This is a genomic window from Novosphingobium sp. SG751A, assembly GCF_013149295.1.
In the GTDB taxonomy this organism is placed as follows: Bacteria; Pseudomonadota; Alphaproteobacteria; order Sphingomonadales; family Sphingomonadaceae; genus Novosphingobium.
The window spans coordinates 1-112,637 of record NZ_JABGCB010000014.1 but is presented as its reverse complement, the minus strand read 5'-3'; the positions used below and the strand labels follow the sequence as shown (position 1 = coordinate 112,637).

Annotated in this window: 113 protein-coding genes and 1 tRNA gene (1 of these 114 running past the window's edge); 60 read left to right on the top strand and 54 right to left on the bottom strand. The window is 63.7% G+C overall.

The window, feature by feature from the left end:
* Window positions 1-259, top strand: partial view of an alpha/beta hydrolase gene (locus FHW96_RS18865; RefSeq protein ID WP_371815755.1) — the final stretch only. It extends 581 nt beyond the left edge of the window; the window shows 259 of its 840 coding nt (coding positions 582-840); the start codon falls outside the window, past its left edge; it ends in the stop codon at window positions 257-259.
* A gap of 61 nt (window positions 260-320) precedes the next feature.
* On the opposite strand, the gene FHW96_RS18860 is transcribed toward FHW96_RS18865, so the two are convergent.
* Window positions 321-1,064 (bottom strand): SDR family oxidoreductase, encoded by a 744-nt coding sequence (locus tag FHW96_RS18860; protein ID WP_172342128.1) that lies wholly within the window; start codon window positions 1,062-1,064, stop codon window positions 321-323.
* Window positions 1,065-1,152: 88 nt separating this feature from the next.
* Between FHW96_RS18860 and FHW96_RS18855 the strand changes: the two genes are divergently transcribed.
* Complete coding sequence (locus FHW96_RS18855) at window positions 1,153-1,533, top strand: helix-turn-helix domain-containing protein (protein WP_253951069.1); 381 nt, start codon at window positions 1,153-1,155, stop codon at window positions 1,531-1,533.
* Here FHW96_RS18855 and FHW96_RS18850 read toward each other — a convergent pair.
* The 3 genes from FHW96_RS18850 to FHW96_RS18840 form a co-directional block, all read right to left on the bottom strand.
* Window positions 1,530-2,648 (bottom strand): ATP phosphoribosyltransferase regulatory subunit, encoded by a 1,119-nt coding sequence (locus FHW96_RS18850; RefSeq protein ID WP_172342126.1) that lies wholly within the window; start codon window positions 2,646-2,648, stop codon window positions 1,530-1,532. The genes FHW96_RS18855 and FHW96_RS18850 overlap by 4 nt on opposite strands.
* A gap of 283 nt (window positions 2,649-2,931) precedes the next feature.
* The gene (gene serA, locus FHW96_RS18845) at window positions 2,932-4,524 is read right to left on the bottom strand and encodes a phosphoglycerate dehydrogenase (protein WP_172342125.1); all 1,593 of its coding nucleotides are present in this window, start codon (window positions 4,522-4,524) and stop codon (window positions 2,932-2,934) included.
* Between the two features lie 92 nt (window positions 4,525-4,616).
* Window positions 4,617-5,744, bottom strand: a complete 1,128-nt coding sequence (locus tag FHW96_RS18840; protein ID WP_172342124.1) for a phosphoserine transaminase — start codon at window positions 5,742-5,744, stop codon at window positions 4,617-4,619.
* Between the two features lie 262 nt (window positions 5,745-6,006).
* Here FHW96_RS18840 and FHW96_RS18835 point away from each other — a divergent pair, with 262 nt between their 5' ends.
* Both FHW96_RS18835 and FHW96_RS18830 read left to right on the top strand, forming a co-directional pair.
* Entirely contained in the window at window positions 6,007-6,684 is a 678-nt protein-coding gene (locus FHW96_RS18835; protein WP_172342123.1) for an extensin family protein, read from the top strand.
* Window positions 6,685-6,767: 83 nt separating this feature from the next.
* Complete coding sequence (locus tag FHW96_RS18830) at window positions 6,768-7,592, top strand: creatininase family protein (protein ID WP_172342122.1); 825 nt, start codon at window positions 6,768-6,770, stop codon at window positions 7,590-7,592.
* 3 nt (window positions 7,593-7,595) lie between these two features.
* On the opposite strand, the gene FHW96_RS18825 is transcribed toward FHW96_RS18830, so the two are convergent.
* From FHW96_RS18825 to FHW96_RS18810, 4 genes are all read right to left on the bottom strand, one after another.
* Window positions 7,596-8,345, bottom strand: coding sequence for a peptidase (locus FHW96_RS18825; protein WP_172342121.1), 750 nt, complete (start codon window positions 8,343-8,345; stop codon window positions 7,596-7,598).
* A 176-nt stretch (window positions 8,346-8,521) separates the two neighbouring features.
* On the bottom strand, window positions 8,522-9,340 hold the full coding sequence (locus FHW96_RS18820) for a transglutaminase family protein (RefSeq protein WP_172342120.1): 819 nt from the start codon (window positions 9,338-9,340) through the stop codon (window positions 8,522-8,524).
* A 15-nt stretch (window positions 9,341-9,355) separates the two neighbouring features.
* Entirely contained in the window at window positions 9,356-10,291 is a 936-nt protein-coding gene (locus FHW96_RS18815) for an alpha-E domain-containing protein (protein WP_172342119.1), read from the bottom strand.
* Between the two features lie 10 nt (window positions 10,292-10,301).
* Complete coding sequence (locus tag FHW96_RS18810) at window positions 10,302-11,738, bottom strand: circularly permuted type 2 ATP-grasp protein (protein ID WP_172342118.1); 1,437 nt, start codon at window positions 11,736-11,738, stop codon at window positions 10,302-10,304.
* A 230-nt stretch (window positions 11,739-11,968) separates the two neighbouring features.
* On the opposite strand from FHW96_RS18810, the gene uvrB reads away from it, so the two are divergent.
* On the top strand, window positions 11,969-14,155 hold the full coding sequence (gene uvrB / locus FHW96_RS18805) for an excinuclease ABC subunit UvrB (RefSeq protein WP_172342117.1): 2,187 nt from the start codon (window positions 11,969-11,971) through the stop codon (window positions 14,153-14,155).
* Window positions 14,156-14,408: 253 nt separating this feature from the next.
* On the opposite strand, the gene FHW96_RS18800 is transcribed toward uvrB, so the two are convergent.
* From FHW96_RS18800 to tsaD, 4 genes are all read right to left on the bottom strand, one after another.
* Window positions 14,409-14,954 carry a hypothetical protein gene (locus tag FHW96_RS18800; protein ID WP_172342116.1) on the bottom strand — a complete coding sequence of 182 codons (546 nt, stop codon included), beginning with the start codon at window positions 14,952-14,954 and terminating at the stop codon, window positions 14,409-14,411.
* 24 nt (window positions 14,955-14,978) lie between these two features.
* The gene (locus tag FHW96_RS18795; protein ID WP_371815754.1) at window positions 14,979-16,490 is read right to left on the bottom strand and encodes a lipopolysaccharide biosynthesis protein; all 1,512 of its coding nucleotides are present in this window, start codon (window positions 16,488-16,490) and stop codon (window positions 14,979-14,981) included.
* Window positions 16,491-16,567: 77 nt separating this feature from the next.
* A complete protein-coding gene (locus FHW96_RS18790) occupies window positions 16,568-17,602 on the bottom strand; it encodes an NAD(P)H-dependent glycerol-3-phosphate dehydrogenase (RefSeq protein ID WP_172342114.1) in 1,035 nt (344 codons plus the stop codon).
* Window positions 17,599-18,633 carry a tRNA (adenosine(37)-N6)-threonylcarbamoyltransferase complex transferase subunit TsaD gene (tsaD, locus tag FHW96_RS18785; protein ID WP_172342113.1) on the bottom strand — a complete coding sequence of 345 codons (1,035 nt, stop codon included), beginning with the start codon at window positions 18,631-18,633 and terminating at the stop codon, window positions 17,599-17,601. The genes FHW96_RS18790 and tsaD overlap by 4 nt, the downstream gene beginning before the upstream one ends.
* A gap of 70 nt (window positions 18,634-18,703) precedes the next feature.
* Here tsaD and hemC point away from each other — a divergent pair, with 70 nt between their 5' ends.
* The 3 genes from hemC to FHW96_RS18770 are packed head-to-tail and all read left to right on the top strand — an operon-like array spanning window position 18,704 to window position 21,284.
* Entirely contained in the window at window positions 18,704-19,657 is a 954-nt protein-coding gene (gene hemC, locus FHW96_RS18780) for a hydroxymethylbilane synthase (protein WP_172342112.1), read from the top strand.
* Entirely contained in the window at window positions 19,654-20,412 is a 759-nt protein-coding gene (locus FHW96_RS18775) for a uroporphyrinogen-III synthase (protein ID WP_172342111.1), read from the top strand. The genes hemC and FHW96_RS18775 overlap by 4 nt, the downstream gene beginning before the upstream one ends.
* Window positions 20,409-21,284 (top strand): hypothetical protein, encoded by an 876-nt coding sequence (locus FHW96_RS18770; RefSeq protein WP_172342110.1) that lies wholly within the window; start codon window positions 20,409-20,411, stop codon window positions 21,282-21,284. Before FHW96_RS18775 ends, FHW96_RS18770 begins: the two co-directional genes overlap by 4 nt.
* Here the strand turns inward: FHW96_RS18770 and FHW96_RS18765 are convergent.
* Entirely contained in the window at window positions 21,281-22,546 is a 1,266-nt protein-coding gene (locus FHW96_RS18765) for an FAD-dependent monooxygenase (RefSeq protein WP_172342109.1), read from the bottom strand. The two genes, FHW96_RS18770 and FHW96_RS18765, sit on opposite strands and share 4 nt — an antisense overlap.
* Window positions 22,547-22,571: 25 nt before the next feature.
* Window positions 22,572-24,215 carry an alkaline phosphatase family protein gene (locus tag FHW96_RS18760; protein ID WP_172342108.1) on the bottom strand — a complete coding sequence of 548 codons (1,644 nt, stop codon included), beginning with the start codon at window positions 24,213-24,215 and terminating at the stop codon, window positions 22,572-22,574.
* Window positions 24,216-24,416: 201 nt separating this feature from the next.
* Here FHW96_RS18760 and FHW96_RS18755 point away from each other — a divergent pair, with 201 nt between their 5' ends.
* Window positions 24,417-26,531, top strand: coding sequence for a protein-disulfide reductase DsbD (locus FHW96_RS18755; RefSeq protein ID WP_172342107.1), 2,115 nt, complete (start codon window positions 24,417-24,419; stop codon window positions 26,529-26,531).
* Window positions 26,532-26,964: 433 nt separating this feature from the next.
* Here the strand turns inward: FHW96_RS18755 and FHW96_RS18750 are convergent, their stop codons facing one another.
* The 10 genes from FHW96_RS18750 to ccoN all read right to left on the bottom strand — a co-directional run bounded on the left by FHW96_RS18750 (window position 26,965) and on the right by ccoN (window position 36,396).
* On the bottom strand, window positions 26,965-28,278 hold the full coding sequence (locus tag FHW96_RS18750) for a radical SAM protein (protein WP_172342106.1): 1,314 nt from the start codon (window positions 28,276-28,278) through the stop codon (window positions 26,965-26,967).
* 62 nt (window positions 28,279-28,340) lie between these two features.
* Window positions 28,341-28,574, bottom strand: coding sequence for a hypothetical protein (locus tag FHW96_RS18745; RefSeq protein ID WP_172342105.1), 234 nt, complete (start codon window positions 28,572-28,574; stop codon window positions 28,341-28,343).
* Window positions 28,571-28,756 (bottom strand): cbb3-type cytochrome oxidase assembly protein CcoS, encoded by a 186-nt coding sequence (gene ccoS, locus FHW96_RS18740; protein WP_172342104.1) that lies wholly within the window; start codon window positions 28,754-28,756, stop codon window positions 28,571-28,573. Before ccoS ends, FHW96_RS18745 begins: the two co-directional genes overlap by 4 nt.
* The gene (locus FHW96_RS18735) at window positions 28,753-30,888 is read right to left on the bottom strand and encodes a heavy metal translocating P-type ATPase (protein ID WP_172342103.1); all 2,136 of its coding nucleotides are present in this window, start codon (window positions 30,886-30,888) and stop codon (window positions 28,753-28,755) included. The genes ccoS and FHW96_RS18735 overlap by 4 nt, the downstream gene beginning before the upstream one ends.
* Window positions 30,889-30,903: 15 nt before the next feature.
* A complete protein-coding gene (locus FHW96_RS18730) occupies window positions 30,904-31,386 on the bottom strand; it encodes a FixH family protein (RefSeq protein ID WP_172342102.1) in 483 nt (160 codons plus the stop codon).
* 19 nt (window positions 31,387-31,405) lie between these two features.
* Entirely contained in the window at window positions 31,406-32,857 is a 1,452-nt protein-coding gene (ccoG, locus tag FHW96_RS18725) for a cytochrome c oxidase accessory protein CcoG (RefSeq protein WP_253951066.1), read from the bottom strand.
* 3 nt (window positions 32,858-32,860) lie between these two features.
* Window positions 32,861-33,802 (bottom strand): cytochrome-c oxidase, cbb3-type subunit III, encoded by a 942-nt coding sequence (gene ccoP / locus FHW96_RS18720; RefSeq protein ID WP_172342101.1) that lies wholly within the window; start codon window positions 33,800-33,802, stop codon window positions 32,861-32,863.
* Window positions 33,789-33,965, bottom strand: a complete 177-nt coding sequence (locus FHW96_RS18715) for a cbb3-type cytochrome c oxidase subunit 3 (RefSeq protein ID WP_172342100.1) — start codon at window positions 33,963-33,965, stop codon at window positions 33,789-33,791. The genes ccoP and FHW96_RS18715 overlap by 14 nt, the downstream gene beginning before the upstream one ends.
* Window positions 33,962-34,723: a cytochrome-c oxidase, cbb3-type subunit II gene (gene ccoO, locus FHW96_RS18710; protein WP_172342099.1), complete on the bottom strand. Its 762-nt coding sequence runs from the start codon at window positions 34,721-34,723 to the stop codon at window positions 33,962-33,964. Before ccoO ends, FHW96_RS18715 begins: the two co-directional genes overlap by 4 nt.
* Window positions 34,724-34,737: 14 nt before the next feature.
* A complete protein-coding gene (ccoN, locus tag FHW96_RS18705; RefSeq protein ID WP_172342098.1) occupies window positions 34,738-36,396 on the bottom strand; it encodes a cytochrome-c oxidase, cbb3-type subunit I in 1,659 nt (552 codons plus the stop codon).
* 488 nt (window positions 36,397-36,884) lie between these two features.
* On the opposite strand from ccoN, the gene FHW96_RS18700 reads away from it, so the two are divergent.
* Window positions 36,885-37,586 (top strand): OmpW family protein, encoded by a 702-nt coding sequence (locus FHW96_RS18700; protein WP_172342097.1) that lies wholly within the window; start codon window positions 36,885-36,887, stop codon window positions 37,584-37,586.
* Between the two features lie 164 nt (window positions 37,587-37,750).
* On the opposite strand, the gene FHW96_RS18695 is transcribed toward FHW96_RS18700, so the two are convergent.
* From FHW96_RS18695 to FHW96_RS18655, 9 genes are all read right to left on the bottom strand, one after another.
* Window positions 37,751-38,449 (bottom strand): Crp/Fnr family transcriptional regulator, encoded by a 699-nt coding sequence (locus tag FHW96_RS18695; protein ID WP_172342096.1) that lies wholly within the window; start codon window positions 38,447-38,449, stop codon window positions 37,751-37,753.
* A 154-nt stretch (window positions 38,450-38,603) separates the two neighbouring features.
* Window positions 38,604-39,377, bottom strand: a complete 774-nt coding sequence (locus FHW96_RS18690; protein ID WP_172342095.1) for a sigma-70 family RNA polymerase sigma factor — start codon at window positions 39,375-39,377, stop codon at window positions 38,604-38,606.
* Window positions 39,374-41,509, bottom strand: coding sequence for a flagellar biosynthesis protein FlhA (locus FHW96_RS18685; protein WP_172342094.1), 2,136 nt, complete (start codon window positions 41,507-41,509; stop codon window positions 39,374-39,376). Before FHW96_RS18685 ends, FHW96_RS18690 begins: the two co-directional genes overlap by 4 nt.
* Before the next feature lie 3 nt (window positions 41,510-41,512).
* Window positions 41,513-42,460: a transglycosylase SLT domain-containing protein gene (locus tag FHW96_RS18680; RefSeq protein ID WP_253951065.1), complete on the bottom strand. Its 948-nt coding sequence runs from the start codon at window positions 42,458-42,460 to the stop codon at window positions 41,513-41,515.
* 151 nt (window positions 42,461-42,611) lie between these two features.
* Window positions 42,612-42,965: a flagellar protein FlgN gene (locus FHW96_RS18675; protein ID WP_172342093.1), complete on the bottom strand. Its 354-nt coding sequence runs from the start codon at window positions 42,963-42,965 to the stop codon at window positions 42,612-42,614.
* Between the two features lie 2 nt (window positions 42,966-42,967).
* On the bottom strand, window positions 42,968-43,291 hold the full coding sequence (gene flgM / locus FHW96_RS18670) for a flagellar biosynthesis anti-sigma factor FlgM (RefSeq protein ID WP_172342092.1): 324 nt from the start codon (window positions 43,289-43,291) through the stop codon (window positions 42,968-42,970).
* Window positions 43,292-43,497: 206 nt separating this feature from the next.
* Window positions 43,498-44,040, bottom strand: coding sequence for a flagella basal body P-ring formation protein FlgA (locus FHW96_RS18665; RefSeq protein ID WP_253951064.1), 543 nt, complete (start codon window positions 44,038-44,040; stop codon window positions 43,498-43,500).
* Window positions 44,041-44,120: 80 nt separating this feature from the next.
* Window positions 44,121-44,609 (bottom strand): hypothetical protein, encoded by a 489-nt coding sequence (locus tag FHW96_RS18660; RefSeq protein ID WP_253951063.1) that lies wholly within the window; start codon window positions 44,607-44,609, stop codon window positions 44,121-44,123.
* Window positions 44,606-45,283 (bottom strand): MotA/TolQ/ExbB proton channel family protein, encoded by a 678-nt coding sequence (locus FHW96_RS18655; protein WP_172342091.1) that lies wholly within the window; start codon window positions 45,281-45,283, stop codon window positions 44,606-44,608. The genes FHW96_RS18660 and FHW96_RS18655 overlap by 4 nt, the downstream gene beginning before the upstream one ends.
* 242 nt (window positions 45,284-45,525) lie before the next feature.
* Here FHW96_RS18655 and flgB point away from each other — a divergent pair, with 242 nt between their 5' ends.
* The 14 genes from flgB (at window position 45,526) to FHW96_RS18585 (ending at window position 57,932) form a co-directional block, all read left to right on the top strand.
* On the top strand, window positions 45,526-45,888 hold the full coding sequence (gene flgB / locus FHW96_RS18650) for a flagellar basal body rod protein FlgB (RefSeq protein ID WP_172342090.1): 363 nt from the start codon (window positions 45,526-45,528) through the stop codon (window positions 45,886-45,888).
* A 2-nt stretch (window positions 45,889-45,890) separates the two neighbouring features.
* Window positions 45,891-46,298, top strand: coding sequence for a flagellar basal body rod protein FlgC (flgC, locus tag FHW96_RS18645; protein WP_172342089.1), 408 nt, complete (start codon window positions 45,891-45,893; stop codon window positions 46,296-46,298).
* Window positions 46,298-46,657 carry a flagellar hook assembly protein FlgD gene (locus FHW96_RS18640; RefSeq protein ID WP_172342088.1) on the top strand — a complete coding sequence of 120 codons (360 nt, stop codon included), beginning with the start codon at window positions 46,298-46,300 and terminating at the stop codon, window positions 46,655-46,657. The genes flgC and FHW96_RS18640 overlap by 1 nt, the downstream gene beginning before the upstream one ends.
* Window positions 46,658-46,688: 31 nt before the next feature.
* A complete protein-coding gene (locus tag FHW96_RS18635; RefSeq protein WP_172342087.1) occupies window positions 46,689-47,504 on the top strand; it encodes a flagellar hook-basal body protein in 816 nt (271 codons plus the stop codon).
* A gap of 18 nt (window positions 47,505-47,522) precedes the next feature.
* On the top strand, window positions 47,523-48,269 hold the full coding sequence (locus FHW96_RS18630; RefSeq protein WP_172342086.1) for a flagellar basal body rod protein FlgF: 747 nt from the start codon (window positions 47,523-47,525) through the stop codon (window positions 48,267-48,269).
* A gap of 31 nt (window positions 48,270-48,300) precedes the next feature.
* Complete coding sequence (gene flgG / locus FHW96_RS18625) at window positions 48,301-49,089, top strand: flagellar basal-body rod protein FlgG (RefSeq protein ID WP_172342085.1); 789 nt, start codon at window positions 48,301-48,303, stop codon at window positions 49,087-49,089.
* An 8-nt stretch (window positions 49,090-49,097) separates the two neighbouring features.
* Window positions 49,098-49,757 carry a flagellar basal body L-ring protein FlgH gene (locus FHW96_RS18620; RefSeq protein WP_172342084.1) on the top strand — a complete coding sequence of 220 codons (660 nt, stop codon included), beginning with the start codon at window positions 49,098-49,100 and terminating at the stop codon, window positions 49,755-49,757.
* Between the two features lie 8 nt (window positions 49,758-49,765).
* A complete protein-coding gene (locus FHW96_RS18615; RefSeq protein ID WP_172342083.1) occupies window positions 49,766-50,857 on the top strand; it encodes a flagellar basal body P-ring protein FlgI in 1,092 nt (363 codons plus the stop codon).
* Complete coding sequence (locus tag FHW96_RS18610; protein WP_172342082.1) at window positions 50,854-51,159, top strand: rod-binding protein; 306 nt, start codon at window positions 50,854-50,856, stop codon at window positions 51,157-51,159. Before FHW96_RS18615 ends, FHW96_RS18610 begins: the two co-directional genes overlap by 4 nt.
* A 4-nt stretch (window positions 51,160-51,163) precedes the next feature.
* A complete protein-coding gene (gene flgK / locus FHW96_RS18605; protein ID WP_172342081.1) occupies window positions 51,164-52,513 on the top strand; it encodes a flagellar hook-associated protein FlgK in 1,350 nt (449 codons plus the stop codon).
* Window positions 52,514-52,530: 17 nt separating this feature from the next.
* Window positions 52,531-53,454 carry a flagellar hook-associated protein FlgL gene (flgL, locus tag FHW96_RS18600; protein WP_172342080.1) on the top strand — a complete coding sequence of 308 codons (924 nt, stop codon included), beginning with the start codon at window positions 52,531-52,533 and terminating at the stop codon, window positions 53,452-53,454.
* 74 nt (window positions 53,455-53,528) lie between these two features.
* On the top strand, window positions 53,529-54,392 hold the full coding sequence (gene motA, locus FHW96_RS18595) for a flagellar motor stator protein MotA (protein WP_172342079.1): 864 nt from the start codon (window positions 53,529-53,531) through the stop codon (window positions 54,390-54,392).
* A gap of 143 nt (window positions 54,393-54,535) precedes the next feature.
* Window positions 54,536-55,381: a flagellar motor protein MotB gene (locus FHW96_RS18590; protein WP_172342078.1), complete on the top strand. Its 846-nt coding sequence runs from the start codon at window positions 54,536-54,538 to the stop codon at window positions 55,379-55,381.
* 127 nt (window positions 55,382-55,508) lie between these two features.
* Window positions 55,509-57,932 carry an HAD family hydrolase gene (locus tag FHW96_RS18585; protein ID WP_172342077.1) on the top strand — a complete coding sequence of 808 codons (2,424 nt, stop codon included), beginning with the start codon at window positions 55,509-55,511 and terminating at the stop codon, window positions 57,930-57,932.
* Between the two features lie 160 nt (window positions 57,933-58,092).
* Here the strand turns inward: FHW96_RS18585 and FHW96_RS18580 are convergent, their stop codons facing one another.
* Window positions 58,093-58,923, bottom strand: a complete 831-nt coding sequence (locus FHW96_RS18580; protein ID WP_172342076.1) for a flagellin — start codon at window positions 58,921-58,923, stop codon at window positions 58,093-58,095.
* Between the two features lie 405 nt (window positions 58,924-59,328).
* Between FHW96_RS18580 and FHW96_RS18575 the strand changes: the two genes are divergently transcribed.
* From FHW96_RS18575 to FHW96_RS18485, 19 genes are all read left to right on the top strand, one after another.
* Window positions 59,329-60,678: a sigma-54-dependent Fis family transcriptional regulator gene (locus tag FHW96_RS18575; protein ID WP_172342075.1), complete on the top strand. Its 1,350-nt coding sequence runs from the start codon at window positions 59,329-59,331 to the stop codon at window positions 60,676-60,678.
* Window positions 60,675-61,061, top strand: coding sequence for a flagellar hook-basal body complex protein FliE (gene fliE / locus FHW96_RS18570; protein ID WP_172342074.1), 387 nt, complete (start codon window positions 60,675-60,677; stop codon window positions 61,059-61,061). The genes FHW96_RS18575 and fliE overlap by 4 nt, the downstream gene beginning before the upstream one ends.
* Window positions 61,062-61,064: 3 nt before the next feature.
* Window positions 61,065-62,792, top strand: a complete 1,728-nt coding sequence (fliF, locus tag FHW96_RS18565; RefSeq protein ID WP_172342073.1) for a flagellar basal-body MS-ring/collar protein FliF — start codon at window positions 61,065-61,067, stop codon at window positions 62,790-62,792.
* Window positions 62,789-63,835 carry a flagellar motor switch protein FliG gene (locus FHW96_RS18560; RefSeq protein WP_253951062.1) on the top strand — a complete coding sequence of 349 codons (1,047 nt, stop codon included), beginning with the start codon at window positions 62,789-62,791 and terminating at the stop codon, window positions 63,833-63,835. Before fliF ends, FHW96_RS18560 begins: the two co-directional genes overlap by 4 nt.
* Entirely contained in the window at window positions 63,828-64,517 is a 690-nt protein-coding gene (locus tag FHW96_RS18555; protein ID WP_172342072.1) for a FliH/SctL family protein, read from the top strand. Before FHW96_RS18560 ends, FHW96_RS18555 begins: the two co-directional genes overlap by 8 nt.
* Window positions 64,517-65,842, top strand: a complete 1,326-nt coding sequence (locus tag FHW96_RS18550) for a FliI/YscN family ATPase (RefSeq protein ID WP_172342071.1) — start codon at window positions 64,517-64,519, stop codon at window positions 65,840-65,842. The genes FHW96_RS18555 and FHW96_RS18550 overlap by 1 nt, the downstream gene beginning before the upstream one ends.
* Window positions 65,832-66,266: a hypothetical protein gene (locus tag FHW96_RS18545; RefSeq protein ID WP_216650960.1), complete on the top strand. Its 435-nt coding sequence runs from the start codon at window positions 65,832-65,834 to the stop codon at window positions 66,264-66,266. The genes FHW96_RS18550 and FHW96_RS18545 overlap by 11 nt, the downstream gene beginning before the upstream one ends.
* A 68-nt stretch (window positions 66,267-66,334) precedes the next feature.
* The gene (locus FHW96_RS18540) at window positions 66,335-68,149 is read left to right on the top strand and encodes a hypothetical protein (RefSeq protein ID WP_172342070.1); all 1,815 of its coding nucleotides are present in this window, start codon (window positions 66,335-66,337) and stop codon (window positions 68,147-68,149) included.
* A gap of 40 nt (window positions 68,150-68,189) precedes the next feature.
* On the top strand, window positions 68,190-68,795 hold the full coding sequence (gene fliL, locus FHW96_RS18535) for a flagellar basal body-associated protein FliL (protein WP_172342069.1): 606 nt from the start codon (window positions 68,190-68,192) through the stop codon (window positions 68,793-68,795).
* Window positions 68,796-68,823: 28 nt separating this feature from the next.
* On the top strand, window positions 68,824-69,762 hold the full coding sequence (locus FHW96_RS18530; RefSeq protein ID WP_172342068.1) for a FliM/FliN family flagellar motor switch protein: 939 nt from the start codon (window positions 68,824-68,826) through the stop codon (window positions 69,760-69,762).
* The gene (gene fliN / locus FHW96_RS18525; RefSeq protein ID WP_172342067.1) at window positions 69,759-70,088 is read left to right on the top strand and encodes a flagellar motor switch protein FliN; all 330 of its coding nucleotides are present in this window, start codon (window positions 69,759-69,761) and stop codon (window positions 70,086-70,088) included. Before FHW96_RS18530 ends, fliN begins: the two co-directional genes overlap by 4 nt.
* The gene (locus FHW96_RS18520) at window positions 70,088-70,414 is read left to right on the top strand and encodes a flagellar biosynthetic protein FliO (RefSeq protein WP_172342066.1); all 327 of its coding nucleotides are present in this window, start codon (window positions 70,088-70,090) and stop codon (window positions 70,412-70,414) included. The genes fliN and FHW96_RS18520 overlap by 1 nt, the downstream gene beginning before the upstream one ends.
* Window positions 70,415-70,419: 5 nt before the next feature.
* Window positions 70,420-71,181 (top strand): flagellar type III secretion system pore protein FliP, encoded by a 762-nt coding sequence (gene fliP / locus FHW96_RS18515; RefSeq protein ID WP_172342154.1) that lies wholly within the window; start codon window positions 70,420-70,422, stop codon window positions 71,179-71,181.
* Window positions 71,181-71,465 (top strand): flagellar biosynthesis protein FliQ, encoded by a 285-nt coding sequence (fliQ, locus tag FHW96_RS18510; RefSeq protein ID WP_172342065.1) that lies wholly within the window; start codon window positions 71,181-71,183, stop codon window positions 71,463-71,465. The genes fliP and fliQ overlap by 1 nt, the downstream gene beginning before the upstream one ends.
* A 16-nt stretch (window positions 71,466-71,481) precedes the next feature.
* Window positions 71,482-72,264, top strand: a complete 783-nt coding sequence (fliR, locus tag FHW96_RS18505; RefSeq protein WP_172342064.1) for a flagellar biosynthetic protein FliR — start codon at window positions 71,482-71,484, stop codon at window positions 72,262-72,264.
* A gap of 4 nt (window positions 72,265-72,268) precedes the next feature.
* Window positions 72,269-73,432, top strand: a complete 1,164-nt coding sequence (locus FHW96_RS18500) for a flagellar biosynthesis protein FlhB (RefSeq protein WP_172342063.1) — start codon at window positions 72,269-72,271, stop codon at window positions 73,430-73,432.
* A gap of 30 nt (window positions 73,433-73,462) precedes the next feature.
* The gene (fliD, locus tag FHW96_RS18495; RefSeq protein ID WP_172342062.1) at window positions 73,463-74,977 is read left to right on the top strand and encodes a flagellar filament capping protein FliD; all 1,515 of its coding nucleotides are present in this window, start codon (window positions 73,463-73,465) and stop codon (window positions 74,975-74,977) included.
* 15 nt (window positions 74,978-74,992) lie between these two features.
* Window positions 74,993-75,370 carry a flagellar export chaperone FliS gene (gene fliS / locus FHW96_RS18490; protein WP_172342061.1) on the top strand — a complete coding sequence of 126 codons (378 nt, stop codon included), beginning with the start codon at window positions 74,993-74,995 and terminating at the stop codon, window positions 75,368-75,370.
* A 318-nt stretch (window positions 75,371-75,688) separates the two neighbouring features.
* Entirely contained in the window at window positions 75,689-76,291 is a 603-nt protein-coding gene (locus tag FHW96_RS18485) for a response regulator transcription factor (protein WP_172342060.1), read from the top strand.
* Window positions 76,292-76,674: 383 nt separating this feature from the next.
* Here the strand turns inward: FHW96_RS18485 and FHW96_RS18480 are convergent, their stop codons facing one another.
* Complete coding sequence (locus tag FHW96_RS18480; protein WP_172342059.1) at window positions 76,675-77,706, bottom strand: chemotaxis protein CheB; 1,032 nt, start codon at window positions 77,704-77,706, stop codon at window positions 76,675-76,677.
* 237 nt (window positions 77,707-77,943) lie between these two features.
* Between FHW96_RS18480 and FHW96_RS26275 the strand changes: the two genes are divergently transcribed.
* The 10 genes from FHW96_RS26275 (at window position 77,944) to FHW96_RS18430 (ending at window position 87,477) form a co-directional block, all read left to right on the top strand.
* On the top strand, window positions 77,944-79,767 hold the full coding sequence (locus tag FHW96_RS26275; RefSeq protein ID WP_172342058.1) for a methyl-accepting chemotaxis protein: 1,824 nt from the start codon (window positions 77,944-77,946) through the stop codon (window positions 79,765-79,767).
* A gap of 197 nt (window positions 79,768-79,964) precedes the next feature.
* Window positions 79,965-81,380, top strand: a complete 1,416-nt coding sequence (locus FHW96_RS18470; RefSeq protein ID WP_253951061.1) for a methyl-accepting chemotaxis protein — start codon at window positions 79,965-79,967, stop codon at window positions 81,378-81,380.
* A 38-nt stretch (window positions 81,381-81,418) separates the two neighbouring features.
* The gene (locus FHW96_RS18465; RefSeq protein ID WP_253951060.1) at window positions 81,419-81,682 is read left to right on the top strand and encodes an STAS domain-containing protein; all 264 of its coding nucleotides are present in this window, start codon (window positions 81,419-81,421) and stop codon (window positions 81,680-81,682) included.
* On the top strand, window positions 81,679-83,871 hold the full coding sequence (locus FHW96_RS18460) for a chemotaxis protein CheA (RefSeq protein WP_172342056.1): 2,193 nt from the start codon (window positions 81,679-81,681) through the stop codon (window positions 83,869-83,871). Before FHW96_RS18465 ends, FHW96_RS18460 begins: the two co-directional genes overlap by 4 nt.
* Window positions 83,868-84,749: a protein-glutamate O-methyltransferase CheR gene (locus FHW96_RS18455; RefSeq protein ID WP_172342055.1), complete on the top strand. Its 882-nt coding sequence runs from the start codon at window positions 83,868-83,870 to the stop codon at window positions 84,747-84,749. The genes FHW96_RS18460 and FHW96_RS18455 overlap by 4 nt, the downstream gene beginning before the upstream one ends.
* Window positions 84,746-85,771, top strand: a complete 1,026-nt coding sequence (locus tag FHW96_RS18450; RefSeq protein WP_172342054.1) for a chemotaxis-specific protein-glutamate methyltransferase CheB — start codon at window positions 84,746-84,748, stop codon at window positions 85,769-85,771. The genes FHW96_RS18455 and FHW96_RS18450 overlap by 4 nt, the downstream gene beginning before the upstream one ends.
* Before the next feature lie 17 nt (window positions 85,772-85,788).
* Window positions 85,789-86,340: a chemotaxis protein CheD gene (locus FHW96_RS18445; protein ID WP_172342053.1), complete on the top strand. Its 552-nt coding sequence runs from the start codon at window positions 85,789-85,791 to the stop codon at window positions 86,338-86,340.
* A gap of 17 nt (window positions 86,341-86,357) precedes the next feature.
* Window positions 86,358-86,729 (top strand): response regulator, encoded by a 372-nt coding sequence (locus tag FHW96_RS18440; protein ID WP_168604272.1) that lies wholly within the window; start codon window positions 86,358-86,360, stop codon window positions 86,727-86,729.
* A gap of 20 nt (window positions 86,730-86,749) precedes the next feature.
* The gene (locus FHW96_RS18435; protein ID WP_172342052.1) at window positions 86,750-87,190 is read left to right on the top strand and encodes a chemotaxis protein CheW; all 441 of its coding nucleotides are present in this window, start codon (window positions 86,750-86,752) and stop codon (window positions 87,188-87,190) included.
* Window positions 87,187-87,477 carry a hypothetical protein gene (locus tag FHW96_RS18430; protein ID WP_172342051.1) on the top strand — a complete coding sequence of 97 codons (291 nt, stop codon included), beginning with the start codon at window positions 87,187-87,189 and terminating at the stop codon, window positions 87,475-87,477. Before FHW96_RS18435 ends, FHW96_RS18430 begins: the two co-directional genes overlap by 4 nt.
* 24 nt (window positions 87,478-87,501) lie before the next feature.
* Here the strand turns inward: FHW96_RS18430 and FHW96_RS18425 are convergent, their stop codons facing one another.
* The 3 genes from FHW96_RS18425 to FHW96_RS18415 form a co-directional block, all read right to left on the bottom strand.
* On the bottom strand, window positions 87,502-88,077 hold the full coding sequence (locus FHW96_RS18425) for a hypothetical protein (RefSeq protein ID WP_172342050.1): 576 nt from the start codon (window positions 88,075-88,077) through the stop codon (window positions 87,502-87,504).
* Between the two features lie 197 nt (window positions 88,078-88,274).
* Window positions 88,275-88,622, bottom strand: coding sequence for a hypothetical protein (locus FHW96_RS18420; protein WP_172342049.1), 348 nt, complete (start codon window positions 88,620-88,622; stop codon window positions 88,275-88,277).
* Between the two features lie 504 nt (window positions 88,623-89,126).
* Complete coding sequence (locus FHW96_RS18415; RefSeq protein ID WP_172342048.1) at window positions 89,127-91,772, bottom strand: TonB-dependent siderophore receptor; 2,646 nt, start codon at window positions 91,770-91,772, stop codon at window positions 89,127-89,129.
* 33 nt (window positions 91,773-91,805) lie between these two features.
* Between FHW96_RS18415 and FHW96_RS18410 the strand changes: the two genes are divergently transcribed.
* The gene (locus tag FHW96_RS18410) at window positions 91,806-92,066 is read left to right on the top strand and encodes a hypothetical protein (RefSeq protein ID WP_172342047.1); all 261 of its coding nucleotides are present in this window, start codon (window positions 91,806-91,808) and stop codon (window positions 92,064-92,066) included.
* 16 nt (window positions 92,067-92,082) lie between these two features.
* A complete protein-coding gene (locus FHW96_RS18405; protein WP_172342046.1) occupies window positions 92,083-92,607 on the top strand; it encodes a Rid family hydrolase in 525 nt (174 codons plus the stop codon).
* A gap of 281 nt (window positions 92,608-92,888) precedes the next feature.
* On the opposite strand, the gene FHW96_RS18400 is transcribed toward FHW96_RS18405, so the two are convergent.
* From FHW96_RS18400 to FHW96_RS18350, 11 genes are all read right to left on the bottom strand, one after another.
* Complete coding sequence (locus tag FHW96_RS18400; RefSeq protein ID WP_172342045.1) at window positions 92,889-93,803, bottom strand: DNA-binding response regulator; 915 nt, start codon at window positions 93,801-93,803, stop codon at window positions 92,889-92,891.
* A gap of 4 nt (window positions 93,804-93,807) precedes the next feature.
* Window positions 93,808-95,505, bottom strand: coding sequence for an ATP-binding protein (locus FHW96_RS18395; RefSeq protein WP_172342044.1), 1,698 nt, complete (start codon window positions 95,503-95,505; stop codon window positions 93,808-93,810).
* 207 nt (window positions 95,506-95,712) lie between these two features.
* Entirely contained in the window at window positions 95,713-96,969 is a 1,257-nt protein-coding gene (locus FHW96_RS18390) for an MFS transporter (protein ID WP_172342043.1), read from the bottom strand.
* Window positions 96,966-97,406, bottom strand: a complete 441-nt coding sequence (locus FHW96_RS18385; RefSeq protein WP_172342042.1) for a MarR family winged helix-turn-helix transcriptional regulator — start codon at window positions 97,404-97,406, stop codon at window positions 96,966-96,968. Before FHW96_RS18385 ends, FHW96_RS18390 begins: the two co-directional genes overlap by 4 nt.
* A gap of 42 nt (window positions 97,407-97,448) precedes the next feature.
* Window positions 97,449-97,874, bottom strand: a complete 426-nt coding sequence (locus tag FHW96_RS18380; RefSeq protein ID WP_172342041.1) for a c-type cytochrome — start codon at window positions 97,872-97,874, stop codon at window positions 97,449-97,451.
* The gene (locus FHW96_RS18375) at window positions 97,874-99,127 is read right to left on the bottom strand and encodes an FAD-dependent oxidoreductase (protein ID WP_172342040.1); all 1,254 of its coding nucleotides are present in this window, start codon (window positions 99,125-99,127) and stop codon (window positions 97,874-97,876) included. Before FHW96_RS18375 ends, FHW96_RS18380 begins: the two co-directional genes overlap by 1 nt.
* A gap of 98 nt (window positions 99,128-99,225) precedes the next feature.
* The gene (locus FHW96_RS18370; RefSeq protein WP_172342039.1) at window positions 99,226-99,975 is read right to left on the bottom strand and encodes an ABC transporter ATP-binding protein; all 750 of its coding nucleotides are present in this window, start codon (window positions 99,973-99,975) and stop codon (window positions 99,226-99,228) included.
* Window positions 99,972-100,760 carry an ABC transporter permease gene (locus tag FHW96_RS18365; protein ID WP_172342038.1) on the bottom strand — a complete coding sequence of 263 codons (789 nt, stop codon included), beginning with the start codon at window positions 100,758-100,760 and terminating at the stop codon, window positions 99,972-99,974. Before FHW96_RS18365 ends, FHW96_RS18370 begins: the two co-directional genes overlap by 4 nt.
* A gap of 3 nt (window positions 100,761-100,763) precedes the next feature.
* Window positions 100,764-101,309 (bottom strand): outer membrane lipid asymmetry maintenance protein MlaD, encoded by a 546-nt coding sequence (gene mlaD / locus FHW96_RS18360; RefSeq protein ID WP_172342037.1) that lies wholly within the window; start codon window positions 101,307-101,309, stop codon window positions 100,764-100,766.
* 26 nt (window positions 101,310-101,335) lie between these two features.
* Window positions 101,336-102,079 carry a phospholipid-binding protein MlaC gene (locus tag FHW96_RS18355; protein WP_216650959.1) on the bottom strand — a complete coding sequence of 248 codons (744 nt, stop codon included), beginning with the start codon at window positions 102,077-102,079 and terminating at the stop codon, window positions 101,336-101,338.
* A 146-nt stretch (window positions 102,080-102,225) separates the two neighbouring features.
* Entirely contained in the window at window positions 102,226-103,170 is a 945-nt protein-coding gene (locus tag FHW96_RS18350) for a VacJ family lipoprotein (RefSeq protein WP_172342036.1), read from the bottom strand.
* A gap of 224 nt (window positions 103,171-103,394) precedes the next feature.
* Between FHW96_RS18350 and FHW96_RS18345 the strand changes: the two genes are divergently transcribed.
* Window positions 103,395-105,536: a penicillin acylase family protein gene (locus tag FHW96_RS18345; protein WP_172342035.1), complete on the top strand. Its 2,142-nt coding sequence runs from the start codon at window positions 103,395-103,397 to the stop codon at window positions 105,534-105,536.
* Here the strand turns inward: FHW96_RS18345 and FHW96_RS18340 are convergent.
* Window positions 105,533-106,273 (bottom strand): SDR family NAD(P)-dependent oxidoreductase, encoded by a 741-nt coding sequence (locus FHW96_RS18340; RefSeq protein ID WP_172342034.1) that lies wholly within the window; start codon window positions 106,271-106,273, stop codon window positions 105,533-105,535. The two genes, FHW96_RS18345 and FHW96_RS18340, sit on opposite strands and share 4 nt — an antisense overlap.
* Window positions 106,274-106,415: 142 nt before the next feature.
* On the opposite strand from FHW96_RS18340, the gene FHW96_RS18335 reads away from it, so the two are divergent.
* The 3 genes from FHW96_RS18335 (at window position 106,416) to FHW96_RS18325 (ending at window position 109,229) form a co-directional block, all read left to right on the top strand.
* A complete protein-coding gene (locus tag FHW96_RS18335) occupies window positions 106,416-107,642 on the top strand; it encodes a cation:proton antiporter (protein ID WP_172342033.1) in 1,227 nt (408 codons plus the stop codon).
* A gap of 119 nt (window positions 107,643-107,761) precedes the next feature.
* Window positions 107,762-107,837: transfer RNA gene (locus tag FHW96_RS18330), tRNA-Thr, on the top strand.
* Between the two features lie 165 nt (window positions 107,838-108,002).
* Entirely contained in the window at window positions 108,003-109,229 is a 1,227-nt protein-coding gene (locus FHW96_RS18325; RefSeq protein WP_172342032.1) for an integrase arm-type DNA-binding domain-containing protein, read from the top strand.
* Here FHW96_RS18325 and FHW96_RS18320 read toward each other — a convergent pair.
* On the bottom strand, window positions 109,226-109,468 hold the full coding sequence (locus tag FHW96_RS18320; RefSeq protein WP_253951059.1) for a helix-turn-helix domain-containing protein: 243 nt from the start codon (window positions 109,466-109,468) through the stop codon (window positions 109,226-109,228). The genes FHW96_RS18325 and FHW96_RS18320 overlap by 4 nt on opposite strands.
* A gap of 802 nt (window positions 109,469-110,270) precedes the next feature.
* Between FHW96_RS18320 and FHW96_RS18315 the strand changes: the two genes are divergently transcribed.
* Window positions 110,271-111,188 (top strand): nucleotidyltransferase and HEPN domain-containing protein, encoded by a 918-nt coding sequence (locus FHW96_RS18315; RefSeq protein WP_172342031.1) that lies wholly within the window; start codon window positions 110,271-110,273, stop codon window positions 111,186-111,188.
* 127 nt (window positions 111,189-111,315) lie between these two features.
* Here the strand turns inward: FHW96_RS18315 and FHW96_RS18310 are convergent, their stop codons facing one another.
* The 3 genes from FHW96_RS18310 to FHW96_RS18300 all read right to left on the bottom strand — a co-directional run.
* The gene (locus tag FHW96_RS18310; RefSeq protein WP_172342030.1) at window positions 111,316-111,555 is read right to left on the bottom strand and encodes an RNA polymerase sigma factor; all 240 of its coding nucleotides are present in this window, start codon (window positions 111,553-111,555) and stop codon (window positions 111,316-111,318) included.
* 3 nt (window positions 111,556-111,558) lie between these two features.
* Window positions 111,559-111,969, bottom strand: coding sequence for a DUF2958 domain-containing protein (locus FHW96_RS18305; protein WP_172342029.1), 411 nt, complete (start codon window positions 111,967-111,969; stop codon window positions 111,559-111,561).
* A partial coding sequence (locus FHW96_RS18300; protein ID WP_253951058.1) for an ArdC family protein occupies window positions 111,966-112,637 on the bottom strand: 672 nt, incomplete at its 5' end. The genes FHW96_RS18305 and FHW96_RS18300, both read right to left, overlap by 4 nt.

The window sequence follows — 112,637 nt, the reverse complement described above, 5'->3', positions numbered from 1 at the left end:
CGCGCTATCCCCGCTGACCTATGCCGCAGCGCCCAATGCCTCGCGCTTTCTGTTCATCAATGTCCAGCGCGAGGATGGGCTGGCGCAGGCCAAAGCTCTGGCCGGGGCGCTGCGCGGCGCGGGCGCGCAGGTGGAGACCCAGAGCTTTGACGGGCGCGGATTGCAGGGGCATGTCGAGATCAACCGGCGCCTGGGCGATCCCGACTATGCCGCTACGCCGGTGGTGGACCGCTGGTTGAAGGCGGTTTTCGGCGGTTGACCAAACCCGCCCGGCGATTGAGCGTTGCTTTGCGTTCGCGTCAGACTGAACGCAGAACGTATCAATGCGCGTTGATCATGACGATGGTCTGGTCCAGCCGCCCCTCGATCTCGGCGCGGCGCAGGAATTGCACGCGCTCGACGTTAATTTCGGCCGGGGTGGGATCTTGCGCAAACAGGCCCATCACCTCGTCGATAAAGTCGGTGAGCGGCAGATAGCCCTCGCGGGTCGCCTGCCCCGGCGTCAGGTCGGTCTGCACGGCGGGCGGGGCCAGTTCGATCACCTCGACCCGCCCGGCCAGCAGCGCGCGCAGGGCCAGCGTATAGGAATGGAGCGCGGCCTTGGTGGCATTATAGGTGGGCGTGGAGAGCAGCGGCACAAAGGCCAGCCCCGAAGTAACATTGACGATGGCCGGTTTGGCCTGTGTTTTCAAATGGTCGATCAAGGCGTCGGTCATGCGGATCGGGCCGAGCAGGTTGGAGGTGATCATCCCTTCCGCATCGGACAGGTCGCGCGCGCTGGTCGCGTCCTCGAAACGCATGATGCCCGCATTGTTGATAAGGACGTTGAGCGAAGGATAGGCGGCGATGATCTCTTGCGCGGCGCGGGCAATATCGGCCGGATCGTCAATATTGAGCGTAAAGCCCGCCATGCCGGGATTGGCCGCAATGATCTCGTCGATCAGGGCCTGACGCCGCCCGGCGATGATGACCTGATTGCCGCCTGCCTGAAACCTCTCGGCCAGAGCGCGCCCGATGCCCGAGGTGCCGCCGGTGATGAGGATGGTGTTGCCGCTGGTCTGCATGGAATGTCTCCTGTTAAGGGTGCGACACTCCATGTACGCCTTCGCTCTCCGGATTGAAGAAGGCACCCAAAAGATTTATACTTACCCGATGGAGAGTAACTATCCCCCAACCGACCCGCGCGTCGATGCACTCGTCAACGATCTGATCGGCCGGGTGGCCGACAAATGGACGCTGCTGATTCTGGAGGTGCTGGAGGAAGGCGGGGTTCTGCGATTTACGCAAGTGGGCCGCGCCGTGCCGGGGATCAGCCAGAAGATGCTGACGCAGACCCTGCGCGCGATGGAACGCGATGGACTGGTGACGCGCACCATCCACCCGGTCATCCCGCCGCGCGTCGATTATGAGCTAACGCCGCTGGGCCATAGCCTCAGCGCCGCGTTCTGCGGGGTCTGGCAATGGGCCGAAGCCCATCTGGAGGAGGTGGAAGGAGCGCGAAGCCGGTTCGACGCCCTCCTCAGCGCAGGTTAAAGCGCAACTACCTCGTCGCCCTCAAGCCGGTGGGTGCAACCCAGCATCGCCGCATCGCAGGCATCGCCCAGCGCCGCCACCGTGCGCCAGCCCACCGCGCGCAGCCGCGCAGCCGCCCCCACATCATGACCCAGCGGCAGGAACAGCAGATCACGCGGCGCCTCATGCGCGGCAAGAGCCGTAATCAGCGGATCGGGATAGAGCGAGAAGCCCACCGCCGGTTCGGCCGGTTCGCCCAGAATCGAATAGGACCCGCCACGCGCCACCGCGCCGCGCACCCCATCGGCAAAAATCTGGAAGCCGAACCAGCTTTGATATTCAAACCCATGGCGCTCGGTCGGGTCCAGCGTCAGGCGAACACCGGCAGGCAGGCGCGCGGCAATCTGGCGCAGCGCGGCGATGCGTTCATCCAGCACATTGCCCAAGGCCAGCGCCTCAAGACGGGCAATCGCGGCGTCCAGCGGCCCGGTGGCGTGGATCAGCGGCAGATAGGCCGCCCCGCCCTCGGTCACCAGCGCACCCGCATCCTTGGCGTCCAGCTCGCGGCGGACGGCATCCAACTGCGCAGGCGTCAGCGGCCAAGGGCCGGCGGCCAGAGCATCGACCAGACCCGGCATCGTGAAATCGACCGAAATCCCCGTGGCGCCCGCAGCCTGAAGCGCCTCGATGGCCACGGCCACCACCTCGCCCGCCGCCGCCGTGCCCGCGTGGCCGATCAGTTCCGCGCCGATCTGCAAACGCTCGCGCGTGGGGTCGAGGCCGTCACCCTTGATCGCCGTCACCTGCCCGGCATAGGCCAGACGCAGCGGGCGCGGGGCATCCTTAAGGCGCGTCACGGCAATGCGTCCCACCTGGGGCGTAATATCGCTGCGCAGCGCCATCATACGCAAGGACGAGGGATCAATGAAGCGCACCATGCGCCGCGTCTCGATCCCCGCCATGCGGCTGGCAAGGCTGCGCTCGAACTCAACCCCCGGCGGCTGCACCCGGTCATAGCCATGGCTGTCGAGCACATCCATGATCGCGCGCGTGATACGCGTCGCGGCTGCCGTATCCTGCGGCAGTCGGTCTTCCAGCCCCTCGGGCAGCAAATCGCGGGTTTCGGTGTCCATCATGGGGCGGGCTTTAGCGGGGGTTTGGGAATTAAGGAAGGTAGAATAGATGCGAGGGTCTAGACCCTCGCGCTCCCTTTGCTGTCTATGTCGCGCCACGGTTTCGCCGTTGCGCAACATTGCCGCGCCGCAGGCTTTAAATATATGGCCTGCGGCGCGGCCATCTTAGCGCTACCCCAAAAATGGGATTGCAAAGGGACCGAGTCCCTTTGCCCGCCGGAGGCAAAGAAAAAGGCGGAGCTCCAACCGGAACCCCGCCCAATTCTTTCAAACCCCAAGGTTCAGATCAGAACGCCAGCGCCTTGGCGCGCTTCACGCCGGGCAGCTTGCCTGCGGCTTCGAGCACATCGCCGGCAACCGGGCTGTCGACCGAGAGCAGCAGAACCGCCTCGCCGCCGGCTTCGCGGCGACCGAGGTTGAACGTGCCGATGTTGATGCCGTTTTCGCCAAGGAGCGTGCCGATGCGGCCGATGAAGCCGGGGGCATCTTCGTTGACGATATACATCATGTCGCCGGTCAATTCGGCCTCAACCTTGATGCCGAACAGTTCAACGAGGCGCGGTTCGGCGTTCGAGAACAGCGTACCGGCCACCGAGCGCTCGCCCGCTTCGGTCTTGACCGAGACGCGGATAAGGGTGTGGTAGTCGCCGGTCTTTTCGGTCTTCACTTCGCGTACTTCAAGGCCGCGTTCCTTGGCGAGGAACGGAGCGTTGACCATGTTCACGGTGGCCGACTGCACGCGCAGGAAGCCGCAGAGAACCGCAGCCACGATGGGCTTGGCGTTGAGTTCGGTGGCGGCGCCTTCGGTGTGGATCGAGATGCGGGCCACGGCCGAGGGGGTGAGCTGGCCCACGAGGCTGCCCAGCTTTTCGGCCAGCGCCATGTAGGGGCGCAGCTTGGGGGCTTCTTCAGCCGAGAGCGAAGGCACGTTCAGCGCGTTGGTCACGCCGCCAGTGGTCAGATATTCGCCAAGCTGTTCAGCAACCTGAAGCGCCACGTTGACCTGAGCTTCGGTGGTCGAAGCGCCAAGATGCGGGGTGCAGATGAAGTTCTTGGTGCCGAACAGCGGCGATTCCTTGGCCGGTTCGGTCTGGAACACGTCGAGAGCAGCGCCCGCAACATGGCCCGAATCCAGAGCTTCCTTGAGAGCCGCTTCGTCGATCAGGCCGCCACGGGCACAGTTGACGATCCGCACGCCCTTCTTGGTCTTGGCCAGATTTTCCTTCGACAGGATGTTCTTGGTCTCAGCCGTCAGCGGGGTGTGCAGCGTGATGAAGTCAGCCTTAGCCAGCAGCGTGTCGAGGTCGGCCTTCTCCACACCCATTTCCACGGCGCGTTCCGGCGTCAGGAACGGATCGTAAGCCACAACCTTCATGCGCAGACCCAGCGCGCGCGAGGCAACGATCGAGCCGATGTTGCCCGCGCCGATCAGGCCGAGCGTCTTGCCGGTGACTTCAACGCCCATGAAGCCGTTCTTGGGCCACAGGCCCTTCTGGGTCTGTTCGTTGGCTTCGGGAATCTGGCGGGCCAGAGCGAAGATCATCGCAATCGCGTGCTCGGCAGTGGTGATCGAGTTGCCGAAAGGCGTGTTCATCACGACAACGCCCTTGGCGCTGGCGTAAGGAATATCAACGTTGTCGACGCCGATACCGGCGCGGCCGATGACCTTCAGGTTGGTGGCGGCGTCCAGCACTTCCTTGGTCACGCGGGTCGACGAACGGATGGCAAGGCCATCATAATCGCCGATGCGGGCGATCAGCTGTTCGGGGGTTTCGCCGGTGATGACGTCCACATCGCAGCCCATTTCGGCAAAGATGCGGGCGGCGTTGGGGTCCATCTTGTCCGAAATAAGGACGCGGGGCTTACGGGTCTCGGTCATGGGAATCGTATCCTCATGTGAATAGGGGAGAATGTGCAGGGACGGCTTTAGCGCGTCCCTGCAAAATCAGTTTGGCTTAGCCGGCCTTGACGTTAGCCAGCTTTTACAGTGGCGTAGGCGTAATCCAGCCAGGGGCCAAGGTCTTCGATATCCTCGACATTGACCGTGGCGCCGCACCAGATGCGCAGACCAGCAGGCGCATCGCGATAGCCCGCGATGTCATAGGCGGCGTCCGCCTTTTCCAGCACAGCGGCAAACTTCTTGATGAAGTCCGCGTCCGCGCCTTCGACCGACAGACAAACCGAGGTCTTCGAACGGGTCGCTTCGTCGGCGGCCAGGTGCGAGAGCCACGAACGCTCTTCAACGATCTTGTTCAGCGCCGCGGCATTGGCATCGCTGCGCGCCTTGAGGCCTTCAAGACCGCCCAGATCCTTGGCCCATTCCAGCGCGAAAATCGCGTCTTCAACGGCCAGCATCGAGGGGGTGTTGATGGTTTCGCCCTTGAACACGCCTTCGGCCAGCTTGCCCTTCGACACAAGGCGGAACACCTTGGGCAGCGGCCATGCGGGCGTGTAGGTTTCGAGGCGCTCAACGGCGCGGGGGCCGAGGATCAGCACGCCATGGCCACCTTCGCCGCCCAGAACCTTCTGCCACGAGAAGGTGGCTACGTCGATCTTCGACCAGTCGATGTCATAGGCAAAGACCGCGCTGGTGGCGTCGGCAAAGCTGAGACCTTCGCGGTCGGCGGGGATGAAATCGGCGTTAGGAACGCGCGCACCGCTGGTGGTGCCGTTCCAGGTGAACAGCACGTCATTGGTCCAGTCGATCGTGTTCAGATCGGGGATCTGGCCATAGTCGGCGCGAATGATCGTGGGGTCCAGCTTGAGCTGCTTGGCAACGTCGGTGACCCAACCCTCACCGAACGATTCCCATGCAAGCGTGGTGACGGGCTTGGCGCCCAGCATGGTCCACATCGCCATTTCGAAAGCGCCCGTGTCCGAACCGGGCACGATGCCGATGCGGTGCGTTTCAGGGAGCTGGAGAATTTCGCGCATCAGATCGATGCAATAGGCCAAACGCGTCTTGCCGATCTTCGCGCGGTGCGAACGGCCCAGCGACTCGGTCGCGAGCTTGGAAAGATCGTAGACTGGCGGCTTGGCGCAGGGCCCCGACGAGAAAAAGGGGCGAGCCGGCTTCTTAGCCGGAACTTGGATAGTCATGTAGTCTCTCCTTACAGAGAGCACGCGCGGCGTTGGGACCGCGTGGCCCGCCGGTCGCTCTAGAGATCGGCGCGCAACAGTCAAGCAGACTTTTTTGCAACAGATGTGAAAATTCGCGGCGCCTTGTGAAGATTCCCGCGCCAATTCGGCCAAAATGCGGCATTTTCCTGCGCAGATATCAGCACTTTCAAACCGATGATATACCTCACTTTAACCACGCAACATTACATAGGTCAGGCCGCCGCAGGGTTCATCACGCCATATGGAACAGCCTCGCTCACGATCATTGCTGATCAGTCTTGCCCTCAGCCTCGCACTGAGCGGTTGCGGCGGGGCGATTCCCGACGCTCCCCATCGCGCCCGCCCCCAGCCCACCATCGCTTATCAGCCCATCCGCCCGGACGAGGGGCAATGCCTGTCCGACCTTGGCGCCAAGGCCGCCGGTTTCACGCCGCTGCCCGATCAATATTACGGCGCGGGATGCGCGACCTTCAACGCGGTGCGTCTGGCCAGCCTGTCGGGCGACAGCCAGTCGTTCAACATTTCCAATCTCGGCCCCGTCACCTGCCCGCTGGCCAACACCTTTGCCGGATGGGCGCGATTCGGGGTGGACCGCGCCGCCCGCGCGATTTTGGGCAGTCCGCTGGTGCGGATCGAAACCATGGGCAGCTATAGCTGTCGCAACGTGGCGGGCACCGACAAGCGCAGCGCCCACGCCACCGGTAATGCCATCGATGTGGCCGCCTTCGTGCTGGCCGACGGACGGCGCATCACCGTGCTGAACGGATGGAATTCGGACGATCCGGCCGAACGCGAATTTCTTCACACCGTTCACCAATCGGCCTGCCGCCGCTTTGGCACCACATTAGGACCTGATTTCAACGCCGCCCACCGCAATCATTTGCATGTGGATCTGATGAACAATGGCGTCTGTCACTAAACGGGACTGTCGTTAACCATCGTCCAGCTTGACAAAGGGAGGCCTCGCCCCAATCTGGCCCGCTGTTCGGGAGGGTTTGGGCCATGTTTCGTCTGTCATTTGCTCTGGGCCTGATGGCCTGCACCGGGCCCGCGCTTGCCGCCCCCCGCGTCATCCCGCGGCCGCCCAGCGTCTGGCTCGATGATTACACTACCCAAGAGCTGAAAGCCCGAATAGACAAGGGTTGTCCGGTGGTTATCGTATTCAGCGGCGGCACCGAAGAAACCGGCCCCTATGTCGCGCTGGGCAAACATGCCGCGCGCATCCGCGCCTATGGTGAGGCGATTGCGCGCAATGTGGGCGATGCGTTGATCGCGCCGGTACTGCATTATGCGCCCAATCCGACCTATGTGACGCCCTTTGCCGGCACAATCAGCCTGAGGCCCGAAGTCTTTGCCGCCGTTAACGAAGATGTTGCGCGAAGCCTTATCAATGGCGGTTTCCGCCGCATCGCGCTGATGAGCGAACATGGCCCCAGCCAGAAGCCGCTGGCCGATGTGGCGGCCCGATTGAACACCGAATTTGCCGACAAGGGCGCGCAGGTCTTTTACATTGCCGATGGCTATACCCGCGCCCGCCGCGAGATCGAAGCCGCCATCCGCGCCGAGGGCAAGGTGGGCGGCGGACATGGCGGATTGTGGGACACGGCCGAAACGCTGGCGGTCGATCCCTCGCTGGTGCGCCCCGGCCCCTATCTGCCCGGCACGATCGACAATGACGGCAACGGGCCGGTCAACGGCCTTGGCTATTCGGGCGACCCCACCGGGGCCAACGCACGCATCGGCCGCGAATTTGGTGCGATGCGGGTGCGTCTGGCCAGCGCGGAATTGAGCGCAGCGCTCAAATCGGCCGGAGCTTGTCGCAAGTAGCGATCAGTTCCGGGCGATGTGAAAAGGAAAGTCGGGCAGCCCGTCGAGCGCGGCCTTGAGACTGTCGCTCCAACTGGCCGAGATCACGCGATACCACGGATCATTGGCCTCGATCCGGCGCTCATACTTGATGCTCAAATCGTCGCGCCCGATCACCACCAGATCGAGCGGCATACCCACCGACAGATTGGCCTTGAGCGTCGAATCAAAGCTGACCATCAGCAATTTGACCGCATCCTCAAACGCCATCTTGCGGTCATAGCCGCGCAGGATGATCGGACGGCCATATTTCGTCTCGCCAATCTGGAAAAACGGTGTGTCGAGCGTGCCCTCGATAAAATTGCCTTCGGGATAGATCATGAACAGGCGCGGCTCCTGCCCCTCGATCTGTCCGGCCAGAATCAGCGTTGCGCCAAATTGCCCCGCCGCCTGCGGCCCCACATCGGCGTCACGCTCGGCAATCGTCTCGCGCAGCGTCTTGCCCACGATGCCCGCCATCTGAAACATGGTCGAGGCCTCCAGCACGCAATTGTGCCGTTCGCTGGGCAGCTTGAAACGTTCCTCGATCTTGGAGACAACCGCCTGAGTTGTCGCCAGATTCCCACTGGTCATCAGCGCTACGACCCGCTCGCCCGGCACTTCCCAATGGAACAGCTTGCGGAAGGTCGAGATGTTGTCGACGCCCGAATTGGTGCGGGTGTCACTCATCAACACCAGCCCGGCATCCAGCATCATGCCAACACAGTAGGTCACTTGTTTCCCCTTATAGCGCTATACCCCGCGCGAATCCTTAAGGCTGCGGTTGCACAATAATGCCTGCAACAGTCAAGGAAAGATGGCCTTGAGAGCGTGACCCTATGGCAAAATACCAAGGATCGCGTCACCGCTCCCCTGCGTAGCCTCCGATAAGCCGAATACTAGGGAAACCTTTACTGTTCCACCACCTGCTGCTGGGCCACCTGAACCGCCACCGACAGCACCGCCGCGCCCCCGCCCTGCGCCATGCTGGTGACAGGTGCGGCGTCGCGGTAATCGGCGCCCACGGCAAGGCGCACATAGGTGTCATCCGGGCAGGTGTCATTGGCCGCGTCAAATCCGACCCAGCCCAGGCCCGGCACATGCACCTCGGCCCAGCCATGGCCGGCATCCTGATCCACCCGCCCCTCGATCACCAGATAGCCCGAGACATAGCGCGCGGGCAGGCCCATCAGGCGCGCGACCGCGATGAACACCTGCGCATGATCCTGACACACGCCTTTGCCGACCGCCAATGCGGCCTCGGCGGTGGTGGCCGCGCCGGTATGCCCCGACTCATAGACCACCGCCTTGTTCACCGCCGCCATCAGATCGTGCAACGTGGCAATCGTGTTGCTGCCATCATGGCTGAATTTCGCGGCCAGAGCGCAGATCTTGGGTCCCGGCTTGGTCAATTCGGTCGGATTGGCCAAGATCCAGAGCGGCATGAAGCCGGTATGCGTCCCCACCACGCCCGCCTTGTCATAGGTTTCGATCATCCCCTGCCCGGTGATCGTGATCTCGCCATTGCCCGTGCCCAGCGAGATCAGCGAAACCAGATTGCGGTTGTGATCCTCATAGGAACATTCGATCGCCCCGCCCTGAACCGACAATTGCCAGCCCAGCACTTTTTGCATCGCGCAATCGCGCGGCGTCAGGCGCAGGCGTTGCACCCCATGCCAGACCGGCTGGTCAAAGCGGTAATGCGTCTGGTGCTGGATCGAGATACGCATGGGCGGGCTCCGGGCCTATTCGGTGAAACGGTAATCGGCGGCAATGGCATCGGCCACCAGACGGTTGGTGGCGAGGAATTCGGTGATGAATTCATGCAGGCCATGTTCGAAAATATCGGTGATCGTGGTCTTGCCCAGCTTGTCGCTGGCCTCTTTCTGCATCCGATAGGCCGCGGTTTCCTGATGATAATCGCGGCAAAGCCATTCCATATTGCTGGTCAGTTTACGCAGGCAATAGGTCAGGCTGCGCGGGAAACGCCCGTCAAGGATCAGGAACTGCGCAATCCCCTTGGGATCAAGCGCGCCTGCATGAAGCCAGCGAAACGCCCGCTCGCCCGCGACCGAGCGCAGCACCATTTCCCATTGCGCATTGTCCAGCCGCGACCCCACCCACGCGGCCGAGGGCAGCAGGACATGATATTTCACATCCAGAATGCGCGCGGTATTGTCCGCCCGCTCCAGATGGGTGCCGATACGGGCAAAGTTGAAAATGTCATTGCGCAGCATCGTGCCTTCCATCGCGCCGCGCACGCTGGTGGCCTGTCGGCGGATCACATCCAGCACATGGCCAAGGTCGGCCTCCTTGACAGGCTTGGCCAGCAGCGACTGAAGCTGCATCCAGCTTTCATTGGTCACTTCCCAAACCTCGCGGGTGATGGCGGTACGCACCATGCGCGCATTGGTGCGCGCGGCCTCCATCATGGACAGCACAGATCCGTCATTGCCCGCCCCGCGCAGCAGCCAGTTGGTGATCGCCGGGCCCGACATATCGCCGGTATAGCCATCATCCATCCCCAGCGTGACCAGCACGCTGCGCCATTCATCGCTGGCCACGGTATTGCCGCGCGTCAGCGCCATGCGAAAACCGGCATCGAGCAAGCGCGCAGTATTCTCGGCACGCTCCAAATAGCGCGCCATCCAGAAAATGCCCCAGGCGGAACGTCCCAACATATCCTATCCCTTATTCCGCCAGAACCCAGCTGTCCTTGGTGCCCCCGCCCTGCGACGAATTGACCACCAGCGAGCCCTTTTTAAGCGCCACGCGGGTCAGCCCGCCCGGCGTGATGTTGATGCCATGGGGCGAAACCAGCACGAATGGCCGCAGATCGACATGGCGCGGGGCCAGACCCGCCTTGGTAAAGATCGGCACGGTCGAGAGCGAAAGCGTGGGCTGGGCGATGTAATTATCCGGGTTGGCGCGCAGCTTCTTCTCAAAGGCGGCGATTTCTCCCTTGCTGCTGGTCGGCCCGATCAACATGCCATAACCGCCGCTGCCATGCACCTCTTTCACCACCAGTTCGGACAGGTGATCGAGCACATAGGCCAGCGCGTCGGCCTCGCTGCACCGCCATGTCGGCACATTCTTCAGGATCGGCTTTTCGCCGGTATAAAACTCGACGATTTCGGGCATGAAGCTGTAGATGGCCTTGTCATCGGCAATGCCGGTGCCGGGCGCATTGGCGATGGTGATGCCCCCGCTGCGATAGACATCCATGATGCCCGCCACGCCCAGCATCGAATCGGGATTATAGGTCAGCGGATCGAGGAAATTGTCGTCCACCCGGCGATAGAGCACATCGATCGCCCGCCACCCACGCGTGGTGCGCATGCAGACGCGCCCGTCGACCACGCGCAGATCGGCCGCCTCGACCAGTTCGGCTCCCATCTGATCGGCAAGGAAAGCGTGTTCGTAATAGGCCGAATTGAAGATGCCCGGCGTCAGCACCGCCAGCACCGGCCGGTCGGACCCTTGCGCGGCAGGCGGCGCGCAGGCGGCCAGCGAACGGGCCAGCGCGCGCGGATAATCCGACACCGGCTGCACCTGAACCTTGGTGAACAGGTCGGGGAACATCGCCATCATCGTCTCGCGGTTCTCCAGCATATAGGAGACGCCCGATGGCGTGCGCGCATTATCCTCCAGCACCATGAAATCATCGGGGCCGGTGCGCACAAGGTCGATGCCCACGATATGGGTGTAAACCCCGCCCGGCGGCGTAAAGCCCACCATTTCGGGCAGAAAGGCCTCATTCTGGGCCAGCAGGCGTTCGGGCAGCTTGCCGGCTTTGACGATCTCGCGCTTGTGATAAAGGTCGTGCAGGAAGGCGTTGAGCGCGCGCACCCGCTGGTCAATCCCGCGCGAGAGTTTCTTCCATTCATCTGCCGTGATGATGCGCGGGATCATGTCGAAGGGGATCAGCCGTTCCTGCCCCGCATCTTCGCCATAGACGTTGAAGGTGATGCCGGTGCGGCGAAACACATCCTCGGCATTCTTGCCCTGTTTCTCAAGCCACTTGGGGCTTTGGGCCTGATACCACTCACGATAGCCGGCATAGGCGGGACGCACATTCCCCTCGGCATCGAGCATCTCGTCATAGGACGAGATCGTGGTGGATGGCATAGAACACCCCTTGAATACTGTCCGGCTCGAACACCCACGGCCGGTTATCTAGGCTCAAGCTGCAACAAACTTGTGCCATTGCCAAGCGCCTTGCTGCGTATGCGAAAGAAAAAATAGCGATGTATAGACAAGTCGCGATTTGGCTCTAAAGTTCGCGGCGCAGCGTCCTTGTTCGCCTCTTGCGCGGCCCCGCCCTTGCAGAACGCATCGCGAACGCCCATAGATGGGCCATGGCTGAACTCATCATCCGCCGGGGCCTTTCCGAACCCGACACCGACGGCACCTTTGTCCCCCACCGCCCTGCCCGCCCGCCCAAGGTCGAGGGCAGCCCGCCCTTGCGCATCATCAGCGATTACACGCCCAGCGGCGACCAGCCCACGGCGATTGCCGAACTGGTTCAGGGCATTGAGAGCGGCGATAAAACGCAGGTTTTGCTGGGCGTTACCGGCTCGGGCAAGACCTTCACCATGGCGCAGGTCATTCAGGCGACCCAGCGCCCCGCGCTGATCCTGGCGCCCAACAAAATTCTGGCCGCGCAATTGTATGGCGAGATGAAGAGCTTCTTCCCCGACAATGCGGTGGAATATTTCGTCTCCTATTACGATTACTATCAGCCCGAAGCCTATGTCGCGCGTTCGGACACCTATATCGAAAAGGAATCCAGCGTTAACGAGGCCATCGACCGGATGCGCCACTCGGCCACGCGCGCGCTGCTCGAACGCGAGGATGTCATCATCGTCGCCTCGGTGTCCTGCCTTTACGGCATCGGCTCGGTGGAAACCTATGCCGCGATGATCTTTGACCTCAAGGTCGGAGAATCGCAGGATCAGGGTGAGATCATCCGCAAACTGGTTGCGATGCAGTACAAGCGCAATGAGGTGGCCTTTGCGCGCGGCACGTTCCGCGTGCGCGGCGACAATCTGGAAATCTTCCCCAGCCACTATGAAGACATCGCGTGGCGCATCAGCTTTTTTGGCGATGAGGTTGAGGCGATCAGCGAATTCGACCCCCTGACCGGCAAGGCGGGGGCGAAACTGGACAAGATCCGCGTTTACGCCAACAGCCACCACGTCACCCCCGGCCCGACGATGAAGCAAGCGATGGAGGCGATCCGTTTCGAGCTTCAGGTGCGGCTGGAGGAGCTGAACGCGGAAGGCAAATTGCTGGAGGCCCAGCGCCTTGAACAGCGCACCAATTTCGACCTTGAGATGATCGCGGCGACCGGCAGTTGCGCAGGCGTTGAGAACTACTCCCGCTTCCTCTCGGGCCGCCTGCCGGGCGAACCGCCGCCGACCCTGTTCGAATATCTGCCCGACAATGCGCTGTTGTTCGTGGACGAAAGCCACCAGACCGTGCCCCAGATCAGCGCGATGGCGCGCGGGGACCATCGGCGCAAGATCACCCTGGCCGAATATGGCTTCCGCCTGCCCTCCTGCATCGACAACCGCCCGCTGCGCTTCAATGAATGGGACGCGATGCGCCCGCAAACCGTGGCCGTGTCCGCCACGCCGGGCGGATGGGAGATGGAACAGTCAGGCGGCGCCTTTGCCGAACAGGTGATCCGCCCCACGGGCCTCATCGATCCGCCGGTCGAAATCCGCCCGGTCGAGGATCAGGTGCAGGATTGCATCGTGGAATGCGGCAAGGCCGCTGCCTTGGGCTATCGCACTTTGGTCACCACTCTGACCAAACGTATGGCCGAGGATCTGACCGAGTTCATGCATGAGGCGGGCGTTCGGGTCCGCTATATGCACAGCGATGTCGAAACGCTCGAACGTATCGAGCTGATCCGCGACCTGCGCCTTGGGGTCTATGATGTCCTCATCGGCATCAACCTGCTGCGCGAAGGACTGGACATTCCCGAATGCGGGCTGGTCTGCATCCTCGACGCGGATAAAGAAGGCTTTCTGCGCTCGGAAACCTCGCTGGTGCAGACCATCGGGCGTGCGGCGCGCAATATCGATGGCCGCGTGATCCTCTATGCCGACCGCATGACCGGCAGCATGGAACGCGCCATCGCCGAAACCGACCGCCGCCGCGCCAAGCAACAGGCCTATAACGAGGCCCACGGCATCACGCCCCAAAGCATCAAGCGCAACATCCACGACATCGTCGCCGATACAGCCTCGCGTGATGGGGTGCTGGTCGATATCGAGGATGATGGCGTCAACAACCTCGTCGGCCACAACCTGCGCGCCTATATCGAGGACCTCGAAAAGCGCATGCGCACCGCCGCCGCCGACCTCGAATTCGAGGAAGCAGGCCGGTTGCGCGACGAAATCAGGCGGCTGGAGGCTACCGAACTTGGCCTGCCCGAGGGTGAGCGCAAGGCGCCCATCGTCGGGCGGTCGAATGAGGGCAAGCCGGGGACGCGCAAGACGCGGTATGGGAAGCAGCAGAAGAAGTGGGGGAAGTGAGAGGTTAGGGGGCCTCCGGCGGGCAAAGGGCGGGGGCCCTTTGCAGTCCCGTTAATATCTGAGTTGCGCTACGGGTTCGGCCTTGCGTGCCGGACGCGAGGCTTGGAATTGAAAGCCTACGGCGCCGATCGGCGCAACGTCCCGCGCCGCAGGCTTTAAAACCATGCCAAAAGACGCCACCCAACAAGCCACACACCACCAATACCGGGATTGTTAAGGGCCCCCGCCCTTAACCCGCCGGAGGCATCAAACCTCACAACTTCCCAAACTTCGCCTCATACCCTGCCACATCCCCGGCAGCCAGAAACCCCGCCTGCGCCACCCACTGATCCCGTGTGGCGCGGCCGGCAAAGGTGCCCAACTGCGCATCGATCGCCACGATATCAGCCTCGCTCCACGCGGCGATCTGGGCAAAACTGACCACGCCCAGTTCGGCAAGACGCGCTTTCAGCTTGGGCCCCAGTCCCTTGATGCGGGTCAGGTCGTCGGTCTGGGTTGCGGCTTCCTGCGCGGCCACGGCCTCGGCCAGATCGCCGAAAGCATCCGGCTCAACCTCGGTTTTGACCGCCACTTCGGCCACCGGTTCGGCCGCGCCCAGCGACACGGTCGAGGCGGCGCTCGGCGCATTGATCAGCGCGGAGTTGCGCTGCGCCGGCCCCACGCCCTCGTCCAGAGCATCGGGCGCGCGATGGCGCTCGCGCGTCTTGCCGCGCCCGCGCAGCAGCAGACCCGCCAGCAGCACCAGCAGAACCACCGCACCGACGATCACCAGAGGATAGGACTGGAACAACTCAACCATCAAAACGCCTCACACATCAATCAATTACGCGGCCTGCTCGCCCTTCTGGCGGCGAAACAGCAAGCGGTCCGCCGGGCCAAAGCCGAGCCGCCAGATCACCAGACAGTAAAGCCCCAGAATCGCCGGAATGCCCAGAGCAATCTGTGCCCATTCCGGCAAAAACCGCACCACCGCCCAGCCCAGCGCGCCTGCTGCCACAGCGGCGGCAAACAGCGACCAGCGCAGCGTCTCGACCTTATAGCCCAGATGCCATTGCAGCAGCCGCGACTTGACCAGACTGGCGATGGAGAGCGTGACCATCAGCGCGCCTGCGGCAGAGGCAGCCTGATCCATCTCGTCGAAATAGAAGCCGCCCGAAATCAACATGCCCGCCAGCGTGAAAATCGCCTGAAGCCCGATCGTGGCCAGCGAGAGCCAGAGATTGCGCAAGGGGGCGATATAGATCAGCGCCGCCTCACTGACGACCGCTGGCGCGGCGCAGACCTCAGCGCCCAGCAGAAAAGCCAGCGCCAGCATCCCGCCGGTAAATTGCGGGCCCACCAGCCCCAGCACCCCGTCCCCCGGAATGCCCAGCGCCAGCGCGATCCCCGCCTGAGCAGCCGTGATCCAGAAGCCCACCTGGCACACCTGCCGGGCAATCGCCTCCAGATTGCCTTCCTTCAGATTGCGCGTGATGACCGGGCCAAGGATCGGCTCGAAACTGGTTTTCAGCTTTTGCGGCAGGCTGGCGACCTGCTGCGCCACGTAATAGACGCCGACCGAAGTGGGTGTGGCGAACATGCCAAGGATGGCGATGTCGATACGCCGCGTGCCCCATTCCACCGCATCGGCCACGGCCAGCGGCATGGTGTTGAGCGCAAGCCGCCCGATCCGCAACGGATGCGGCGTCCAGTCCAGCGGCAGGCCATAGGAACGCAGCAGCGGCAGCGCCGCCGAGAGCATCGCAGCCGACACCGAAACCACATAGGACAATGTCAGCCCGCTCGCGCCCAGATGGGTCCACCAGCCTTGCGTGCCGCCCCATTTGCCCGCCGCCCAGAACACGCCCGCCGCGATGGAGAGCGTCCATGGCTCGATCACCGAACGCGCGCGCACCGTCGCGCCCACGTCAAAACGATAGGCCAGCGCGGCCAGCGCAATGTCGGTCAACGCCGTTGGCGCGATGGCCAGCACCAGCCAGCGATCCAGCGCGGAAAATTCGCCCGAGGGGAACATCGGCCATGGGAAAAGGAACAGCCCCAGCGTGACGGGCAGCGCGATCAGCACGGTCAGCACCACGCCATCGGCGATCACATGGGCCGCATCGCGATCATCATCGGACAATCTTTGCGCAATCCCGCGCTTTTGCCCCAGCGTGCAAAGCTGCGAGGCCAGTTCGATTACCACCAGCGCCGAGGCAAACCGCCCCAGCGCATCGGCGCCATACAAACGCCCGGCGATAAACAAAAACGGCAGACGCGCGGCCAGACGCAGCAGGAACCCAAAGAAATTGGTCCGCCCGCCTTTCGCCAGCGTGTTGAGATCGCGGTTGACCACTTCGTCCAGCGCAGCGCCGGACGAGGATGCGGCACCCGGGGCGGCCGCATCGGTCAGGGGGAGGGCAGCAGGTTGACTCAAGCAAAACTCCCGTGCGCCGGGGTATCATCCCCCGGCTCGGAACGATCCGCCAGCTCGGCCTTCAAAGGCCTTGCCAACAGATCCGACACCACCGCCCCTGCCGGCACTTCCCCCGAAAGCAAACGACAGACGGCATCGACAATCGGCATGGCGATTCCGGCCCGATGGGCCAGATCCGCCAAAACCGGGGCAGTATGCGCGCCCTCCGCAACGCTGGATTTCCCCGAAAGCGCCTGAGCAGCGCTCTGCCCTTGGCCCAACGCCTTGCCAAGCGAATAATTGCGACTGGCGGTGCTGGCGCAGGTCAGGATGAGATCGCCAAGTCCGCACAGGCCCGAAAGCGTCTCGGCCCTCGCCCCGCGCGCCACGCCAAAACGCAGCATCTCGGCATAGCCGCGCGCGATCAGCGCCGCGCGCGCATTCTCGCCCAGCCCCAAACCTTCGACCACACCGCAAGCAATCGCCAACACGTTTTTTACCGCCCCGCCAATTTCCGCACCCACAACGTCGGGCGAATAATACGGGCGGAAAGCTGCACGGGCGATGACTGGCGAAAGGCGTTGCCATTGTTCCTCGCCGCCCGAACAGGCCAGCGTGATCGCGGTGGGCAATCCCACCGCCACCTCGCGGGCAAAAGTGGGGCCGGACAGGACCGCGATCTGCGCCGAAGGCTGAACCGCAGCGGCAACATCGGCCATCAGCCGCCCCGTGCCCGCCTCGATCCCCTTGGAACACAGCACCAGATCGCGCGGGGCATCGGCCAGACCGGCCAGCACGCCCCCCATGAACTGCGCCGGGCACACCACCAGAATCGTCGACAGATCCGCCAGTTCGCCCATATCGCAGGTCGCGCGCACAGACGCAGCAATGGTCACGCCGGGCAGATAGGTCGCATTGGTCCGCCGCCCATTGATCTCCTCGACCAGCGCGGCCTCACGCGCCCACAGGATCGCGGGCGTGCCGTCGCCGGCCACCATTTGCGCCAAAGCCGTGCCCCATGCGCCGGCGCCAATGATGCCAACGGCGCTCACGCCTTCACCCCCGCCCCGCGTGCAGGCGCGGCATCAGGGTCAAGCGGCCAGCGCGGCCTTGCGGCAAAATCGAGCGGATCGCTGATCCCCATGGCGAAACGTTCAACGCCCGCCCATGCGATCATCGCGGCATTATCGGTGCAAAGTTTCAACGGCGGCGCGACAAAGCGCAGACCAGCCCCCGCCGCCAGGCCTTCGAGCGCGGCGCGCACCGCCTTGTTGGCCGCCACGCCCCCGGCTACGACCAGCGCCGTCACATCGCCAGCGGCCGCCATCGCGCGCTTCGTGCGATCCACCACGCAGTCCAGAGCGGCCTGCTGGAAACTCGCGGCCAGATCGGCCTGCGAATACTGCCCCGTTTCATAGGCGCGCAAAACCGCGCTTTTCAGGCCCGCAAAGGAGAAATGCGGCTCGGCCCCGCCCAACAGCGGACGCGGCAGAGGCACAGCGCGCGGATTGCCCTCCAGCGCCAGCCTTTCCACCGCAGGCCCGCCCGGATAGCCCAGACCCAGCACCTTGGCGGTCTTGTCAAACGCCTCGCCCAGCGCATCGTCGATGGTGGTGGCAAGGCGGGTGTAATCGCCCACGCCATTGACGCGCAGCAATTGACAATGCCCCCCGCTGACCAGCAGCAGCAGATAGGGATAGGCAAGCTCGCTATCGGCCAGACGCGGCGAGAGCGCGTGGCCTTCCAAATGGTTGATCGCCAGCAGCGGCTTGTCCGCCGCCATCGCCAGCGCCTTGGCCGTGACCAGCCCGACCATCACCCCGCCTATCAGCCCCGGCCCCGCCGTGGCCGCAATCGCATCAACATCGCCAAGGCTCAACCCGGCATCCGCCAGCGTGCCCTCGACCATCGGCGCCAGCCTTTCGGCATGGGCGCGCGCGGCGATTTCGGGCACCACGCCGCCATAGGGGCGATGCTCTTCGTCCTGACTGGCGATGCGCTGGGCCAGAATCACCCGGCCATCGGTGACCAGCGCCACCGCGGTTTCATCGCAGGATGATTCGATACCCAGAATAATCTTCAAGGGTTTGGCCACCCGTCCTCATGCGTTCTGCGCTTCCCCTTAGCGAGATTGCAGTTTAGCACAACCCACCATGCCTGAATCACCAGAAACCCAAAACCGCATTTTGCGCCTTGGCACCCGTGCCTCCCCCCTCGCCATGGCCCAGGCCTATGAGACACGCGCCCGGCTTTGCGCCGCCCATGGCTGGGATGAAAGCGCAGTGGAAATCGTGCCCGTCACCGCCAGCGGGGACAAGGTGCTCGACCGCCCGTTGGCCGATATTGGCGGAAAAGCCCTGTGGACCAAGGAACTGGACCTGTGGCTGCACGAAGGCGTGATCGACTTTGCGGTCCACAGCCTCAAAGATGTGGAAACCATCCGCCCCGACTGGCTGACCATCGCCGCGATCCTCCCGCGTGAGGATGTGCGCGACTGTCTGGTGGGCGCGGCCAGCATCGCGGCCCTGCCCCATGGGGCGCGGCTGGGCACCAGCGCGCCGCGCCGCGCGGCGCAGGCGCTCAACCTGCGGCCCGATCTCAAAATCGTGCCCTTTCGCGGCAATGTCGCTACGCGCCTTGGCAAGCTGGCCGCCGGAGAGGCAGATGCCACGCTGCTGGCCATGGCGGGCCTCAACCGGCTGGATCAGGCCGATGCGGGCACCCCGCTGGAGGCTGACGAATGGCTGCCTGCGCCAGGCCAGGGGGCCATCGCCATCGAATGCCGCACCGATGATGCCGCCACGCGCGCCTTGCTGGCCGCCATTGACCATGCCGACAGCCGCATCGCCGTGCTGGCCGAGCGCGCCTTACTGGCAGGGCTTGGCGGCACATGCCATTCGGCCATCGCCGTGCGCACCGTTCAGCAATCCGGCAGTTGGCATCTGCTAGCCAGCCTGTTCAGCCCCGATGGCGCGGATCGAATCGACGGACAGACCGCCTTTGCCGCGCTCGACCACAGCCCGATTACCGCTCTGGCCGCCGATCTCCTGTCACGGGCGCCTGATACGATTGCTATGCATTTTTCCGGAGCCGCCACAACTTTATGAATCCCCCCATCGTGATCCTGCGCCCCGAACCGGGCGCCAGCGCATCGTTGCAGGCCGCGATGACGTTGGGGCTGGATGCCTATGCCTTTGCGCTGTTCACCACCGTGGAGCGCGCATGGGATGCCCCTGCGCCCGATACCTTCGATGCGCTGCTGCTGGGCAGCGCCAATGCGCTGCGCCATGGCGGAGCGGGGCTGGCGGCCTATGCGGGCAAACCGGCCTATTGCGTGGGCGATGTTACCACGCAGGCGGCGGTGTCGCACGGGCTGACCATCGCGGGCCCCATTGCAGGCAGGGGACATGGCGGGCTTCAGGATGTGCTGGACAAGGTTTCAGGCCACCCCCGCCTTTTGCGCCTGTCGGGCGAGGAGCGGGTGGCGCTGTCCCCTCCCCCCGGCGTGACGGTGGAGGAGCGGGTGGTCTATGCCAGCCTGCCCGCGCCCATGCCGGCGGAGCTGGCACGGCTGCTGTCAGTGGCGGCGTTGCCCGCCATCGTCGTGCTGCTGCATTCGGGCGCGGCCGCGCGCCATTTTATCGCGGAATGCGCCCGGCTGGACCTGTCGCGGGCGCGGATCTTCGCGGTCACCATCGGACCGCGCGTCACCCAAATCTGCGATGAAGCGGGGGGCTGGCGCGATGTGTTGACTGCATCTGAGCCCAGCGATGCGGCCATGCTGGCATTGGCGCGGCAAACGTGCCACACTGAAACGGGTTTGGGTGGCACTGGTTTGGATGGGGGTCTGGCCGGACAATGAACGAGGAATATCCCAATCAGCCGCGCGCCGAAAAGCGGGCAGGCTGCGCCGGGCGGGCGGTCGCTTTCGCGCTGGTCTTTGCGCTGGGCGCGGGAGTGACGGGCTTTGCCGGGTGGCAGATGGGTTGGATGCATCATGGCATCATGCCGATGATGGTCACCAATGCGCCAACCATCAGCCCCGTTGGCGAGGCGCAGATGAATGCGCGCATCGCCACGCTCGATCAAAAGCTGCGCGCCATCGAAACGCAGGCCGCGCTGGCCAGCGGTCAGGCCGGGCGCGCCGAAGCGCTGCTGGTTTCCATCGCCACGCGCCGCGCCATCGAACGAGGCACGCCGCTGGGCTATCTGGAGGGGCAATTGCGCATCCGCTTTGGCGAGGCGCTGCCTCAGGTGGTCAATGGTGTGATCGCCTTTGGCCGCGCGCCGATCACGCAGGACCGGCTCTCGGCCCAGCTTGACGTGCTGGCCCAGCAATTGACGGGCCCCGAGGAGCAGCAAAGCACATGGTCCAAGGTACAGCGCGATCTGTCGGGCCTGTTTGTGCTGCATAGCGAGACGCGCCCCGCCGCGCCCGATCCCAGGATGCGGCTCGACCATGCCCGCCTGTGCCTGCGCGAGGGGCGGATCGAGGACGCGATTGCCGACGTGCGCCTGTTGCCGGGCGCCAAGGCCGCACAGGGCTGGATTGCGGACGCACAGCGCTATGCCGCCGCGATGCATGCGCTTGATGCTTTGGATACATCCGCGCTGCTCGAACCCAAGGGGCTGCGCGATGGTCAGGGGCGGTTGATCGAACAGGCCAGCCCGCTGGCGGGGCCTGCTCAGGTAGCGCCCTCTCCGGCGCCTACGCCCTCCCCTGCCAAGCCTTAACGCAGCAGGCTGGGCAACTGGCCCGAAAGGCCGCGCGCCTCGTTCATGAAGAAGGTTTTCAGGCTTGGCATCCGCTGCACCGCGCCCATGCCAAGCCGGCGAACCGCGCTGGCCGTGCGCCCCGGCACGCCGAACAGGCGCACGATGCCGTCCATCACGCTCATTGTCGTGAAATTGTCCAGCGCGCGCCAGTTTTCATAGCGCTTCAACACCTGCGCATCGCCCGGCTCCAGCCCAAGGCGCATGCTCTGCGCCAAGACCTCGACCAAAGCGCCCACATCGCGCAGGCCAAGGTTGAGCCCCTGTCCGGCAATCGGGTGCATCCCATGCGCCGCATCGCCCACCAGCGCCAGACGGTCGCCCACGATGCGCGTGGCGTTCTGATAGGTCAGCGGATAGGCCATGCGCCGCGCGATCAGTTCGATCCCGCCGAACATGCCCTGCATCCGCTTTTCGATCTCGGCCACAAAGGTCGCGTCAGACAGCGCCTTGACCCCGGCGGCATCCTTGGTCGGCACGGTCCAGACCAAAGCGCTGCGATGCACGCGGCCCGAGGCGGTCGGTTTCTTCAGATCGAGCAGCGGCAGCAGCGCAAAAGGCCCCGCCGCATAGAAGATTTCCCACGCCACATTGTCATGCGGCCGATCATGGGCCAGCGCGGTGACGATGGCGGTGTGGTGATAATCCCATGCGACCAGGCCGATGCCATCCTCCTCGCGGGTCGGGCTGCGGCGTCCCTCGGCGCCAACCAGCAGATTGCCCGGCAGGACGCGCCCGTCCGACAAGGTGGCCGATACGCCATGCGGCCCGCGCTCGCGCTTCACCACATCGGCCTTGGTATGCCATGCGATATTGGGCTCATGCCGTGCGGCCTCGAACAGGGCGAGGCGGATGTCGCGATTGGAATACATCCGGCCCAGTGTGCCTTCATTAGCCTTGGGGCGGAAATCGATGCGGCCCGGCTTGTGTTGATCGGTCACGGCAATCGATTCAATCGGGCAGCCCAGCGGGGCCAGCACATCGCCAAGACCAATATTGGCAAACAGGTTCCAGCTTGCCGCGCTGATCGCCGAGGCGCGGCCATCGACGCCCTCCGCGGTCAGATCAGCGGGGTCCTCGCGCTCAACCACATGGGATGTGATACCCTGTTTGGCAGCGGCCAGCGCCAGCGTCATGCCGACAAGGCCGCCCCCCAGAATAACCAGATCTTTGGACGGCAAAACGGTGCCGGATTCGAGAGCGGAGTCGGGATGGCTGTTCATGCCATCCCGCTACGCCTGTTGTGCCTCAGCGGCAAGTGTCCGCTGGGCCACCGTCAACATCAAGACAGCGCCCGTCGAACGAGCCTTCGGGCACTTTCAGCCCGATCATTGCCGCCAGCGTGGGGGCAATATCAACCGTTTCGACCGGCTGAGGCTGTTCCATACCCTTCACGCCCTTGCGCCAGAAGATCATCGGCACGCGGCGGTCATAGTCCCAGATACTGCCATGGGTGGTGACATAGCCGGGGCCGGCCTTGGGCATGGCGATGATCGCGCGGCGCAGCGCGGCATAGACCTGACCCGAGCGGGTCGGGTCAAACGAAGCGCGGGCGCGCTGGATCAGGCTCCAGTCCTGGGGATGGCCATGGGGATAGGGGGTCGCGGCAATCTCATCGGCGGTAAAGACGGCCTCGACCTGTGGATGGGCCTTCAAGCGGGCCACCAGCTTCTCACTGACCTTGGCGCGTTCCTCGGGCGTCAATTGCGGGCTGATCCAGTAATCGCCGCCCACGCCGTCCGAACAGACGATATTGCCCGCTACATCGGGGCCGAGATTGCATGCAGGCAAAGGCTTGGTGATGCCCAGTTCGGCGGCAATCGCGCGGCCCAGAGTTTCCCCGCTCAGCGCAGCATCGCCGCGCCCGGCCTCGGGCACGCCCTGTTCGCGCAGGCGTTCGGGCAGGTCGATCCCGCCATGGTCGGCCGAGAGCATCACGGCATAATCCACGCCCGAAGCGTCCAGCTTGGCAAAGAATGCGCCAAGCTTCTGGTCCAGCTCATGCTGCTGGATGCACATTTCCAGACCCTCGGTGCCATAGGCATGGCCGACATAGTCATTGGCCGAAAGGCTGACCGAGAGAATATCGGGAGCAGCACCCTTGCCCAACTTCATCGAGGTGAGCAGCGAGGCGGCCAGATCGAGCGTGGCGGCATCGGCGCGCGGCGAGATGCGGAGCTGGTCGGCGGGCTTCACCTTGCCCTTGGGGTCGAGCACGAAGCGGCCGGTGCCCACCGTCACGGCCCCTGCGTTAACCGCCCGATCGCGCGAGCCGCACCACGCCGGAACCGCCATCGCGGGCGCGCCCTTGGCCAGCAGCGCCTTGAGCCCATCGTTCAATTTCAACACTTCGGGCGGCAAAGGCGCGCCGACAAAGCTGGTATAGGCCCCGCGATCATACCAGAAGGCGGCATCGATCTGATGCCCGCCCATCATCACCACGGCGCGATCCTTGGTCGAAACGGCAACATTGCGGCTGGCGGGCCATTGCTTCTTGGCCCATTCGCCCAAGGTCGGCACCTTGAGATGCACCGAGGAAACAAAGGGCTTCGAGGTCGAGCTTTCGGGCTTGCTCTCATCCTCGACGCAGTAAACCTTCTTTTCGGCGCGCGCCGCCGACAGATCGACCCATGTATTGGCAATAATGCCCGTGCGCGCCGGATGGGCGCCCGTCATCAGCGTCGAATGGCCGGGGCAGGTTTCGGTGGCCGCGTGGCTCTGGAAACCGGCGGGGAACACCGCACCCTTCAGCAGGCGGGCGAGGCCGCCGGTGTAGTGTTCGCGATATTCGGCAAACAGATCGGCGCTGAACTGGTCCACCGAGATGGCGACAATCAGCTTGGGCGCGGGCAATTGCGCATCGGCGGCGGGGGCCGGTGCCTCCTTGGCCATGGCCGGGGCGGCGACAAGAGAAAGCGCCAATGCGGCAAGACACGACTTATGAGAAATGGCAATGGATCGGGCCACGGGGCTTTCCTTGCAAAATGTTTCGTTCGGCGGCAGGGGTAGGTGATGGCGCGTGGGCAGGATTTTCGCAAGTGCGAGAACCACCTTTGCCACAAGCCTGCCTGCCCCCGACGGAGAAGACGATTGATGACCGCCCCCGCCTTGCATCGCCATGTTGCGCCTTTATGGCAAGGCATCCTGTTCTTGCTGGCGATTTTGGGATTGAGCGCGCCCTTGCGGGCGGCGGATGCGCCCCCCAATGCGCAGACGGCCAATCATATTGCCGCGCAATTGATCGCCGAACATGGCGTCGCGCCGGGCGGCACGGTGACGCTGGCCATCCATTTCACGCCGGAAAAAACCTATCACGGCTATTGGCAGAACCCCGGCGATGCGGGACTGGGCACGGTTCTGACATGGACCGGGCCGGGCAAGGCGGGGACGCCGTCCTATCCGGTGCCTGAAACGCTGCTGATTTCCGGGCTGATGAATCATGTCTATCAATCCGATTTCGCATTGCTGGTGCCGTATACAGCGCCTGCCGATGCAAAACCGGGCAGCGAGATGCCGCTGAAGCTCAAGGCCGACTGGCTGGCCTGCACCGATACGATGTGCGTGCCCGAATCAGGCGAGATGAGCGCGGTGGTAAAAATCACGGCGGCGGGGGCCGAAGGCGCCTCCGATCCGCGCTTTGATGCATGGCGCGCGAAATTGCCCGCCCCGCTGGGTGCGGCGGCGCATTGGGCGATTGCGGGCGACACTTTACGCCTCGCCATCCCCTTTCCCGCCAGCGGCAAGGTGGACAATCCGCATTTCTTCCCCGCTTCTGAAAACGCCATCGCCTATGCCGCGCCGCAGAGCTTTTCGCGCAAGGGCGACATGCTGATCGTCACGCTGAAACGCGCAGGGCAAGGGGCTCTCAAAGACCTGTCGGGCGTGCTGCGGCTGAACGGCGCGGGCGATGGGGTTGAGGTATCGGCCTCGCAAGGCGCGGTGCCCGCCGATGGCGAACCCATCGCCACGGGCGAGAGCAAGGGGCCGGAACTGCCCGCGCTGCCATGGCTGATCCTTGCCGCGCTGGCGGGCGGGCTGTTGCTCAACATCATGCCCTGCGTGTTTCCGATCCTCTCCTTGAAGGCGCTCTCGCTGGCCCGCGCGGGCGAATCGCAGGCCGAGGCGCGCGCCGAGGGGATCTTCTATTCCGCAGGCGTGATCGTTGCCTGCTCGTTGCTGGGCGCGCTGCTGCTCTCGCTGCGCGCGGGCGGCGAGCAAGTCGGCTGGGCGTTCCAGCTTCAGGAGCCGGGCGTGGTGGCCGCGCTGCTGATGCTGGCCGTGGCGATCACAGCCAATCTGCTGGGCCTGTTTGAATTTTCGGTGCCGGGCTTTGCCTCGCATGGCGCGGGTGTGTCAAAAGGCAATTCGGCGCGCTCAGCCTTTGCCACCGGCCTGCTGGCGGCCTTTGTCGCCACGCCCTGCACCGGGCCGTTCATGGCCAGCGCGATGGGCGCGGCGCTCCTTCTGCCGATCCCGGCGGCAATGCTGCTCTTCGCTTCGCTGGGTCTGGGCATTGCGCTGCCGTTTCTGGCGATTGCCTTTGTGCCCGCGCTGCGCCGCGCGCTGCCGCGTCCGGGAGCGTGGATGAACTGGTTCCGCCGCGCGATGGCGGTGCCGATGGGGCTGACGGCGCTGGGCCTGTTGTGGCTGGCCTCGCGGCTGGGCGGCAATGGCTTTGCGGGCTTCTGCCTCGTGCTGGCGATTGTTTTGCTGGCGGTGCTGGCCATGCTCGGCGATGGGCAGCGCAAGGGGCTGGGCCGGGGCGTCAAGGCGCTGGGCCTGATCGCGGCGGGCGCGGTCGCGGCGGCGATCATCATGCCGCGCACGATCCAGCACCCCGGCGATGAAGGCGCCGACCTGCTGGGCGCGCAGGCCTTCAGCGAGGCCGCCCTTGGCGCCGCGCTGGGCAGCGGCCAGCCCGCCTTCGTCTATTTCACCGCCGACTGGTGCCTGACATGCAAGGTCAACGAACGTGTCGCCATCGAGCGCGAAGAAACCCGCGAGGCCTTCGCCAAAGCGGGCGTCAAAGTGTTCAAGGGCGACTGGACCCGCCGCGACCCGGCCATCACGCGATACCTGACCGCCCATGGCGCAGCCGGCGTGCCGCTCTACGTCTGGTATCCCAAGGGCGCGAAACAACCCAGCCAGTTGCCGCAGGTCCTGGGCCCCGAAACACTGGCCGAACTGGCGCGCGGCGCAAAATCGTAGAGCAGGGCAGATTGCCCATCATGTTTTGACAACGATCAAGGTGGGGAGCAGCGGTTTTCGCTAATCAAGCATCAAGACCGGCGGGGTTTCGAACTGAAACTCCACCAGACTTTAAGACTTTCTCCCCACCTTGGGCGGTTTCCTTTACGGATGCCGCCCATCTTTTTATGTGGCTTAGAGGATTTATGCCTCCGGCGGGCAAAGGGACTTGTCCCTTTGCAATCCCGTTACTGGGTTGCGGGAGGTTGGCGATGCTGCGTGTTGTGCGATGGTTGCAAAAGCCTGCGGCGCGGCAAGGTTACGCTGTTCAGCGCCGCAGGCTTTGAATTTCATACGCCGCGTCCGACACCCAAGGCCGACCGCTTAGCGCAACAAAGACAGTATCGGGATTGTTAAGGGCCCCCGCCCTTAACCCGCCGGAGGCACAAAACCCTCAAACCGCCGAAGAAAACTTCTTCCCCGAATCCACTCGATAGGGATCGAACAAAGCCGCAATCGTGCGCGCATAGGGCAGCCCGCCCGGCAGGATCGCCAGACGCCCCGCATCCAGCCGCGCCAGCCCACGCTCGATAAAGGGTGCCAATGCCCCCCGCAGCGCCGCCGCCAGTTCGCCGCCGATCTCAGCCTCGCCCTGACACAGCAGCGCCTCGATGATCGCGCCGCGCTTTTGGTCGTCGGCGCTGCGGCGGATACCGCCAACGCCCGTCAGCCGGTCCTGTGAGAGAAGCATGCGATAGCGCCCGGCGTTCTTCTCGTTCTGGATGATCCGGTCGGGGAAGCAGGAGATGGCCGAAGCCCCCAGCCCGATCAGAACCGGCGCCGTATCCTCGGTAAAGCCCTGAAAATTGCGATGAAGCCGCCCCGCCACGGTCGCCTGCGCGATGGCATCGCCGGGCAATGCGAAATGGTCGAAGCCCACCGGCTGATAACCGGCATCGACAAGGTAATCATGCCCGCGCGCGGCCATCATGAAACGCTCGTCCTGACCCGGCAGGTTCTGCGCGTCGATCCGGCGCTGGCGCGGCAGCATATGCGGCACATGGGCATAACCGAACAGCGCGATCCGGTCCGCGCCCAGATCGCAGGCCCGCTCAAGGCTTTCCTCCACCATGTCCCAATCCTGCCCCGGCAGGCCATACATCAGGTCATAATTGAGCGAATTGACCCCTGCACGACGCAGCATGGTGGTGGCTCGCTCGATCATCTCGCCCGGCTGGATCCGGCCGATGGCCGCCTGCAACGTGGGCGAAAAGGTCTGCACGCCAAGGCTCGCCCGCGTGATGCCCACGAAACTCAGCACATCGCCCCAATCCTGCGTCAGCGTACGCGGATCGAGTTCGATCGACCAGACCGGATTGTCCAGACTGAAATGCACAGTGATCGCATCGACCAGCCGGACGAAATCGGTCGGGCTGATCGCATTGGGGCTGCCCCCGCCAAAGGCGATGCGGCGCACCTTGATCCGCCCGTCCAGTCGAGGCCCGACAATCGCGATCTCGCGCGTCAGCGCGTCCAGATAGGAGGCCAGCCTCTGCCTTTTGCCCGATGCCCCGGTGTTGCACCCGCAATACCAGCAGATCTGCTCACAATAGGGGATGTGGATATAGAGCGAAACCTCGCCCACCGTGGCGCGCAACGCCTCATCAAGCGCATCCGCGCCAATGGCGGGGGTGAACTCCGCTGCGGTGGGATAGCTGGTGTAACGCGGCACAGGCCGTTCCAGCAGTTCAGGATGATAAGGCCACATGGGGATCGTAATGCCCGCGCGCCGGGCCGCTTTCTTTGCGCGCGATCAAGCGTGCGAAACTTTCAGCAGCACTTCTTTCCCGTGCGCTTGCGCTCGCCGCCATGGCACCCTTTGACACAGCAGCCGGGGGTCTGTTTGCCGGGAATATCCTGCGGCCCAACCGGCACCGAGACGGTGCGCGTCACCCCATCGCCCGAGCAAATCGCGGCGACAATCGCCCCCTTCGCCGCTGCCGGGGCCACATTGAACACCGCCGGCGCCATCGCCACCAGCGCAAAGAGCGAAATCCGTCTCATCCGCGCTCGACCTTCTGCACGCCCTTGGTTTCGACCGGCAGTTCCTCGTCATCGATCAGGATGCGCGCGGCCGCCCCATCCAGATCCTCGAACTGGCCATTGCGCAGCGACCAGAAAAAAGCCACTAGCCCGCTCAACCCCATCAACAGGGCCACAGGGATCAGAAGAGCAAGACCGGTCATGCTTTAGGCTCCCGTGCCGCCATCGCCAGACGCAGCGAATTGCCGATCACAATCAGCGAGGAGGTGGACATGGCCACCGCCGCGATCAAAGGCGTGACCAGACCCGCCATGGCCATTGGCACAGCCAGCACATTATAGCCGATCGCCAGCACGAAATTCTGCCGCACCACACGCATCGTCGCCCGCGATGTGGCCATGGCGCGCGGAATGGCCAACAGCGAATCGGAGAGGAACACGAAATCCGCGGCCTGCCGCCCGACATCGCTGGCCGTGCCCGGCGCGATGGAAGCATGGGCGGCGGCCAGCGCCGGGCCATCATTGAGCCCATCGCCCGCCATCAGCACATTATACCCCGCGCCCTGCAAACGCTGGATCGCCTCCAGCTTGTCGGCGGGGCTGGCGTGGCCTTGCGCGGTCATATGCGTCGCGCGGGCCACCTCGGCCACGGCGCCCATCGCATCGCCCGACAGGATCGAAGGCTCAACCCCCATGGCGCGCATCCAGCCCAGCGCCTGATTGGCCTCGGGGCGCAGACGGTCGGCAAACAGGATCAGGCGTACCGGCATGCCTTCGATGTCCAGCGCGCTGGCCATGCCGCCGGTCGGCCCATCGGGGCGACGCAGCGCCACCGGACTGCCATGCCAGAGCGCATGAACGCCCTGCCCCGGCACTTCCTCAACCTGCGTCAATTCCGCCGCCGTCACGCCCCGCGCGCCCAGCGCCTCAACCAGCGCGCGGCTGAGCGGATGACGCGAATGGCTGGCCAGCGCGAGGGCAACCTGCGCGGCCTGCGCGGGCAGCGCATCCAAAGCCTGCGGATCGGGCGTCGGGCGACCCAGCGTCAGCGTGCCGGTCTTGTCCAGCAGCGCGCGGTCGATACGGGCCATGCGCTCCATCGCGCTGCCGTCCTTGACCATGATCCCGCGCCGCATCAGCGCGCCCGCGGCCACCACCTGCGCCACCGGCACGGCCAGACCCAGCGCGCAGGGGCAGGTGATGATCAGCACCGCAATCGCGATCTTCAGGCTTTCATAGGCCCCCGCGCCCGCCGCCATCCACCCGGCAAAGGTAAGCGCGGCCAGCGTATGCACGGCGGGCGCGTAAAGGCGGCTGGCGCGGTCGGCGATGCGGACATAGGCGCTGCGATGCTGGCCTGCCACCTCCATCGTGCGCGCGATTTCGGCCAGCGTGGTGTCCGATCCCGCCGCCGTCACGCGCACATCGACCGGCGCATCCATGTTCAACATGCCCGCATGCACGGCATCGCCCTGCGCCACCGGCACCGCCGCGCTCTCGCCGGTCAGCAGGCTGCGGTCGAAACGGCTGGCGCCGGAAACGATCTGACCATCGGCGGCCAGCCGCTCGCCCGAGGCGACACGCATCACCATGCCGGGCAACAGATCGCGCGCGGCAACCCAATCAACGGCTCCCTTGGCCACGATCATCGCACCGGGAGCGGCCTGACGCAGCAGCGCGTCCACCCCGGCCCGCGCGCGGTCGCGCATCATCGCGTCCAGCACGCGCCCCGCCAGCAGGAACAAGAGCAGCATCAGCGTACCGTCAAACCACGCCTCGGCACCATGCGTCAGCGTTTCATACAGGCTGAGCCCCGTGGCAAGGATCACACCGATGGAGATCGGCACATCCATATTGGTGCGCCCATGCCGCAGCGCGCCCCATGCCGAAACAAAGAACACCCGCCCCGCATAGAGGATCGCGGGAATGCCGATCGCGGCTGAGAGCAGATGGAACAGATCGCGCGTCGATCCTTCGGCCCCCGACCAGATGCTGACCGAAAGCAGCATGACATTCATGCAGGCAAAACCGGCCACCGCCAGCGGCGCCAGCAAGGGCTTGACCGCCGAGGGCGGCGGGGCCAGCTCCTCAACACGGGGCTGGCTGGGAAAACCGATGGCCGAGAGAGCCCCCACCATATCCGGCACGCCCAACGCCGCATCATGCGCCACATTGACCTGCCGCGCCGTCAGATTGACCCGCGCCGATTGCACGCCGGGCAAAGCGCCCAGCGCCCGCTCGACCTTGCCCATGCAACTGGCGCAATGCATCCCCGGTACCACCAGCGTGGTGGTCTCAATGCTCTCGCTCTGGGTCAGGGGCGGGGCGCTGGCCATCTCATGCTTCCTTGATCAGAGCATCTGCTGCAGGCGGACGGTGTGATGGCCCGCGGCATCATCGCCATCCAGCTTCAGACGCAGGCGCCAGCGGCCTTCGGGCAGCGGATCAATCGAGATCCAGCGCCCATCGCCCGCCTTGCGGAAGGAAACAGTGCGGTCGGCTTCCTGACCCAGCGGATGCCATGCCTCGCCGCCCAGCACCGCATGGTCGGGCCGCGCCTCGCCGATCAGCGATGCCGCAACCCGGCCATCGGCCTGACGCAGTGCGCTGACCTGCCAGCCCAGCGCCTTTTCCTTCGCCGCCTCGTTCAGCCACGTGTTGTAATGCTGGCTGGCGACATAGGAATTATCGACCACCACGCCACTGAAGCTGCTGCTGGCAAGGGTGGCCATATAGACGTTGACGACGATCACGATGCCGAAAAAGGCCACGAGGATCATGGTCATATGCCATCCGGTAAACCGGAAGGCAGGGCGGGAAACAGGAGCAGTCATAGCGGGGGCACTCCTATAATTATTCGGCGCCGGGGGCGTCAAAGCGGGTGTCATAGCTGACCTGACCGCCATCCTGATCCAGCGCGCGCAGGGTAAAGCTGAGCTTGCCCTCAGCGGTCCCGGCAGGCGCCGTCACATAGATCCTTAGCGGCGATGTGGTGTCGGCTGGAATGATCCGTGTCAAATCGCGCGCGGCCATGTCTTTTGCCATGTCCTCGCTCCACATCTTTGCGCCCGCCGGCCCGTCCAGCACCAGCTGCATCTTGCGCGGGCGGCCTTCCATGTTCTTCCAGCGCACAGCATAGGCATTGCGGATTTCGCCCGAGGACAGGATCATATAAGGCGGGTTGCGATCCTTGCTGACGGCGATGGAGATATGCTGGCGCGTACCCAGCGCAAAGAGCAGCGCCGCACCAATCGCCGACCAGATGCCAAGATAGATCAGCGTGCGCGCATGCCAGATCAGCTTCCAATGCGGCGTGGCGCTCTGCCCCTGCTTTTCGCGGGCCGAATCCTCCAGCGTCACATAGTCGATCAAACCGCGCGGGCGGCCCGTCTTTGCCATCACCCCGTCGCAGGCATCGATGCACAGCGCGCAGGTGATGCAGCCGATCTGCGGCCCTTCGCGAATGTCGATGCCGGTGGGGCAAACCGCCGCGCAAAGCCCGCAATCGATGCAATCGCCCAACGGCGCGCCGGTCGGGCTTTTCTTGCCTCGCGGCTCTCCGCGCCAGTCCTTATAGGTCACCAGCAGCGATTTTTCGTCCAGCATCGCCGATTGGATGCGCGGCCATGGGCACATATAGATGCAGACCTGTTCGCGCATGAAACCGCCGAACCACATGGTCGTCACGGTCAGCACAAAGACGGTCGAATAGGCGATGGAGGGCGCCTGAAGCGTGACGAATTCGCGCGCCAACGTCGGCGCATCGGCAAAATAGAAAATCCATGCGCCGCCCGTCGAAATGGAAATGAGCAGATAGATGCTCCATTTCCCCAGCCGCCGCACGATCTTGCCCGGCCCCCACGGGGCCTTGGCCAGCTTCATCTGCGCATTGCGGTCGCCGTCGATAAGGCGGTCGACATGCTGAAACAAATCGGTCCACACCGTTTGCGGACAGGCATAGCCGCACCATGCGCGCCCCACCGCCGATGTGACCAGAAACAGGCCGATCCCGGCCATGATGAGCAGGCCCGCGACGAAGTAGAACTCCTGCGGCCAGATCTCGATCGCGAACATATAGAAACGGCGGTGTTCAAGGTCGATCAGCACCGCCTGATCGGGGGAATAGGGCCCGCGATGCCAGCGCAGCCACGGGGTAATGTAATAGACGGCGAGGCAGAAGGTCATCACCGCCCATTTCAGGCGCCGGAAACGGCCGTCCACCGCGCGCGGATAGACGGCCTGGGTTTCCGCATGGAGCCGCTTCGGAGGCTGTCTGGTCAGCCCTTTGGGGTCCATGTTGGTCATTGTTTACTGTCCTGTACTTGCAGCATCAGCCGCGGGGGCCGCCGGAGCGGCAAAGGCTTCACCGCCACCAAGGCTGTGGACATAGGCCGCCAGCATCTTGATCGTGGCCGGGCTGAGACGGTTGCCCCAGGCGGGCATCACGCCAGCATGGGCATTGGTCACCGTTTCGGCAATCGCGGTGCGGCTGCCGCCATAGAGCCAGACCTTGTCGGTCAGGTTCGGCGCGCCGAACATGCGGTTACCCTTGCCGTCGGGATTGTGGCAGGCCACGCAATTGGCCGCAAACAGGGCCGCGCCGCGCTGAGCCGAGGCATTGCCCGGTTCCTGACCCGAGATCTGACGGACATAGCTGACCACGTCCTGCACATCGGCGGGTTTCAGGATGCCGTCACGGCCAAAGCTGGGCATCATGCTGGTGCGGGTGGCCGCGTCGCCGGGCTGGCGGATGCCGTGTTCCAGCGTGGTCTGGATGTCGGTCAGCGTGCCGCCCCACAGCCAGTCATCGTCGTTCAGGTTGGGATAGCCGATGGACCCGGCCGCGCCCGAACCGTGACAGGGCACGCAATTGACCTTGAAGGCCGCCTTGCCGCCCGCCACCGCCTTGGCCAGCAGTTCCGGGTTCTTGGGCAGGTCTTCAATCGGCGTTGCGTCCAATGCCGCCAGAACCGGCGCGCGGGCCGCCTTGGCCGCGTCCATTTCCGAGGCAAGCTGGCCGCGACTGGTCCAGCCGAAAGTGCCGTGGCTGCCTTCCTTGATGCCGGGAATGGCCGGATAGACCACGCAATAGCCAATCGCGAACACGATACAGGCATAGAACGTGTAGAGCCACCAAGTGGGCAGCGGAGTGTTCAACTCCTCGATGCCATCCCATTCATGGCCCATGGTTGCCGTGCCGGTCGGCTCGTCGATGCGCGGACCGGTTTCATTGTTTTCAGGTGCGGACATGATCGTCCTCCTCGAAAATCATGGTGGCGGCCTCGTCGCTGTTCTTGCGCCCGCCGGGGCGAAAGGGCCATGCGCAAAGCACCACAAAGCTGATCGTCATCGCCAGCAGCCCCCAGCTGTCGGCGAACTGGCGCAGGGCCTGATAGGTTTCGGTCTCGTTCACCGCCCCTTCTCCTTGGCCAGAGCTTCCTGAGCCGCCGCGCTTTCGGTATCCACAAAGGTGCCCAGCACCTGAAGATAGGCGATCAGCGCGTCCATTTCGGTCAGCTTCTTCGGATTGCCGTCAAAATCGCGCGCCTGCGCCTTGGGATAGCGCTTGATCAGGTCGGTGTTGTCGGCATCGGGGTTGGCCTGATTGAACAGGTCTTCCTTAGCCTTGGCAATATCGTCCTTGGTATAGGGCACGCCGGTGATGGCGAGCGACTTTACCTCGGCGGCGATGTCGGGCTTGGTCAGCTCGTTCTTGGCCAGGAACGCATAGTTGGGCATGATCGATTCAGGCACAACGCTGCGCGGCGCGGTCAGATGCTGCACATGCCATGCGTCCGAATATTTGCCGCCCACGCGGGCCAGATCGGGGCCGGTACGTTCGGACCCCCACTGGAACGGGTGATCATACATCGATTCGGCGGCAAGGCTGTAATGGCCATAGCGTTCGGTCTCGTCGCGGAACGGACGGATCATCTGGCTGTGGCACAGATAGCAGCCCTCGCGGACATAAATGTCGCGCCCGGCCTGTTCGAGCGGGGTGTAGGGGCGAACCCCCTTCACCTTCTCGATGGTGTTGTCGATCCAGAACAGCGGCGCGATTTCCACGATACCGCCCACCAGAACCACCAGCAGCGAGAGGACACCGAGCAACGTGATGTTCTTTTCAATGGCGCCGTGCCAGTGAAACGGTTGCTTGTCTTGGGTAGCCATGATCGGTCCCCCCCTTATTCGGCAGGCTGAGCGACGAGAGGCACGTCGTTCGCCTTGTTCTGTTCGATATTGTACAGCGGCGCTTCGGCGCGCAGCGGGCTGCCCGCGATGGTCTTCCAGACGTTGACCACCATGAAGAAGGCCCCCGACAGATAGAGCACGCCGCCAAGGCCACGCAGCACATACATCGGATGAATAGCGGGCAACACGTCGGCAAAGCTGTTGAGCAGATAGCCGTCGGCGCCATATTCACGCCACATCAGACCCTGCGTGATCCCGGCCACCCACATCGAGGCGGCATAGAACACGATACCGATCGTGGCGGTCCAGAAGTGCCAGTTGACCATGCGCAGCGAATAGAGCTGCGTGCGGTTCCACAGGCGCGGCGTCAGGTAATAGATGGCGCCAAAGGTCACCATGCCGTTCCAGCCCAGCGCGCCCGAATGAACATGGCCGATGGTCCAGTTGGTGTAGTGCGACAGCGAGTTGACGCTCTTGACCGACATCATCGGGCCTTCGAACGTGGACATGCCGTAGAAGGCAAGGCTCATCACGAACATGCGCAGGACCGGATCGGTACGCAGCTTGTCCCATGCGCCGTTCAGCGTCATCAGGCCGTTGATCATCCCGCCCCAGGACGGCATCCACAGCATCACAGAGAACACCATGCCCAGCGTCTGCGCCCAGTCGGGCAGCGCAGTATAGTGCAGGTGGTGGGGACCGGCCCAGATATAAAGGAAGATCAGCGCCCAGAAGTGGATGATCGAGAGGCGATAGGAATAGACCGGACGCTGGGCCTGTTTCGGCACGAAGTAATACATCATGCCAAGGAAGCCCGCGGTCAGGAAGAAGCCCACCGCATTATGGCCATACCACCATTGGACCAGCGCGCCCTGAACCCCCGCGAACCAGCTGATCGACTGGCTGCCAAGGAAGCTGACGGGGATGGTCAGGTTGTTGACCAGATGCAGCATTGCCACGGTGATGATGAAGGAGAGATAGAACCAGTTGGCGACATAGATATGCGGTTCGGACCGCTTGATGATCGTGCCGCCATAGACGACCAGATAAGACACCCAGACCACCGTCAGCCAAAGGTCGACGTACCATTCAGGCTCGGCGTATTCCTTGCCCTGCGTCACGCCCAGCAGGTATCCGGTGGCCGCCAGCACGATGAAAAGCTGATAACCCCAGAACACGAAACGGGCGAGGCCGGGGAAGGCCAGCCTCGCCCGGCAAGTGCGCTGCACGACGTAGAACGACGTGGCGATCAGCGCGTTGCCTCCAAAAGCGAAGATGACCGCAGAAGTATGCAGCGGGCGCATGCGGCCAAAATTGAACCAGGGCTCAAGGTTGATCTGCGGATAGGCCAGCTGAAAAGCGATGACGACGCCGACCAGAAAACCGGCAACGCCCCAGAAAACCGTGGCGATCACGCCCCAGCGGATCACATCGTCGTCATATTTCGATGCGTCCCCGGTGGGGGCGGCCAGCCCACGGCTCACCCGTTGATAGTCGGGCGAACGAATGGCGAAGATCAGACCGACAAGGCAGGCGACAGCCACCGTCGCTGCCTGGATGGCAAAGGCGGTGTCATGCGCGGCCACGCTGGCCATGATAGATAGAAGCAGAAGCACCAGCCAGATGCCTGCTCGCGAGACTAGGGTAACCATGAGCCTTCCCTCTCAGGTTTGTGGAAGCCTCGCCTATGAGCGGGGCCGGACCGGATCACATTGATTCCCGTCAAAAGCGCGGGCGCCGGCGAGAATTCATTTTCAGAATATCCTAAAACGGAAAATTTATGAAGCAGCGCAGATAGTTAATTGGTCCAATTGTGCATCTGCGATAGGGCGCCTATCCGCCCGGCGGCCGCTCTTTGCCCCCCTTGAGCGCAAGTTGATGGAATTTTGCCGATTCGCCGCCGGCCATGCTCCCAACCGGTGTGGCCGCCGACAGAATTGGTGCAGCATAAAAATTCCTGCTTATTAATATAGGGCTCTGTAGAGGCCCGATTTGCCGCAGTTGCGGCATGAATTGCGCAGGATCAATTCCGCCCTTGTCCGCGATCAATGCCCGGCGCCAAGTAAAGGCCCAAAGACGCATCAACGCCGCACAAGAACGGCTCGCACAGGGCGGGCTCGGCGGCGAAAGATGAGGGACTATGCGTAATTTCACCAAGGCTGCGGCCGCCCTGACCGCTCTTGCCGCCGCCGCCACGATGGCGGGCGCCGCCCATGCCGAGGGCAACGCAGATGGCAAGATCCAGTTCAAGGTGCTGGCAACCGCTGTGCTGCCGGATGGCGGGGTGAAGCAGGTCAAGACCGACGTTCTGAGCCTCGTGCCTGCCGCCGTTGGCAACACCGTGGCCAGCGACAACGTAACCCCGACCGTGGCGATCGAATATTTCTTCACGCCCAACATCTCGGTGGAAACCATTGCGGGCGTGACGGCGCACCATGTGTCGGCCTCGGCAGGCGCGCTTAAGGGCACCGAACTGATCAGCAAGATCCACATCGTTCCGGCCACGCTGACCGCCAAGTATCACCTGCCGCTGGGTCATGGCATCAAGCCCTATATCGGCGCCGGTCCCGCCCTCTTCATCGTGCTGGCCGACGAACCCAGCGCCGCGCTCAAAGCCGCGCTGCCCGCCGTCACCCGCACCAAGCTGAGCAGCGAATTCGGCGTGGCGCTTCAGGGCGGCATCGATATCGCGCTGGGCAAGGGCTATGGCCTGTCGTTCGACGCCAAGAAATATTGGGTCGGCACCAATGCCACCGTCTATGCCGGTTCGACCCAGGCGCTGGTGACCCGCCACAAGCTCGACCCCTGGGTGCTGAGCGCAGGCGTGTCCTATCGCTTCTAAGGCTTAACGGCTGCTCTGCCCGCCGTGGTCCTTGCGCCTGATCTTCTGGCTCTGGTCAGGCGCAAATCGGCGGGCAGACAGACAGGTCTGCCCAACAGGCGGCCGGACGGGTGAAATGTGGGAAGGCATGTTTCACCCGTCAAATCTGACGGATGAAAACCCGATCAGCCCGCTTCGGCGGTCAGCGCAAACCGATCGGTGATGATGACCTCGCGGCGCGAAGGCAGATCGATAATCCCCTCGCCGCGCAAACGGGTGAACTGGCGGCTGACCGTCTCAATGGTCAAACCTAGCACGTCGGCAATCTGCTGACGGCTGAAAGGCAGGACAAATCGGTTCGCCTTGCTCTCATCGCCCGGTTCGCACGTGGCCGGGGCCAGACGATCCGACAATTCGAGCAGAAAACTCGCCACCTTCTCGCTGGCCGACTTGCGGCCCAGCAGCAGCATCCAGCGCCGCGTGCGGTCCAGCTCGGTAAGCGTGCGTTGCAGCAGCTTATGCTCAAGGCCGGGATGCTCACGCGCGAAATTGTCGAAATCGCCCCGCGAAAACACGCAGACCCGCGCATCGGTCAGCGCCGTCACGCCATGGTTGGTCGTGCCGCCAAAGGGGCGGCCGATGAAATCGCTGGGGTAAACCACGCCAACAATCTGCTCGCGCCCATCCTCGGTGCCGGTCGAAAGCTTGAGCACGCCCTCGATCACATTGGCGACCAGAACAGAATCCTCACCCTCCCAGATCAGTGATTCGCCGGCGACAAGGCTGCGCCGCCGCCCAATCCCGTTGAGCGAGGAGAGTTCATCCTTATCCAGGGCCGAACAGATCGCCCGGTTACGGACAACGCATTGATCGCATGAAGACATGTATGCGTATCTAACAGCCTTGGCCCCTCCCGGCAATGCTGCACTTTGGTGGAGTATGGCGCGGGGCGTTTTATTTTAGAGTTTCTGTAAAGTGTAAATGGCGCCTCCGGCGGCCCTTTGCCCGCCGGAGGCGCCATTTACCCCCCGAAAAAACCTACAAAATATCCGCCATATCCTGCAACGCATGGCGCAATTTCTCGATAGCTTGCGCTTTTAGCTGATGTACGCGGGGGATAGACACGGACAGGACCTCGGCAATTTCGGCAAGGTTGAGTTCCTCGACGAAGTAGAGCTGGATCACCAATTGCAATCGTTCGGGCAGCTCGGCGATGGCGCCCGCCACGCTCTGGCGCAATTCCTCGTCGGCCAAGAGAGCCAGACTGTCTGGCGCATCGTCGGCAAAGGCCATATTGCTGTCGGAATAGGCGTCGTCGATGGCCTCGAAGCGCAGCGGCTCGGAAGAATTGCGCAAGGCTTCCAGCTCGCCCAGCGTGATGCCCAGCGCGCCGGACAATTCCACATCATAGGGTTCGCGCCCCAGTTTCCCGGTCAATTCCTGCGTCTTTTCCCGCATCAGCCGCCGCCGTTCGACCGCCCCGCGCGACAAAGGCACATGGCGGCGGATCAGATCGACCATCGCCCCCCTCACCCGCATCTTGGCATAGGCGGCAAAGCCGTCCTCGGTCGGCCCCTGATGGCGCTGGGCGCATTCGGTCAGGGCGACAAGGCCCGCCTGCATCAGGTCCTCGACCTCTATGCCGTCGCGGCCCGAGGATTGGAGGTGCCAGGCAAGGCGGCGCACCATCGGCATAAAGCGGCGAACCCGGTCGGCAATATCGCCGCCATAGGCCCGCGCCGCGCCGCCATAGGCGCGCACTGCCTCACCGGCGGGCCGTGATTTCGCAAAAGACTGAGGATCATGTTTCATGCGGCCATACTTTCAGAGGTCTGGCTGGAAGGGTCATAGTCGGGCGATGGCAGGCCCAGCGTTTGCGGGGCGGCTCCGCCGATCACCGCGATCACCTCGACAGGCTGGGTTTCGGGCAATTCGGCAATCGACATCACCACGCATCCGGGGGCGCGCAGCCGCAGCAGCGCGGCCAGCGGGCGGCGCAAACGCGGCTGGACGATCAGGGCAATGGTCGCCCCGGTGCCGCGCTCGGCCACGATGGCGCTGGCCTGCTCGCCAATGTTGCGCGCAAGATCGGGCTCGATGACGGGCTGGCCGCTGATCGGATCGACAAGGCCGCCCGCGATCATCGCCTCCAGCCCGGCGTCCAGCGTGACCACCGGCAGGCGTTCGCGCGGCGAACAGATGCGCCCGACGATCAACCCGCCCAGATCGGCCCGCACCAGATCGACGATGCGGTCATGGTCCTGCGTCTGCTGCACCGCCTGCGAGATCGAGGAAAGAATCGGCAGCGGATGGGACACCGAAATGCCATCCTCCAGCAGATTACGCAGCAGGCGCGTCACGGCGGCAAGACCGAGCGGCGAGGGATAGACCGTTTCAACCAGCCCCGCCGCGCGCGTCTTGATCGCCTCCAGCAGGGTTTTCACCTCGTCCGGCCCCATCAGCAGATGCGCGCGTTCGGACAAAAGCTGGTTCAATTGCGTGGCGATGATCGTTGAGGCGTCCACCGTCAGGAAACCCTCGGCAATCGCCAGATCGCGGCTGGCCGGATCGATCCACCATGCCGGACAGCCGAAGGTAGGATCGGTGGTCTGTTCGCCCTGAAGGCGGGCGTGGGGATTGGCCTCGCTGGCATCAATCGCCATCACCTTTTCCGGCCGCAGCGTCGCCCCGCCCAACGGCACGCCGCCCAGCAGGATGCGGTAATCATTGGGCGAAATGTCCAGCGAGTCGCGCACCCGGAATTGCGGCACGATGAAGCCGAAGCTCTGCGACAATTGCTTGCGCACGCCCGTTACCCGGCTGACCAGAGGTGACCCACGCCTTTCGTCAACCAACTGCACAAGGCCGTAGCCCAGCTCGATGGTGACAAGCGTGTGGTCGGACACGTCCTCCAGTTCGATGCGCGTGGGGTCGGCCTTGACGGCGGGCGCGGGGGCCGCCTGCGCAATCTTGCCCTTGGCCTCGCGCTCGCGCAGCTTTTTCCAGAGGAAGAAGGCCAGACCCGCCGCGGGCAGGAACACCGTCTGGGGCATGGCGGGGATCATACCGATCGCCCCCAGAATGCCCGCCACCGGCAACCATGTGCGCGAATCGGCAAATTGTCCGCCGATCTGCCCTGCCAGATCGCGGCTGTCGGTGACGCGGGTGACGATCACGGCGGCGGCGATGGAGAGCAGCAGCGCGGGCACCTGCGCCACCAGCGCGTCGCCGATGGAAAGGCTGATATAGCGGCTCGCCGCATCGCTGGCCGAGAGGCCGTGGGTGATCATGCCAAGGCAGAAACCGGCGATGATATTGACGCCGAGGATCAGCAAGGCGGCAATCGCATCGCCCTTCACGAATTTGCTGGCGCCATCCATCGAGCCATAGAAATCGGCCTCGGTGGTGATTTCGCGGCGGCGCGCGCGGGCATCGTCGGCAGTGATCAGTCCGCCCGCCAGATCGGCGTCGATGGCCATCTGCTTGCCCGGCATCGCGTCCAGCGTGAAGCGTGCCGACACTTCCGAAACGCGCCCCGCCCCCTTGGTGATGACCACCATGTTGATGATCATCAGAATCATGAACACGAACAGGCCGACCGCGAAATTGCCGCCGATCAGGAAGGCGCCAAAGGCCTCGATCACATGGCCCGCCGCCTCGGGCCCTTCATGGCCATGGACCAGCACCACGCGGGTCGATGCCACATTGAGCGCCAGACGCAGCAGCGTGGCAAACAGCAGGACGGTGGGGAAGGAGGAGAAGTCTAGCGGCTTTTCCGCATTCATCGATGCCATCAGCACCGCCACCGACAGCGCGATGTTGAACACGAAAAACACGTCCAGCATAAACGCCGGGATCGGCACCACCATCAGCACGATGATGGTCAAAATGCCAAAAGGCAGCGCCAGCTGGCGCGGGCTGGCGATGGTCAGCAGTTTTTCCATCGCTTACATCCCCATCGCGCGCAGGCGCCCATAGGCGTTGCGCACGAATTCGGGCGTAGCGCCATTTTCGCCGCCCAGCCCAAAGGTCGATTGCAACGTATCGGCCATCGAGCGCGAGGATGCGGCGGGCGCGGCCGCCTGCATCGCATTGAATTCGCGCGAGAGAGGCCCGCCCGTCTGCGACTGAGCGGTGGGCGCGGGCATGGGATCGACCGTTGCGCTCCATGCCATTCCGCCATTATCCATCCCGCCATAGGCCATCCCGCTGGCCATCATCGCATCCGCGCTAATGCCCTCTGCGGCCAGCGCGCCTTCCATTCGGCCCCGGATCAGCCCCATGACCGCGCCCACGCTGCGCGGGTTTCCGGCGTCATCGTAAAAGATCGAATGGTTGGCCGCGGCCGCGCGGGGCAGGATGCCCGCTGCCGACTGATCCGGGCTGGTGCTCAGGGCCGAAAGGAATTTGGCCGCGCCATCCGCGCCCAGAAAATGCGCGACATACAATTCGCTGGCATCCGGCGCACGGCCCAGCACAGAGGAAAGCGCATCGGCATTGTCGCTGGCCAGACTGGCCGCCATCATCGCCGAGGCATGGGGATCGCCGCGCAGGCCCAGCAGCGCCATGCGCCGGGCCGGATCGGTCATCGCCGCCCCCGTATCGCCCAGCCCCAGCATGTCGCCATGCTTTTGCAGCGTTTGCAGCCATGTGCTGTTGGTGAACTGATAAAGGCCGCTGGCGCTGGAGGCGCCGTTGCGGGCGGCAGGGTTCAGCCCCGATTCCAGCCGCGCCTGCGCCGCCAGATAGGAGAAGTCCACCCCCGTGGCCCCCGCCGCGCGGGCAATCGCCGCGCGGACATTGCCGCCGGATGCGCCATTGGCCGCCCCGCGGGCTGACTGGATCTTGTCGAGGCTGGCCGCCCACGAAGGAGGCGACATATCTGGCTGGCTCAAGCCCAACTCCCAAAGCAAAAGGTTCGGGAGTGGATTTTGCAAAAGCCGTGCCAATTGGGCCGAAAACCGCGCCCATCGGGCAAAGCGGCGCTTTATTGTGCCACAGCCGCGCCAACGCGGGCCGTGGGGGGCCATGTCCTACCCTCGGGCCCTACCCTCGGGCCGCCGCATAGGCATAGGCGGGCGTGTTGGCCCGCGCGCGATAGACCGAAGCACCGCCGGTAAAAGCCTCAAGCCGCGAGGCCACGTTGGCCGCGATCAGATTGCGCACCTGACGGTTGACTTCATTCATCTTTTTGGCCGCTTCGAGCAGACCGCGGCATTCATCGTCCAGCGCGGTCACCCCGGCCAGATCAATGGCGTCGCACATCGCGCTCTTGGCCGAGGCCGACCCCATGATCCCATCCAGATCGAGCCCGGCCAAAGCCTGCCGCTCCTCTTGCAGGACGGCAACCATTTGCCGCAGCGTGTCACGCAGATCGAAATGGGAAAGGGCCTGGCTCATGATCAAACTCTCAACATCATGCCAGCGGCGATCATGGCGTCGCTGATCTTGGTGGGGATGATGGGATAATTGCCGTCCTCGATGGCCTTGCGGATCGAGGCCACGCGATCGGTGTCCACGGGGGGATCGCCCGCGCTGATCGCGGTGGTGCTGACCACGGTGGCGCCATCGCCGTTCGCGGCCGACCCACCAACCGTCTGGGATGCATTGCGCGTATCGGTGGAAACCGAAGGCGAGGCAGCCGACGAGGTGGTGACGGGGCGCACCGCATTCACTTGTAATTTAGGCCCTGAACCAATGCCAGGGCCGGAACCGATGCTCGACATCGAACCGCTCCTTGCTTTCTACAAAGCCAAGAACGGAGGCGGTCTGTCGGTTTTAAGAGAGGGCGGCAAAATTTTGCGCGTTTTTGCCGGATGGGGGCGCAACAGGCCCCAAGGATGGGCGCCGTAATGACGGCCAATCGTGAAAAAGCGCTTAAAACGGCGGTCGAGACAAAAAAATGCATCACTCGCGCTGCTCTTTCTGCGCGTCATTCGCGCAACTCCACCTCAACCTCGCCGGGGCGGGTGATGCGCGCGCGCACGGCGTCGGTCTGGGAATAGGCGCCCGCGCCGCTGCGCAGGGTGCGCACCCGGATCCAGTCGCCCACCGCGCCCGCGTCCAGCGCCTCGCCCGGCTGCGATACGGCAAAGCCCTCGCCCACCACGGCAATCGTCACCGCCTCGCCCCGCGCAATGGCCGAGGGGCCGGTTTCGGCCATGCGCACCGGCACAAAAACCCGCCAACTGCCCGCATCGGGACATTGCACCAGCACCGCATCGCGGCGGCTGGTGCGCCAGCTGAGCGCGAGCGGGGACATGCAGGCATTGAGCCGCAACCGGCGATCCACCGGCATCATCGCCCCGCCATTCTGGCCGATGGCCTTGCCGGTAAATTCGGCCACTTCGCGGTCGATGGCGGTCAGATCAGCAAAGGGACTGGCGGCCTGCGCCCTGGCCGGGCCGATCCAGGCCAGAGCAGCCATCAGCAGCGCCGTGCGCAGGGTGAAGGGGATGAAAGCCTTGTTTCGCATGATCGTTCTTGCCCGGTGTAATGACACCCGGCGCGAAAAGACGCCGGATTCACGGGCAATCACTGCATATTCTGTGCCAATCAGGCCGGACCTTTATCATAGGCAAGCGCCGCCAGCGCCTCAATGCCCGGCGCCGAGGCGACCGGTTCGATCACAATGCGCGCCCGCGCACCCTTGCCGCCCGCCGCCGCGGCCATCTGCGCGGCAAGGCGCAGCGCCTCGGCTTGCGCTGCGGGGGGATAGCGCAGGGTGATCGAAAGCAACTGACGGCTGTCCGCCTGCTGCTCGGCCAGCCAGCGCGCCAGCGGCGGGCCGCCGGGCGCGGGGCGCCAGATGGCCAGAGGCTCGCTGATGGCGGGCGCAGCGCAGGCAGGCGGCGCAGGCGGGGGAGCGAGCCGAGGAGCGGTTTTGCGATCAGGCACATCGGCCATCGCGGCGGCCGTCACCATGAACAGGATCAGCGAGAGATCGGCCAGCATCGTCTGCCAGCCGACCGGCGAACGGGGCACAAACACGGCGCCGCCGCGCAGGCGGTCGCCGGGGCGCTCGGTCGGCCTCAACTGGATCATGCCGCCACGCCGGGATTATGGTGATGGCCGCGCCCCTCATGCTGTGGCACCATGGCGGGGGCAATCTCGGCCTCAAACCATTGGGCCAGCGCGTAGCGCGCGGCTTCCTCGGCGCGGGCATGGCGTTCGACCATCCGCGCCAGCGGGGCCAGCAGCAGATTGGCCAGCACCAACCCATAGAGCGTGGCATGGACCGCCATGCCGATCACGGCCAGATAGGCCCCGCGATCCACCCCTTGCGCGGGCATTTGCGACAGGGAAATCAGCGTTCCGGCCAGACCGAAGACCGGGGCCAGTTCGGTGGCCTGCATCAGCGTGCGGATCGCGGCCTCGACCGGACCGAGCCGCTTTTCGCGCGCATCGGCCAGCGCATCGTCAAAACGCGCCATCGAGCGGTGGGTCAGCAGCGCGTGAAGTGCATCGTCAAATTCGTCATCGCCGGTGCTGCGCGGATCGGCGCGCAACGGGCCATTGCGTTGAAAATCCTGCGCCGCGCGGGCCAAAGCCGCGCGCACCGCCTCGCTGTCAAAGCGGCTGGGCGCGAATAGCTGGCGCGTGGCGATGCGGATCGTGGCCGCCACATCCCCGCGCCCACAGCGCAGCACCGTGGCCAGCGCCGTGCCGCCCACGACAATCGCCAGCGTGGTGCCATCATAGAGGGCGGTAAGATCCATGCCTGTCCAAATCCTTTGCGATACACAGCCAAGAACGGCGCCCATCAGCGCAAATTCACCCCGCGGCCAGCAATTGCCGCCGCCCGGCAAAGCCTTGCCGCCCGGCATGGAGCGCTTGCCGTCCGGCCTGCGCCATCGTTGTTTTCCCGGTGTTTTGCCCATGCGTCCCGCAATTGGCACGGGCTTTGCAGTTCTGATGGTCCGGGCGTCCCGCCCCCCGTTTCAAACCGTGGAGCCACCTGATGAGCGATCCTGCCAGCAATACCGGACTGTTCGGAGTCCATGGCATGGCGCTGGAATTGCGGTCCCAGCGCATGGGGCTGATTGCCAGCAACATCGCCAATGCCGCCACGCCCAATTACAAGGCGCGCGACATTGACTTCAACACTGCGCTGGGTGCCCGGATCAAGGGCGCCAGCCAGGATCAGGCCACCGCCGCCGCCGTGCAATACCGCGTGCCGGTGATGCCCAGCCTGGACGGCAACACAGTGGAAATGGGCAATGAACAGGTCGCCTTTTCCCAGAATGCGGTGGGCTATGCCTCCACCCTCGCCTTCCTTTCCGACGATGTCGGCGAGGTCAAGCGCGCGATCAAGGGAGAATAAAGATGGCCGGAACCGACCTTAACATCTTTTCCGTCGCGGGCCGGGCCATGTCGGCCCAGCAGGTGCGGATGAATACGGCGGCCTCCAATCTGGCCAATGCCAGCGCGGTATCCGGCAAAGAGGCCGATGCCTATCGCCCGATCAAGGCGGTCTTTGCCACGCAGATGGATCAAGCCAGCGGCCTGTCCACGGTCAATGTGGCGGGCGTCGTGCGCGCCAATGCCACGCCGGTGCGCCAGCATGATCCGGGCAACCCCCTGGCCGATGAAAACGGCGATGTGTGGGCAGCCCCGGTCGATGAAAGCGCCGAGATGGTCGAGATGCTCGATTCCTCGCGCCAGTATCAGAACCTCGTCGAAACCCTCTCCACCGCCAAGCAGCTCATGCTCGACACCATAAGGATGAAGTGATGACCACCGTATCTTCAACCGGCACCACCAATTCAACCACCTCGACCTCCAGCACGGTGTCCAGCAACGGCGCCTCGACGCTGGGCTTCAAGGATTTCATCAGCCTGCTGACCAAGCAATTGACCACGCAGGATCCCACCGCCCCCACCGACAACAGCCAGATGGTGGCCCAGATGGCCCAGTTCTCGACTCTGTCGGGCATTACCCAGTTGAACACCACCGCCAGCACCGTGGCGTCCAAGCTGGGTTCGCTCGACAATCTGGCCTCGATGGGAAGCTCGCTGGAATCCATTTCCACCAAGCTGGATTCGATCCTCGCCGCCCAGCAGGCAGCCAATGGCGGCTCGACCACTGCCTAAAGCCTACGCCCCTTTTTGACGGAGACGCTTCATGTCTTTCTACACCAGCCTCACCGGCCTGAAAAACGCCCAGTCCGAACTCGACGTGCTCTCGCACAATATCGCCAACTCCAGCACAGTCGGCTTCAAGAAAAGCACGGCCTCGTTTTCCGACATCATCTCCTCCTCGATCCTGACCGACCCCAGCCTGACCATCGGCATCGGTTCGCGCCTGTCTTCGGTGAAACAGCAATTCTCGCTGGGCTCGATGACCCAGACCGGCAACACGCTGGATCTGGCGATCAACGGCGACGGGTTCTTCGTGGTCAAAAATCCGCTCTCGGGTGATGTCGGCTACACGCGCGCGGGCGCGCTCTCGGTCAGCCAGGACGGCTATATCAAGACCGATCAGGGCGACCGCCTTCAGGTCTATACCGCCGACTCCACCGGGGCAGTCTCCTCGACCACGCTGGGCGATTGCCAGATCCCCACGGCCAATCTGGCCGGATCCTCCTATTCGGGCATGACCGTGTCGAACACCGGCCAGATCATTGCGTCATTTGGCGATGGCACCACGCAATATCTGGGCGTGATCGGCCTTGCCACCTTTACCAACAACACCGGCCTGAAGCAGCAGGGCAGTTCGGTCTGGGCCGCCACCGGCCTGTCGGGCAATGCCTCGCTGGGCCAGCCCAAGACCGGTTCGTGGGGCGCGATCATGTCGGGCACGCTGGAACAGTCCAACGTCGATCTGGCCAGCGAAATGGTCTCGCTGATCGACGCGCAGCGCTATTTCCAGGCCAATTCCAAGGCGATCGACACCTTCACCCAGGTTTCGCAAAACATCATGAACCTGCGCACCAGCTAAATATAAAAAGGCATCGGGATGGACCGGCTGATCTATACGGCGGTTTCGGGCATGTCCGATTCGATGACGCGCGAACGTGTCATCGCCTCGAACATGGCCAATACCAGCACCATCGGCTTCAAGGCCGAAAAGCTCTTCACCACGCCCATCACGCTCAAAGGCCCGGCGCTGGAAGCGCGCGCCATGGCCGATGGTCAGGTCAAGAGCGCGGATATGTCAGCGGGCGACATCAACCAGACCGGGCGCAAGCTGGATATTGCGCTGCTGGGCGATGCGATGATGGCGGTGCAATCGGCCGACGGCACCGAAAGCTATACAAGGCGCGGCGATCTGACTGTTTCGCCCACGGGCGTTCTGGAAAATGGCGATGGGCGCCCGGTGATCGGCAATGGCGGCCCCATCACCGTGCCGCTGGACGCCCAGATCACCATCGGCCCGGACGGCATGGTGTTGGTGGCCAACACCGAAAACCCCAATCTGCCGCCCCAGCCCACCGACCGGATCAAGCTGGCCAGCACATCAGGCACCACCATCGCCAAGGGGCTGGACGGCCTGTTTCGCGTGGTGGGCGGAGGCGTCTTGCCCGCCGATGAAAATGCGCGGGCCGTTGCGGGCGCTCTGGAACAATCCAACGTCAACCCTTCCGAGGTGCTGACCCAGATGATCCAGGCCCAGCGCCTGTATGACATCCGCACCAAGCTGATCGCCACGGCCAAGGAGGTGGACCAGTCGGGCACCTCGCTGCTGCGTCTTTCCGGCTCCTAAGCCCTCAATCGTTTAAGAAAGGAAGCGCCCGATGCCTTCAACCGCTCTTCAAGTCGCCCGCACCGGTCTGGATGCGCAAGACACCAGAATGCGCGTCATTGCCAACAATCTGGCCAATGTCAGCACCACCGCCTTCAAACGCGACCGCGCCAATTTCGCCACGCTGGCCTATCAGGACATGCGCGTGGCGGGGCAAGCCTCGTCCAACCAGACCAATTACGCCACGGGGCTGAACCTTGGTACGGGCGTTGGCGTGCAGTCGACCACCCGCGTGGATCAGCAAGGCACGATCAATTCGACCGGCAATGCGCTGGATCTGGCGATTTCGGGCAATGGCTATTTCCAGATCCTGCTGCCTTCAGGGCAATTATCCTATACGCGCGCGGGCAATTTCAGCCTCTCGGCCGAAGGGCAGCTCGTCACCTCGCAGGGCTATGTGGTCCAGCCCGCGATCACCATCCCCAATGGCGCCGGATCGATCACCGTGGCCAAGGACGGCACGGTTTCCGCGCTGCTGCCCGGATCGACGGCCGCAACGCAGGTGGGCCAGTTGACCATCGCCAGTTTTGCCAATCCGGCCGCTCTTCAGGCCGCCAGCGACAATCTCTATTCCGAAACACTGGCCAGCGGCCCGGCCCAGATCGGGGCGGCGGGCACGGCGGGGCGCGGCGACATTTCGCAGGGCAGCCTTGAAGCCTCCAACGTCAACATCGTCACCGAGCTGGTCGACATGATCGAATGCCAGCGCGCCTATGAGATCAATTCCAAGATGATCTCGGCGGTCGATGACATGCTCAAGAACGCGAACCAGACGCTGTGAGGCACGACATGACCCTGCGCCCCCTGCTGCTGGTCCTGACGGCGGCGCTGGCCATGCCCGCGCCTGCGCAGGCCGGGCGCCGCCCCGCGCCCGGCTTCGAGGCCACGCTGCCCACGCCCCCCGCCATGGCCCCTACCGAGGGCGCGATCTTTATCGCCGCCGCCGGTTACGCCCCGCTGGTGTCGGGCGCACGGGCACAGCGGGTGGGCGATGTGCTGACCATCCTCCTGAATGAGAACACATCCACCGCCAAGACCAGCACCAACAAGACCCAGCGCAGCGGCAGCGCCAATATTGCCGCGCCCACGCTCGGTCCGCTCTCAATGAGCTCGACGCCCCTTAATGCTTCGTCCTCCGGGTCGTTCAATGGTCAGGGCAATGCGACGCAGACCAATTCCTTCAACGGAATGATCTCTGTGACCATTGCCGAGGTTCGACCCAACGGCACCGCGCTGGTGCGAGGAGAAAAACGCATGCTGCTGGCACAGGGCAAGGAGTGGATCCAGTTTTCCGGCATCGTGCGCCTTGCCGATGTGGACGCGGCCAATCAGATTCAGTCGGGCCAGGTGGCCGATGCGCGGATCGAATATGCAGGCAACGGCAGCGTGGCGCAGAGCGCGCGCGAAGGCTGGCTGTCAAAATTTTTTAGCTATATCAGCCCGTTTTGAGGTCGATCATGCGTATCATCTCTCTCCTTGTCGCCCTTCTGGCGCTTTGCTCGGCCCCGCTTCATGCCGAACGGGTGCGCGACATCGGCACGTTTCAGGGCGTGCGTTCCAACCAGCTTACCGGCTATGGCATCGTGGTCGGGTTGGACGGCACCGGCGATGATACGCTCGATTATCTGACCCAGGCGATGAAGGGCGTGTCGGGCCGGATGGGCCTGCAATTGCCGCCCGGCGTCAATCCGGGGCTGAAAAATGCCGCCGCCGTGATGGTGACCGCCGACCTGCCCGCCTTTTCCAAGCCGGGCCAGCGCATCGACATCACCGTTTCGGCCATCGGCAAGGCCAAGAGCTTGCGCGGCGGGGCGCTGATCCTGACGCCGCTGTATGGCGCCGACGGCCAGATCTATGCGATGGCGCAGGGCAATCTGGCGGTGGGCGGCCTTGGCATTGCCGCGCGCGACGGGTCGCAGCTTTCTGTCAATATTCCCACCACGGGCCGCATTGCCGAAGGGGCCAGCGTCGAACGCGCGGTCAACACCGGGTTCGAAAAGGCGCCCATCCTGCGCTATAACCTCAACACCGCCGATTTCCTGACCGCCCAGCGCGTGCGCGATGCGATCAACCTGCGCTATCCCGGCATGGCCAGCGCGGAGGATGCCGTGACGGTTGCCCTGCGCATGCCCGATGGGGCCGATACGCGCTCGTCCATGCTGGCCGCGATCGAGATGATCAATGTCAGCCCCGCCGAGGCCGCCGCCAAGGTCATCGTCAACAGCCGCACCGGCACCGTGGTCATCAACAGCGCGGTGCGCCTGTCGCCCGCCGCCGTCAGCCACGGCAAGCTGACCGTGCGCATTGACGAGAAATCCCGCGTGACCCAGCCCGCGCCCTTTTCCAACGGCCGCACCGCCGTCACGCCCAACAGCAATATCACTGCCGAGGAAGAAAAGGCCCATGTCGCGCTGCTCAAAAACGGCGCCTCGCTGTCAAAGATCGTCGATGCGCTCAATCTGCTGGGCGTCACGCCCTCCGATCTGGTGGCCATCCTCGAAGCCTTGAAAGAGGCCGGCGCGCTCAAGGCGGAAATGGTGGTGATATGAGCGATACAACCATCTCGGGCACCGCGTCAGTGTCCTCGAACGGCGCCTCGCCCCAGCCGACCAAGGCCCAGATCCACGAGGCGGCGCAAAAGTTCGAGGCGCTGATGCTGCGCCAAATGCTGGCGCAGGCGCGCAAGGTCGATTTCGGCAACAGCTTGTTCGACCAGAAAGCGACCGAAAATTTTCGCGACATGCAGGACAGCAAAATGGCCGACACCATGGCGCAGCGGGGCACTTTGGGCTTTGCGCGCATGATCGAGGCCCAACTTGCCCGCCAGACCGGCGCGGGCAACGGAGAGTGAGCCGATGAGTGCCAACATGATCGCCATTGCGTCGAGCGGCCTGCGCGCCGCGCGCGCCGCGCTGGAAGTGACATCGCAGAACATCGCCAATGCCGGCACCGAAGGCTATGTCCGGCGCAGCGTCTCGCTGAGCGAACTGTCGGCCAGCAATCTGCGCTCCAGCTATGGCGAGGTCTCGCAACTGGGCGTGCGAGTCAGCGGGATCACGCGCAATGTCTCGGGCTTTGATCAGGCCGAGGTGCGCCGCACCACGGCGGATGCGGCCCGCGCCGACACGCTGGTCGAGGGACTAACCCAATTGTCCGATACGGCGGACAATTCGGGCGTTTTTACCGCGATCACCGGTTTCCAGTCAGCCCTCTCGCAAATGACTGCCAGCCCGGCCAATTCCTCGCTGCGCGCCAATGTGGTCGAGGCCGCGCGCACGATGGCGCAAAGTTTCAACGCGGCCAACAGCGGGCTGCAATCAGCCGTCACGGGCATGCAGGACGAGGCCGCCAGCGGGGTCAAGGATCTCAACGATCTGGCCGCCAATCTCGCCCAGGTCAATATCCGCATCTCGGGCGATACCGACCCTGCCAACAACAGCGCGGGCCTGCTCGACGAACGCGACACCATCCTGCAAAAGATGGCCGCGATCAGCAATATCAGCACCACGGTCAATTCGGACAACACCGTCACCGTGCAACTGGGCAGCGGCACGGGCACCACGCTGGTCGATCACGGCAAATCCGGCACGCTGACGATGGCCAAGGCCGGCGACGGCAATGTCTCCTTTACGCTGACCGACACGGCGGCCGCCACCACCGCGATCACCCCCACGGGCGGATCGCTGGCCGGACAGCAGCAGGCGATCAGTTCGGGCGTGACCGCGCTGGGCGGCCTGGACACGGTGGCCACGTCGATGATGTCCACGATCAACACGGCGCAGGGCAATGGCGTCGATCTGACCGGGGCGCCCGGCACGGCGATGTTTACCGGCAATGGCGCGGCCGACATGGCCATGGTGCTGACCGGCCCCGGCCAATTGGCCGCCGCATCGGCCGGATCGACCGCCAGCAGCCAGAACGGCACCAATCTGAGCGCGATGATCAGCTCTCTGGGCAGCGCCAATGTCTCGGGCAAGATGAACGACTATCTGTTCGGCCTGTCGAGCGCGGTTTCCAGCAACACCACGATGCGCGACGCCTTCGACACGATCGCCTCGAATGCCAAGACCTCGCTGGCCGCGGCATCGGGGGTCGATCTGGATACCGAGGCGGCGGCTCTCATAAAATACCAACAGGCCTATCAGGCTTCGGGCAAGATTATTCAGATAGCATCGACCCTCTTCGATCAATTGCTGAATCTGTAACGGGAAGGCCAAGCACCATGACCAATGTCAGCACCAGCGCCTTTTACCAGAACGCCATCTCCTCGATGACGGACCTGCGCAGGCAGACCGAAAAGCTGCAGGCCCAGATCAGCACCGGCAACACGATCCAGCATTCGCGCGACAATCCGCTGGCTGCGGCCCAAATGCGCGCGCTTCAGGCCGCCGATACGCTGGCAAGCGCCGACAAGGCCAATGCGAACGCGGCCAAGACGCAGCTGACCCAGACCGACGATACGCTCAGCCAGTTCACCGACATCCTCTCGCAGATCACCACGCTGACCACGCAGGCCGCTTCCTCGACGCTGAATGACAGCCAGCGCGCCTCGGTGGGCCAGCAGATCGGCGCCTTTTACGAAAGCCTGACCAGCCTGGCCAACACCAAGGACGCGCAGGGCAACCCGCTGTTTGGCGGACAGGCCACCGGCAACGCCTATACATTCGACCCCACCACCGGCGCCCCCTCCTATAATGGAACCGGCACCGCCTCCACGCTCTCGCTGGGGCCGGGGCTTTCGGTGACGACCGGGGTGACGGGGCCGGAGTTTCTGGATTTCCAATCGGGCGGCGTGTCGAAAAATCTGCTGACCACGGTCAAATCGCTGGCCGATGCGCTGCAAAACCCGGCCTCGACCGCCGCCGCCGTCGCCACGGCCAAAAGCGCGCTCGACGATCTGGGCGCGGCCACATCCTCGGTGTCGGCCAGCCAGACCGTGGTGGGCGCGCGGCTGGACTGGATCAACACCACCACCAATATGCAAACCCAGACCGCCACCCAGCGCGCCACGCGCGAGGCCGATGTGGGGGGCACCGATCTGGCCGCGACCATCGCCAAGCTGAGCCAGCAGATGACCGTGCTGGAGGCGGCGCAGTCCAGCTTTGTAAAAGTGGCCAATCTTTCGCTCTTCTCGATGCTGAACTGATTGGTCCGCATAGTTTCTTCTCTCGCCAGGTCGCGTGACGCCGGCGATATTTTGCCCGACAAAGGACGTTAACCATGTTTCCCGTTATCGGTTTAGTCGTTCTCTTCGTTGCGGTTTTTGGCGTTTTCGCCATGACCGGCGGCGCGCTTGGCCCGGTGTTCGAGGCCATCCCGCACGAAGTGGCGACTATTGCCGGCGCAGGCATCGCGGCGCTTATCATCGGCAATGACATGCATGGACTCAAGGCGCTGGGCGCCGGGTTTGCCAAGGTGTTCAAAGGGCCGCGCCATAACAAGCAGGACCATATTGACGTCATCGCCCTGACCACCAAACTGATGAAGCTGCTGCGCACCGAAGGCCCGGTGGCGATGGAAAGCCATGTGCAGGACCCGAAAAGCTCTGCGATCTTTGCCGAATATCCGCGCCTGCTGGCCAATCATGAATTGACCGACCTGATCTGTGATACGCTGACGCTGATCGTAGTGTCCTCCGGCACGCTGGAGGTGCATGCGGTCGAAGACGTGATGGACAATGCCATCAAGACCCATATCGCCTCGCTTGAACATCCTCAGCACGCCATTACGGGGCTTGGTGACGCCCTGCCCGCACTGGGCATCGTGGCGGCGGTGCTGGGCGTGGTGAAAACAATGGGCTCGATCGACAAGCCGCCAACGGTGCTGGGCGCCATGATCGGTTCGGCGCTGGTTGGCACGTTCATGGGCGTTATGATGGCCTATGGCATCGTGGGGCCGATGGCCGGACGCCTGCAACAGGTCAACGAGGCCGACGCACAGATCTTCAACTGCGTAAAGCAGGTGATCATCGCTTCCTTGCATGGCTGGCCCCAGCCGCTGGTGGTGGAAAGCGCCCGTTCCGGCCTGATGCATGATTATCGCCCTGGCCTGTCCGAACTGCTCGACGCGCTGCGCGGGCGATAGGCTGAGCATGCCCGGCACCAGCCCTCTCCCCCGGCCCTGCTGCCCTATCGGGTTAGGCTATTGGGTGGCAGGGCCGGGGGAGAGGGCTGGTGCCGTAAGCCTTGCCCGGATGGGCAAGGCGCACCCGACAAGGAATCCATGACATGGCGCCGCCCAAAAAGCCCGGCAAAAACGAAATCCCGGCCCCCATCATCGTCAAGAAGATCACCGTTGTGGCCGGCGGCCATCATGGCGGCGCGTGGAAAGTGGCCTATGCCGATTTTGTGACGGCGATGATGGCCTTCTTTCTGCTGATGTGGCTGCTGGGCGCGACAACGGAAAAACAGCGCAAGGGCATCGCCGATTATTTCACCCCCACGCTGGTCAAGACCAAACAGGGCAGCGCGGGCTCAAACGGGCTGCTGCACGGTAATTCGCTGACCGATGTCGACGATTATCCCAACCGTCAGGGTCAGACCGGCACCCGCGCCATGACCATCCCGCGCGACACCACCGGCGGCCCCAAGGAAGGCGGCAGCAAGGTCAAGAAGGTCGCCTCGGTCACGCAAAAGCTGCAACAGCGCCTCTCGGCCACCGAAAAGCTGCAAAAGCTGGCGCGCACGTTGAAGGTCACGGCCACGCCCGAAGGCATCCGGCTTGATCTGGTCGATGACGCCGATTTCTCGATGTTCCAATTGGGTACGACGATCCTGACCCCCGATGCGGTGCAATTGCTCCACGCCATCGGCTCGGTGCTCAAGGATGAGGAAGGCGGGATCACCATTCGCGGCCATACCGATGGTTTGAAATGGAAACGCACCGATACGATCAACAACTGGTCGCTGTCGGCCGGGCGCGCCGAGGCGACGCGGCAGGCGCTGATGCGTGATGGGTTGGGCGAGACGCGCTTTCGCCGGATCGAGGGCGTGGCCGACCGCGAACCGCTGATCGCCGACAATCCCAATGACGCGCGCAACCGGCGCATGTCGATCCTGCTCAATTATCAGTAGGACCACATAGCGCCCCATCGACACCTCCTTCACCTCGCCCATTTACTTCTTGGCAACACAGGAACGGGGCGAGGTCTGGCGCTATATTCGGCCCAAGGCACGGCTCCGCCAATTATGGAGCCTTGTCATGTCTGCGCCACTCGACCACGCCACGCTGGCATCCGATCAGGTCAACCCTGCCCGCAGCGAAGTCCTGCCCCACGAATTGCCCGATGTGCTGGACGATTTTCCGCAGGCGCAGGTGCTCAGTCTGGACTGCTTCGACACGCTGATCTGGCGCGACACCTATCGCCCGGTCGATGTGTTCAAGGTGCTGCCCGGCATGGCCGGCCCCCAGCGCGCCCGCGCCGAGGAAACCGCCCGCCGCGCCGCCCGCATTCTGGCGCGGGGCGAAGATATCACCATTGCCGAGATCTATGACAGGCTGATGCCCGCCGCCTCGCCCGAGGTGCGGCAGGCCGCGATCCGCGCCGAGCTGGATGCCGAGGCCACCCATTGTTATGCCTTTACCTCCACGGTCGAGCTGATCCGCCGGGCCAAGGCGCGGGGCATGCAGGTGGTGATCGTGTCGGACACCTATCTGAGCGAGGAGATGCTGCGCGAACTGATCGCGCGGGCGGGGGGCGAGGAACTCTCGGCCATGATCGACCGCGTGTTCGTTTCCTCGCATTGGCGCCTGCCCAAGGCGCGCGGGCTTTATCGCCATGTGCTGCCCGAACTGGGCGTCGATGCCGGGGCGGTGCTGCATATTGGCGACAATCTGAACGCCGACGTCAAAGGCGTGGCCCCCTTTGGCGTGCAGGCGGTCCATCTCAAGCAATTCCACGCCGAGATCGAGCGCCAGTTGCGGCTGGAGGCCTGCCTCGACACGCTCTTGAGTGATGGATCAGACACGCTGGGCGCGCCCCAGCCCCACCGCGCCGCGCTGGCCCAATGGACCCCGCAATTGACCGATACGGCGCAGCATTTCGGCTATGCCGTGCTGGGCCCGATCTTCACCGGCTATGACCGCTGGCTCTGCGCCGAGGCCGAGGTGATCGGAAGCCGACGCGGCGGCAGGGTCCACCCGCTGTTCCTGATGCGCGACGGCCACCTGCCGCTGCTGGTCCATCAGGCGCGCGGCAGCGGCGATGGCCATGCCGTCGAAATCAGCCGCTTTACCGCCACCGCTGCGATCTTCACCACCGATGCGGCCATTGACGCTTATGTCGAGGACCAGTTGGGCACCGATCCCGCCGTGATCGCCCACCAGTTGCAGATCCCGCCGGCAGAGGTGAAGAAACTGGCCGCTATTGCGGACAAGACCAAGGGCACGCAGGCGCTTTATGGTCTGCTCGACCGGCGCGAGATCCGCCGTTTCATCCACAAGGCCGCGCGGCGCATGGCCGACCGGATGATCGCCCATATCCGCCATGCCGCCGCCCCCCGGCCCGGCGATACGCTGATGCTGGTCGATCTTGGCTATAACGGCTCGGTGCAGAACCGGATCGATGCAGTGCTGGCCGAGGCGCTGGGGGTGCATGTCGCGGGGCGCTATCTGCTGCTGCGCGAGGTGGAAGTCAGCGGGCTGGACAAGGCAGGCTATTTCGACGACCGGCATTATGACCATGACGCGCTGAACGCGATGGCCAACAATGTCGCGGTGTTTGAACAATTCTGCACCAACACCGCCGGTTCGGTGGTCGATTATACCGAACGCGGCGCACCGATCCGCCGGGCCAATGACATCAAACAGGCGCAAAGCGCGATCCGCGAGGCGGCCCAGCAAGGATGCCTGTTTTTCGCCCAAACCCAGCCCGCCGCCAGCCGGCGCGCCCACCGCGATGCGGCCATGGACGCCGATCACTGGCGCCGCGCCAATGCCGCCGCGCTGATGCGGCTGATGTTTTTGCCCATGCCCTATGAACTGGGCGTATTTGAAAATTTCGAGCATGACGTCAATCTGGGCACCGCCGAAACGGTGGCGCTGTTTCACAAGGGCCACGCCCAAAAGGGGCTGCGTCAACAGGGCCTGTTCTATCTGAAGGGCGCGCGGCGCATGTTTCTGCCCGCCGAATTGTCGGAAGAAGGCATGGCCACCCGCCTTGCCTATCTGACCTCCAGTCGCTTCGGCATGATGCTCAATGTCAGCGACTTTACCGCCGAGGGCGGCTTTCTTGTCCCCACGATCTACAGCAACGGGCAGGAAGTGGTCGAAACCCGCTTTAACGCGCTGCCCACGCATAATGGCTATCACAGCCTGTGCATTCCGATCGGCGACTGCCGCTATACCGCCGCGATCCAGTTTGGCGCGCTCTTCGATTGGGTCGAAGTCTATTCGATCACCGCCCTGCCCCAGCATGAGCATCTGAACAACACGCATGACACGGCCAGCCGCGAAATCGCGATGACGCCGGTGCTGGAAGGGATCGAGGCACGTTCGGGCAATCTGTGGCAATGCACATCGCCCCACGGCTTTGCGCTGATCAACCCGCCGCCGCGCCGCAATGATACACCGATGATGTTGCTGGTGGTGTTCCGCCCGGTGACATGGAAGGAAGGCGCAGCCTGATCCCTGAGGGCCCATCGCCAATGCAAAACGCCGCGCCCCCAACGGGACGCGGCGTTTTTCTTGATGGACCGGCAGCAATCGGGAAGCGAAACGCGGAAAAACCCGGCGCTTCCCTTGCGGGGAAGCACCGGGCCTGTCCGGAAATTATCCGGATCGCGGCTTACTTGAGCAGCGAGAGGACATTCTGCTGGCTCTGGTTGGCCTGAGCGATCATGGCGGTCGATGCTTGGCTCAGGATCTGGGCCTTGGCCATCGCGGTCGATTCAGCCGAATAGTCGGTGTCCTGAATGCGGCTGCGGGCGGCCGAGAGGTTGGTCGAGTTGTTGGTCAGGTTGTTGACCGCCGACTGAAGCTGGCTCTGACCGGCGCCGAAACCGGCGGCCGCGGTCGAAACCTGACGGATCAGCGTGTCCATCGTGTCGATGGTGGCCGAGGCCGAACCGCTGCTCGAAACGTCGATGTTGGCGGTCTGGGCGTCCCAGTCGATGCCGTTCGAGGTCAGCGTGATCGTGTCCGAGCTGTTCGCGCCGGCCTGGATCGAGAAGGTCGTGGTCGAGGCCGAACCGGCGCCGGCGGTGTTGAACAGCGCGTTGCCGTTGAACTTGGTGTCCGACAGGATCGAGCCGATCTGGGTCTTGAGCGAGTCGACTTCCTGCTGCATGTCCTCGCGGTCGGTGTCCTGATAGGTGCCCGAGGCCGACTGAACCGACAGTTCACGAACGCGCTGCATCATGTTGGTCACTTCGGTCAGCGACCCTTGCGCCGTCTGAGCCAGCGAGATGCCGTCGTTGGCGTTCTTGATGCCCTGATTCATACCGTTGATCTGGCTGGTCATCGAGGTCGAAATCGCCAGACCTGCCGCGTCGTCGGCGGCCGAGTTGATGCGCGTGCCGGTCGACAGGCGGGTCATCGCCTTGGCGGTCATGTTGGCGGCGGTGTTCGAAGCATTGGTCGCCTGGAGGGCGTTAACGTTGGTGTTAATGACAGTCATGGTTCACTCCCGATTTGTCCCGAAGGTTGCCAGCCCGCCGGTCCATCCGGTACTGGCTGCCAGCCACTAGAGCGGTTGGGGCAGCGCCAATTTAAGCCCTTTGCGAAAATTTGTGCGCGGGGGCCACCAAACCCGATTTAGCCAAACAGGTGATTCGTACAGACCCGCTCGCGGTAACGAATCAAACCCCGCACGACCCGCATGTGACGGTCGGCGCCCGCGGTTTTTAAGTCCCCGAAATAATTTTTTCCGCCCCTTGTTGGGCAAGCAGCCCGTAGTGGCCGCAAAACGGGGCGGTGAATCCGGCAAAATAGGGATTGTTACGAGGACTTAAATAACGCCGGATGTTGACGTTGCGATGGCAAAAACAGCCTCGGGAATGGTCAAATCCGGGACTGGGAAAAAATGGACTATATCGACGTCACCAACAGCACGGCACAGCGGCACGCCCCGCTGGTTCAGCGTGCCGGGGCGGTCATCGCCACGATGGGCAGCACCTGCAAGCTGCGCCTGATCGAGGGCGAGGCCGATGGCAAAGCCTGCGTGCATGGCGACGATCGCACCACAATCCTGCTGTTTCACGGCCGGACCAACCGGCTCGACCGGCTGCCGGTTCCGCGCGGCGGGCGCAAACCGCGTTTCGCGCTCAACTATGCCGATCCGGCAAGTGAAGATGCGTTGGCCGCGTTAATCTCTTGTGCCACTTTGGGAGGTCCGGTCGCGGCCGATCCGGACTCGCTTTCGGTTCTCGCGCTGGCCGAGCGTCTGGCGATGAGCGACATTCCCGTCCTGATCGGCGGCCCCACCGGCACGGGCAAGGAAGTGCTCAGCCGCTTCATTCACGACAGCAGCCCGCGCAAGAACGGCCCCTTCATCGCGGTCAATTGCGCCGCCATGCCCGAGGCCATGCTCGAAGCCCTGTTGTTCGGCCATACCAAGGGCGCTTTCACCGGGGCGACCAGCACCAACGAGGGTTTCTTCCGCGCGGCCGACGGCGGCACGCTGCTGCTCGACGAGATTGCCGAAATGCCGCTGGCGCTTCAGGCCAAATTGCTGCGCGCGCTTCAGGAAGGCGAAGTTGTGCCCATCGGCGCGACCCAGCCGGTGCGTTTCGATGTGCGCATTATTGCCGCGGCCAACCGCGATCTGCCCACCGAAGTGGCGCAGGGCCGGTTTCGCGCCGATCTGTTCTATCGCCTCAATGTCTTTCCTCTGGCGCTCAAACCGCTGCGTGAAAGGCTGGAGGACATCGCTCCGCTGGCCTTTGCCCTCGCCCAGCGCCACACGCCCGCGCATCGCGCCGTGCCATGGATCAGCGCCGAGGCGATCAGCCTGCTGCGCACCCATGGCTGGCCGGGCAATGTGCGCGAGCTGGAAAATGTCATCCGCCGCGCGCTGCTGCTGGCCGAAGGGCTGGGCGGTTCGCCCAGCGCCGAAATCCGCCCCGAACATATCCGCTTCGATTGCGTGGCCAAGCTGGTTGAAGAACCGGTGGCGGCAAGCGAGCCGGTCCCTGCCCCGGCGATGCCCCCTCTTGAAATGCCCGAACCGGCCGCCGCCACCGGGCGCAAACTGGCCAGCATTGTGCAGGTGAGCGAGGCCAAGGCAATCCTTGAAACATTGGCGGCCTGTGGCGGCAGCCGGATCGCTGCGGCACGCCAGCTGGGCATTTCCGAACGCACGCTGCGCTACCGGCTCGCCTCTCTGCGTGAAGCCGGGATGCCGGTGGCCGCCGTGGGTGGAGGCCGCAGATGAGCAGCATCGGGGGCATCGGTGGAGCAAGCGGCAGCGCATGGGGCGGGGCATCGGGCCTGCGCGAAATCATGCAGTTGCGCGCCCAGATCATCGAAAAATCACAAATCCTGCAACAGATCCACTCGCCTCAGACCCAGTCTGTCGGCGCAAACGCATCGAGTCAGGGCCATTTCACCGACAGGCTGAACGAAGCGATGCAATCGGTGAACGCCACCCAGCAGCGCGCCGACCAGCTGACCACGGCCTATGAAACCGGCCAGACGCAGGATGTCGCCAAGGTGATGCTGGCCCGGCAGGAAGCCTCTGTGGGTTTCGAGGCCACGCTTCAGGTGCGCAACAAGCTGCTCTCCGCCTATCAAGACATCATGAAGATGGGGGTCTGATAAATGGCTGACCTTGTTCCGGCCGCCGAAATGAGCGGGCTGCCCGCCACGACGCCGGGCTCCATCCTGACCCCGCTGACCGCGCCCGATGCCGGGCCGCCGATGGCGCGCGCACGCGCTTTTCTGGGTCAGGGGCCGGTCAAAAAGGCGCTGCCTTGGTTTGCCGGCGTTTCCTTGCTGGGCGCGGGGGCGTTGGCTTGGGGCATGTTGGCCCAGCCGCCCCAGCGTGTGCTTTATTCGCATCTGGACGATGGCGAACGCGCCAATGTCGCCGAACAGCTCGACAAGGCCAAGATCACCTATGCGATCGACAATGCCACCGGCACGCTGACAGTGGATGAAGGCAATCTCTACAAGGCGCGCATGGTCGTGGCGCAGAGCGGGACGCTCTCGATGCCCGATACGGCCAATGACAGTCTCGATAAATTGCCGATGGGCGCCAGCCGCGCGCTGGAAGGCGAACGCCTGCGCGCCGCGCGCGAACATGAGCTGATGCTCTCTCTCAAGGAAATCGAAGGCGTCCAGTCGGTGCGCGTCCACATTGCCGAGGGCGAGAAATCGGTCTTCGTGCGCGATCAGATCGCCCCTTCGGCCTCAGTCATGCTGCGCCTTGCCGATGGGCGCCAGCTTTCGGACAAACAGGTTCAGGCCGTGGTCAATCTGGTGGCGGGCTCGGTGCCCGGCCTTTCGCCCGATGCGGTGCGGGTGGTCGACCAACGCGGCCGCCTGCTGACCGACCGCGGCGGCGCGGACAGCGACCGGCTGGAAATGCAGGCCCGCATGGAGGACAAGCTGCACGGTCAGGTTGCCGCGCTGCTGACCCCGATGCTGGGCGACGACAATTTCACCAGCGAGGTCCAGATCGATCTGGATATGGAGCAGGTGACCAGCGCGCGCGAATCCTATGACAAGCAGGGCGCCGTGCGCAGCGAGACGAGCCAGCAAAGCCAGCAGGCCGCCACCCCGCAGGCCTCGGGCATACCCGGCACGCTGTCGAACACGCCGCCGCCCGTCACCCAGCCTTCGCCCGGCGCGCCGCAAGGCACGCCCACATCCGCCGCCAGCCCAGGCCCCACCGCCAGCGAAACCAGCGCCAGCAAGAATTACGAACTGGGCCGCGAGGTGGCCGTGACAAACCGCGAGCCGGGCCGCATCCGGCGCCTGTCAGTGGCGGTCGCGCTATCCTCCAAGGCGATGGCCAAGGCCAAGCAGACCGACATCGACCAGATCAAGTCGCTGGTTTCGGCCGCCGTGGGTGCCGATCCGGCGCGTGGCGATCAGGTGGCCGTGGTGGTGCGCAGCTTCGAGCCCATCACCAACGCGCCTGCGCCTTTCTATGAAGCGCCGTGGTTTGCCCGCGCGCTGCATTACGGGGCCATGCTGCTGGGTACACTGATGGTGCTGCTGCTGGGTGTGCGCCCGCTGATCAAGGCGATCCGGGGCGACAAGCCTGCCGCCAAAAAGCTGTCCAAGGCCGACAAGGCCAAGGCGCAGGCCGCAGCGCAGGAAGAGGCGGCAGCAGCCGAGGCCGCCCCTGCCGCCGACCCGCCCGGCCTTGCCGCCATTTCGCCGCGCAGCCGCGACCCCGAGCCGCAGCCCATCGACGCCCGCATGATCGAGCGCCAGGTCGGCCTGGCCCAGCAGATCGTCGACACCAAGCCCGACACGGCGGTCATCGCTCTGCGCCAGATGTTGCAGCAGCCCACCCATGAAGAGGCGCCCACACCATGAGCGAGATGAATTCCATCGAAATGCAAGACGCCGCCACGCTCGCCATGCCCCCGCTCTCCGATGCCGAGGCGGCCGCCGTGCTGGTGATGCTGCTGGATGAAGATCAGGCCAGCCGGATGCTGGGGCAATTGAGCCCGGCCGAATTGCAATTGCTGGGGCAAAAGATGTGCGCTCTGGGCGAAATCGGGCCCGATGCGATCTGCCGCGCGGTCGATGGTTTTGCCGCGCGCACCGAAAAGCTGGGCATCCACGCATGGGGCCGCACCGACCGCGTGCATGGCATGATGCGCCGCGCGGTGGGCACGATCAAGGCCGACAATCTGATGGAGCGCATCGCCCCCGAGGCCCCGCCCGCCAGCCCGCTCGACATCACCCGCTGGCTCAACCCTGCGGCCATCGTGCCGCTGGTGCGGGGCGAACATCCGCAGGCGATTGCCGTACTGCTGATCCAGCTGGAGGCCGATGTCGCGGCCAAGGTGCTGCATTCGCTGCCGCCCGAGCAACAGACGCAGGTGGTCCACCGCGTGGCCACCATGGGCCCGGTCAGCCCCGAGGCGCTCTTGATGCTGGAGGAATTGCTCAGCCGCCGGATCATCGAGTTTCACGGGCGCGGCACGCTCTCGATGGGAGGCGCGAAAAACGCCGCCGAAATCATCAACAACTCGGCCAAGACCGTGGAAAAGCGCGTCATCCCCGAGATCACCAAGATGGACAAGGCGCTGGCCCGCGCGATCGAGAACGAGATGTTCAAATTCGAGCATCTCTTCGAACTCGACCCCAAATCCATGGGCGCCCTGCTGCGCGAGGTGGAGAGCGACATTCTCATCAACGCCCTCAAAGGCATTGCCGAGGATCAGCGCGACGTGTTCTTCGCCGCCATGTCCAGCCGCGCGGCCGATGGCGTCAAGGACGAGATCGCCAGCCGCGGCCGGTTGAAAATGGCCGATTGCGTCGAGGCGCAAAAACAGATCGTCACCGCCGCGCGCCGTCTGGCCGCAGAGGGTGTAATCTCCTTCGGCAGCGGCGAGGACGATTATGTCTGATATGGCGTCTGATCTGGGCGCCATGCTGGGCAGCGGCGGTGGGGGCTTCATGCCGGACGCGCGTTTTACCGCGCTGCGCGGGATCAAGGAGGATCTGCCCCGCCCGCTCTCGGTCATGCGGATGCGTTTTGGCGCCGATGTCGTGCCCGCCGCCGCCCCGCCCCCGGTCATGGTGCCCGAATTCCCGGCCGAACCAGACCCGATGGAGGAAGCCCGCGCCGATGCCTATGCCCAAGGCTGGGCCGATGCGCAGGAGGCCGCAGAAATGGCCGCGGTGCAGGCCGATAAGACACGCGGGCGGATGGAAACGGTCATTCACCGGCTGGATGGCGAACTGGCCGAACAATTCCGCCAGCGTCTGATGGAAACAGTGATCGCGCTGTGCGAAAGCTGCCTTGCGCCGCTGGCGCTGGACAAGGATGCGCTGCTGCGCCGGGTTGAACGCGCGGCGGCCATGTTCTCCCGCGCCGACGATGAACGGCTGATCCGGCTGCACCCGGATGACCTGGCCGCAGTTCAGGCGCGCCTGCCCGAGGACTGGAATGTTCAGGCCGACCCGACGATGGAGCGCGGCGCAATCCGCGTGGAAAGCGGCGGCGGCGAGGATGGCGGCGCCGAGGACGGCCCGCGCCAATGGCGCCGCGCCATCGCCGAGGCGCTCGATGTGGGCGGGCTGGACTGATGCTGCGCATTTTCAACGATCTTCTGGGCGATCCCCAGCCGATTGATCTGACCCCGCGCCGTTATGGCGTGGTGGTGGCCTGCGATGGCGGCTTGCTGGAGGTTTCGGGCCTGTCGGTGCCGGTGGGCGCGCTGTGTCGGATCAGCCATGGCAACGGGCAATCGCTTTGCGCCGAAGTGATCGGTTTTCGCAATGGCCGCACGCTGATGATGCTGCTGGGCGATACGGTGCTGCTGCGCCCCGGCGCGCGGGTGCGTCCGGTGGGCAAGCCCGGAATGCTGCCGGTGGGCGAGGTGTTTCTGGGCCGCGCGGTCGATGGCGAGGGCAAGCCGATTGACGGACTTGGCCCCTTGCACCCGCGCGCGCTGTGGCCGGCGGGCGGCGTGCGCGCGGGCGCGCTCGACCGCAGCCCGGTGCGCCAGAGTTTCGACACCGGCATCCGCGCTCTCAACGCCATCACCACCTTTGGCGTGGGCCAGCGTATCGGCATCATGGCCGGGTCAGGCGTGGGCAAATCGGTGCTGCTCGACATGATCGCCCATGGCGCATCGGCCGAAATCGTCATCGTCGGCCTGATCGGTGAACGCGCGCGTGAGGTTTCCGATTTTGTCGAACGCCACATGGCGGGCAGCAAACGCGCCACCACCGCCGTCATTGCCGTGCCTGCCGACCATGCGCCCAACCTGCGCATTCGCGGCGCGATGCTGGCCACATCCATGGCCGAATATTTCCGCGCGCAGGGGCGCAAGGTTCTGCTCATCATGGATTCCCTCACCCGCGTGGCCCATGCCGGGCGCGAGATCGGCTTGCTTCTGGGCGAACCGGGCGCGGCGCGCGGCTATCCCCCTTCCGCGCTGGCCACGATCACCAAGCTGGTCGAACGCGCGGGCAATTCGGCCCAGAGCAGGGGTTCGATCACCGGCCTGTATACCGTGCTGGCCGATGGCGATTCGCAGGATGATCCGGTGGTCGATACGGCCCGCTCGATCCTTGACGGCCATATCGTCCTCTCGCGCGATCTGGCCCAGCGCGGGCAATATCCGGCCATCGACATTGCCGCATCGCTGTCCCGCGTGATGACCGACATCACCAGCCGCGATCATCAACGCCTTGCCCGCGCCTTCCGCGCATTGGTGGCCGCCTATGAGGCCAACCGCGATCTGGTGCTGATGGGCGCCTATCGCGCCGGGGCCGATCAACAGCTGGACCGCGCCATCGCCATGCATCCCGCGCTGGTGCAATTCCTGACGCAGGAGGGCGGCACGGTGGTCACGCTGGATCAGGCCGTGGCGCAACTGGGGGCGCTGCTGGGTCATGAAGGCTGAGCGCGACAAGCTGAAGCGTTTGCAAAGGCTGGAGCGCGTGCGCGCCATCGCCAAACAGACCGTGGCCACCGAGGCCGCCCGCGCCGAGGGTACCTATACCCAACTGATGCAACTGGCCCGGCGGACCGGGCAACTGGCCGCCGATTATGCCGCGCGCACCGACATTACCGATGGCGCGGCCCTGCGCGAAATGAACCGCTTTGCCGCCGGATTGCAGGGCATACGCGCCGCCACGCAGGCCGATGCCAACCGCGCACAGGCCATTGCCGACAAGCGCCAGCAGGAACTGGCCATGGCCGAGCGTCGCCGCGCCGCCGTCGAGGATCGCGCCAATGCGCAAGCCCGGCAAATGGCCGCCCGGCAGTCCTATGCCGCACTGGCCGGACAGATCCAGAGCGCGAAACGCCGCGATTCCAAGGACTGAGGCGCGCGTCAGAGATTGGCACGGGTTTTGCTTAATTCAATGTGAAGCCTGAAACGGAGCCACTATCCATGCCCGAAGCCACCAGTTTGAACATCGGCCCCAGCCCTCTGGCCGCGCTGTCCGGCGTCCGGTCGGCGGATGGTCTGGCGGGCGTGGCGGCGCAGGATGGCGACGCGGGCGGTTTTCAGGCGATGCTGGCCTCACAAAGCGGCCAGAACGCGGGGCAAAGTCCGACACAAGGCATCATTCAGGGTGTCGGCCAGAATATTGGCCGGAGTCCCCTCACCCCGCCGGTGATCGCGACGATGACGGCTCTGCGCAACAATGCCGCTTCCATCACGGCTGCCCCACTCTCCACACCTTCGGTCATTGGCAGTGATGTGACGCCGGAAGCCGGTACAACCCCGACCAATGCGACGCTGCCGACGCCAAACGGCAATTTGCCGGTGGGCGGCAAAATCTTGCCGGTGAGACTCGCGCCCGAAGATAGTGCCGATGCCCTGACCGATACTCTGCCCGACGCCGCATCCGCCGACTGGCAGGAAGCGGCAAAGCCGGTGGTTGCCCAGACCATGATCTGGACGCCGCGTCTGCGCAAAGGCGTCGGGGATCAAGGCGATCAGGCCGCCCCCGAAAAGGCCGACAAGAAGCTCGATGAAACCGGCGACGATGAAGGCGATGACACGAGCGTCTCGGATACCGCCGCACCGGCCACGCCCGCCGCCGACACCGTGGCGCCCGCCACCCTCGGTCTGGGCGGTGGCCCGGCCGCCATCATGCTGACGATCCGGCCTGCGGCCCGGTCGGCGCAAGGCACGCCGGACGTGACGGATGATACCGCCGGACGGTCCACCCCGTCGCGCTTGTCCGGTGTGGCCAGCAGCACAATCGCCCCCACCACACCGGCAACTGGGCCAGCCGATGCGCAGTCCCGCGCCGCCAACGCCCAGCCCGTCGATCCGGCAGGCATGAACGTTCAGGATAGGACAGCGGCGGCCGCTTCCTCTGCCACAACTGCAACCGGCACCGCTCTGCCCGCAGGCCTGCCGCAATGGCTGGGCGCGCAGCAGGCGGAAGTGACGGTGAAGGAAAGCGCGGCGCAGATCGCGCCCGCACTGAGCAAGACCGCCGTCAAGGCAGCCAAGGCCCCCGCACAGGCCGATCTGTCCGCATCATCGCCCGCAACGCGATCCGACAGCGAAACCTCTGACCAAGTGTCCGCGCCATCCGTATCGGCATCTCCATTCTCGGCAGCTTCGCTCCACCAGCCTATCCATGCCGCCATGCAGGATGCATCATCGCCCGCCGATACATCGGCAGGCTCTCTCGCCGCCGCCGGCAGCCAGCCGTTGATCGACACCGCCGCCCGCACTGCGCCCTCGGACAATGGCGCCTCACGCGATATGAGCGCACTGGTCGACCGGCTGGTCGAGGCGCGCGCGGCGATGCGTTCGGGGGCCTCGACGCAATGGGTGCAGACATCGATCCAGCATGCCGAATTTGGCCGGGTCGCTTTGCAGATCCGTCAGGATGGCGACAGTCTCTCGGTGGCGATGGCCAGCAGCGATCCCGATTTCGCCCCCGCCGCACAGGCCGCGCTGAACGCTTCGCAAAGCCTGTTGCACCCCGCCGCCGCCATCCAGAGCGGCGCGGATACAAGCCAGAACACGGGACAAGACAACCGGCAACAGGGGCAAGGCAACAGCCCAGCCTTCAACGGACAGTCGGGCGGGCAGGCCAATGGGCAGAACCAGCAGTCCACGCGCCAGCAGGCCCCCTTTGCCGACAATCAGATCGCCCAACAGGCTCAGGCCCTGCGCGACGCGGCCAACGCCCCATCCACCGTCCGCACGCTGTCGGGTCGCTCCGGCATTCTGGCCTGATCCGCCGCCCCTCGTTTGAAACAATTCAGAGACCGACATCATGAGCAAAGACAAGACCGAGACCGGCGATAAACCGGCCAAGGGCAAAAGCCCGATTCTGCTGATCGCGATCACGGCGGTGCTGATGCTGGCGGTGGGCGGGGGCGGGGCCTTTGCCATGGTCAAGATGGGCATCATCGGCGGTGGAAAGAGCGAACATGTCAAGGAAGACAATTCGCCCAAGCTGATCCGCAAGGGTCAGGAGGACCCCTATGCCCCCAAACCCGCCGAGGGCGGCAAGGAAGGCGAAGGCGCGGTTAAGGAGGTCGAAGGCGAAGGCGGCAGCCCCTACAAAACCTCGTATTATACGTTCTCCGAGGATTTCACCTCCAATCTCAAGAATTCCTCGGCGCTGGTCCAGATCTCGATCGCCTGTTCGACACATCGTGATGGGCGCGTTCTTATGTGGTTGAAAAAACACGAATTGGCCATCCGTTCGGAAATGCTCAAAGTGCTGGCCGACACGCCCGAAGAGGATGTGTCAACCATGGAAGGTAAGGAGAAACTGCAAAAGCGGCTTACCGCATCCATTAACCATGTTTTGACAGAGGAAGAGGGCTTCGGCGGCATCGACGCCGTCTATTTCAAGAGCTTCCTCGTCCAGTGATCCGCCAGACCGACCGGAGATCCGCATCATGAAACCGCAGCGCGAGTTCGTCGCCGAGCGCCCTCTGGCCGAGCATTGCCCCGAGCTGCTGAAGCGCGGCCCGGCGCCCGAAGATCTGCTGCATCTGCTGGAAAAAATGGGCCAGCGTTTCGCCCGCCGCCTGTCGGGCGCCTTTGCCCCGCTGATGGGCGGCGAGGCCCCGATTGTCAGTTGCACCAGCCCGCGCGAAACCAAGCTGGTCAGCCTCAATTCCTCAATTGCCGCGCTGGCCGCCAACAGCCTGCTGGCGATCGGCAGCGCGCAAACGCCGATGCTGGTGTCCATCGAGGCCGAGCCGGTGCTGCGCATCGTTGATCGCGCCTTTGGCGGCAAGGGCGAGGCTCCGGCTCCCCTGCCCAAGCAATTTCCGCCCGCGGCCGATCTGATGATTGGCCGGCTCGAACTGCTGCTGGCCGAACATCTGATCGCCGCCGTTTCGGCCACCGCAGGGCGCGCGAGCGACGGCGACATGCCCGACATCACCGCCATCCGCCGCGATGGAAGTCTGACCGCCCTCTCGCCTTTCGACGACAATCTGCCGCTGGCGATGCTGAACCTTGAGGTGGACGATGGCGGGGTCCTGCCATGGCTGATGACGGTGGCGATGCCCTTTGCCACGCTGGGGCGGATCTTTGGCTATGCCGAAAAGCCCGCCCGCCGCGCCGCGCCCTATTACCGCGGCGATCCGATGGCCGCGCCCTTTGGCGACGTGCCCGTCACGCTCAGCGCAGTGCTGGTGGATATGCGCGTGCCTTTCCCCGCGATTGCCGCACTGGCGCCAGGCGTCATCCTGCCGGTCTCTGTCTCGCGCCAGATTCCCCTGCGCGTGGGCGAAAACACCATCGCCCATGGCACCGTGGGCACGATGGACGACCGCGTGGCCGTAAAAATCGACAAAGCCTTTACCGATGAGAGGAATAACCCATGAATTTCGAAACTTCGCAAGGCTTTGGCGCGCGCGGATTTGACTTCCTCAAGGATGTCGATGTGCGCCTTTCGGTCGAATTGGGCCGCACCGATATGAAGCTGAAAGACGTGCTGGCGCTGGGCGAGGAAAGCGTGGTGCTGCTCGACCGGCTGACCGATGAATTGCTGGATGTGATGGTCAACGGCAAGGTGATCGCCAAGGGCGAGATCGTGGCGCAGGGCAACCGCTTTGGCCTGCGCATCGTGGAAATGGCGGGCGCCGAGGACAGCCCCGAAATGCCCGCCCCCACCGCGCGCGGCCGTGGCAAGGCTGCGGACCCCGAATAATGCTCTGGTATGTCGCCAAGCTGCTGATCCTTCTGCCGCTGATCGGCGTCATGATCTGGGGCAGCCTGAAACTGTCGCAGAAATTCCAGTCGCGCTTCATGGCCGCCGGACAAGGCCGCCGCATCCGCATCGTGGAAACCGTGATGCTCAGCCCGACCCAGAAGCTGGCGGTGATCGCCTTTCACGGGCGCGAGATTCTGGTGGCCAGCACGCGCCACGGCATGACGCGCCTGTCCGAGGTCGAGGTGATCGACGGCGAGGCCTTTGAGGAAAATTTCCGCGACGGCGCCGATTTCGCCCAGACTTTGCGGAGGATCGACAAGTGAGGCGGATGATGCGCATCCTGCCCGCGCTGCCCATGCTGTTCCATGCGGGCGCGGCGATGGCGCAGGCGGCCCCGCCGGGGTCGGCCATTCCCGGCGCTCTGGACCGCGCCTTTTCCTCGATGAACGGTGGACCGGGCGGGAGCATGACGCTCTCGATGCAGATGCTGCTCATCATGGGCCTGCTCTCGGTGCTGCCTACGCTGATCCTAATGATGACCAGCTTTACCCGCGTGCTGGTGGTCTTTTCGATCCTGCGTCAGGCGATGGGGCTGCAGCAATCGCCGCCCAATCAGGTGCTGATCGGGCTGGCGCTGTTTCTCTCGCTCTTCATCATGACGCCGACGCTGGACAGGGTGACCGCCAATGCGCTCACCCCCTATTCGGCGGGCAAGATCAATGCCGAGCAGGCGATTGCCGCATCGGGGCTGGAATTTCATGCCTTCATGATCCGCCAGACCCGCCGCGCCGATCTGCAGATGTTTGCCGATATGGCCAAGGCGCCCAAGTTCAACCGGCCCGAAGACGTGCCCTTCTCGATCCTGCTGCCAGCCTATGTCACGTCTGAACTCAAGACCGCGTTTCAGATCGGCTTCATGCTCTATCTGCCCTTTCTGGTGATCGACCTTGTCGTCTCGGCGGTGCTGATGAGCCTTGGCATGATGATGCTCAGTCCGGCGATGATCTCCTTGCCCTTCAAGCTGTTGCTCTTTGTTCTGGTCGACGGCTGGGCGCTGTTGATGGGCAGCCTTGCGGCCAGCTTCAACTGATGGACGAGACATCTCCCCTCCTCGCTCTGGCCGACCGGATGCTTTATGTGGTGGCCCTGTGCGGCGCGCCGGTGCTGCTCACCAGCCTTGCGGTCGGCCTTGTCGTCTCGATCTTTCAGGCCGCCACCTCGGTCAACGAACAGACCCTGACCTTCATCCCCAAGGTGGTCGCCACCGGGCTGGTGCTGGTGCTGTTCGGGGCCGGGATGCTGGGGCTGATCGAGGATTTCGCGCGCGAGATCTTTGCCGCCATCGCCCATATGGGCGCGGCGCCCGGTCAATAGAGGGGGGCCATAAGCGATGATCGGCCTCGATTTCGGCTTTGGCCCGCTTCAGGATGAGTTTTTCCGCTGGATGTTCCTGATGACGCGGATCGGGGCCGCACTGGTGGCCGCGCCCTTTTTCGGCATGATGAACATTCCGGTGCAGGTCCGCGTGATCACAGCGGGCGCGATTGCCGTGCTGGTGGCGGGCTGGACCAATGTGGCGATGCCCACCCATATGTTCTCCCTTCCCGGCATGTTGGCGCTGGCGGGTGAGATATTGGTGGGAACGGTGATGGGCTTTGTCCTGCAATTCGCCTTTGCCGCCCCCGCGATTGCGGCCGAACTGATCGGATCGACGATGGGCCTGGCGATGGCCTCGACGGTGGACCCGCAAAATGGCGCGCATTCGCCCGCGCTGGGGCAATATTTCACCGTGGTGCTGACGCTGGTGTTCTTTGGCCTTGGGTGCCACCTCCAATGGATCGCGCTGGTGGTCAAAAGCTATGAGGTCTTTGCGCCGGGCCACACATGGATCGGGCCGGAACGGATACAGGCGATCCTGTCCTTCGGCTCGGTGCTGTTTGCCACGGCCATCGCCATGGCGCTGCCGGTGACGCTGCTGTTGCTGCTGGTGCTGGTGCTGGCGGGGGTGCTGTCACGCTCGGCCCCGGCGCTCAATCTGTTCTCGCTGGGCCTGCCCTCGGCCATCGCGGCCGGGTTCGCCGCGCTGCTGGCCACCACGCCCATGTTGACCGACCGAATGATCGAATTGTCCGCCGATGCGATACGCGCGGCCGCGCGCATGATCGGGGCCTGACGCCATGGCCGAGGAATCACCGGGCGAAAAGACCCATGCACCAACCGCCAAACGCCTGAAAGAGGCCGCCGAAAATGGCGACGTCCTGCGCTCGCGCGATCTGGGCGTGGCGGTCACGATGCTGCTGGCCGCCGCGTTTTTGCGGACGGGGGGGCCTTGGCTGCTCGACGGGCTATCGCGGGTGATGCGGATGGGTTTTGTATGGGACCGCGCCATCATCGAGGATTTCAACCCCGCAGGCATGGCCTCCACCGCGCTGCGGCTGACCGCGCCGCCGGTGCTGGTGCTGGGCCTGTTGATGGCGGCGATGGCGGTGATAACGCAGCTTGGTCCATCACCGGGCGGGCGTTTCATGATGAGCAATGTCGCGCCCAAATTCAGCCGGTTGAACCCGATGTCAGGCTTTAAGCGGATGTTCGGCGCCAATGGCTGGATCGAGGTGGGCAAGGGCCTGCTCAAGCTGATGCTTCTGGGAAGCATCGCGTGGTTTTGGGCCGGGTCGCGGGTTGCGCCGATGCTCGAACTGGGCGCGGTGGGGCTGGCGGGGCAATTGAATTTTGCGTGGGATGCGCTGACCAGCCTGTTGTTTCAATTGTCGGGTGGGCTGATCATCATCGCGCTGTTCGATTTTCCGGTGCAATGGATACGCCGGATGCGCCGGTTGCGCATGAGCCTTGAGGAAATCAAGGAAGAGAACAAGCAGCAGGAAGGCAGCCCCGAGGCCAAGGGCGCGCAAAAGCGCCGTCAGCGCCAGATCGCCATGGGCGCCATCGCCACCGCCATGGCCAAGGCGCAATTTGTGGTCACCAACCCCACCCATTTCGCCGTCGCGCTGACCTATGATCCGGCAGCAGCCGCCGCGCCCTTCGTTGTGGCCAAGGGACGAGGCGAAAAGGCGCTGGCGATCCGCGAACTGGCAGCCGAACGCGCGCTGCCCTGCCTGGAATTTCCCGGCCTTGCCCGCGCGATCTATTACACCACCCGCGAACAGCAGATGATCCGCGAGGAACTCTATATCGCGGTCGCGGCGGTATTGTCCTTCGTCTATGCCCTGAAACGCGGCGAACACCGCCCCGCCCCCACCATCGAGGTACCCTCGGAGCTGCGCTTCGACGGCGATGGCCGCCCCGATCCGGCCGATGATTATGATCCCTTCGCCGCCCCTTAAGTCACGCGCCCAACGGACGTTCTTTCAACCATGACCACGACCAGCGCCACAACCAGCACCAGCACGGCGTCGACCACCACGACGACCAGCAGCTCATCGGCCAGCAGCTCGGTAGGCTCCCAGTTGCTCACTTCGCTGGGCGTTGGCACCGGGGTGGACATGACCGCGATGGCGACCAACATCGCCACCGCGCAATTCGCCACCCAGACCGATGCGGTGAACAACCGCCTGTCGAACGTGGCGCTCCAGATCTCGCAGGCCTCGCAGTTGAAGAGCGATCTTCTCACGCTCTCCTCGTCCTTTTCCACGCTGATCGACAGCGGCAATCTGTTGCCCGCCCCCACGGTCACCAATGCCTCGGTGGCCAGCGCCACCCTGCCCAGCGGCAGCAGCGGCATCACCGGCACCTATTCGCTCGAAGTCACCGCTCTGGCCCAGCCGCAGGTACTGGCCACCACCAGCTTTTCGGCCGGCGCCGCAACGATGAAGGCGGGCACGCTGACCTTCGATTTCGGCACGTCCAGCGGCAGCACCTTTACCGCCGACACCAGCCACGCCAGCAAGACCATCACCATCGCCGATGGCGCGACGCTGGCCCAGGTGGCCAGCGCCGTCAACAGCGCCCGGATCGGCGTCACCGCCTATGTGGCCACCAACGCCAATGGGTCGCAACTGGTGTTCAAGGGATCGGAAGGGGCCGCCAACGGCTTTACCATCACCGCCAATGACACATCGACCAGCAGCAGCACGGGCGCCAGCAGCCTGAGCACGCTGGCCTATAATCCGGCGGTGACCTCGACCACGATCACCCGCCAGCAATCGGCAGGCGATGCCGCCTACAAGCTGGACGGGATCAGCCGCACCAGCACCAGCAACACGATCGACAATGCCGCCCCCGGCCTCTCGCTGAAGCTGACGGGCACCAACAGCGGCAATCCCACCACGATCACCTATTCCGACCCCTCCAGCGGCGTCACCTCGACAATGTCCAATCTGGTCAGCGCGCTCAACGCGATCATGACCGAATTGAACAGCGACATGTCGGCCTCGACCGGCAATCTGTATAATGATTCGGGCGCCAAGGCCGTCTCACGCGCCTTTTCGCAACTGGCGGGCAGCACGATCATGAAGAATGCCGCCGATGGCGAGCCCAAGACGCTGGCTGATCTTGGCGTTTCGACCAAGAAGGACGGCACATTCGCGCTGGACACGACCAAGCTGGCCAAGGCGCTGTCGGACAATCCGGCCGGGGTGGCCGCCATGTTCACCAAGGGCGTCAACGGGATCTACAGCACGGTCTATAAAATGACCTCGGCGCTGACCACCAGCACCGACACCGGTTCGCTGGCCGGATCAATCACGCGCTACACCACGCAGCAAACCACGCTGACCACGCAGAAGAGCAAGCTGAGCGATCAGCAGGCGGCGCTGCGCGCAAGGCTGATCACGCAATATGCCGCCGCCAACACCGCGGTGGCCGCGTCCAATTCCACGCTGACCTATCTGAAAAATCAGATCGCCGCGTGGAACAAGACAAGCAATTAAGAAGGACCGCTCGACATGCTCGCTCGCCGCAATCCTGGCGAAGTCTATCGCCGGGTGGATTTCGATGCTCGTGTTTCCGGGGCCACGCCGGGCGAACTGGTGCGCCTGTGCTATGAACAATTGATCTCGTCGCTGGGCGGGGCCTTGATCGCGGTCCAGCGCGGCGACAATCAGATGAAGAGCCAGATGCTGACCCGCGCCATTTCCGCGCTCAACGCGCTGCATATGGGCGTTTCGGGCGATGGTGGAGTTGCCGGCGCGCTGATCCATTTCTACACGGCCACCCGCCGCGCAGTGCTGGACAGTGTGCTGGATTTCGATGCCGATACTATCGCCCAGATCCGGCAGGACTTTATCGACATTTCCGAAAGCATGAGTCGCGCCGCCAGTTGAGAACGCGATCAGACAAATGGGCGCAATCTGTATAAAAATACGAGCCAATGGATAAAAATTTTACATCGAATTTACGCTGGAATGCGTCACATAATGAACGAAAAAATCATTATGATACAGACACGATTCTGTAAAATAACAGTTCATGACAGCAATACCTGAAAACCAAGGATTAGCTCTTACGTCACAATACTTATTACCCTTTGAATGAAACGGTTTCGGATCGAACGCTACGCCGTAACGGAGCCAGTTAACGTCCAATGCCTAAGCAAGTTTTGCTAGGCATTAACCAAGATCACTTCAGGGGGTGAGGTTACATTGAACAACGGGACCAGCCTTTTTCTCGTCGATGGCGATGTCCGGCGTCGGGCCGCCATTTCACACTGCCTTGCCGGCAGCACGGTGCATGTCGAACCTTTCGAGGATCCGTCAGAACTCATCGCCCGCTGGCCCAAGACCGGGCTGTTGCTGGTGCATGACGATGGGCGCTCGATCGGCATGTTGCTGGCGCAAATGGGACGGCTGGGGCAATGGCTGCCGGTCATCGGCTTTGCCCAGGAGCCCAGCACGAGGCAGGTCGTGGGGGCCGTGCTCGAAGGCGCGATCGACTATGTTTCATGGCCCTTTACGCGCGAAGAAATCATCGGCGTGGTCGAACAGGCCGAAGCCAAGGCCGAAGTCTTTGGCAGCGCCAAGCTGCGCGAGGCACTGGCCCGCAGCCGGGTGGACCGCCTGACCAAGCGAGAGCGCGAAGTGCTGGCGGGCGTGGCGGGCGGCCTGTCAAACCGGATGATCGGGGAAAAGCTGTCGATCTCGCCGCGCACGGTGGAAATTCACCGCGCCAATATGCTGACCAAGATGGGCGCCAATCACACGTCCGAGGCGATCCGCATCGCCATTGAGGCGGCCTTGGTGAGCTAAACTATCAGGCTGATACTGTTATAAAATGAAAAACGGCGCTCCATTGGGGCGCCGTTTTTCATTTCGAGGGTAATCGGGGCAAAGCCTGTCCGGAATGGCGGGATCTGCGCTTTCGCCGGTGCAGCAGAACGGGAATAATTTCCCCGCAATAACGCCCAGATCAAACCTCAATTCCGATAAGCAGCTTGCAGGATCGGCACGACGAGACGGCATCCTATGGACAGCCGCCCGGAACAGACCAGCCCGATCCAGCCACCCAAACGCCACACCCCGAACGTGGCCCATGCTGCTTATCGGCCATGCCGCCGGAATGCCCGACCCGGCCGCTTTTCTGCCGCCTCTCCGCCGCCGTCCCAATGCGGCAGAGAGGCGGCTCTTTTGCCTCAGCCCTGATTGCAGGAGGCCACAAGGGCCACGCTCAATTCATCCAGAGACAGGATCTTTTCCGCCGCATTGGCGGCCACGGCCGCCGCCGGGGTTTCGCCCACGGTGGCCGTGGCGGGGTCCTCGACAAAGGTGCGCGACCCGGCATCGCGGAGCAGCCGCAGCCCCTTGGCCCCATCGCCGCCCATGCCCGTCAGGATCGCCCCCACCGAGGGCACGCCCGCGCGCGCCATCGTGCCGAACAACAGCGTGGCCGAGGGGCGCGCGCCATCGACAGGATCGCGCTGAACCATGCGCAGGCGCGGCGGCGAGCCGGGCTCGAACACGACATGCTTTTCCGGATCGGCGGCAATATGGATCATGCCCGGCGTCAGCGTCGCGCCATCCTTGGCCATGGCGATCTTGCATTTCAGCTCGCCCGCCATGCGGTTGATGAAAGTATCGACCAGCGCCGGCTCGCTTTGCAGCACGATCACCGTGGGCGGACATTCGGCGGGGAAATCGCCCAGCATCTGCGTTAACGCATCAATGCCGCCCATCGACGTGGCCATGGCCAGATAGTGACCGTTCCATGTGAACTGCACCTCGGAATGGCGGCTTTCGCGGTGGCTGGGCTTTTGCGCCTTCACATTGGAATTGGCCGCCGCCAACACGATCTTGCCCAGCTTGCCCACGGTCTTGGCGAATTGCTCGGGCGTGGCTTTGAGCGGCTTGGGAAAACATTCCACCGCCCCCAGCGCATAGGCCTTGAGCGAGGTCTCGGTCCCGCTCTGCGTCAGCGAGGAGAGCATGACCACGGGCAACGGGTTGGTCGCCATGATTTCTTCAAGAAATTCGATGCCGCTCATGCCGGGCATTTCCACATCCAGCGTCACCACATTGGGCTTGAGCTGGGCGATCTGGTCGCGTGCCTCGTCGGCATTGGCGGCGGTGCCGATCACGGTCACATTGCGCTGCTGCTCCAACACATCGGAAAACAGCGCTCGCATGGCGGCAGAATCGTCCACAACCAGCACACGTGCATCGTTCATTGTCGCAGCTTTCCCGTCTTACGTTGATAAACCGGCCATGTCGGCCTCCACCGATCATGTTTAACCGTGATTCACGAAGCAAATACCTGCTCCTGACTAAGTGCTTAGGCCTAAGCACCGCCTAATCACTATTCAGCGCTGCGCCTGTAGCAACCTGTGTCAGAGCCACGCAAAACGGGAAAAATCTGCCCGCGCGCGCCGGTTTTGGGCATTAACAAAGGCAAGGCAGCAGCGCATATGAAACACCGATCCATCGCGCGAAATAACCGCATCGGTGCCATGGTCATCCTGCTGGTGCTTCTGGCGGCGGGGTTGCTGGCGGGGCTAGGCTTTAACGATATCAGGCTGGGCGGGCCGCTGCATCACCGCAATCAACAGGTCAGCGATTTCGTCGCCGACATCCTGCCCCCACCCGAATATGTGATCGAAGGCTTCCTCGAAGCCAGCCTGCTGCACAACAATCCGGCGCTGATGATCGAAAAGCGCAGCCGTCTTGGCGATCTGGAAAGGGCCTTTCGGCAAAGAAGCAGCGATTGGGCGGCCTCGGACCTCGATGCCGATCTGAAACAGCAATTGGCAGCGCAGGCCCAGCGCAGCGGCGAGGAGTTCTGGGCCGTCGTCAATCAGGACTATCTGCCTGCCCTGTCGCGCGGCGATGCCCCCGTTGCCCAGGCCGCCTATGACCGGCTGAGCGCCATCTATGCCACCCATCGCGGCCAGATCGAGGCACTGACACAGGCCGCGCTGCGCCGCCAGAAAGAGATTGCTGCCTCCAGCGCGACGATGATGTGGGCGATTATAGCAGTGCTTGGCGCGCTGGGCATGGTCGTGCTGGGGCTGATCCTTAGGGCTTTGCGCTGGCAACGGCGCCATGTGCTCGAACCGCTGGCGCAAACCGCGCAGGTGATGAGCCGGATGGCTGCGGGCGATCTGGAAATCGGACGCAATATCCACCACCGCGAGGACGAGATCGGAGCGATGAGCGCCGCCATCGAAGTGTTCCGCGCCGCCGCCATCGCCGAGCGCGAAGCCGCCGCCCATCAGCGGCGCGTGGTCGATTCGCTATCGCAAGGGTTGCAGCATCTGGCCGCCGGGCAATTGCATTACCGCATCCACACGCCGCTGGGCGAGGAATACGAGTCGCTGCGTCAGGATTTCAACGACGCGCTGCAGGAACTGGGCGATGCCATCGGCGGCGTGATGGCCACGGCCGCGGGCGTGGAAAAGGGCGCCTCTGAAATTCGCGGCGCCTCCGACGACCTGGCCCGCCGCAACGAGGCCCACGCCGGAACGCTGGAGGAAATGGCGGCGACGATGGATCAGGTCACTCACACGATCCGCGAATCAGCCAGCCACGCTGCCCATGTGCAAGGCTCCATCGCCCAGACCCATCAGGCCGCCGTGGCCGGGGGCGATGTGGTGGCCCGCGCCACAAGCGCGATGACGGGAATCGAGCGGTCCTCGCAGGAAATCGGCCAGATCGTCAACGTCATCGACAGCATCGCCTTTCAGACCAATCTGCTGGCGCTCAACGCCGGGGTTGAGGCCGCGCGCGCCGGCGACGCAGGCAAGGGCTTTGCCGTGGTGGCCAATGAAGTGCGCGCGCTGGCGCAGCGCAGCGCGGGCGCGGCCAAGGACATCAAGGCGCTGATCCATGCCTCGACCGATCAGGTGCTGGGCGGGGTGGCGCTGGTGCGCGAAACCGGCGCGGTGCTGGGCAATATCGTCGAACAGGTGGGCCTCATCAACACGCAGGTCGGCGACATGACCAGCTCGACCGAGTTGCAGGCCACTTATCTGGGCGAAATCAACAAGGCGATCGCCCATATGGACGGCATCACCCAGCAAAACGCGGCCATGTCCGAACAGGCCACCGCCGCCGCGCGCAGTCTGGCCACGCAGGCCCAGGCCATGAACGCGATGGTGGGCCGGTTTGAAACCACCGATCACCGGAGGCGGGATTGGGGCCGGGATTGGAGCCGGGAAGAACCTGTGCCCTTTATGCGCGGACGGGCGCGCGAACGCGAGAGCGAGAGAGGGCAATTTTCTACCGCTGCGTGAAGATCGCCACGCAATTTCCCCGCGATTCTACCGAGGCCCGCGCAAACATGACGTTGCCAACCAGGGCCTATGATTAACCACAAGGGAAAGCGTGTCTTTCGGGCCTCAGGAACCGCCCGGAATGTGATACGCCGAGGGAACAGACTATGCTCGACTGGTTTGCAAGGCAGGCTCCGATCAGGACCAAATTTCATACAATGACGACACTGGTCGCTCTGTTGGGTGGAGCCAGTGTGGCGGCCACGGTTCTGGGAACCGGCGGATCGCTCTCGGCAGGCGCGGCGATGGCGGTATCGGCGGGCGCGATGGCGCTGGCGGTGCTGATCGTGGCGCTGGCAGGCGCGATGATCTCGACCCCCTATGTCGCCACGGTTGAACGGATGGAGGAACTGGCCTCGCGCGATCTGACCAGCCCGATCCGCTATACCGACCAGACCGATTGCGTGGGCCGCATTGCCCGCGCGATGGAAGTCTTTCGTGCCCATGCTCAGGAACGCGAAGCCCAGCTTGAACAACAGCGGCAATTGTCCGTGCTGTTCAAACATCTGGGCGATGCGCTGAAAAAGATGGGTCGCAACCAGCTCGACTGCCAGATCCGCGATCCCTTCCCCAGTCAATATGACGAGGTGCGCAAAGACTTCAACAGCGCGGTGGGCTCTCTGGCCGATGCGATTGCCTCGGTTTCGGCCAGCGCGCTGCATGTGCTGAACGGCGCGAACGAGATTCACACCGCCTCCAACGACCTGTCGAACCGCAACGAGCAGCAGGCCGCCACACTGGAGGAAACCGCCGCCGCGATGAATCAGGTGACCGAGGGCGTGCGCGAAAGCGCCCGCAGCGCGCATGACGTGCAAAAGTCGATCACCGAGGCCCATGAGGAAGCCACCGAAGGCGGCATCGTGGTCAGCCGCGCGGTAGAGGCCATGGCCGCCATCGAACGCAGCGCGCAGGAGATCAACCAGATCATCGGCGTGATCGACGGCATCGCGTTTCAGACCAACCTCCTCGCGCTGAACGCGGGCGTCGAGGCGGCGCGCGCAGGAGACGCGGGCAAGGGCTTTGCAGTCGTGGCCAACGAGGTCCGCGCGCTGGCCCAGCGCAGCGCGGATGCCGCCAAAGAAATCAAGGCATTGATCACCACATCGAGCGAACAGGTCGCCGGAGGCGTCACGCTGGTGCGCGAAACCGGCACCTTGCTGGGCAAGATCGTTCACCGCGTGGGCGAAATCACCGGGCTTGTGGCCGAGATTGCCGCAAACGCCAATATTCAGGCCGATGGGCTGGAAATGGTCAACACCGCCGTCGGCGAGATGGACCGCGTGACCCAGCAGAACGCGGCCATGGTCGAACAGGCCACCGCCGCCGCGCGCAGCCTTGCCGACGAGGCGCGTGAATTGAACACCGTGGTCAGCCGGTTCCAGTCCGACGTGCAGGATGAGCGCGCCTACAGCAATGCCCAGGAGGCCGCCATCCCCTTTGTCCGCCAGAGCGCCCGCAACGCGCCGCGCCTTGCCGCATCATCGCCGCCGCCGCGCGCAACAGGCATGGTGCAGGGCAATCTGGCCATCAAACCGCAGGCCGAAGTGTCCACTGATGACTGGTCGGAATTCTGAACCTTCCGGCCCAGACCCAATCCAAAACGGGAATTTGCATGATGCGCAAGATTGTCCTGCCTGCCCGATGCGACCGGGCCGCCGCCGAGGCGCTGTTGCCCGAATTTCAGGCCGCGCTGGGCGCCGGGCCGCTCTCCATCGACGCCAGCGAAACCAGGCAGATCGGTCAGGCCATGCTGCAACTGCTGCTCAGCGCCCGCCGTACGGGCGAAGGCGCGACCATCGCCCCCTCGGAGGCCCTGCGCGATGCGGCCCGGCTGACGGGTCTGGAAAATGCGCTGTTTGAAGGGAACATGGCATGAGCCCGGAGGAAATTCAGGGGATTTTCTTCCTCGAATGCGAGGAATCTTTGGCCTCTGCCGAACAGGGGCTGGCCGCGTGCAAGGCCGGAACGCAGGACAGCGACACCGTTAACGCGATTTTCCGCGCGGTCCATTCGATCAAGGGCGGTGCGGGCGCTTTCGGCTTCGAGGCGCTTCAGGGCTTTACCCACACGTTTGAAACGCTGCTCTCGGATGTGCGCGAAAATCTGGTGCCGATCACGCCTGCGTTGATCGACCTGTTGCTGCGCTCGCTCGATGTGCTTTCCGATCACGTCACCGCCGCGCGCGATGGCGGCAGCCCGCCCGAGGACGCCTCGCTGATCCGCGAAATGGAAGGCGCGATGGCGAATGCTCAGGGGGCGAATGCTCAGGGGAATGCACAGCCCAGCGAGCCCGAACCGGCCGCCGCCACCCATGCCGTCACGTTTGACGAAGACGACATGACCAGCGACCTCGACCTTGACGATCTGCTCAACGATCTGGCGGGCAGCGCGCCGGTGGCTGAGCAAGAACCGATGGGCTGGAAGGTCCACCTGCGCCCCCATGCGGGCGCGATGCGCAATGGCGGCGAACCGCTGCTTTTGCTGCGCGAACTGGCCGCGCTGGGGGCGGTGGCATGCGAATGCGACACGACCTCGATCCCGGCCCTTGATGATTTCGATCCGCATCAGGGCTATCTGGGCTGGACCTATCTGGTTCCTCAGGATGTCTCCGAGGCCAGTGTGCGCGATATTTTCGATTTCGTGGGCGATGATTGCCCCATCGCCATCGGAACGGATGCCACGATCCCGCCGACCCAGATCGAACCGTCCAGCACGCGCCCCGCACCTGCTCCTTCGGCGCCCAAAGCTGTTGCTCCCGCGCCCGCGCCTGTGGCCGCGCCGGTTCAGGCACCCGCTGCGGCCCCCCCCGCCCCGTCGCCCGCCGCACCTGCGCCCGATGCGCCCGCCGCAACCGGCGGCGGCGCCCCGCCCGCTGCCCCCGCGCCGGGCCAGTCGATCCGCATCGATCTGGTCAAGCTGGACAAGCTGATCGACACGGTAGGCGAACTGGTGATCGCGCAGGCCATGCTGGCCCAGCGGCTTCAGAACGAGAACGTCCAGTCGGTCGAGGAACTGACCCTGCTGGAAAGCCTGACGCGCGACATTCAGGAAAGCGCGATGTCGATCCGCGCCCAGCCCATCGGCAGCGTGTTCAGCCGCGTGCCGCGCATCCTGCGCGAACTGTCGGCCAGCACGGGCAAGCATGTGAACCTTCAGGTCTTTGGTGAGACGACCGAGCTGGACAAGACCGTCATCGAGCGGCTGGGCGAGCCTTTGACTCACCTGATCCGCAATGCGGTGGACCATGGCATAGAAAGCCCGGAAGACCGTCTGGCCAAGGGCAAGAGCGCGGAAGGCACGCTGACCCTGTCGGCCGAACATCGCTCGGGCCGCATCCTGATCAAGATCGCCGACGATGGCGCGGGCATCAACCGCGCCCGCGTCTTTGCCAAGGCGGTGGAAAAGGGCATCGTCGCCCCCGACGCCATCATGTCCAAGGAAGAGATCGAGCAACTGATCTTTGCCGCCGGTTTTTCGACCGCGGCCAGCATCACCAATGTTTCAGGCCGAGGCGTGGGCATGGATGTGGTGCGCCAGAACGTCAAGGATCTGGGTGGGCGCATCTCGATCGAATCCGAAGAGGACAAGGGCACGACCTTCATCCTCACCCTGCCGCTGACGCTGGCCATTTCCGATGGCATGATCGTCAAGGTGGGCGACCAGACGCTGGTGGTGCCGCTGACCCATGTGGTAGAAAGCCTGCGCCCCGAACCCAAGGATGTGCAGGGCCTTGGCGCCAGCCGCCAGATGCTCAACGTGCGCGGGCGGTTCATTCCGGTTGTTTCGGTGGCCGAGGCGGTGGGCGCCTATGATGCGGTGGACAACCCCTCGCAAGGCGTGCTGATCGTGGTGGACACCGAAAGCGCGGGACAGGCCGCGCTGCTGGTCGACAATATCTGGGACCAGCGCCAGTTCGTCATCAAAAGCCTGGACACGCATTACCGCAATGTTGACGGCGTGGCGGGCGCAACCATTCTGGGCGATGGGCGTGTGGCGCTGATCCTCAATGTCGATACGCTGGTTCAGGGTGCTGTCTCCTCCGGCTATGGGCTGGAAGCCGCATGAGCACGGCGCCCGACCTTGCCAGCACCTTTGTCGATGCCATGCCCGGCATCAGCCCCGGCGTCTATGACGAACGGGACTTTCGGGCCGTGGCGGCGATCGTATACCGCGAGGCGGGGATCATGCTGCCTGCGGGCAAGGCGATGCTGGTCTATTCGCGCCTTGCCCCGCTGGTGCGTGCCAGCGGATTGGGCACCTTTGCCGCCTATATCCGCCATGTCGAGGTTGACGCAGGCGAACGGCGCAAGACGATCAACGCGCTGACCACCAACCACACGTTCTTTTACCGCGAGGCGCATCATTTCGAACATTTCGCCCGCGTGGCGCGCCCGCAATTGCTGGCCGATCTGCAACATGGCGAGCCGGTCCGCATGTGGTCGGCGGGATGTTCCAGCGGCGAGGAGGTATTCTCGCTGACCATGACCTTGCTGGGCCATGATCGCCACGAAGGCGTGCAACTGGCCCGGCGCGACATCCGCATTCTGGCCAGCGACATTGCCGACCATGCGCTGAAAAAGGCCAGCGAAGGACGCTATGGAGCCAGCGATGGCGACGCCTTGCCCGCCGATCTGCGCCAGAACTGGACCAGCACACAGGGCAAGGAGATGGTGATCGGGCCGGAGGCGCGTTCGCTGGTGCAGTTCAAGCGGCTGAACCTGCAAGGCGAATGGCCGATGCGCCGTCCGTTTCAGGTCATCTTCTGCCGCAATGTGATGATCTATTTCGACCAGCCGACCAAGGACCGGCTGGTCGCCCGCCTTGCCGAAGCGCTCAGCCCGGGCGGGTTCCTCTATATTGGCCATTCCGAGCGCGTATCGGGGCCCGCCGAGGCCCTGCTCGAACCGGTCGGCCCCACGATTTATCACAGGAGAGGTCGGTGACGATCCGCGTCTTGATCATTGATGATTCGGCCACGATGCGCGCGGTGCTGGCCGCACGCCTGTCGGGCAATCCGGATATTCAGGTGGTGGGCCTTGCCAACAATGCTGCCGAGGGGCGCCAGCTTATCAAAGAGCTGGAGCCCGATGTGGTGACGCTGGACATCGAGATGCCGGGCATGAACGGTCTCGATTTCCTTGACAAGATCATGACGCTGCGGCCCATGCCGGTCATCATCGTCTCGGGCCTGACGGCAGCGGGCAGCGATTCCACGGCGCGCGCCTTGGCGCTGGGCGCGGTCGATTGCTATTGCAAAACCGACTATTCAGGCGCGGCGATGCAGGATGGCGGCAAGCTGGCCGCCATGGTGCGACAGGCAGCGCAAGTGACCGTGCGCCGCCGCGCGCCCGAGGTGCACCACATGGCCGACCCGGTCCGCGCGATCAGCGCCGGCCATGGCCGCACCAACACGCGGGTGATCGCCATCGGCTCCTCCACCGGCGGGGTCGAGGCTTTGCAGGTGCTGCTGCGCAATTTTCCCGAGGATTGCCCACCCACGCTGATCGTCCAGCATGTCGATGCGCGCTTTGCCCCCGCCATCGCCCGCACGCTCAATCAGGCCTCGCCCGCCACGGTCCAGCTGGCCGAACCCGACATGCCGCTCAAACGCGGCCATATCTATCTGGCGCCCGGCGATGATCGCCATCTGATGGTGGCGGGCGCCAACACCCTGCATGCCAAGCTGCGTCCGGGCGAGCTGATTTCGGGCCATCGGCCCAGCGTGGATGCACTTTTCGCCTCGGTGGCGCAGCGTATCGGCGCCGATGCCATCGGCATCCTGCTGACCGGCATGGGGGCCGATGGTGCCAAAGGCCTGCTGGCCATGAGTCAGGCAGGCGCGCTGACCATTGCGCAGGACGAGGCCAGTTGCACCGTCTTTGGCATGCCGCGCGTCGCCATTTCCTTGGGCGCGGCACAGGTTGTCGCCCCGCTGGGCCGCATTGCCCAACATACCTTTTCGTAAATCGGGGGAAACCGACCATGCCTTTTGAATCCTCCCCCGCTTCTCCGGTCACACGGATCAACATCCTTCAGGGTCAGGCGCGCGTTTCGGCGGGCCCGCGCGTGGAATTTTCCACCGTGCTGGGCAGTTGCGTGGCCACATGCCTGTTCGATCCCGAAATCGAGGTGGGCGGGATGAACCACTTCCTGTTGGCCGAACCGCCGCCCAATACCCACAGCGGCGATTTCGACGAGCATTACGGCGTCTATCTCATGGAACTGCTGATCAACGAGATGCTGGCCCATGGCGCGGCCAAATCGCGGATGCGGGCCCATCTGTATGGCGGCGCCAATCTGAACAGTGGTTTTGCCCGGATCGGCACCAAAAACGCCGAATTTGCCCGCACCTTTCTGGCCAGCGAACGCATCACCGTGGTGCGCGAGGATCTGGGCGGAATGAACGCCCGCCGCGTCGATTTCCGCCCGGCGCGCGGCCAGGTGCGCTGCCGGACGGTGGAAAACACGCTGGCCCCCGAACCCAAACCCATCACGCGCCCCGCCGTTTCGCGCGGCGATGTCGAACTGTTTTAACGAAAGCGACCCTGCCCATGGATAAGACTACCCGCATTCTGACCGTTGACGACAGCGCAAGCATGCGCGCCCTGCTGAACCATGCGCTGACCAGCCAGGGCTTTGACGTTGCGCAGGCCGAGGATGGCGAAGTCGCCCTCGAATGGCTGGCGCTCAACGAGGTGGATGTTGTCATCACCGACATCAACATGCCGCGTCTCGACGGCTTTGGCCTGATCGAAAAGCTGCGTCAGGGCAACCGCCACCGCGACCGCCCGATTCTGGTGCTGACCACCGAATCCAGCGAGGAGAAGAAGGCCCGCGCCCGCGCGGCCGGGGCCACCGGCTGGATCGTCAAGCCGTTTGACCCGGAAAAGCTGGTCGCCGCCGTGCGCCGCGTTTCCCACTGATATTGGCAAAGGAGCGACCCATGCACCGTGAACTCATCACTTTCGAAGTCGGGGGGCAGGTTTTCGGCATCGACATCATGGCCATCCGCGAAATCCGCGCGTGGAGCCCGGCCACCCGTCTGCCCCGCGTGCCGCATTATGTGGCGGGCGTGGTCAATCTGCGCGGTTCTGTGCTGCCGGTGATCGATCTGGCTGCACGGCTGGGCTGGGAACCGACCGAGCCGACACCGCGCCATGCGATCATCGTGACGCAATTGGGCGCACAGGTCTGCGGGCTGATCGTCGATTCGGTCAGCGACATCGTGACGCTCAACACTGATGCGCTGCAACCTCCGCCGACCACCGCCAATGACAGCATCATTTCCTTCCTCGAAGGGCTGGCCGCGATCGAGGATCGCATGGTGATGGTGCTCAATCTGGCGGCTCTGGCCGATGGCGCGGAATTTGGCGAGGCAGCATGACCGAGGAACCCGCCACACCAGATCCCGCCCGCATCGCCGCCCATCTGACCACGGTGGCCGATGTGCTGACCGAACTGGCCGCCGAAATCGAGGATCTGGGCACCACGCTCTGCCTTGATCCGGCGATCATCGCCCATCATGTGGGCACGCTGCAGTCCATCGATCTGATCGCGCAGAAGCAGCGCTGGCTGGCCACGTTGCTGCACGCCGATTGCCCGCTTTCGGCGGTCGATACGATCGGGGTCGAGGCGCTCAAGGCGCGCTTTGCTGCGCCCCGCGCACATTGACCGGCGCCCCGCGCGCATGGAGCATCAGTTGAGCAGCGTCCCGGCGGGCCGCTGCCAGATGCTCTCGGCATAGGCGTCGCCGCCCTGAGGCCAGACGTCGCCATCGCAATGCGCCGTGCCCGAGATCGTCGCGCTCTGAACCGCCGATGCGCCCGCAGGCTGGGCCACATGGGCCAGCGACGCCAGCAGCGCCGAGGTCAGCGCCATGGCCAGACTGCCGCCTTCCGAGGTCATGTCCTCCTCCATGCCGGGCAAGAAGACCGAAGCCAGCCAGGCCCCGTCAATCGAGCGCGACATCAGATAGCTGGCCTCTTCGGGCAGCAGCGCCAGCGCCACGCTGTCCAGCGCGCCCTGTTCGATCAGACATTCGATCCGCGCCATGGGCGGCAGATGCGACAGGATAACGCTCAGATCGAGCCCGGTGACATCGCTGCGGCTTTCTGGGGCCTGCATCATCAGGGCATGGGCAAGGCGCAGGCAATCGCCTTCGTCATCCGATTCGGAGAGCACACAATCACGGCACAATTCGGCAAGGCGCAAACGCCATTCGCTGATTGTCATGGTCAGGGCCTTGGTGGGTGTGTTGGTGCGTTGGGTCATGTCCATCTCATCCGCCGCGGCGCAAAGGGAATCAACGATAACGGATCTAGTAAACGGGCATAAACTGTTCCGGTTTGAGACTTAACACGTAGTTATCCATAGTTTTCTCGCGGAAGGCGTCGCAAAACGGGACGGTTTATTGCCTCCATTTCCCATCTATCCACCCCTTGCGCGCCCGCCCGCCCATCGCCTGCGAATCACAAATCCACCAATATTTCGCAAGTGCAGCAATGCATTTTACCGCAACTTTGCGGCGCAGCATGCAATTCCTGTTGAAGATCGGGAGGATTTGTATTAATTGCCAAGACAAGCCCAATAAGGGCAACCAACAGAGGATTTGCCCAGACCTTCGCCTTTGGCACGGGTTTTCGTAAATCACTGATGGTAAGGACAGACCAACTGTTCGCAGGAGAAGATGCCATGCGTTTCATGCTCGCCGCATTGTCGGCGGCCGGGGCCCATTGTGCCTCGGTTACAGCAAGATGCCCGGATCGCATCACCGATGCGACAGCGGGCCGGTGGGTGGGGATGAACCCGGCTGCCATGGAGTTTGGTCCGCCTGGCCAGAATGCGGACAGCAAGCCGCATTGAGGAACCAGTTCATGAGCGGCCGGGCGGAGGCACCGGCTCAATAGAAAAATTACCCACGCCCACTGCGTCCGGGGTCGTCAGGGTCCAGCCGCTGCTGGCTTGCCCCCTGTCAGCTCAGCGGCTGAAGGCAGTGGGATTACCGGAAGAGCAGGCGCGAGGCGAATGCGTCTTCCGTTCCCGGCATTCCGGCATGCCGGATGTGCGAAAAAGGAAAGTTGGCCGTCCCCGCCGGTGGGACCCACAATTTTCCGATCGCAGCCCCAAGTGGCTGCACCCCCTTCACTTGCGTTTTTACGCAAGTGAACAAGCCGGCAGCGACGCATCGACCCCATCGCTGCCGGCTTGCTTTCTTTTTGTGCATTTCTTTTCAGGCAATCACGTCAAAGGCCGTCGAGGGATGATCCCCGACGGCCCTTTCGCGCAGGCACGAGAGCCGCGAGAAGCGGCCCCCTTTCCGATCAGAACTTCACGCCCAGCTTGGCATAATAATAGCCGCCGTTGATCCCCACCGAGGAGAAGGAGGGATACTGGCTGACATAGGCGGTCGAGGCGACATTAAACTGCTGCTGACGGGCAAAAGCAGGGATCTTGTCAGGATAGATGCCGAACAGGTTGTTGGCGCCCACCGAGAACTTGATGTCGCGGGTAAAGGCATAGGTGGCTTCAAGATCGGTGACGAACTTGGTGCCGACGCGCTGATAGTAATCTTCGGCGGTCTGAGCGGTCTGAGCCAGCAGCTTGGCCGGACCATAGACCGATTCGCGCAAGTTGATGCTGACCTTGCCGCTTTCCCAATAGGTGTTGAACGTTGCGCGCCATTTGGGCGTGGTGTCGGTCAGCGCCGATTGCGAATATTTGTCGAAGATGCCCTGACGTGAATTGATGTTCGAGGGCGGGGCGTTGATCGCCTTGATCGAGGTTTCGTTGTAATTGGCCGACAGTGAGAAATCGACCCGCCCGCCAACCGCATGGGTGTTATAGGTCGCCAGGAAGTCCACCCCGCGCGTCAGCGTGCTCAACCCGTTGACGAAGGAGTTGATGGTGAGCGAGCCCGACTGGCCGCCGTTGATCGTGTCGATGATCGAGGTGATCGGCACACCGTTGTTATACAGCGCGGTCAGAACCGAGGGCGAGACGATCACATTGCTGGAGCAACCCGCCGCCGAGAGCGCCGCATTCAGATCGGTCGAGGGCGAATAGCCGCCGGGCAGATATTTGCAGTTGTTCGAATAGCCCAGGAAGCCCGAGGACTGCACGATACGGTCGCGCAGATAGATCGAGTAGGCGTCGATCGTGATCGTCAGCTTGGGCAGCGGGTTGAGCACCAGACCGAAGCTGAGGTTGGTCGACTTTTCCGGCTTCAGGCCCGAAATGCCCAGCGCCTTGGCACCCGCCGAGTTGGGCGCGAAAATGCCCGAAAGCGAAGCCGGGCCCACGTTGATGCCCGAATAGAAACCTTCGGCCAGCGTGGGGGCACGGAAGCCCGTCGAAATCGTGCCGCGCACCGCAATCGCGGGGCTGAAGTCATAGCGGCTGGTCAGCTTGAAGACGGTGGTGTCGCCAAAGTCGGAATAGTTTTCGTGGCGCACCGCGCCATCGACCAGCCACTTTTCAACCGGCTTCAACGAAATATCGAAATATTGCGAGAAGTTGGTGCGGCTGTTGTTGCTGGCATTGGCTGGCGAATAGCCGAAGAAGGACTGGATGCCGCCGCCCAGCTTGCCGGTACCGACATAATAGGAGGCCACTTCACCCGCGCCCAGCGCATAGGTGTCGCGGCGCCATTCGCCGCCCGCAGCCAGATGGACCGGTTCGGACAGGCCGACTTCCAGCTCATGCGTGCCGTCGAGGTTGACGGTGAACTGCGAGGCGGTGAACGAACCGTCGAACACATCGCGCGGGGTGTAGCCGGCGCGGGTGGTCGTCGAAGAATCGTAGTAAAGCGCGGCATTGGCCGAGTTCACCACGTAAACCTTGTTGATGTCCTTGCCATAGGTGGCCGACAGATCGACGGTGGACTTGCCGAAAGTGCCCTTGATCCCGCCGGTCCAGGCAAAGTCGGTTTCTTTCAGCGCTTCAAGCGGCGAGAAGCCGGTGGGGAAGGGAATGTCGCCCGTGGCCACGCCTGAGGACGGCGCCACCACCGCGCTCTGCCCATAAACCACGTTGGGCAGGCGATAGTTCTGATAGGTGCTGCCGGTGCGGGTCGAATAGGAACCGAAAGAGTAGATCTCGATGTCCTGAATGCCGGTATAGCCCATGTTGTAGAACATGTTGGTGAGCGCCATGCGGCCATCGCCAAAGATGCGGTTCACATAGGGATAATTGGCCGCAGAGGTCAGGCCCGGAAAGCGCGAGAGCAGCGTGGCCCCCTGCGTTGTGCCCGAAACCACGCGCGGATCGACATCGCCGCGGAAGCTGTAATCCTTGACCTTATGCTGCACGGTCAGGTTCAGGTACATATTCTCGACCGGCGCCATGCCGATATTACCCGCCAGTTCATAGTTGAACCCGTCGCCGGCATAATACTGGCCGACCGAGCCGCTGATATAGCCGCCCTTGTCCTTCTTTTTCAGGATCAGGTTGACCACGCCCGCCACCGCATCGGTGCCGTACTGCGCCGCCGCGCCATCCTGCAGCACTTCGACATGCTCGACCGCTTCCATGGGAATGAGGCCCATGTCGGGAGCGGCAGCGCCCGTCCACATCGCATTGGTCACCACAACGTTCGCGGTGCCATGGCGGCGCTTGCCGTTGATCATCACCAGCGTGTGGTTGGGGTTCAAACCGCGCAGCTTCACCGAAGGGTGGAACGCGGTCATATCATTGCCGAAGGTCTGAATCTGGATGCTGGGCACCGAGAGCGCGAGCGCGGTGTTGATGTCCGAGCGGCCCGCGCGGGCCATCAGGTCGGAGCTGAGTACCTGAACCGGAGCCGGGCTGTCACCCGCCTTCAGGCCCGTAGTGCGCGTGCCGGTCACGATGATCGCGGCGCCTTCCTCGGGCGCGGCGGCGGCGGCAGGCTCTGCGGCATAGGCCGAGGTGGCGCCCAGAACAGTGCTGGAAAGAAGTGCGGCAATCGCAACCTTCTTGATGGCTTGCATGAAAGTCCCCCTGAACTGGCCACGCATGCTGCAATGCAACAAGCATCCATCACCAAAAGCGCCTTCGCTTATGGTCTGGTACGCGGCAAAAATCGTAAAACATTCGCGACGAGGGCGGCCAATGCAGTTTCCCTCTACATCGTCGCCTTTCGCAAATGCACAATTTTCCGTCCTAAATGCCCATACGCCGATTTGCGTACCGACCTGTCAGGTGGCGAAACTGGACTGTTCAACGCGCAAAATCGCGACAATATGGACACAGTTCTTCTGCCCGAAATGGCGCGTGTTACGTAAAACGAGGAAGCCTATTATGCTGCGTAAAATGCTGAAAACCGCCGGCTGTGCCGCTTTGCTGCCGATCCTGATGGCGGCCGCTCCGGCCCAGGCGCAGGTGACTCGCATCAAGACCAACCCCGGCGCCTTCATTCTGGACGGCGTGCGCGTGGCGCCCGGCAATGAAATCTACTTCCTCTCGGGCCAGTTGGCCTCGCCCATCGACCCGGCCAAGGCCACCACGATGGAAGATTTCGGCGACACCAAGACCCAGACCGTCAGCGTGCTGAACAAGATTAAGAAACAGCTGGAATCGCAAGGCTATTCGATCAAGGATGTGGTCAAGATGACGCTGTTCATCGCGGCCGACCCCAAGCTGGGCAAGATCGACTTTGCCGGGGCCAACGCCGGTTTCAAGGAATTCTTCGGCAGCGCGGAAAACCCCGACACCGTGGCCCGCTCGGCATTTCAGGTGGCAAATCTGGTGGCCCCGCAATTCCTGATCGAGATCGAGGCAATTGCCGCCAAGAAGCCTGCGCCCGCCCCCAAGGCCAAGAAGTAAGCCTTTAAGGACCGCACCGGTCCCGGCGCGATGGTCGGACCGGTGCCTGTCGCCGCGTCATTCTTCGCCATTCAGGTGGCGCGGCGACAGTTTTTGATGTTGGGCATGACACATCCGTGCCACGCCCGGCACCAGCCCTCTCCCCCGGCCTTGCCACCCACAGGGTACACTCAATGGGTGGCAAGGCCGGGGGAGAGGGCTGGTGCCACAGGCCAATCGTGGAGGCCGATTTGCCAACCAACAGACAGCTTCAGGCATAAGCCTAAAGCGCGCCCAAGCCCTTACTGTTCGATAATCCGGATCGCGATGGCCGCGGCGGCAGAGCGCTTTTCCACGCCCAGCTTTACGTAAATCCGCTCCAGGTGCTTTTGAACCGTGCGCGGCGAAATATCCAGCACATCGGAAATATCGTTGCTGGCCTTGCCATAGCCCACCCACAGCAGCACCTCGGCCTCGCGCTGGGTCAGTTCCAGACTGTCGCGCAATTTGGTGACATTCTGCTCGTGGCTGATTTCGTTGAGGCGGATCAGCACCTCATTCTCGCGGTAATGGGCGATCACCAGCAATTCGAGCGAGCTTTCGCCAAATTCGCCCTTCACCGCCGAACCCGGCTTGCCCCCGCGCTGCAAAAGACGCTCAACCAGCAGCGCCACCGCAGGCGGCAGTCCCCCTTCACGGCTCCAATCGGGCACCAGCCGCGCAATGGCCTGTTCGGCGCGCGGCGTACACCACAGCATCCGTCCCTGCGCATCGGTGGCCATCATCAGGCGGCCGGTGGCGTCAAGGCTGGCCACGCTGGCATGCATCGCGCGGCTCTGCGCCATATGCACCCGCACCCGCGCGATCAGCTCCATCAGATTGACCGGCTTGCGCACATAATCGGTGCCGCCAACCTCAAAGGCCTCGACCACATGCTCGCTCTCGGTCAGGCCCGTCATGAAGATCACCGGCACATTGGCCAGTTCGGGCCGCGCCTTGATCCGGGCGGTGGTTTCAAACCCGTCGATGCCGGGCATCACCGCATCCATCAGGATCAGATCAGGCAGGATATGGCCCAGCAGATCGAGCGCGGCCTGGCCCGAGGTTGCCACCAGAACGCTCAGCTCGGCGCCTTCCAGCGCGGCGGTGAGCATGCGCAGCGAATCCGGTTCGTCATCGACGACCAGCACGGTCTGCGTATGGACAGGCAGCGACATGCGGTTAGCACTCCTCAAGTATGCGCGTCATGCCGCTCAGATCAAAACGATCCAGGCATGTAAACAGTTTTCCGGCCAGTTCGGCAGTTTCGGGCTGGGCCGCCAATTGGCGGATCTCCTGCTCAAGCCCACGCACATAACCTATTCTAAGCAATTCGCGAAGCCTTGCCGTACGGTCTGTTGTCTCGATTGTGCCGGAATCTGACACGGGCGCCTCATCGCTTGCCGCAAACAAAGGCAGAGGCGAACGCGCAGGTTCGGATTCGACCCCCCATGCCAGATCGAGCAAGCCCCCGATCGTCTCAATCAGCTGATTGAAGGCAACAGGCTTAACCAGGAATTGATCATGTACGGGCTTGCGCGTTTCGGGCCGGTGGAATTCGCCCGCATTGGCCGAAAGCATGAGGATACGGATATCCTCACCAAAGCGGTCGCGGATATGCTGCGCCGTGGTCCAGCCGTCGATACCGGGCAGCGAAATGTCGAGGATCGCCAGATCGAAGGCGGGCGAGCTTTCGCTCTCCGCCAGCGCCACCGCCGTTTCGCCATTGGGCACCGCCTGCACCACAAAGCCCAGCGAAGAGAGCAATTCGGTCAGGAACTTGCGCTGCTCACCATCGTCATCGCAAATCAGCACATGGCGGCGGCGGCCCAGATAGCCGCTGACTTCGCGCTTCTTGGCAGGCTGGCTGGTGGTCTGCGCCACCTCGCCGAGCATGATGGTCAGGCGGAAACAGGTGCCTTCATCCGACGTACCCGCCAATTCGAGCTGGCCGCCCAGAATGCCCATGATCGCGCGCGCAATGGCCAGCCCCAGCCCCACGCCGGGCCGCGAATGCAGCGCATCATTGCCGCCGCGCTCAAAGGGTTCAAAGATCGCGCGCTGGTCTTCCTCGCGGATGCCCGGGCCGGTGTCGCGCACCTCAAAGGTCGCCACCTGTCCCGAATAGCGCAGGAACAGCGTGACCGACCCCTGATCGGTATATTTGACGGCATTGAGCAGCAGGTTGAGCAAGACCTGTTTCAACCGGCTTTGGTCCATCCGCACCACGGCAGGCAGGCGCCCCTGCGTTTCGTAGTGGAATTCCAGCCCCTTGGCGCTGGCGGCGGGACGCACCATGCGGATCAACTGCTCAATGAACTGATCGAGGCGCACCGGCTCGGGCTTGACCCGGATCACGCCCACCTCGACCTGCGAAATGTCGAGCAAGGCTTCGACCAGGCTGGTGATATGTTCGGAACAGCGGCGGATGACGGTGGCCGCCTCCTGGGCGCCCGCGCCATCGTTGCGCTCGACCAATTGAGCATAGCCATAGATCGCGTTCAGGGGTGAGCGGATCTCGTGGCTGACATTGGCCAGATAGCGGCTCTTGGCCTCATTGGCGGTTTCGGCGGCCTGTCGGGCTTTGACATGATCATCGATGGTCGATGCCGCCTTGCGCCAGCGGGCATGGCATTCCTGCCATCGGCGGAACATATAAAGCCCCAGCCCCGCCAGCGCGGGCATCGCCGCCAGCGTGACGCCATGGGCCATATCAAACGGATTTTGCAAAAGATCGAGGCCGGTCACCGCCTCAACCACCAGACCGCCCATCAATCCGGCGCCCAACAGCCGCCTTGCTCCGATTTCGGCGGTGTCGAGATAGTCCAAAGCGTCGACCTGACTGAGCGCGTTTTCCGATGCTTTGGGATAATGGGGCATGATCAAGCGACATCCCCCATTTTCGTCCCCGGGCGCAGGGCGCAAAAACCGCCCCCCGGAATCAGGGTGCCGCCCGAAGGCAGCAAGGCCGCAAAGGCCCGCCCGCGTTCAATTCGACCCATTTACAACCCTGCCTTGATCTTATTATTCTTTAATATCGTTTGTTGCACTTTAGAAACAGACTGGCAAGCGCTCATCGGCTTAACGCTATACCGCCAGCGCGGCCAAACGCCCCCTATTGCCATCACGCACCACCAACAGCGCCAGCGTTGCCACCAGCCCGAAGCCACCTGCCACGATGAAGGCGGGCGCATAGCTGCCCCATTCCTGACGCACGAGGCCGCCGCCAAAGGCCGCCGCCGCCGCGCCCACCTGATGGCCCACCGCCACCCAGCCGAACACCACCGGCGCCTCACCCTCGCCAAAGCTGCGATTGGCGATGGCAAGCGTCGGCGGCACGGTGGCGATCCAGTCCAGCCCGTAGAAGATGGCAAAAGCCCCCAGCGAGAAAGGCCCGAAATCCATGAACGGCAAAGCGATCAACGACAGCCCGCGCAAGCCGTAATAGACCGCCAGCAGATAGCGCGGATTATGCCGGTCGGTCAGCCAGCCCGAAGCGGTCGTGCCCACCAGATCGAACAGGCCCATCAGCGAGAGCAGTCCCGCCGCGGCCACCGGGGCAATCCCATGATCGCCGCAAAACGCGATAAGATGCGTGCCCACCAGCCCATTGGTGGTCAGCCCGCAGACAAAGAACGTGCCGAACAGCAGCCAGAACGTGCCATTGCCGCGCACCTTCCACAGGATATGGAGCGCAAAGAGCGGGCTGCCGCTCTGCTTGCGCGCCGGGGTTGCGCCCGGTTCTTCGCCAAAGCGGCCCACACCCGCGCTGGCCGGGCTTTCAGGCACCAGAAACGCCACCAGCGGCACCAGCGCAAGGCAGGCGATGCCGACCGTACGCACCACACCCACCCATGCCCCGCCCTGCGCCAGCCAAGCGAGGAAAGGCAGGAAGATCAGCGATCCCGTCGCCGTACTGGCGGCGAAAATGCCCATCACCAACCCCTGGTTGCGCGCAAACCAGCGGTTGACCATGGTCGCCCCAAGCACGCTGGCGACCATGCCCGTGCCAAGGCCGGAAACCACGCCCCATGTCGCAGTGAATTGCCAGGCTTGCGTCATATACTGGCTGACCAGCGCCGAAGCGCCCATCAGCGCAAGGCCCACCATCATCACCCGCCGCACGCCCACGCTCATCATCAGCGCGGCGGCAAAAGGCCCGACCAGACCATAGAGAAAGATCCCCAGCGCGGCCGTGGCCGAAATACTGGCCCGGTCCCAGCCGAAATGGAGTTGCAGAGGCACGATCATCACGCTGGGCGCGGAACGCACGCCCGCCGAGACCAGCAGGGCCAGAAAGGTGATCGCCGCCACCAGAAAGGCGGGGTGGAACCGGCGGCTCATGCCCTTGCCTCCCGGCCAAGATTGATGATCGCCCCGCTCATCTCCATCAGCCGCGCCCAGCCGTCCTCGCCCAAGCGGCCATGGATCTGCGCCTGCAAATCCTCCCAGTCCGGCTCGGCAAGGCGCAGCATCGCCTGCCCCTCGGGCGTGATCTGCGCCAGTCGCGCCTTGCCCGGACCATCGGCAATGCTGACCCATCCAGCCTCTTCGATCGTGCGGATCGTGCGATAGAGCGAGGTGCGGTCCATCACCAGCAAGGTGGCCAATTGGTTGAGCACAATCGCCCCCGCCCGCTCGATATTGCGCATCAGCGCAAACTGGGTGGTGGTGACGCCATGGGGCGCAAGCGCTGCGTCATAGAGCCGGTCGAGCGTGCGGGTCGCCTTGCGCAGGCTGGTGCAGGCACAAGGCGAGCCTGAGAGGGATTCATGATGCATATACATCATATCACCCGCCCAGGTCCTCTTGTCAATCGCGCCTTACTTGACCGCCGTGGCCGCCAGCGGATCAATGCGGATCGCGGCAAGCGCGGCATGATCCTCGGGCAAGGGCTTGGCACCGGCCGGATGGCCATTGATCTTCAAAAGATAGGCCACCAGCCGCCCATTATCCTTGGGCTCCAGCGTGCCGGGCGCGAATTGCGGCATGGCGCGGGCCAGATAATCGGACAGGGCCGCCAGGGATTCCCGCCCCCAATTGCCCATGAACTTGCCCTTCAACGCGGGCACTTCCCACGTGCCCTCGGCCTGCTTGCCATGACACATGGCGCAGCGCTCGGCAAAGACCGCCGCGCCCTCGGCGGCCTGCGCCTCGGTGTAAACGCCATTGGCTGTGCCCGCCGCATAGGCCGGAACCGCCGCAAGAGTGAGCGCGCCCGCCAGCGTCAGCTTGCTGATCCGCTTCATCACGCGATCCCCTTCATGCCCGCCATGATCGGCTCGACAATCTTCATCACCTCAAGGATCGGCGCCGGATCGGCCAGCTCCATACTGTCACCCACGCCGAACATTTCGCCCAGATCAATGGGGTTGTTCATCACCACGATCCCGTCATTCTTGGCCATCAGCGAGGCGTTTTTGTAGCGCAGCGAATAGGGCGCGTCATGCTGCGGCACCAGCCATCCGGTCTGGCCGCGCACGGGGAAGACGGTCTTGTCGCGCCACAGGTCGCGCGCGGCATAGCCGGTGGCGTTGATGACCACCTTTTCCTTGAGCTGGCCATATTGCGAGGGGTCGTTGAAATCACGCATCACCATCAACCCGCCGTGCTGGTAAAACTCGGTCAGAAGATGGTGTGCGTAAGACGGGAAGTTGAAATGCATTTCCGACGAGCGGCGCGTATAGGCCACCGGGAACGGATTTTCCGCCGTGGGCAGCATCACCGGATCGGGCACCAGATCCTTGATCCGATCCATGAAATGCGCCCATTCGGACTCCTGCAAAGGCAATCCGCCCGGCTCCCACGCGCCCTTGATGGCCGGGTCGGCATCGTGATGCTTTTTGACCGGCGGCGCATCGGACAAGGCATAGGCATCCTGAAACACCACCGGATCGCCCGGCAGGCCCAGCATCGAGCGAAAGCCTTTCCATGACAGGCGCGTCATCTGTTCCCACAGATCGCCAAAGCCCGCCCCGGCGGGCGCCGAGAGCGCCACGCGCGAATCCGGCGTGAACGAGCCATGCGCGCGGAAGGATCGCGTGCGCTGGATCACATCGCGGGTGTAGATCGTGACCTTGAGCCCCGCCCTTTGCGCCACCACCGCCGTGGTCAGCCCGATAATGCCGCAGCCCACCACCGCGATTTCCGAGGGCAGCACCGACAAAGCCTTGCCCACCGCGACCTCGGCGCTGCCCCAAGACAGCGACCAGCCCGAGCCGCCATGGCCGTAATTATGCACGACCAGCGTATCGCCGATCATCTGCGTGCCAAGGTTTGGCCCCGCCGCGCGCACCGGGCGGATGCAGCATTTCATGTCGATCAACTGATCGGGCGTCACCCGCATCGGCGTGAGGTATGGCCGCCGGGGCGCAGGACCGGCAGAAGCCACTTTGCCCGCGCTGCAGGCCGACAGCGCCCCCACCGCGCCCAAAGCCGCGCCTCCGCGCAGCATCTCGCGCCGCGCAAGATTGGCTTGCGGATACCAGTTCTGACGGCTCATCGTGATCTCCCCTTGGCGGCGCGAAGCTGCAAGGGGGCAACGTTAAAGGGAATGGCGCGAATTGCGTATAGAAATTCGCGCCTTATTCCATGCGCGTCTTATTCCATACTCTGGCCGGTGACAAAGGCGCGCACCAGCGGATGGTCGGCATGGTCCAGCTCATCGGCCCGCCCGCGCCACACGATCCGCCCATTGTCCAGCATTGCCAGTTCGTCGGCAATCGTGCGGGCCGAGGCCATGTCATGGGTGATCGACACGGCGGTGCAGCCCAGCGACGTCACCCGGTCGCGGATAAGCTCGTTGATCGCGCCCGCCGTGATCGGATCAAGGCCCGTGGTGGGTTCGTCAAAAAACAGCAGGCTGGGCGTGCCGACAATGGCGCGGGCAAGCCCTGCGCGCTTCTGCATCCCACCCGACAGTTCGGAAGGATAGCGATCGGCCACTTCGGGGGCGAGCTTGACCAAAGCCAAAGCCTCGACCGCGCGATCCCTCGCCTCGGCCCGGCCCACGCCATCGGCGTTTATCAGGCGAAAGGCGACATTTTCCCAGACCGGCAGGCTGTCGAACAGTGCCCCGCCCTGAAACAGCATGCCGATGCCGCGAAAGCTGGCGCGGCGCTCGGCCTCGCTTTGCCGCGTCACGTCCACGCCATCGAGCAACACCTGCCCGGCATCGGGCTTCATCAAGCCCAGCGCCAGTTTGAGCGTCACCGACTTGCCCTGGCCCGAACGCCCCAGCAGCGCCAGCGAGCGCCCCGGCGCCACCGCCAGCTCCAGCCCCTCCAGCACCACCTGCGCGCCGAAACGCTTGGAAATGCCCGTCCATGCGATTTTAGCCGTTGTTGTCATTTCAGGGCAAACACCGAGGTCAAGAGATAGTCCGCCGCCAAGATCAGCACAGCAGCCGACACCATGGCCGAAGTGGTCGCCCGGCCCACGCCGCGCGCGCCGCCCTTGGCGCTGTCGCCGTGATAGCAGCCCATCAGGCCGATGATGAAACCGAACACCGCCGATTTGATAAGGCCCGATTCCACGTCCCACGCGGTCAGAAAGTCCATCGTGTTGGCGATATAGATGCCCGGCGACAGGTCGATCAGGTAATTGGACACCTGCATCCCGCCAGCGACCCCGATGATGTCAGTAATCAGCGTGAGCAACGGCAGGCTGATCGTGGCCGCAATCAGGCGCGGGGCGATCAGATAGCGGCGCGGATCGGTCGACAGCGTGACCATCGCATCGATCTGTTCGGTCGCGCGCATCGCCCCGATTTCCGAGGCCATGGCCGAGGCCACGCGCCCCGCCAGCATCAGCGCGGCCAGCACCGGCCCCAATTCACGCGTGATGCCCAGCGCCACGATCTGGGGCAACACGGTTTCGGCGTTAAACCGATCCCCGCCCGAATAGATATTGAGCGCCAGCGCCGCGCCCGTAAACCACGCCGTCAGCCCCACCACCGGCAGCGAGAGGAAACCCACACTGGCGAATTGGGCGATGATCTGGCGCGGATACCATGGCGGCGAAATGGCCGCCGCGATCCCGCGCGCGGCAAACAGCCCCACGCGGCCAATCGCGCCAACGCCCTCCAATGTGGCGCGCCCAAGGGCCGCCACCGGGTTTGTGGAAAACAGCCCCATGGCTTACATCTCGGGCAGGTCGGCGGCGGCCTTGGGCGCAGCAGGGGCAGGGGCAGCAGCAGGAGCCTTGGCCGCGCTATCGGCAGAAGAAGCGGCAGCAGGCGAACCGCTTTGCGGGCGGATGAATTGCCCGATCAGGCCGAACAGATCGACCGCGCCCTGCGTGTTGTTGATCTCGCCGCCGGGCTTGAGATCATCCTCGGCCCCGCCCGGCATCAGCGCGATATGCGCCCCGCCCAGCAGGCCGTCGCTGGTGATCTTGGCCGTCGAATCCGAAGGCAGCTTCACATCCTTGGACAGCGAGAGATGCATCACCGCCAGATAGGTCTTGGGATCAATCGTCACATCGCTGACCGATCCCACCTTGACCCCCGAAACGGTGATCTTGGCGCCCGGCTGAATGCCGCCCGCCTCGCCAAAGCGCGCGCTCACCTCATAGGTGCCGCTGCTGTGCTTCAACCCCGAAACACCAAGAGCATAGGTAAGCATCAATGCAGCAAAGGCCAGCACGGCAAAGCCCATGATCGTTTCGGCCCAACTTGCCCTCATGCGTCTTTCCTACCTTTTTCTTGTGCTTACTTGCCGCTGCGCAGGATCTTGCCCGTGCCGCCATCCTTTATCAACTGCGCGATCAGCACGTCGATCTTGCCGCCATTGTTGTCGATGGTCGAGACGAAATCGGTCTGCTGGGTAATGGCCAGCCAGACGCCCGAAACCTGAACGTCGACAACCTTCCAGCCCGAACCGTCATTGAGCACGCGCCAGACCAGATTGGTGGGCGCGCTCGACCGGCCGCCGGCCAATTGCGTGGTGACCAGCACATCGCCGGGTTTACGCACCAGAGAGCCCAGCACCACGACCTTTTCGCCGTGATAGTCGTCGATCCGGCTCATATAGACGCCCTCGGCATAGGTGCGGAAAGCGGCGGAAAAGCGGTTATACTGATCGGGCGTTGCGCTGCGGGCATATTTGCCCATCACGAAACGCGTCACCTTGGGCACATCGATCAGACGGTTGATAAGGACGCGAAAGGCCTCCTTCTTGGCCGCATCATTTCTGGTCCGGTCGTTCAAAACGGCCAGAACCTCGCGCGCGCCTTGTTGCACAAAGGCTTCGGCATTGGCGTCGCGGGCGGATTGGGCAAAAGCCACAGGCGCGGCAACCGGCAGCGCGGCGGCAACCACACCTGCTACGCCCAGCGCGAAAGACAGCTTCAGATCAGCGCGAAACATCGGCAGCTCCATGACCAGCATCGGGGGAGGGAAGGCATTGGCCTGCCGGTCGCGGCACCCCTTGGCCGCGACACAGGTTTTGGTCAATGCCCAAGCCCCGCACCAACGCGTGAAGAAAATCCGCCGGACCGAAAAATCCGGCGTTTGAAAAAGCGGCGCCGAATCAAAAACCCGGCGTTTTTTAACAGGCAAGCCGAATCAGAAATCCGACCTTTTTTATAAGGTTGGCCGAATCAAAAATCCGGCAGTGCCGCCGCCTTACCTGTGGCGTCCTGAACAACGGCTGCACGCTGCTGGCTATAGGCCGCGCGGGTGAACGCATAGGGATCGGACGCGCCATAGATGGCCGACATCGTGCCGTCATTCTTTTCGCGCCAGTTGATCCCCGCCATCGCAAAGCGCGCCGCGCCGCCCGGCGAGGTGAAGATGCCGCCGATCACAAAGCCCACCGGATCGGTGAACGTATCGACCAGACGGCCAAACCCGTCGCGCACATTCGACGGTCCAAGGAAAGGCAGCATCACATAAGGCCCTGGCTTTGCGCCATAGCGGCCCAGCGTCTGGCCGAAATCGGCAGGGCGCCGCCGCAGCCCCCCCGCCGAGGCGACATCGATCAGGCCGCCGATGCCGATCGTCGAATTGATCGCAAAGCGCACCGTGGTTTTCAGCGCGCGCCCGATCTTGAGCTGGACCACCTGATTGATGGCGGTGCTCGGCTCGTCCAGATTGAGGATGGCATTGTTGACCCCGGCCCGGAAAATCTGCGGTGTCACCGCGCGATAGCCATGGGCGAGAGGGGCCAGCATCTTGCGTTCAAAAAAAACGTCAAAGGCGAAAATGTCGCGATTGGGCTTGTGCCATGGATCGCGCAGCAGCATCGGCTCGCTGGCCGGAGCAGCATCGACGGGTGCGACATCGGCAGGCACAGCACCGGCAGGCGCGGCATTGGCGGGGCCGTTATCCGCAGGCGGAGCGCTCTGCGTGGCAGGGGCCTCGGCCTGAGATGCGCCGGGCGCGGCCTGCTGGGGATCGCCCGCACCGCCGTCCAGCGGCAGAGCCGCGATATGAGGCGCGTCATTTGCCTGCACCAGCAGCGATGAACCAAGAGCGGCCGGAGCCGTAACCGGGACGGAGGAAACGCTGGCCAACAGCAGGGCCGATAGGGGCATTACGATCATATCCAAGCTTCCATCATTATGCCCGCCCGCAGAAACGCCACCCCATGGCGGTCCTGAGTTTGAGCATCACCCGAATCCCCTTCCCTGCGCCAGAGCATTTTTCTTGCAGCAAAGCAATTCCCGCCAGAGGTCGCCCGCCGCCATACGTTGCGTCAAACTGCCCCTTTGCGTCCTTGCTGCCCATGCTAGACAGGCCCCGGCGCAGGCGCAGATGGGGAGCAGGGATGCGATTGACAATAGGCATGGCGACTTTGGCCTTGTCGGTTTCGGCCTTGGCTACGCCGGGTCTAGCCGCGCCCCATAAGGTGACAATCACCCGCGACACTTGGGGCATTGCCCATATCCGGGGCGAAACCGACGCCGATGCGATCTATGGCATGGTCTATGCGCAGGCGCAGGATGACTTCAACCGGATTGAGGTCAATTACCTGACCAACCTTGGCCGCATGGCCGAGGCGGAGGGGGAAAAGGCGATCTGGCAGGATTTGCGCCAGCGCTTGTTCATCGACCCGGCGCGGCTGAAGGCCGATTATGCGCGCAGCCCGGCCTGGCTGAAAGCGATCATGGATGCATGGGCGGGCGGGCTGAACGCCTATCTGGCCGATCATCCGGAAACAAAGCCCCGCGTGCTGACGCATTTCGAGCCATGGATGGCGCTCTCCTTCACCGAGGGCAGCATTGGCGGCGATATCGAAGGCATAGCCCTTTCCCAGCTCGAAGGCTTCTACACCCACCACAAGCTGGCCATGACGGGCGAGGAGCGCGGGCTGATTTTCCGCGAGCCGCAGGGGTCGAACGGTTTCGCCATCGCGCCGGGGCACAGCGCAAGCGGCCATGCGCTGCTCTATATCAACCCCCACACCACTTTCTATTTCCGCTCCGAACTGCAGATGACCAGCGCGCAAGGCCTCAACGCCTATGGCGCGGTGACATGGGGCCAGCCCTTTATCTATCAGGGTTTTAACCAGCACGCGGGATGGATGCACACCTCCAGCGGCATCGACAATGTCGACGAATATGCCGAAAGCATCGTCGAAACGCCGCAGGGTAAAGCATATCGATATGGCGCACAGACCCGCCCCCTGATCGTCAAACCGATCACCCTGTCCTATCGCATGGCCGATGGCACGATGGCGCAGCGGACCTTTGAAACCTATGCCACCCACCATGGCCCGATCATCCGCGAGGAAGGCGGCAAATGGATCGCCATATCGCTGATGAACAAGCCCGTGCCCGCGCTGGAGCAAAGTTTCCTGCGCACAAAGGCGCATGATCTGGCCGGTTTCCTGAAAATCGCCGGGCTGAAGGCCAACAGTTCGAACAACACGCTGTTTGCCGATGACAAGGGCCATATCGCCTATCTCCACCCGCAATTCGTGCCGATCCGCGATTCTCGTTTCGACTGGCGCGCGCCGGTGGACGGCTCCGATCCGCGCACCGACTGGATGGGGCTGCACCCGCTGTCCACCCTGCCGCAGGTGATCGACCCGAAGAATGGCTGGGCCTATAACACCAACAATGCGCCGTGGAGCGCGGCGGGCGCCGATTCGCCGCGCAAGGGCGCGTATCCTGCCTATATGGACGAGGTGGGCGCCAATCCGCGCGGACCTCATGCCGAGCGCGTGCTGGCCGCCACGCCGCGCTTCACCCTCGAGAGCCTGATTGCGGCGGGCCACGATCCATGGTTGCCCGCGTTTGACCGGATGCTGCCGCGCCTGTTTGCGGCGGACGCCGCCGCCCCCTCGCCCGCGCGCGCCGAGGCGATCGCCCTGCTCAAAAGCTGGGACCATCGCACCTCGACCGCCTCCACCGCCGAAACGCTGGCCATCGTCTGGGGCGAGAACCTGTGGGCCAAGGGGGCCGAAAGCGCCAAGAAGCAGCGCATGAGCCTGTGGGACTGGATGGACGAACAGGCGACGGGCGAACAGCGCCTTGCCGCGCTGGACGAAGCCATGGCGCGGCTGACCAAGGATTTTGGCGACTGGCGCGTGCCATGGGGCGAACTCAACCGCTATCAACGCCTGACCGGGGCGATTACCCAGCCCTATGACGATGCAAAGCCCAGCCTGCCGGTGGCCTTCACATCCTCGCAATGGGGCGCGCTGGCCGTGTCGAGCGGGCCGCGCGTAGCCGGAATGAAGCGCTATTACGGCAACCGGGGCAACAGTTTCATCGCCGCGGTCGAATTCGGCCCGCGCGTCACCGCCCGCGCGATCAGCACGGGCGGCGCCAGCGGCGACCCCAAATCCCCCCATTTCACCGATCAGGCGCAGCGCTATCTGGCGGGCGATCTGCGCCCGGTCTGGTTCTATCCGGCGGACATCAAGGCCCATGCCGAAAGCACTCGCGTGCTGACCCGGCGTTAAACCGAAAGTGTCCCCAAGATGCCCCCATCGGCCGCCCAGCTTTGCGCGGTCACATGGGACGCATCGTCAGACAGCAGGAAAGCGGCGACAGCAGCCGCCTCGGCGGCGGTGCCGATGCGGCCCTGCGGCACGCGGGCGGCCATGGCGGGGCGCTGCGCCTCGGGCACATCGGCCAGCATCGGCGTCTCGATAAAACCGGGCAGCAGGCAATTGCAGCGCACGCCAAAGGGGGCAGCCTCCATCGCCACCGCGCGCGATATGCCCAGCGCGGCGTGCTTGCTGGCCACATAGGCGACATTGGCGGCCATGCCCCGCACCGAGGCCAGCGACCCGGTGATCAGGATCGCGCCCCGCCGCCTTTGAATCATGCCGGGCAACACATGAGCGATGGCCCAGAACAGCGAGGTGGTGTTCACCCGCATCACCTCGTCAAACATCGCATCGCCATAGGCCGAAACGGGCGCAAAGGCCCCGCCGGTGCCCGCGTTGAGGAAAAGCCCGTCAATCGGGCCGTTCTGCGCCTCCAGAGCATCGAGCGCGGCGGTCAATTGCGCTTTGTCGCCCACATCCGCCGCCGCCCAGGCCGCGTTCAGCGCCCCGCCCAGATCGCGCAGGATCCCCTCGCGCCGGGCAATCAGGCCCGGCCTGCCGCCCCCAGCCGCGATCCTTTCGGCGGTGGCACGGCCGATGCCGGTGCTGGCCCCGGTGATGACGATATGGCGGCCTGCGAAATTCATCCTCTTCTCCCATGTTTTGATCTGGCGCCCACTTTGTATTTATTCCTGACAAAAATCCAGTATCGTAATCACGATGGGTGACTTGTTGATTTCAATAAGCTAGACTTTGTGCAAACAATTGCAAAACACCACAGGGATGCCCATGTCCAACGCCGAACTTTCGCCGCTGTTCTTTCTGGCCATGGCCGCCATTCTGGCCGCCTCGCGCATCGTGGGCTGGGCGGCCCGGCGCTTTCTGGGCCAGCCGCAAGTGGTGGGCGAGATGATCGCGGGCGTGCTGCTGGGGCCTTCGCTGCTGGGCTATCTGGCGCCAGGGGTGGAGGCGATGCTGTTCCCGCCGGAATTGAAAAAGATCCTGTATGTCGGCGCGCAGCTTGGCGTGGGCCTCTATATGTTTCTGGTCGGCCTGACCTTCAGCCGCGAAGAGTTCAGCATGAACGCCGGGCGCGCGACGGCAGTGTCTGTGGCGGGCATGGCTGCGCCCTTTGCGGCGGCCGCAGCGATGGCGCCCTGGCTGATTTCGCAACCGGGCCTGTTCATGCCCCATGTCGGCACGGCGCAGGCCAGCCTGTTTCTGGGCGCGGCGATTGCCATCACGGCTTTTCCGATGCTGGCGCGCATCATCCATGAGCAAGGGCTGGCGGGCACTCGGATGGGCACGCTCAGCCTTGCGGCGGGCGCGATCGGCGATGCGGGCGCGTGGGTGGTCATGGCACTGGTGTTGGCCAGCCTAGGCGCGGGGCCTGCCGTGGCGATCAAGGCGGGCGGCGGCGGGCTGGTCTTTGCGCTGGTAATGGTGCTGATCGCGCCGCGCCTGCTGGCGCCGCTGGGCCGCCGCGCCGAGACGCGGGGCATGGACGACGGACTGCTTACGCTGGTGCTGGGGCTTTTCCTGCTTTGCGCATGGGCGATGGATGCCTGCGGGATGCACGCGGTGTTTGGCGGGTTTCTGCTGGGCACAGCCATGCCGCGCGGCGCTCTGGTCGAGGGGCTGCGTACACGGCTGGAGCCCTTTGCCACCACATTCCTCCTGCCGATGTTCTTCACCTTCTCCGGGCTCAACACCCAGCTTCAGGTGCTGGGCCATCTCGATCTGGTGCTGGTCACGCTGACGATCATGGCGGCGGCCGTGCTGGCCAAGGGTGGCGCGTGCTATCTGGCCGCGCGCCTGTCGGGCGAGGACAATCGCAGCGCGCTTGGCATTGGCGCCCTGATGAACGCGCGCGGGTTGATGGAGCTGATCATCATCAACATCGGGCTTCAGGCCGGGATCATCGGGCCGGGCCTGTTTGCGATTCTGGTGCTGATGGCGATTGTCACCACACTGATGGCCTCGCCTCTGCTGGCGCTTTCACGCCGGTTTGGCTGAGGCCAGGGCCGATGCCTGGGGCTTGCCGAAAGGCCTGTTGAAAGGATTACGAGTTTTGTCGCTTTTTTGCCTTGCCATCGCGCCCCGCTATAGCTAAACGCCCGCCTCACCGCTGGAGTGCCGCTTTAGCTCAGCCGGTAGAGCACATCATTCGTAATGATGGGGTCAGGTGTTCGAGTCACCTAAGCGGCACCATTCCTCCCTTCGCCAAAGTTCGCTGAAGGTTGAAAAAATCCCGGAAATCTGCCACTTTAAGCACTGGCCTAGCCGTCAGTGTTCACCTTCGTTCGTCCATATTCGGCGCACGAATGGGGCCTGTCTGGGGGCCTTTTAAAAAGCCCCATTTCGAAAGGCCCCCAAATGGCTCTGACCGATTCTGCGATCCGTGCTCTTAAGCCTCGCGACAAGCCCTACAAGGTGACCGATGAGAAAGGCCTCTACCTGCTGGTGACCCCAAACGGGAGCCGCCTTTGGAAGCACAAGTTCCGCAACGAAGTGGGGGCCGAAAAGAAGCTGTCTTTGGGGGCCTATCCCGATGTCAGCCTGAAGGAGGCGCGTGAGGCGCGTGATCGTGCTCGCTCCACGCTGGCCAAAGGCACAGACCCGGCGCGCAAGAAGCAACTCGACAAACGGGCTGCCAAAATCAACGCAGCCAACACATTCAGCGCGATCGCCCAAAGCTACATCGAGAAAAACCGCAACGACGGGAAAGCCGATGCCACCTTGCGCAAGCGCGAATGGTTCTTGAGCCTTGTAGCGAAGGCGATTGGCAACCGCCCTATTGCCGATATTGAACCCTTCGAAATTCTCGACGCCGTGCGCCCTTACGAAGCAGCGAAGAACGATGAGAAGGCTCATCGCACCTTGCAGTTTGTAGGGCAGGTGTTTCGCTACGCCGTCGCCAACCAAATCGCTCCACGCGACCCCACCCGCGACTTGCGCGGCGCACTGGCCAGCCGCAGGCCAAAGCATCTTGCCGCCATTCTCGAACCGAAACGGGTGGGTCAACTCCTGCGGGCGATTGAAGGTTATGAAGGTCAACCGTCCACTCTGCTGGCATTGAAGCTCTCGCCTCTGGTCTTCGTGCGTCCCGGCGAATTGCGGCGCGCGGAATGGAAGGAAATTGACCTGGACGATGCGGTCTGGCGCATTCCTGCCTCCAAGATGAAAGGTCGGGTCGAACACGCGGTGCCTCTTTCGCGGCAAGCGATAAATGTGTTCGAACAGGCCAGATTGATCTCCAGTCATTCGACCTACGTCTTCCCGTCGATCCGGACGCCCCGCTCCCCAATGTCGGAAAACACGGTCAACGCAGCCCTCCGACGCTTGGGCTACTCTGGTGACGAAATGACTGCACACGGCTTCCGGGCGATGGCCAGCACCCTGCTCAACGAATCCGGCAAATGGTCCTCCGATGCGATTGAGCGGGCGCTGGCCCATGGCGACAGCGACAAAGTGCGCGCGGCCTATCATCGCGGGGCGCATTGGAAAGAGCGCGTCGAGATGGCGCAGTGGTGGTCCGACTATCTCGACGCGCTGCGCGACGGTGCCGCGATCCTCCCCTTCCCCGATCAGAAGCATGGCTAGGGGCGATGCTGCTGTCCACGCTCAAGCATGGCTTCCAGACTGGCCAGCGGGATCAGTGTCGCCCTGCCGATCTTGATCTTGGCCAGTTCACCTTCGGCGATAAGGGCATAGAGCTTGGTGCGCCCGAGGCCAGTCATGCGCAGGACCTCGGGGATGCGCAATGCCAGCGGTTTAGGCAGAATGGGCGCAGCGTCCATTGGGGCCACGGAGGGCGAAGCGGGTGGGATGCGCTTCTTCATTGGGGTGCATCCTCTTCCGTGGTGACGCCCCGCCATGCTTGGTCGAGCCACTGCCGCAGCAGGCCCGATAAGGGGGAATTGGCGGCGCGCGCAGGTCGCATCAAAACGGTGCGCAGCCATCTGTCAGGAAGGAAATTCATTCTGGACATAGGGAAGGCCTTCTCATTGGAAAACCTTCGCCGGGGTCATGAAGCACCGTCGAGGATACAGGCGCATAGCCTGCATTTCAAGATCGGCTTTGAGGCGCATGGCGCGACTTCGGGTCCGGCAGCCTCCCTGAAAGTGGACTCATTCCGGGAAGAGCATTCCCCTGCCCTTTCGAAACGCTACAAAGGTGGATGGTACACGTACAACCGGAAAAAACAGTTCTCTTTCCGCTGTTTGACGCTACGCCTGTCGAGGCTCGTGTGCCCCGTACAACACCACACCGGAATCATGTCATACACGGACGACAGATACAACAGTCTGATTTCCATGCGGAAACTGGTCGCAGCACGCGTGCGTAGGGTCCATTACAACTTACGCCCGTCGGGGCGTGCGTCCGACTTCCCGCATGGGCCTGTCCCATGCGCCCGCAAAGGACTTTCAGGGGTGGGCAAACCACTGGCTTTATGGGATGATTCGTCGATGTCAGGGGCGGCGCCTTCGGGGGCTTTGGCGGAAGCGAAGCCGATGACAAAACCCCTTGGGGTAAATCCCCGCGTGTCCTGGGGATCGGAAGGCCATGCAGGGGTGCAACCCCCTTGCCGCCTTCGCCCAATTCAGTTGCGCGGGCCATGCAAGATGTTGTTAGGATGAGGTGATGAAGACCGGTCTCGATCATCTGCCAGCCCCTAAGCAGCGCGAACTCGACCGCGTGGTGCAACTGCTGTTCGAAGAGTTCGACGGCGCACACATGGATGCCAAAGGCAGACGCAGGACTGGGAAGATCGTCAAGATCATTCTCTATGGCAGCCATGCGCGCGGCGGATGGGTGGACGAACCTCACACCACCAAGGGCTATCGTTCGGACTTCGACCTGCTGATTATCGTCAGCCAGAAGGAACTTGCTGACCGTGCAGCCTACTGGACCCGCGCGGATGAACGCCTGATTGAGGAGATGATCGCGGGGCGGTTGCGGACGCCGGTCAATTTCATCGTCCATTCGCTTCAGCAGGTGAACGACGGCCTCTCCCATGGGCGCTTCTTCTTCATGGACATCGCCCGCGAGGGCATCGCGATCTACGAATCCGATGACCGTGAGTTAAGCAGGCCGGTGCCAAAGACACCGCAGGCTAATCTCGATATGGCGCGGGAGTATTTTGAGGAGTGGTTTCCGGGCGCCATGCGCCGGAATGAATTTTTCCGATTTGGGTTGGAGAAAGGGCACCTGAAAGAGACGGCCTTTGAACTCCATCAAGTGACCGAGAGTCTATACAACTGCGTCCTGCTGGTCAGCACCTTCTACACGCCACACAACCACAATATCGTCTTCCTGAGGACTCAGGCTGAGCGGCTGGACCTTCGACTGTTCAATGCATGGCCCCGTGAATTGCGCAAGGATCGCGCCCTGTTCGAGAAGCTGAAGGACGCTTACGTCAAAGCCCGCTATTCAAAACACTACCGGATCAGTGCCGAGGAACTGTCATGGCTGGGGGAACGGGTCGAGGTACTTGGCCGCATTGTTCATACCATTTGCACCGAACGTTTGGCCGCGCTGGAAACTGCTGTGAAGGGGTGATGACCTCTTGGCCATCACCCCTTCGATCTTGCCTGCCTTCGCGCCCCTCGCCCACGCCACGGGGCGACACACAGCCTCCCCACACCCTTTCCGCGCCTGTCCTGCTTTCATGCCGGTTGTCTTACTGTCAGGGCTCCTCCAACCCCTTATTCAGCTTGCTGAGAGCCCCCGCCAAAGCGGTTTCCACCTCTCCGATGCTCACCCCCAGCCGGAAGGCGATGGCACCATGGCTGAGGCCATCCGTGGCGGAAAGGACATAGGCTGCCCTCTCCACCATCGGCAAAGTATCGAGCAATTTGATCAGGCGCTGGCGTTGCCCTGCGGTCCGATCCTGAGGATGGTCCCGGTGCGGTTGATCGCGCCCCATGGCCTATGCCCTGCCGCTGAGATCGGACACGCCACCGTTCCGGTTCAACGACATTTCCGCCCAGGTGAGCGAACCCAGTCGCCGCGCCGTCTGGGTCCATAGCGACAGCGGATGATGGGTTGAAAAGTGCTCGTCCCGCTCGATCCGCAAACCTAAGGGCAGGCGCACCGAGGCAATTTCGTTCAGCGAGAAATAGCCCAGCTCCGGACAACCGAAACCCAGATCAGCAATACCAAACAGGGCATCACCATCCTCGGCAAGCTCCGTCGCCAGCCATGTTGCCGCACCGCAGGGATTGAACAGTTTGAGCACAGGAACCGGATCGGGTGCGGGCAGATTATCGCGCTGCGCCACCCTATGGAAAGCACCATTGACCAGCAGGGCCACGCGGATCTTTTCGGGCAGAAGGATCATGCCGCCGCCCTCCCTTCGGTGATAGAGCATTGCTCAGGCCCCGACGTACCCGTGCTGATCTTGGCCGCTCTATGTTCGGCATGCCTCGCCAGCAACCATTCGGCGGCCTTGCTGGCCTGACTGGCGGCGCGGAAGATTGCCCGGTTGTCCTCGCGCAGCACTTCCAGCCATGAACCAAGGTAATCGGCATGGCGCACGGTCGGGACAATGCCCAGCGCCGCGCAGAGGAAAGCCGAACCCATTTCCGCCACGAGTTCCTCGCGGGCATAGTCCTTGCTGCCAAAGGGATTGGTGAGCTTGCGATCCAGCCGTGAGCTATGGCCCACGGCATGACAAAGTTCATGCAGGGCGGTGCGGTAATAATTGACCTGCTCAAAGAAGGCCGGTTGCGGAGGCACCTGCACATAGTCAGCGGAAGGGACATAGAAGGCCTTGCCCCCGCCAATGCGGAAGGGAACGCCTGAAGCGGCGATGACTTCCTCGGCCACCGGCACGATCTCGCGCTCAGGCAAGGGGGCAGGATCACCAAACAGGTCTTTGCGCTGCCCTTCGTCCAGCCCCTCACATTGGGCCAGTAGGGTAGGCCGGCAAGGTCTCAGAGAGAACATTGCTCGCCCCCCCTCCGAACCGGACGTGCACCTTTCAGCGCATCCGGCTCTCCACGACTG

Bases quoted from the DNA above. Each gene is read 5' to 3' on its own strand.
- FHW96_RS18860 (WP_172342128.1), bottom strand. From the start codon at position 1,064: ATGCAGACCAGCGGCAACACCATCCTCATCACCGGCGGCACCTCGGGC.
- FHW96_RS18855 (WP_253951069.1), top strand. From the start codon at position 1,153: ATGGAGAGTAACTATCCCCCAACCGACCCGCGCGTCGATGCACTCGTC.
- FHW96_RS18850 (WP_172342126.1), bottom strand. From the start codon at position 2,648: ATGATGGACACCGAAACCCGCGATTTGCTGCCCGAGGGGCTGGAAGAC.
- serA (WP_172342125.1), bottom strand. From the start codon at position 4,524: ATGACCGAGACCCGTAAGCCCCGCGTCCTTATTTCGGACAAGATGGAC.
- FHW96_RS18840 (WP_172342124.1), bottom strand. From the start codon at position 5,744: ATGACTATCCAAGTTCCGGCTAAGAAGCCGGCTCGCCCCTTTTTCTCG.
- FHW96_RS18835 (WP_172342123.1), top strand. From the start codon at position 6,007: ATGGAACAGCCTCGCTCACGATCATTGCTGATCAGTCTTGCCCTCAGC.
- FHW96_RS18830 (WP_172342122.1), top strand. From the start codon at position 6,768: ATGTTTCGTCTGTCATTTGCTCTGGGCCTGATGGCCTGCACCGGGCCC.
- FHW96_RS18820 (WP_172342120.1), bottom strand. From the start codon at position 9,340: ATGCGTATCTCGATCCAGCACCAGACGCATTACCGCTTTGACCAGCCG.
- FHW96_RS18815 (WP_172342119.1), bottom strand. From the start codon at position 10,291: ATGTTGGGACGTTCCGCCTGGGGCATTTTCTGGATGGCGCGCTATTTG.
- FHW96_RS18810 (WP_172342118.1), bottom strand. From the start codon at position 11,738: ATGCCATCCACCACGATCTCGTCCTATGACGAGATGCTCGATGCCGAG.
- uvrB (WP_172342117.1), top strand. From the start codon at position 11,969: ATGGCTGAACTCATCATCCGCCGGGGCCTTTCCGAACCCGACACCGAC.
- FHW96_RS18800 (WP_172342116.1), bottom strand. From the start codon at position 14,954: ATGGTTGAGTTGTTCCAGTCCTATCCTCTGGTGATCGTCGGTGCGGTG.
- hemC (WP_172342112.1), top strand. From the start codon at position 18,704: ATGCCTGAATCACCAGAAACCCAAAACCGCATTTTGCGCCTTGGCACC.
- FHW96_RS18775 (WP_172342111.1), top strand. From the start codon at position 19,654: ATGAATCCCCCCATCGTGATCCTGCGCCCCGAACCGGGCGCCAGCGCA.
- FHW96_RS18770 (WP_172342110.1), top strand. From the start codon at position 20,409: ATGAACGAGGAATATCCCAATCAGCCGCGCGCCGAAAAGCGGGCAGGC.
- FHW96_RS18765 (WP_172342109.1), bottom strand. From the start codon at position 22,546: ATGAACAGCCATCCCGACTCCGCTCTCGAATCCGGCACCGTTTTGCCG.
- FHW96_RS18760 (WP_172342108.1), bottom strand. From the start codon at position 24,215: ATGGCCAAGGAGGCACCGGCCCCCGCCGCCGATGCGCAATTGCCCGCG.
- FHW96_RS18755 (WP_172342107.1), top strand. From the start codon at position 24,417: ATGACCGCCCCCGCCTTGCATCGCCATGTTGCGCCTTTATGGCAAGGC.
- FHW96_RS18750 (WP_172342106.1), bottom strand. From the start codon at position 28,278: ATGTGGCCTTATCATCCTGAACTGCTGGAACGGCCTGTGCCGCGTTAC.
- FHW96_RS18745 (WP_172342105.1), bottom strand. From the start codon at position 28,574: ATGAGACGGATTTCGCTCTTTGCGCTGGTGGCGATGGCGCCGGCGGTG.
- ccoS (WP_172342104.1), bottom strand. From the start codon at position 28,756: ATGACCGGTCTTGCTCTTCTGATCCCTGTGGCCCTGTTGATGGGGTTG.
- FHW96_RS18735 (WP_172342103.1), bottom strand. From the start codon at position 30,888: ATGGCCAGCGCCCCGCCCCTGACCCAGAGCGAGAGCATTGAGACCACC.
- FHW96_RS18730 (WP_172342102.1), bottom strand. From the start codon at position 31,386: ATGACTGCTCCTGTTTCCCGCCCTGCCTTCCGGTTTACCGGATGGCAT.
- ccoG (WP_253951066.1), bottom strand. From the start codon at position 32,857: ATGACCAACATGGACCCCAAAGGGCTGACCAGACAGCCTCCGAAGCGG.
- ccoP (WP_172342101.1), bottom strand. From the start codon at position 33,802: ATGTCCGCACCTGAAAACAATGAAACCGGTCCGCGCATCGACGAGCCG.
- ccoO (WP_172342099.1), bottom strand. From the start codon at position 34,723: ATGGCTACCCAAGACAAGCAACCGTTTCACTGGCACGGCGCCATTGAA.
- ccoN (WP_172342098.1), bottom strand. From the start codon at position 36,396: ATGGTTACCCTAGTCTCGCGAGCAGGCATCTGGCTGGTGCTTCTGCTT.
- FHW96_RS18700 (WP_172342097.1), top strand. From the start codon at position 36,885: ATGCGTAATTTCACCAAGGCTGCGGCCGCCCTGACCGCTCTTGCCGCC.
- FHW96_RS18695 (WP_172342096.1), bottom strand. From the start codon at position 38,449: ATGTCTTCATGCGATCAATGCGTTGTCCGTAACCGGGCGATCTGTTCG.
- FHW96_RS18690 (WP_172342095.1), bottom strand. From the start codon at position 39,377: ATGAAACATGATCCTCAGTCTTTTGCGAAATCACGGCCCGCCGGTGAG.
- FHW96_RS18685 (WP_172342094.1), bottom strand. From the start codon at position 41,509: ATGGAAAAACTGCTGACCATCGCCAGCCCGCGCCAGCTGGCGCTGCCT.
- FHW96_RS18675 (WP_172342093.1), bottom strand. From the start codon at position 42,965: ATGAGCCAGGCCCTTTCCCATTTCGATCTGCGTGACACGCTGCGGCAA.
- flgM (WP_172342092.1), bottom strand. From the start codon at position 43,291: ATGTCGAGCATCGGTTCCGGCCCTGGCATTGGTTCAGGGCCTAAATTA.
- FHW96_RS18665 (WP_253951064.1), bottom strand. From the start codon at position 44,040: ATGCGAAACAAGGCTTTCATCCCCTTCACCCTGCGCACGGCGCTGCTG.
- FHW96_RS18660 (WP_253951063.1), bottom strand. From the start codon at position 44,609: ATGATCCAGTTGAGGCCGACCGAGCGCCCCGGCGACCGCCTGCGCGGC.
- FHW96_RS18655 (WP_172342091.1), bottom strand. From the start codon at position 45,283: ATGGATCTTACCGCCCTCTATGATGGCACCACGCTGGCGATTGTCGTG.
- flgB (WP_172342090.1), top strand. From the start codon at position 45,526: ATGAGCGATCCTGCCAGCAATACCGGACTGTTCGGAGTCCATGGCATG.
- flgC (WP_172342089.1), top strand. From the start codon at position 45,891: ATGGCCGGAACCGACCTTAACATCTTTTCCGTCGCGGGCCGGGCCATG.
- FHW96_RS18640 (WP_172342088.1), top strand. From the start codon at position 46,298: ATGACCACCGTATCTTCAACCGGCACCACCAATTCAACCACCTCGACC.
- FHW96_RS18635 (WP_172342087.1), top strand. From the start codon at position 46,689: ATGTCTTTCTACACCAGCCTCACCGGCCTGAAAAACGCCCAGTCCGAA.
- FHW96_RS18630 (WP_172342086.1), top strand. From the start codon at position 47,523: ATGGACCGGCTGATCTATACGGCGGTTTCGGGCATGTCCGATTCGATG.
- flgG (WP_172342085.1), top strand. From the start codon at position 48,301: ATGCCTTCAACCGCTCTTCAAGTCGCCCGCACCGGTCTGGATGCGCAA.
- FHW96_RS18620 (WP_172342084.1), top strand. From the start codon at position 49,098: ATGACCCTGCGCCCCCTGCTGCTGGTCCTGACGGCGGCGCTGGCCATG.
- FHW96_RS18615 (WP_172342083.1), top strand. From the start codon at position 49,766: ATGCGTATCATCTCTCTCCTTGTCGCCCTTCTGGCGCTTTGCTCGGCC.
- FHW96_RS18610 (WP_172342082.1), top strand. From the start codon at position 50,854: ATGAGCGATACAACCATCTCGGGCACCGCGTCAGTGTCCTCGAACGGC.
- flgK (WP_172342081.1), top strand. From the start codon at position 51,164: ATGAGTGCCAACATGATCGCCATTGCGTCGAGCGGCCTGCGCGCCGCG.
- flgL (WP_172342080.1), top strand. From the start codon at position 52,531: ATGACCAATGTCAGCACCAGCGCCTTTTACCAGAACGCCATCTCCTCG.
- motA (WP_172342079.1), top strand. From the start codon at position 53,529: ATGTTTCCCGTTATCGGTTTAGTCGTTCTCTTCGTTGCGGTTTTTGGC.
- FHW96_RS18590 (WP_172342078.1), top strand. From the start codon at position 54,536: ATGGCGCCGCCCAAAAAGCCCGGCAAAAACGAAATCCCGGCCCCCATC.
- FHW96_RS18585 (WP_172342077.1), top strand. From the start codon at position 55,509: ATGTCTGCGCCACTCGACCACGCCACGCTGGCATCCGATCAGGTCAAC.
- FHW96_RS18580 (WP_172342076.1), bottom strand. From the start codon at position 58,923: ATGACTGTCATTAACACCAACGTTAACGCCCTCCAGGCGACCAATGCT.
- FHW96_RS18575 (WP_172342075.1), top strand. From the start codon at position 59,329: ATGGACTATATCGACGTCACCAACAGCACGGCACAGCGGCACGCCCCG.
- fliE (WP_172342074.1), top strand. From the start codon at position 60,675: ATGAGCAGCATCGGGGGCATCGGTGGAGCAAGCGGCAGCGCATGGGGC.
- fliF (WP_172342073.1), top strand. From the start codon at position 61,065: ATGGCTGACCTTGTTCCGGCCGCCGAAATGAGCGGGCTGCCCGCCACG.
- FHW96_RS18560 (WP_253951062.1), top strand. From the start codon at position 62,789: ATGAGCGAGATGAATTCCATCGAAATGCAAGACGCCGCCACGCTCGCC.
- FHW96_RS18555 (WP_172342072.1), top strand. From the start codon at position 63,828: ATGTCTGATATGGCGTCTGATCTGGGCGCCATGCTGGGCAGCGGCGGT.
- FHW96_RS18550 (WP_172342071.1), top strand. From the start codon at position 64,517: ATGCTGCGCATTTTCAACGATCTTCTGGGCGATCCCCAGCCGATTGAT.
- FHW96_RS18545 (WP_216650960.1), top strand. From the start codon at position 65,832: ATGAAGGCTGAGCGCGACAAGCTGAAGCGTTTGCAAAGGCTGGAGCGC.
- FHW96_RS18540 (WP_172342070.1), top strand. From the start codon at position 66,335: ATGCCCGAAGCCACCAGTTTGAACATCGGCCCCAGCCCTCTGGCCGCG.
- fliL (WP_172342069.1), top strand. From the start codon at position 68,190: ATGAGCAAAGACAAGACCGAGACCGGCGATAAACCGGCCAAGGGCAAA.
- FHW96_RS18530 (WP_172342068.1), top strand. From the start codon at position 68,824: ATGAAACCGCAGCGCGAGTTCGTCGCCGAGCGCCCTCTGGCCGAGCAT.
- fliN (WP_172342067.1), top strand. From the start codon at position 69,759: ATGAATTTCGAAACTTCGCAAGGCTTTGGCGCGCGCGGATTTGACTTC.
- FHW96_RS18520 (WP_172342066.1), top strand. From the start codon at position 70,088: ATGCTCTGGTATGTCGCCAAGCTGCTGATCCTTCTGCCGCTGATCGGC.
- fliP (WP_172342154.1), top strand. From the start codon at position 70,420: ATGATGCGCATCCTGCCCGCGCTGCCCATGCTGTTCCATGCGGGCGCG.
- fliQ (WP_172342065.1), top strand. From the start codon at position 71,181: ATGGACGAGACATCTCCCCTCCTCGCTCTGGCCGACCGGATGCTTTAT.
- fliR (WP_172342064.1), top strand. From the start codon at position 71,482: ATGATCGGCCTCGATTTCGGCTTTGGCCCGCTTCAGGATGAGTTTTTC.
- FHW96_RS18500 (WP_172342063.1), top strand. From the start codon at position 72,269: ATGGCCGAGGAATCACCGGGCGAAAAGACCCATGCACCAACCGCCAAA.
- fliD (WP_172342062.1), top strand. From the start codon at position 73,463: ATGACCACGACCAGCGCCACAACCAGCACCAGCACGGCGTCGACCACC.
- fliS (WP_172342061.1), top strand. From the start codon at position 74,993: ATGCTCGCTCGCCGCAATCCTGGCGAAGTCTATCGCCGGGTGGATTTC.
- FHW96_RS18480 (WP_172342059.1), bottom strand. From the start codon at position 77,706: ATGAACGATGCACGTGTGCTGGTTGTGGACGATTCTGCCGCCATGCGA.
- FHW96_RS26275 (WP_172342058.1), top strand. From the start codon at position 77,944: ATGAAACACCGATCCATCGCGCGAAATAACCGCATCGGTGCCATGGTC.
- FHW96_RS18470 (WP_253951061.1), top strand. From the start codon at position 79,965: ATGACGACACTGGTCGCTCTGTTGGGTGGAGCCAGTGTGGCGGCCACG.
- FHW96_RS18465 (WP_253951060.1), top strand. From the start codon at position 81,419: ATGATGCGCAAGATTGTCCTGCCTGCCCGATGCGACCGGGCCGCCGCC.
- FHW96_RS18460 (WP_172342056.1), top strand. From the start codon at position 81,679: ATGAGCCCGGAGGAAATTCAGGGGATTTTCTTCCTCGAATGCGAGGAA.
- FHW96_RS18455 (WP_172342055.1), top strand. From the start codon at position 83,868: ATGAGCACGGCGCCCGACCTTGCCAGCACCTTTGTCGATGCCATGCCC.
- FHW96_RS18445 (WP_172342053.1), top strand. From the start codon at position 85,789: ATGCCTTTTGAATCCTCCCCCGCTTCTCCGGTCACACGGATCAACATC.
- FHW96_RS18440 (WP_168604272.1), top strand. From the start codon at position 86,358: ATGGATAAGACTACCCGCATTCTGACCGTTGACGACAGCGCAAGCATG.
- FHW96_RS18435 (WP_172342052.1), top strand. From the start codon at position 86,750: ATGCACCGTGAACTCATCACTTTCGAAGTCGGGGGGCAGGTTTTCGGC.
- FHW96_RS18430 (WP_172342051.1), top strand. From the start codon at position 87,187: ATGACCGAGGAACCCGCCACACCAGATCCCGCCCGCATCGCCGCCCAT.
- FHW96_RS18425 (WP_172342050.1), bottom strand. From the start codon at position 88,077: ATGACCCAACGCACCAACACACCCACCAAGGCCCTGACCATGACAATC.
- FHW96_RS18420 (WP_172342049.1), bottom strand. From the start codon at position 88,622: ATGGCAGCCGGGTTCATCCCCACCCACCGGCCCGCTGTCGCATCGGTG.
- FHW96_RS18415 (WP_172342048.1), bottom strand. From the start codon at position 91,772: ATGCAAGCCATCAAGAAGGTTGCGATTGCCGCACTTCTTTCCAGCACT.
- FHW96_RS18410 (WP_172342047.1), top strand. From the start codon at position 91,806: ATGCAACAAGCATCCATCACCAAAAGCGCCTTCGCTTATGGTCTGGTA.
- FHW96_RS18405 (WP_172342046.1), top strand. From the start codon at position 92,083: ATGCTGCGTAAAATGCTGAAAACCGCCGGCTGTGCCGCTTTGCTGCCG.
- FHW96_RS18400 (WP_172342045.1), bottom strand. From the start codon at position 93,803: ATGTCGCTGCCTGTCCATACGCAGACCGTGCTGGTCGTCGATGACGAA.
- FHW96_RS18395 (WP_172342044.1), bottom strand. From the start codon at position 95,505: ATGCCCCATTATCCCAAAGCATCGGAAAACGCGCTCAGTCAGGTCGAC.
- FHW96_RS18390 (WP_172342043.1), bottom strand. From the start codon at position 96,969: ATGAGCCGCCGGTTCCACCCCGCCTTTCTGGTGGCGGCGATCACCTTT.
- FHW96_RS18385 (WP_172342042.1), bottom strand. From the start codon at position 97,406: ATGCATCATGAATCCCTCTCAGGCTCGCCTTGTGCCTGCACCAGCCTG.
- FHW96_RS18380 (WP_172342041.1), bottom strand. From the start codon at position 97,874: ATGAAGCGGATCAGCAAGCTGACGCTGGCGGGCGCGCTCACTCTTGCG.
- FHW96_RS18375 (WP_172342040.1), bottom strand. From the start codon at position 99,127: ATGAGCCGTCAGAACTGGTATCCGCAAGCCAATCTTGCGCGGCGCGAG.
- FHW96_RS18370 (WP_172342039.1), bottom strand. From the start codon at position 99,975: ATGACAACAACGGCTAAAATCGCATGGACGGGCATTTCCAAGCGTTTC.
- FHW96_RS18365 (WP_172342038.1), bottom strand. From the start codon at position 100,760: ATGGGGCTGTTTTCCACAAACCCGGTGGCGGCCCTTGGGCGCGCCACA.
- mlaD (WP_172342037.1), bottom strand. From the start codon at position 101,309: ATGAGGGCAAGTTGGGCCGAAACGATCATGGGCTTTGCCGTGCTGGCC.
- FHW96_RS18350 (WP_172342036.1), bottom strand. From the start codon at position 103,170: ATGATCGTAATGCCCCTATCGGCCCTGCTGTTGGCCAGCGTTTCCTCC.
- FHW96_RS18345 (WP_172342035.1), top strand. From the start codon at position 103,395: ATGCGATTGACAATAGGCATGGCGACTTTGGCCTTGTCGGTTTCGGCC.
- FHW96_RS18340 (WP_172342034.1), bottom strand. From the start codon at position 106,273: ATGAATTTCGCAGGCCGCCATATCGTCATCACCGGGGCCAGCACCGGC.
- FHW96_RS18335 (WP_172342033.1), top strand. From the start codon at position 106,416: ATGTCCAACGCCGAACTTTCGCCGCTGTTCTTTCTGGCCATGGCCGCC.
- FHW96_RS18325 (WP_172342032.1), top strand. From the start codon at position 108,003: ATGGCTCTGACCGATTCTGCGATCCGTGCTCTTAAGCCTCGCGACAAG.
- FHW96_RS18320 (WP_253951059.1), bottom strand. From the start codon at position 109,468: ATGAAGAAGCGCATCCCACCCGCTTCGCCCTCCGTGGCCCCAATGGAC.
- FHW96_RS18315 (WP_172342031.1), top strand. From the start codon at position 110,271: ATGAAGACCGGTCTCGATCATCTGCCAGCCCCTAAGCAGCGCGAACTC.
- FHW96_RS18310 (WP_172342030.1), bottom strand. From the start codon at position 111,555: ATGGGGCGCGATCAACCGCACCGGGACCATCCTCAGGATCGGACCGCA.
- FHW96_RS18305 (WP_172342029.1), bottom strand. From the start codon at position 111,969: ATGATCCTTCTGCCCGAAAAGATCCGCGTGGCCCTGCTGGTCAATGGT.